Consider the following 112,433-nt stretch of genomic DNA (forward strand, 5'->3'; position numbering starts at 1 on the left):
GACATCGGTGGGTTTGGCGGTCGTCAGCCGGTTTCGCGCTATAGAGCGCGCGGCGGCTTCGGCGGCGGCGGTGCATATGCAGGCGCTGCAGTCGGAGATCGATGCTGGGTAGTGAGTAGTGAATAGTGAATAGTGAATAGTGAATAGTGAATAGTGAATAGTGAATAGTGAATAGTGAATAGTGGGCGTCACAAGCTTGCGGTGCTCTCACTACTCACTACTCACTACTCACTACTCACTCCGCCTTCCTCAGCAGATAAGTGTCCATGATCCAGCCCTTCTTTCGCCGGGCTTCCTCGCGGACTTTCTCGATTTCGGCCCCTACGTCCCCCAGGCGACCGGAGATGACGATCTCGTCGGGTGTGCCGAGATAGGCGCCCCACTGGATAAGGACATCCTGGTCGGCCAGCGTGTTGAAGGCGCATTTGCCGTCGAGCATGACCACCGTCGAGCCGGCATTGGCCGCCAGGCCTTCCTCGGTCAGCCGCCGGCCGGTGGTGACCAGGATCGAATCGCCGATGCGGTTGAGCGCGGTCGCATGGGCGGCGGCCAGCGCCTGGATCGCGGTGATGCCGGGGATGACTTGGAACTCGAAACCGACATTGCCCCTCAGGCGCACACGCTCGAGGATACGCAGCGCACTGTCATAGAGCGACGGATCGCCCCAGATCAGGAATGCGCCGCAGCCGTCGTCGGCAAGCTCGTCACGGATCAAGGTCTCGTAGATTTCGGCGATCGCCTCGTGCCAGTCGTCGACGGTTATCCGGTAAGACGATGTCGGCTCGGCCCGAACCGGCACATCGAACTCGACGCGGCGCGATTTCGGATTGGTGACGAAGCGGTCGCAGATCTGGCGGCGCAAATCGGCAAGATCGTTCTTCTTCGCTCCCTTGTCGGGAATGAACAGCACGTCGGCGCGGTTCAGGCCATCGATGGCCTGAACCGTCATGTGGTCGGGGTTGCCGGCGCCGATGCCGATGACGAGAAGCTTGCGCATGGCGCTCTCCTGCCCGATCGGCGGCGCGGTGTCCAGAAGTACCCGTATCCGGTGATGAAGGGCTTTGAAACGCCGTCTTTAAACGGCTAGATGGGAGCGCGCATCCGGCTGGTTCCGGTATCGCGGCACAGAGGAGGGGTCCATGTTACGCACCGCACTGACCGCAGCGCTGGCAGTCATCGCCGCTCCGGCCTTCGCCAATGATTCCGTGGCCGAGCTTGGCACCGGCGGGCTGATCCTGTCGCGCAGCGATGCTGTCGCCATGCAAAGCGAGGATCTCTTCATCTCGCCGGAGAAGGTGACGGTTGACTATGTCTTCCGCAACAACACCGACAAGGATGTCGACGCGATTGTCGCCTTCCCGATGCCCGACATTTCGGGCGATCCCGAAGAGATGCCGGCTATCCCGGAAAACCAGAGCGACAATTTCCTCGGTTTCGAGGTGACGATCGATGGCGTCGCGGCCAAACCGCAGCTCGAACAGAAGGTTTTCGCGCTGGGTATCGACATCAGCGCCGACCTGAAAGTGCAGAATGTGCCGTTCAACCCGTTCGGCGATGCCGCCAAGGCGGCTTTGGCGAAACTGCCGAAAGAGGTCGCTCAGGACTGGGAAAACCGCGGCATCATCATCGAGGACCCGGAAGCGGATAACGGATCCGGCCTGAACCCCGGATACTCGCCGTTCTGGCAGTTGCGCTCGACCTATTGGTGGCGCTCGACCTTCCCGGCCAAGAAGGAGGTCCACGTTTCGCACCGCTACAAGCCGAGCGTCGGCGGCACCTCTTCGGTCAGCTTCTTCTCCGACGGCCAGTTCCAGAGCCCGCAATACGATACCTACAAGACCCGCTATTGCATGGACGAGACGTTCGACAACGCGGTGCGCAAGGCGGCCAAGGCAAATCCGGACGGCTATCCGAAATATTACGAGAGCCGCATCGCCTATATCCTGACCACCGGCGGCAACTGGGCGGCCGGGACGATCGGCAATTTCAAGCTGACCATCGACAAGGGCAACCCCAACAGCCTGGTTTCCTTCTGCGGTGACAATGTCAAAAAAGTCGGCGCCACCACGTTCGAGGTGACGGCCAAGGATTTTTATCCCGAGCACGACATCGACATTCTGCTGCTGGAACCTTCGGACAACAATGGCGGAGATGCCAACTGATGGACGTCGCCATCTATGTCGCCATTGCCGAAAACGGCGTGATCGGCCGTGAAGGCGGCCTGCCGTGGCGGCTTTCAACCGATCTCAAGCGCTTCAAGGCCGACACGATGGGCAAGCCGATCGTCATGGGCCGCAAGACCTATGAAGGCATCGGCCGGCCGCTGCCCGGTCGTCTCAACATCGTGGTGACGCGCGACAGGACCTGGCGTGCCGAGGGCATAGAAGTGGCCCACTCGCTGGATGACGCGATCGCGCTGGCCAAGGTTCGCGGCCGCTGCATGGCGGGAGCACAGGAGATCTGCGTGGTCGGTGGCGGCGAGATCTATGCCCAGGCCTTGCCGCTCGCAGACCGGCTGCATGTGACGCATGTGCTGGCCAGCGTCGATGGCGACGCGCATTTCCCGCCGATCGACCCGAACACCTGGCAAGTCGTCAGCGCCGAGGGTTTTCCCGCCGGCGAGAAGGACAGCCACGCCACGCGTTATACGGTTTACGAGCGCCGACGCGAGGATCGTTGACGACGACAAAGGGTCGCTACCGATCCAAATCGCACGGTGACGATGGCGCATCGCGTTGAAAGCGGGTCAAGGCGTCCCTATAGAAGAACAGTGTTGCAGCGGCTCGCGTCCAACCGGACGCACAAGAGGCCGCCGTAATACTTTGATTTTGGCGCATGATTCCCTTTTCGAAAACCGATATGGGTTTTCAGGGTCATGCGCTAGGATTGCGCCGCAAGGCCTGAGGGAACCGGAGCGAAAGGACATTCATGCCCTGGAACGACAAGAGCGGCGGCGGCGGCCCATGGGGCGGCGGCGGCAATCAGGGGCCCTGGGGGCAGGGACCGAAAGGGCCGAGCGGCCCGCAAGGCTCGCCTCCCGATCTTGAGGATATCATCCGCCGCGGCCAGGACAGGCTGCGGCGCGCGCTTCCGGGCGGCGGCGGCACCAGCCCGGCCGTGCTCGGGCTGATCGCGCTGGCCCTCGTCGTGCTATGGGCCTTCAAGGCGATCTACACCGTGCAGCCCGACGAGGTTGCGGTCGAATTGCGCTTCGGCCAGCCGAAAGCAGAGCTTTCGCAGCCTGGCCTGCATTTCCACTGGTGGCCGATCGAGACGGTCGAAACGGCCAAGATATCCGAGCAGCTCGTCAGCGTCGGCGGTGGCTCGAGCAGCGGCTCCGGGCTGATGCTCTCCGGCGATCAGAATATCGTCAACGTACAGTTCTCGGTCGCCTACCAGGTGTCCGATCCCAAGGCCTATCTGTTCAACGTTTCCGATCCCGACGGCATGCTGGCCCAGGTCGCCGAAAGCGCCATGCGCGAAGTCGTCGGTCGGCGTCCGGCGCAGGACATCTTCCGCGACGACCGCCAGGGGATCGCAACCGGGGTGCGCGAGATCATCCAGGGCACGCTCGACGGCTACAAGACCGGTCTGCAGGTCAACGCGGTCTCGATCGAGGATGCAGCACCACCGCGTGAGGTGGCCGACGCTTTCGACGAGGTGCAGCGCGCCGAGCAGGACGAGGACAAGTTCGTCGAGCAGGCCAACCAGTATTCCAACCAGAAGCTCGGCCAGGCACGCGGCCAGGCGGCGCAGGTCCGCGAGGATGCGGCGGCCTACAAGAACCGCGTCGTGCAGGAGGCGGAAGGCGAGGCGCAGCGCTTCATCTCCGTCTACAGCGAATACGCCAAGGCGCCCGACGTCACGCGCAAGCGTCTCTATCTCGAAACCATGGAGAAGATCCTGAAGAACTCGAACAAGGTCGTCGTCGAGCAAGGCAACGGTCAGGGCGTGCTGCCTTACCTGCCGCTGCCGGCATTGCAGCCGAAAGCGCAGCCGGCGCCGGCCCTGGGCGGCGGCACGACGGGAGGTAACCAGTGATGGCCAACCGTCTTCCCATCATCGCCGTCATCGCGGCAGTCCTTCTGTTCTTGCTCTACTCCTCGGTGTTCGTGGTCAGTGCCGGCCAGCAGGCGATCGTGCTCAGGTTCGGCGAGATCATCGACGTCAAGAACGAGCCCGGCATCTACTTCAAGGCGCCGTTCGCCTTCTTCGATGCCGACAGCGTGCAAATGGTCGAGAAGCGGGTGATGCGCTTCGACCTCGACAACATCCGCGTCCAGGTCTCGGGCGGCAAGTTCTACGAGGTGGATGCCTTCATCGCCTACCGCATTTCGGATCCGCGCACCTTCCGCGCGGCAGTATCCGGTCAGGTCGAACTGGCCGAAGCCCGGCTGAGGACGCGTCTCGATGCGGCGCTGCGCCGTGTCTACGGCCTGCGAGACTTCGAGGCCGCGCTCTCCGAGGAACGCGGCGTCATGATGCGCGAGGTGCGCGACCAGCTTCGCCCCGATGCGACCTCGCTCGGCCTCGACATCGAGGACGTGCGCATCCGCCGGACGGATCTGACGGCGGAGGTCTCGCAGCAGACCTATGACCGCATGAAGGCCGAGCGCCTGGCGGAAGCCGAGCGTCTGAGAGCCCGCGGCAACGAGGCGGCGCAGCGCATCCGAGCACGAGCCGACCGCGAGGTCGTCGAGATCGTCGCCGAGGCGCAAAAGGAATCGGAAATCCTGCGCGGCGAGGGCGAGGCGCAGCGCAGCGCGACCTTCGCCGACGCCTATAAGCGCGATCCGGCCTTCTTCGATTTCTATCGCTCGATGAACGCCTACGGCACGGCGCTGGACAGCACCGGAACGACGATGGTGCTCTCGCCCGAGTCCGAGTTCTTCCGCTACTTCCGCGATCCGGACAGCAAGCCTCAGCCCGGGCAGCCGGCGGCGCCAGCCGCTCCGGCCGCGCAACCCAGCACCGCCCAGTAGCGGGCGGTGCAGGATTTTGTGGCGGCAATCGGCCTGGTCCTCGTGATCGAAGGGCTGGTCTATGGAGGGTTTCCGGCTTTGGCCCGGAAGCTCGCCACTGAGGTTTTGTCGGTGCCGGAAAATGTGCTGCGGATCGGCGGGCTGGTGGCGATCGCCGTCGGCGTTGCCATCGTCTGGCTGGTCCGCGGCTGAAGAATTCCTTGGTGCCGAAGCGATTGACGATTTATCCTTGGTCGATAGCTGTAGCCGCAAACGTGCCGTATTTCTTGCCAACATGAACGGGACAGGCGTCTTTGCGTAAGCGCCTTTCCTTTTCTGAAAACGCCGGGAGGCCACGATGATATCCGACACCCTGTTGCGCGCGGCGCGCCGCACCTTCTTCGCCGGCGCCACGGCATTCGTGGTTGGCATTGTTGCCGTTCCGTCCTTCGTCACGCCGACGATCGCCTCCGACGGACCGCCTTCGGTCGCCGATCTGGCCGAGCGTCTGCTCGGCGCGGTGGTCAACATCTCGACCTCGCAGACGGTCAAAGGCACGGAAGGGCCGGGCGCGGTGCCGATGCCGCAACTGCCCGAGGGCTCGCCGTTCCAGGACTTCTTCGACGATTTTTTCAAGAACCGCGGCGGCGACAAGGGCGGTGCCGCCCAGAAAGTGCAGTCGCTCGGCTCCGGCTTCGTCATCGACGCGGAGCAGGGCATCGTGGTGACCAACAACCACGTCATCGCTGACGCCGACGATATCGAGGTCAATTTCTCCGACGGCATCACGTTGAAGGCGAAGCTGGTAGGCACCGACACCAAGACCGACGTCGCGGTGCTGAAGGTCGATCCGAAAGGCCACAAGCTGACGGCGGTGAAATTCGGCGATTCCACCAAGATGCGCGTCGGCGACTGGGTGATGGCGATCGGCAATCCGTTTGGCCTCGGCGGCACGGTTACGGTCGGCATCGTCTCGGCGCGCAACCGCGACATCAATTCCGGCCCCTATGACGACTTCATTCAGACCGACGCCGCCATCAACCGCGGCAATTCAGGCGGCCCGCTGTTCAACGCCCAAGGCGAAGTCATCGGCATCAACACGGCGATCATCTCGCCGTCGGGTGGCTCGATCGGCATCGGTTTCTCCATCCCCTCGCAGCTTGCCGCCGGCGTCGTCGACCAGCTTCGCCAGTATGGCGAGACGCGGCGCGGCTGGCTTGGCGTGCGCATCCAGCCGGTGACCGACGACATCGCCGAAAGCCTCGGCATGGCGACCGCCAAGGGCGCGCTGGTGGCCGGCGTCATCAAGGGCGGGCCGGTCGACAACGGTACGGTGCAGGCCGGCGACGTCATCATCAAATTCGACGGCAAGGACATCCACGAAATGCGCGACCTACCGCGCGTCGTTGCCGAAAGCCCGGTCGGCAAGGCGGTCGACGTCGTCATCGTGCGCAAGGGCGTCGAGCAGACCGTCAAGGTGACGCTCGGCCGGCTCGAGGACGGTGAGAAGCTCGCCAGCGGCGAGAACGGCAACACTGACCAGGACAAGGGCGACAAGGCAACGCCTCCGGTATCGACGGCTTCGGTGCTCGGCATGACGATCGGCGAGCTCAACGACCAGACGCGGCAGAAGTTCGGCATCGCGGCGGATGTGTCCGGCGTGGTCGTCACCGATGTCGCCAAGGATTCGGCCGCGGCCGAGCGTGGCATCCAGCCCGGCGAGGTGATCACCGAGATCGCGCAGGAATCGGTCGGCACGCCGAAGGACGTGATGGACCGGATCGGCGCGCTGAAGGAGCAGGGCCGCAAGAACGCGCTTTTGATGCTGGCCTCGAAGACCGGCGAACTGCGCTTCGTGACGATCCGGATGGATTGAGTCCGGATCGTCCATCGCCGATCGATGGTTCAGTGAATAGGGCGGCTAGGGCGTTTCACCGTTTCACGGAACCGGTGAAACGCCCTATCTCTTTGTTTTTACGCAATTCCGGACGGAAAACCGCTTACACTTTTCCTGGAATTGCTCTAGCGAGCCACCCTTTTCGTGCCTGCCAATCCTCCCGCGACAGCCGATACATGACATGGCGCTTGAGATGCGGGTGGCTGTCGGGGACGGCGGGGTGGTCGAAATCGGCACCCGGATCGGCTCGCATGCCGAGCCGCTTCATGACCGCGATCGAACGATGATTATCGGCGACCGCGAAGGAGACGATTTCGTCGACGGCAAGCGTTTCGAAGCCGAATGCGAGCCAGGCTTCAGATGCCTCGGTGACATAGCCCTTGCCCCAGAATTCCGGCGCCAGCCGCCAACCGATCTCGATGGTGCCGGGGGCCAGCACGTCGATGTCTTCCGTTCCGGATAATCCGACGAAGCCGATGCATTCGCCGGTCGCAGCAATCTCGGCCGCCGCGAAGCCGTAGCCATCCTCATCGATCCAGGCGCGGACCTCGTCCATCTTGGCGTCCGCAGTTGCGCGGTCGCGGCGGAACGGGAAGAATTCCATCACACGTTCATCCGAGTTGATGCGATGGAACAATTCGCGGTCGCGCTCCTCCCAATTGCGCAGGATCAGGCGCTCGGTGCGGATAGGCTTCATTCGAGCGACCTCACGAGACGAACTCCTCCCGGCGATAGCCCTGCAGATAGAGCAGCGCGGTCAGGTCGCCATGATCGATGCGGATGCGGGCCTGCTCCGCCACCGCCGGCTTGGCGTGAAGCGCGACGCCGGTGCCGGCGAGACGGATCATATCGAGATCGTTGGCGCCGTCGCCGACCACGATGGCGTCCTCGGTCGTCAGTCCAAGCCTCTTGGCGATGTCGAGCAGCGCTTCGGCCTTGGCGGCGCGGCCGAGGATCGGCTCGGCCACCATGCCGGTGAATGCGCCGCCGTCCTCGATCAGGCGGTTGGCCTGGTTCTCCTGGAAACCCAGCATGGCGGCAATGCGGCTGGTGAAGACGTCGAAGCCGCCGGAGACCAGCGCCGTCCAGGCGCCATTGGCGCGCATCGTTTGCACCAGGGCACGGCCGCCGGCGGCGAGCGTCAGCCGGTTGGCGATGATGCGATCGACCACGGCTGTGTCGAGGCCTTTGAGCAAGGCCACCCGCTCGCGCAAGGCGGGCTCGAAAGCGATCTCGCCATTCATCGAGCGCGCGGTGATCGCCGCCACATGATCCTTGACGCCGATTTCGTCGGCAAGCTCGTCGATGCATTCCTGGTCGATCATGGTCGAATCCATATCGGCAAGCAGGATTTTCTTGCGCCTGGTTTCGGCGGGCTGGACGATGACGTCGACCGGTTCGGAAGCCAAGGCGGCGCGCAGATTGGCGGTCATCTCGCCGATATCGGGCGTCCGCGGCAAAACGAGATCGCAGGCAATGTCCTCAGCCAGCCAATGAACGGCGCTTGCGCCGGCGGCCCGCAAGGCCATATTCGCAAGCGAGGCCGGCACGGCGCGGGCTTCTGGACGGGACACTAGCGTGGCGATCAGCGGCATTGAGAATTCCGGCAGGCAGGCGGGCGAAGGCCGCGTCAAGAACGCGATCCTGATAGCCGGGCCGACAGCCAGCGGCAAGTCGGCGCTGGCGCTCGATCTCGCCGAACGCGATGGCGGCGTCATCGTCAACACCGATTCCATGCAGGGCTATTCGGTGCTCGATGTCCTGACGGCGCGACCGAGCGCTGCCGAAACGGCGCGCGTTCCGCATTTCCTTTACGGCCATGTGCATCCCTCTACGGCCTATTCCACCGGCGCCTGGCTACGCGACGTGACGAAGCTGATGGAAGACGGCCTGCTGTCGGGCCGACCGGTCGTTTTCGTCGGCGGCACCGGGCTCTATTTCCGCGCGCTGGCCGAAGGCATCTCGGATATGCCGGATATCCCTGCCTCCGTGCGCGAGCGCTGGCGCTACGAGCTCAAGGAACAAGGGGCCGAAAGGCTGCATCGCCTGCTCATGCGCGAGGATTCGACTGTCGCCATGCAGCTCAGGCCGACCGACGGCCAGCGTATCGTGCGGGCGCTCGAAGTGCTCGACGCTTCGGGGCGCTCGATCCTGGAATGGCAGGCGGCGCGCGGCCGCCCGCTGATCGATCGCGACAGCGCTCGCTTCCTGGTGATCGAGCCGTACCGGGAGCAGTTGGTGCGGCGCATCGAGGCGCGTTTCGACCAGATGCTCGACAAGGGCGCGCTCGACGAAGTGCGCCAGCTCATCGCGCTCGGCCTCGACCCGGACCTGCCGGCGATGAAAGCGATCGGCGTGCGCGAGCTCCAGGCGGCAATGGCCGGCCAGTCGGGGTTTCCTGAAGCCATCGAACGCGCCAAGATCGCGACCCGGCAGTATGCCAAGCGTCAGTCGACATGGTTCAGACACCAACTGGGCGCGGAGTGGCGCAGGCTGCGGCCGGGCGACGAACCGGCGCTCCCGGACTGACGAAAAGCTTTTTCAATCAGCACCTTAAAATCCCCAGCTCTAATTCTCGCCAAGGTTGTCCGGGTTAACGGTCCGTAAGGTCCGCCATGCCATAACCTCAGGGCTTGCAGTGCCGCGGGGAGTAGATGCGTTTCCATAAGGCGGAATCCGCATTCTTTGTCTTTATTTTCGTGATCCTGGCCGCGGGCCTGGTGACCTTCCACGCCTATGGCCAATTGCAGGACATCGCCGCCGATCTCGATGCGGCGTCGCGCGTCGACAAAATCGTCTATCTCAACAAATTGCTGTTCGTCACCGGCGCGCTGCTGGCGACCGCGCTGTTCTTCGGCACTTTCTTCATCTACCCGCTGATCCGCGGCCAGGTGCGGGAAGAGGGCAAGCTCAGGGCCATGACGGTTTCGCTCAGCGCCCGTTCGCAGACGCTCGAGCAGGCGGCGCTCACCGACGGTCTCACCGGAATGCAGAACCGCCGCTATTTCGACGATGCGCTGCGCGAATATCTCCAAGAGTTTCGCCGCATCGACAGGCCGGTCGGGCTGATGATCCTCGATCTCGACCATTTCAAGCAGGTCAACGACACGCATGGCCATGACGTCGGCGACGAGGTGCTGAGAGCCGTCGCCACCTGCCTGCGGGGCATGACGCGCTATCACGATGTGGTGGCGCGATTGGGCGGCGAGGAGTTTGCCGTCGTCACCCCCAACATGGATGTCGAATTGCTCGCCAGATTTGCCGAGCGCATCCGCAAGGCGATCGCCAACATGTCGATCATGTCGGGCAATGTGCGGCTGAAGGTCACCACCAGCGTCGGCCTTGCCGTCTGGGACCACAAGGAGAGCGCGGAGGATTTCTATCGCCGCGCCGACCGCCAGCTTTACGAGGCGAAGAAGCAGGGCCGCAACCGGGTCTGCGCCTAAAATTCCGACATGAATTCATGAGGCCGGTCGACTGACGCGGCTTTCTCGACTTCCGGTGCTCACGGACTGAATGTCCGCTCCGCTCCGGCTTCTCGAAAGCCACGTCATTCGACCGGCCTGATGAATTCCTGTTCGGAATTTGGCCGTGCTTGCGAGGCAGCCGTTCAGTCGTTGAGTTGGCGCATGCCGAAGGTCGAGGGCTTCAGGCCGTAGCGTGTGTCGAAGTCGTCGTCCGGCTGAGCGCGGGCGGCGGTGGTGGCCGGCTTCTTATAGTCAGGGTCGCCGGCCTGGCGGCTCGAGTCCACGGCTTCGGCAAAAGCCATGGCCTGTTGCGGCTTCGGCACGTTGCGCAGCCGCTCGACGATCATGGCCAGGTCGACATCGTTGCCGTCCACGGAGGGTTCTACCTGCTCCCTCTTCGCGGTGCCGGGGATGAATTCCTGCGCCAGCTTCTCGAATTTCAGCCGCATGGTCGTCGCCACGCCTTCGCCGAAGGCGATGGCTTCGCGCTGCCCCATGGAGGACAGGAAGGCCAGCGTCGAGGCCGAGGAGTCGGCGATCGCCGAGCGGATGATCGCCTGGTCCTGCTCGTTGGCGAGGCGCATGGCGAAAAAGGTCGAGCACTGCGACAGAATGGTCGGGTCGAGCTCACCCGGGCGCTGGGTGACGACGCCGAGATAGCAGCCATATTTGCGGCCTTCCTTGGCGATACGCGACAGCGCGTGCCGGGTCGGCGCGAATCCGAGACGCGGATCGGCCGGCATATAGCGGTGGGCTTCCTCGCAAAGTAGGAGCAGCCTCAGCCGGCCCTCGCTCCACAAGGCCAGGTCGAAGGCCAGGCGCGCCAGCACCGAGCAGACCGAATTGACGACTTCCGACGGCATGCCCGCCATCTCGAAGCAGGTGACCGGGCGGCCGTGGCTCGGAACGCGGAAAATATTGCCGATCGTTTCGTGGATCGTGTCCTCGATCAGGCGCGAATTGAACATGAAGCGGTAACGTGGGTCGGCAGCGGCCGATTCGATGCGCGTCTTCAGCGATTTCAGGATCGGGCGGTCGTTCTTGCTTTCCAGCAGGCCCATGCGCTCGTCGATCTGCTTGATGAGGTCGGCGATGCGGTAAGGCACCGGCGTGTCCGCCGTCAGCGCGTCGCTGCCGCGCCTGATATAAGTCCCGGAATTCGGGTTGCGGTAGAGGTTCTTTGCGGCCGGGATCAGGTCGCGCAGGGCGTCGACCTCTTCCGGTACCGTCTCGCGCCCGCGAAACAGGACCTCGGCGAATTCTTCCAGCCTGAACATCCAGAACGGCAGGTCGAGCGTCGCGGAATCGACCTTGACGCAATATTCCGGCAGCGAGGCAGCGAACTCATTGTGCGGGTCGAGAATGAGCACGCGCAGGTCCGGGCGCGCCTCGATGGTCTTGCGCAAGAGCAGTGAGACCGCCGTAGACTTGCCGACGCCGGTGGTGCCGACGATGGCGAAATGGCGCGCCAGGGTGTCGTCGATGGCGATGTTGGCATCGATCGACTCATCCTGCGACAGCGTGCCGATGGTCACCGAATGGCGCCCGGCCAGGTCGTAGACCGCCTGCAGGTCGCGGCTGCGGATGCGGTGAGCGATGGCGCCGATATGCGGATAAATCGTGATGCCGCGGTCGAACACCGGCTTGGAGCCGGGCTCGGCGCCGTCGCGCACTTCGCCGACCAGTTCGACGCTGACCTCGATCGGGTTCTGCCCTTCGGTGTTCCAGGCGCGGTCCGATTTGCCGATGGCATAGACAAGGCCGACAGTTCGCGCCGCGCCGAGATTGATGGAGATCATCCTGCCGACGGTCCACTGACCGCTGACGATGCCGTCGGCGTCTTCGGCATAGGCGCTGATGGTGGCGCGCGCGCCGTCGCATTGCACGACATTGCCCAGAATGCGCTTGTCGTTCTGCTGGATGTTGCGGCGTTCCTGCGAGGTCGGTTCTCCGACGGAGGCTTCGCGTTCAACAAACATAATGCCCTGGTCCCATTCCCCTGGAGCGGGAACCCTATCCAATCGGGGTTAAAGCCAGGTGAGGTCGGATGGTGTAGGCAGCGTTAAGCCAGCCGCGACAATTCGATCGAACAGCTTCTTCTCAGTTCGCGAAATTCCGATATATTGGACGAATGAATAATATATCGAATGACATCAGCGCCACCATCGGCAGACGAATACGCTGCGAACGGACGGTGAGGGGTTGGTCGCTGGCCGAACTGGCCGAGCGCTCGGACGTCTCGAAGGCGATGCTGAGCGCCATCGAACGCGGCACGACCAGTCCGACCGCGGCGCTCCTGGTGCGTATCGCAGCGGCTTTCGGCATGACGCTGTCGACACTGATCGCACGAGCCGAGATGCAAGGCGGCGGCGTTTCGCGCAAGGACGAGCAGCCGGTCTGGCAGGATCCGGCAACCGGTTACATCAGGCGGCATTTGTCGCCGGCATCGCAGATGCCGCTCGAACTGATCAGGGTCAGTCTGCCCGCGGGCGCCAAGGTCAGCCTTCCGGCCGCCTCCTACGCTTTCATCAAGCAGCAGATATGGCTGATCGACGGAAGGCTGGAGTTCACCGAAGGTGATGTGGTGCACCGGCTCGAACCCGGCGACTGCCTGGCGCTCGGCGCGCCGTCGGATTGCGTCTTTCATGCTCCGGGGCCGGATGCAGCGGAGTATCTCGTGGCGCTGGTTAAGGGATGACCCTGATGTCCCGCCGGCCAAAGCGCTCGCACAATGGCGGGCCGCCGCTCGACGACTATGACGGCCCGCCCTGGGGCAAGGGCGACGCCTATGTCTTCCTCGCCTGGCGCGCCGCCCACGACAAGGCCTGGAAGGCGCCAGGCCACGCCGTCATGCTGATGCGGCTGGAACGAGCCGAGCGGCTCGGGCTGACCTATGAGGAATACACGCTCGAGATCCTGGAGCGCGGGCGCCACCTCGGCGAGGACGATGACGACCGTGTCGCCGAAATCAGGCGGGCGCGACGACGCAAGCGCATCAGCCATTTCGAATGACCTCGTTCCCGATACCTCTGGAGAGCACCGGCATGAACCCCCTTGAAATCCGGCCGTTGACCGACGACGCGGCAACCGAGGCCATGCTGTGCGATCTCTTGATCGAGACGGTCGCCGCCGGCGGGTCGGTGAGCTTCATGCACCCATTGTCGCCGGAAGCAGCGCGGGATTTCTGGCGCAAGTCGCTTGCCGCGGCCGCGCGCGGCGAAAGGGCGGTGCTGGGCGCATGGCAGGGCGGGGCGCTTGTTGGCACCGTCACGCTGCTTCTCGACTTTCCGCCCAATCAGCCGCACCGCGCCGAGATCGCCAAGCTGATGACCGGCCGGCGCCATCGCGGCAAAGGCGTCGCGACGCGCCTGATGCAGGCAGCCGAGAAACTGGCTGCCGAAAAAGGCCGCACGCTACTGGTGTTGGACACGGCGAGCGAGGAGGGCGCGGCCGGGCTTTATGAGAAACTTGGTTTCACCCTGACCGGTGAGATCCCCGATTTCGCGCTCAAGCCGCATGGCGGGCTGACCGGCACCCTTATCTACTGGAAACGGATCGGAACGACGGCCGGAGCGCTATCCTGAAACCCGGGCGATGCGCGACAGGAGCCAGCGGCGGAAATCCTGCTCGGCGCCGGACAGTCGCGACGATGACGGCCTCGTCAGGAAATGGCCCGATGGGCTTGAAAGCTCGAAATCCGAAAGCCTGACCAGAGCCTTGTCCCTGAGCGCGGCGTCGACCAAAGGCCGGGAACCGAGCAGCGCTCCGGCGCCGGTCCTTGCCGCTTCCAAGGCGGCGACGAAACTGTCGAAGCGATGCGAGCGCCGGGAATGGCCGGCAAGCCCCGCGGCGGCAAACCACTCCGCCCACATCTCGCGCGCGCCGGCCACCAGGAGCAGTGGCAGCGATGTCCAATCGCCACCGAGCGCGAGTGTCGGCGCCGCGACCGGGACGAGCCGCTCGATGGTCAGCCGGTCTGCTTCGCGCCCGGGAAAGGATCCGTTGCCGAAGCGTATGTCGAGCGCCGAGCCCGGCTGGTCGTAGTCGGTCGGCCGATGGATGGTCACCAGATCGAGCCTCACCCGTGGCAGCGCCTTTGCCAGGTCGGGAAGAGCCGGGACCAGAACCAGCATCGCGAAGGAGATGGGAACACGGATGCTGACGGACTGCACGGCGCGCGGCTCGAACAGCTCGTTCGTACTGTTGCCGATGGTCGCGAATGCCGACTGGATGTGGGGGAGGTAGGCCGCGCCTTCCGGCGACAGGGCCACGCCGCGCGCCAGGCGCGCGAACAATCGCGTCTTGAGCCGCTCTTCCAGAAAACGGATGTGCTGGCTCACCGCTGCCTGGGTGAGCCCGAGCTCGGCGGCCGCGGCGGTGAAATTCGACAGGCGGGCAGCAGCCTCGAAACTGCGCAGCCAGTCGAGCGGAGGCATCGTGTCGAAAGCTTTTCCAGCCATCAGAAATTTAGCGCCATTACCCACAAAACGATAATTTGAATTATGCCTTCGGCGAAGCCACCATGCAATTCGTGTCCGCAGTGGCGGGTCGAGGATGGGAGCTTTCGGGATATGCTGACGACGGTAACGCTGGGCGACGACGGACGAACGATCGAGCTTGGCTGGAAAGACGGAACGGTGAGCCGCTTCCACGCCATGTGGCTGCGCGACAATGCGCTGGACGACAAGACGCGCAGCGCCGGCAACGGCCAGAGGCTGGTCACCATCCTCGACATTCCGGCCGAGACGCGGATCGCCGCCGCCTCGATCAAGGGCGAGTTGCTCGAAGTCACGTTCGCTCCCGAAGGCAAGACCGTCGGCTTTCCCTCCGGCTGGCTGCGCGGCCATGCCTATGATCGCCAGGAGGCACGCGAGCCCGGCTGGACGGCAGGCGACATACGGCGCTGGACGAAAGCCACGATGCAGAGTTCCGTGCCGCGCGCGGCCTATGCCGACGCCAGCCGCGACAGCAATGTGCTGCGGCAATGGCTGGCCGCGGTGCGCAGCTACGGCTTTGCCGTCATGGACGGCTTGCCTGCCGAATCCGGTTCGCTGTGCAAGGTGGCCGACCTCTTCGGCTATGTCAGGGAGACCAATTACGGACGCTGGTTCGAGGTGCGCGCCGAGGTCAATCCGAACAATCTCGCCTACACCAATCTCGGGCTGCAGGCGCATACCGACAATCCCTACCGCGATCCGGTGCCGACGCTGCAGATCCTCGCCTGCATCGAGAACACGGTCGATGGCGGCGAATCCAGTGTCGTCGACGGGTTCGCGGTGGCGGCGGCACTGCAGGCGGAAAACCCGGACGGCTTCCGGTTGCTCTCTTCCTATCCGGCGCGCTTCGAATATGCCGGCTCGTCGGGCGTGCGGCTCCAGTCCAAGCGGCCGATGATCGAGCTCGGACCCGATGGCGAACTCATCTGCATCCGCTTCAACAACCGCTCGCTGGCGCCGATCGTCGACGTGCCGTTCACCGAGATGGACAGATACTATGCAGCCTACCGCCGGTTCGCCGAATTGATCGAGGATCCGGTCTTCGAGGTGACGTTCAAGCTCGAGGCGGGAGAATCCTTCATCGTCGACAACACCCGCGTCATGCATGCGCGCAAGGCGTTTTCCGGCAGCGGCAAGCGTTGGCTGCAGGGCTGCTACGCCGACAAGGATGGCTTGCTGTCGACGCTTGCGGCGATCGAGCATGGTTTCAAGGAGGCGGCGGAATGAGCCCGAACGAATTGAACGTCGGCAACATCGTAGAGTTCATCGCCGATATCTTCGAGCGCCGCGGGGCGGAATCCTATCTCGGCGAGCCCGTCACCATGTCGCAGCATATGCTGCAGGGCGCGTGGCTGGCCGAGCAGGACGCCGCGCCGGAGGAGCTTGTGGCGGCGGCGCTGTTGCACGACATCGGCCACTACACCAGCGAGTTCGGCACCTATTCGCCCGACGACGTCGAGGACAAGCACCATGACGAGGCCGGCGGCGAGGTGCTTGCGCCGTTCTTTCCGCCGGTCATCGTCGAGTGCGTGCGGCTGCATGTCTCGGCCAAGCGTTATCTCTGCGCCACCGATCCGAGCTATTTCGGCAAGCTGTCGCCGGCTTCGGTCCACACGCTGTCGCTGCAGGGCGGACCGATGAGCGCGGAGGAAGTGGCTGAGTTCCGTAGCAATCCGTTCCACGACGAAGCGGTGCGGGTGCGCATCTGGGACGAGGGCGGCAAGGTCGCCGACACGAAGACGCGGGCTTTTCGCGACTATGTGCCGTTGCTTGAGCGCGTCGTGAAAAAGTTCGCGGCGGAAAAGGCGGCTTAGATGACAGAAGCCCGGTTGGCCGGGCTTCTGTCTTCTGCGAGCCCCGTGGGTCAGCTCTTGTGATGGACCTCCTGCAGCCCATAGACAGGCGTCGGCAAGCCGACCTGCCTGGCTTTGAGCTGTAGGGACAGATACTGCGAGTAGTGCCGCGACTGGTGGAGGTTGCCGCCGTGGAACCACAGTGCTTCCTGCTGCGTCGGCTTCCACATGTTGCGTTGCTCGCCTTCCCAGGGACCCGGATCCTTGGTGGTGGCGGAGCCGAGGCCCCAGACCTTGCCGACCTTGTCCGCCACCTCCTGTGAGATCAGGTCCGCGGCCCAGCCGTTCATCGAGCCGTAGCCGGTGGCATAGATCACCAGGTCGGCTGGCAACTCCGTGCCGTCGGCGAATTTCACGCCGGTTTCGGTGAGTTCCTGGACCGCCGCGCCCGGTCCGCTCTTCAGCTTGATCGAGCCGTCTATGACGAGGTCGCAGGCGCCGACATCGATGTAATAGCCGGAGCCGCGGCGCAGGTATTTCATGAAGAGGCCTGAGCCGTCATCGCCCCAGTCGAGCATGAAGCCGGCCTTTTCCAGGTCGGCGTAGAATTTCGCGTCGCGCTCCTTCATCTGCTCATAGAGCGGGATCTGGAACTGGTGCAGGATGCGGTAGGGGAGCGAAGCGAAGATCATGTCGGCCTTGCGCGTCGTCATGCCGTTCTCGACCGCCTGCTCCGAATAGAGCGCGCCGAGACCGATATCCATCAATGTGTCGGACTTGACGATATGGGTGGAGGAGCGCTGCACCATGGTCACGTCGGCGCCGCCTTCCCATAGTGCTGCGCAGATGTCGTGCGCCGAGTTGTTCGAGCCGATGACCACCACCTTCTTGCCACGGTATTTGTCCGGGCCGGGATGGGTCGAGGAGTGCTGCTGCTCGCCCTTGAAGATGTCCTGGCCCTTGTATCTCGGCCAGTTCGCCTTGCCGGACATGCCGGTCGCCAGCACCAGTTGCTTCGGCTTGAGCACGATCTCCTTGCCGTCGCGTTCGACGACGACGGTCCATTCCTTGGTCTTCTCGTCGTACTTGGCCGATTTGGCGGTGGTGGAGGACCAGTAGTTCAGCTCCATCACCTTGGTGTACATCTCCAGCCAGTCGCCGATCTTGTCCTTCGGCGCGAACACCGGCCAGTTCTTCGGAAAGTCGATATAGGGCAGGTGATCGTACCAGACCGGGTCGTGCAGGCAGAGCGACTTGTAGCGCTTGCGCCATGAGTCGCCCGGACGCTCGTTCTTCTCGATGATGATGGCCGGCACGCCGAGCTGCTTCAGCCTCGCGCCGAGCGCGATACCGCCCTGGCCGCCGCCGATGATCACGACATAGGGCTGCCTGGAATGGCCGAGCTCGGCGATCTCGTCGTCGCGCTCCTCGCGCCATGTCTTGCGGCCCTTGCCGTGGCCATGCTTGGCGCCGAGTGGGCGGCTGAAGCCCGCTTTCTCCTCATGGTCCTTCAGCTCCGCCATCGTGGTGAGCAAGGTCCAGATCAGGTCGCCCTTGAACCGCACAAGGCCAAAGCCGCGCGCCACGCTCGTCTCGAAGGTGATCCAGGCGGTGATGACGCCGCCGTCCTCGCTTGCTTCCTCGCCCTTGGCCACCGACCATCCGGTCGGCTTGGTGCCGGCCAGCGTCGCCTGCAGCATGTCGCGGACCTGGTTCTGACCTTCCATCGTCTTCAGGTTCCAGGTGAAGGTGACGAGGTCGCGCCAGTAGCAGTCGGCCTGGAAGCAGTTGACGGCGCTGTCGATGTCGCCGGCTTCCAGCGCCTTGCCGAATTTGTCAAGCAGCGCCTGTGCCTTGGTGGTGGGTGTTCTCTCGAGCATTTGTTCTCCTCCACTTGCTAGAGTGCGCCATGAGCAGCAAGCGGCGTGCCAACCGTGGCGCTTGTTCGTGATTGCAATGAAATCAATCTGTTAGGATGCTCTTGCGTTGTCTTGCCTGTTGCGTTTCCTGTTGCAGGCGCTACGGCGCGCCACAGCCTTGCATTATTAAAGCGCGCCGAATGAAGCGGATTCAGGCGGCGCGCTTTAAGTCCCTGTTCCGACGCATGTCGTTGTCCCAAAACCGCTGCGCACTTTTGGGCGACATGCTTAGTTGGGCGCTTCCAGCCGCAGGCGCTTCATGCGGCGATGCACCGTGGTGCGGTCGACGCCAAGACGCCGCGCGGCTTCGGAAATGTTCCAGCCGGTTGCCGCCAGCACGGCCAGCAGGGCGCCACGCTCTTCCTCGGGCGAGGGCGCGCGCAGCGCGACCAGGCTGGCGGATGGGGCCGTCGGCGCGTCGCGGAACGTGGCGAAATCAGGCAGGTCGGAAGGCTGGATCGTCTCATCGTCGCAAAGCGCCATCGCCAGATCCACGGCGTTGACGAGCTCGCGGATGTTGCCGGGCCAGTCATGGCGGATCAGCGCCAGCCGCGCCGCCGGCGACAGCCGTGCCGACCGGCCGGCAAGGCGCGCGCGCTCGCCGACCAGCCGTTCCAGCAGCCATTCGAAATCGGTGCGTTCTCGCAGTGCCGGCAAACTCAGCGAGGCGGCGTTCAGCCTATAGAACAGGTCCTCGCGGAAACGGCCCTCGGCAATCAGTTGGCGCAAGTCATGATGCGAGGCGGAGATGATCTTGATGTTGACAGGCCGAGGCGCGATGCCGCCGACCGGGACCAGTTCGCGCTCGGCGATCACACGCAAAAGCCGCGATTGCAGCGCGTAGGGCATGTCGCCGATCTCGTCGAGGAACAGCGTGCCACCGTCGGCGCTCTCGATCAGGCCCTTGCGTCCCTTGGCCGTGGCGCCGGTAAAGGCGCCCGCGGCGTGCCCGAACAGCTCGCTCTCGATCAAATGTTCCGGGATGGCCGCGCAGTTGATGGCCACGAACGGGCCGAAGCGCCCGGCGCTGTCATGCAGCGCGCGGGCGAGATGTTCCTTACCGGAACCGGTCTCGCCGTGGATCAGGATCGGGATTGTGGTGCGCGCCAGCTTGGCGGCCCTGAGCTGCATTGCCGCCATGACCGGGTCGCCGCCAGAAAGCTCGGCGATCGGTCCAGGCAGCACCTCGACGGGGGCGCGGCGTCCGCTCGACGGCTGCGGTTCGATGGCATGCGCGAACAGCGCGCTGCCGTTGCGGCCGAACACCAGCCGCTCCTCGGTCGGGCGGCCGCGCGTCAAATTCGGCAAGTCGTCGATATCCATGTCGAGGTAACGCGAGATCGGCTGGCCGACCGGCGAGGAGCGACGCCAGTCGACACCGCCAGCCTGTGCCAGGAGCAGTGCCGCGCCGCGCGTGGTGCCGAGGATGCGGCCCGACGCGTCGAGCGCGATGGCGGCTTCCGGATCGACGTCGAGGAATTCGGGCGAGCGGGAGAAGCGCAGCACCCATTCCGAATGCATCTGCGCCATCAAATTGGCGAGCTCGATGCGCCGGGCCGACGACGTCACAAGGTGAAGGGCAAGGTTCTGGCTGACCTTGGGCTGCGGCGAGCGCAGTAGCGATATGTCGAGCACGGCGGTCAATTCGCCCTTGGTGTCGAAGATCGGCGCGGCGGTGCAGGAGAGCGGCGTGTGGGTGGTGTCGAAATGGTCGGTCTGGTGAATGGTCATCGCCTCGCCGGTGACGATGCAGGAACCGACGCCGCAGGTCCCGGTGCGGCTCTCCGACCATTCGGAGCCGAGGTAGAGACCGGCCGTGCGCAACTGGTCCATGAACAGCGGGTCGCCGAGGAAGTCGACGGTGACGCCCTTGGCGTCGGCCAGCAGCAGGACATAGTTCTGGCCCGCCACCTGCTTGAATAATGTCTCTAGCCCGCTGCGGGCAATGGCGATCAGCCGCTCCGACTGCTCGCGGTGCTCGCGCAGCTGGGTATCGGGAACGATGTAGGCTTCCGTCGGCCGTGCCGGATCGAGCCGATGCGTGTCGATGCAGCGCAGCCAGGATTGAACCACGATATCGTCGCGGGCCGATCGGGCGCCGGACAATACCTGTTCGATTTCGCGTATATGCTCGCGTTCGCCAGCCATGCGTCCTCCTCGCACGTCCTTTGCCAGCGCATAGTGGTGCGTCGGCGGCGGGCGCTCAACTGTACTATGGTAGCGCGAGACTGAGCCGTTTTCACAGGCGGGTGAATTTGCACGGGACCCCATTGACGAGCCCGCGTTTTCGCTTATTGTCCGCGCCCATGAAAACGGCACTCATTCTCGTAGGCTGGCGCGTGGGCAAGGCGGTGTAACCGCCGGGCGAAAACCTCCCATGCGCATCTCACAGGCTCCCTCGGGGGCCTTTTTTATTGCCTGAAACACGACTAAACGACCAGCAAATCGCCAGATGGCGGACAGTACGGGACCAGACCGATGAGCAACGGACAGAACGAGCGGCGCGAAATGACGGGCGCGGAGATGGTGGTGCAGGCGCTGAAGGATAACGGCGTCAAGCACGTCTTCGGCTATCCGGGCGGCGCGGTTCTCCCAATCTACGACGAAATTTTTCAACAGGACGATGTCGAGCACATCCTGGTCCGGCATGAGCAGGGCGCCGGCCACGCGGCCGAAGGCTATGCGCGCTCGACCGGAAAGGCCGGCGTGCTTTTGGTGACGTCCGGTCCCGGCGCCACCAATGCGGTGACGCCGCTGCAGGACGCGCTGATGGATTCCATTCCGCTGGTCTGCCTCACCGGCCAGGTGCCGACCTCGCTGATCGGCTCCGACGCCTTCCAGGAATGCGACACGGTCGGCATCACGCGGCCCTGCACCAAGCACAATTGGCTGGTGAAGGACGTCAACCAGCTCGCCGCCACCATCCATGAGGCGTTCCATGTCGCGACCACCGGCCGGCCCGGCCCGGTGGTGGTCGATATTCCGAAGGACGTGCAGTTCGCCAAGGGCATCTATGTGCCGCCACAGACGGCGCCGCGCACCAGCTACAAGCCGAAGGTCCAGGGCGACCTGGAGAAGGTCAAGGCCGCGGTCGAGCTGATGGCCGGCGCGAAGAAGCCGATCATCTATTCGGGCGGCGGCGTCATCAATTCCGGCCCGGAAGCCAGCCATCTGCTGCGCGAGCTGGTCGACCTCACCGGCTTCCCGATCACCTCGACGCTGATGGGGCTTGGCGCTTATCCGGCATCCGGCAAGAACTGGGTCGGCATGCTCGGCATGCACGGCACCTACGAAGCCAACATGGCGATGCACGATTGCGACGTGATGATCTGCATCGGCGCGCGCTTCGACGACCGCATCACCGGCAGGCTCAACGCGTTCTCGCCGAACTCGAAGAAGATCCACATCGACATCGACCCGTCCTCGATCAACAAGAACGTGCATGCGGACGTGCCGATCCTGGGCGACGTCGGCCGCGTGCTGGAAGACCTAGTGCGGCTGTGGCGGGCGACCGCCAAGACCGACAAGAAGGCGCTTTATCCGTGGTGGGAGCAGATCGCGAAATGGCGGGCGCGGGATTCGCTCGCCTACAAGATGAACAGCGACGTCATCATGCCGCAATACGCGATCCAGCGGCTCTATGCGCTGACCAAGGATATGGACACCTACATCACCACCGAGGTCGGCCAGCATCAGATGTGGGCGGCTCAGCACTATCATTTCGAGAAGCCGAACCGCTGGATGACCTCGGGCGGCCTGGGCACGATGGGCTACGGCCTGCCGGCCGCGCTCGGCGTGCAGATCGCGCATCGCGATGCGCTGGTCATCGACATCGCCGGCGACGCTTCGGTGCAGATGACCATGCAGGAGATGAGCTCGGCGGTGCAGTATGAGGCGCCGATCAAGATCTTCATCCTCAACAACCAGTATATGGGCATGGTGCGCCAGTGGCAGCAGTTGTTGCACGGCAACCGGCTGTCACATTCCTACACCGAGGCGATGCCGGACTTCGTCAAGCTGGCGGAGGCCTATGGCGGCCACGGCATACGCTGCGACAAGCCGGATGAGCTCGACGACGCCATCAAGGAGATGATCTCGGTGAAGAAGCCGGTTCTGTTCGACTGCCGCGTGGCGACCTTGGCCAACTGCTTCCCGATGATCCCGTCGGGCAAGGCGCATAACGAGATGCTCCTGCCCGACGAGGCGACCGACGAGGCGGTGGCCAACGCCATCGACGCCAAGGGCAGGGAACTGGTGTAGGTGGCCGCCAAGGCAGGGCTGTCGCGAGAAGCCATGCGCAAACAGAGAATTAGCTCAAAAATCTGAAATAGAGATTCACGTCATGAACGCACAGCTTCAGCCGACCGGCTCGGCATACTTCATCGCCAAGGAAACCGAGAAGCCGGAAACGCACACGCTTTCCGTGCTCGTCGATAACGAGCCGGGCGTGCTTGCCCGCGTCATCGGCCTGTTCTCCGGCCGTGGCTACAACATCGAAAGTCTGACGGTCTCCGAGACCGAGCATGAAAAACATCTGTCGCGCATCACCATCGTGACGCGCGGTACGCCGCATGTGATGGAGCAGATCAAGCATCAGCTCGAGCGCATCGTGCCGGTGCACCGGGTGGTCGACCTGACCGTGCGCTCGCATGAGCTTGGGCAGGAGCGGCCGCTGGAGCGGGAACTCGCGCTCGTCAAGGTCGCCGGTACCGGCGATGCCCGGGTCGAGGCGCTTCGCCTTGCGGATGCTTTCCGCGCCTCGGTCATCGACGCCAACACCGAGCATTTCATCTTCGAGATCACCGGCAAGGGCTCCAAGCTCGACCAGTTCATCGCCATCATGAAGCCGCTCGGCCTGGTCGAGATCTGCCGCACCGGCGTCGCCGCGATGAACCGTGGCCCGCAAGGGATGTAACCAGGACGGTCAGCCTGTTTTCAGCTTTTGGCCCGGCGGTTGCCCGCCGCTGGCTTTTGCGCGTTTGCTAAAAGGACAGTAAGGCTGACATATCTGGGAGGATATCATGTCGGCTGACGCATTCCTTGCCCTTTTGGTCTATGCCCTGGTGACCTCGATCACGCCAGGGCCGAACAATCTGATGCTGCTGACATCCGGCGTCAATTTCGGCATCGTCAGAACGATCCCGCATATGCTCGGCATCAGCATCGGCTTTTTCGTCCTGCTTTTGGCCGTGGGCCTTGGCCTCGGCGCGGTGCTGACGGCGGTGCCTGCGCTGCACACCGCGTTGAAGGTCGCGGGCGCGGCCTATCTGCTCTATCTCGCCTGGAAGATCGCGATGTCGCGCTCGTTGAGCGGCAAGGGCGAGGCGGAGGCGAAGCCGATGCGCTTCATCGATGCGGCGGCCTTCCAGTGGGTCAATCCCAAGGCATGGGTGATGGCGATCACCGCCATGGCCGTCTACACCAACGCCGACCACCCGTTCATTTCGGTGATGCTAATCTCGGCCGCCTTCGCCATCGTCAACCTGCCCAGTGTGTCCGTCTGGGCTGGTTTCGGTACCGCGCTGCGCGGCTTCCTGTCGGATCCGGTGCGGCTGAAATGGTTCAACATCGCCATGGGTGTGCTGCTCGCGGCGACGCTGTGGCCGATGCTGCGCTGAGAGCGTTTTTTTGGACCGATGCGAGGGTCCGCGACGGCATATTAGCCGGCTGCCCAACATTTGTGCACTGCACATTAAATCTTCGTAATGCCGCGGTTTGGCCCTTTTCCGCCAGAGCCTTGTCCTATCTATTCGGCGAAAATCGCGGCGAAGGGCCGTGAATCGAGCTAAGATGGACCACCGGGATCGGCGTGTCGGGTAGAAGGCTTATTTGTCGATGCGCGGGAAAATCATCTTTGCAGTTGTAGCGGTCGCCTGTCTGGCGGGCGCCGGGCTCTATTCTTCGCCCTCGACGTTGGCCAAGGTCCAGCAGCTCATTTCGGGCAGGCAGGCTGGCACGACCACCGCGGACAAGACGGCAAGCGGTGATAAAACCGGGGGCGGCGACAAGACGGCCAATGCATCGGACACCGCGAAGGGCGGCGGGGCGCGCTCGGCCTCGATCGTTGCGGCGACCGCGACGACCGCCGATTTCCCGATACGCCGTTATGCCATCGGCTTCGTGTCGTCGCCGGCGGTGGTGAGCATCAATGCTCGCATCTCCAGCCAGATCGTGTCGATCGACGTCAAGGACGGCCAGATGGTCAAGGCCGGCGACGTTCTGTTCCAGCTCGACGACCGCGCGTTGAAGGCGCAACTTGCCAAGGATCAGGCCGCTTTAGCCAAGGACCAGGCGCTGCTTGCCAGTTCGAATTCCGATCTCCAGCGCGCCAAGGACCTTGTCGCCAAGCAGGCCGGAACCCAGCAAACCTATGATCAGGCGGTGGCGGCGCAGAAGGCAGCGTCCGCGACCGTCGATGCCGACAAGGCGACGATCGACGCCGATAATGTCCAGCTCGGCTTTGCCACGATCACGGCGCCGATCGCGGGCAGGCTCGGCGCCGTCAACGTCTCGGTCGGCGACCTTGTCACCGTAAGCAACGGCAACTCCAGCACGGCGACCCCGCTGGTCACCATCACGCAGATCGACCCGCTGCAGGTGAACTTCACGCTGCCCGAGAGCAACCTTGCGCTGTTGCACAAGGCTCTGGCCGACCCGCAGCAAGGCGACGTGACGCTGACCAAGGACGACGATCCCACGCCGATCGGCAAGGGCACGCTCGATTTCGTCGATTCCAGCGTCGATACGGCCTCCGGCACCATCGCCACGCGGGCGAGCATACCGAATCCGGATCTGTCGCTGTGGCCGGGGCAATATGTGGACGTGGTGCTCGAGGCAGGCACGATGCCGCAGATGACCTCGGTTCCGACGGTCGCGGTGCAGCCCAGCCAGAAGGGCCCGTTCGTCTATGTGGTCAAGCCGGACAACACCGTGGAGATGCGGCCGGTGCAGGTGGCGCTGACGGTGGGCCAGAACAGCGCCATCAGCGATGGCCTGAAGAGCGGCGAGAAGGTCGTCGTCGAAGGCCAGACACGATTGAAGAACGGCGCGGCGGTGCATGAAGGCAGCGCGGCCAGCGGCGGTGGGCAGGCTACGCCCAAGGTTGCGGAGGCCGACAAGGCCGGCGGGGCGAGCCAATGATCTCCGAATTCTGCATCCGCAAGCCTGTCGCCACCCTTTTGATGTCGTTCGCCCTCGTGCTGGGCGGAATTTTTGCCTACAAGTTCCTGCCGGTGGCGGCGCTGCCCAGCGCCGAATTTCCGGTGGTCAATGTCTCGGCCTCGCTGCCCGGCGCTTCGCCGGAGACGATGGCGACATCGGTTGCGACGCCGTTGATCAAGCAATTCGCGACGATCGCCGGCATCGATTCGATCTCGACCACCAACTCGCTCGGCCAGACCTCGATCGCCATCCAGTTCGTGCTCAACCGCAACATCGACGCGGCGGCCGCCGACGTCCAGGCAGCGATCGCGCGCACGCAGAAATCGCTGCCGCCGCAGATGACGTCGCCGCCGAGCTATCGCAAGGTCAATCCGGCCGATGCGCCGATCCTTTTGATGTCGCTGGTCAGCGACACGGTTCCGATGACCGATCTCGACGCCTTCGCCGAAAACGTCATTTCGCCGTCGCTGTCGACCATCGACGGCGTGGCCCAGGTTTCGATCTTCGGCCAGCAGAAATACGCGGTGCGCATCCAGATCGATCCGACCGCGCTTGCCGCGCGCGGTATCTCGATCGACCAGCTGCAGGCGGCCGTCGCCTCGGCCAACAGCAACACGCCGCTCGGGGTGCTGCAGAACAACAAGCAGCAGCTCACCATCACCGCCAACACCCAGCTCACCGACGCGGCCGGCTTCTCCAACCTCATCATCGCCACCAAGAACGGCCACCCGGTCCGGCTGGGTGAGGTGACGCGGGTCGTCGATTCCGTGCAGACCACGACGACCGCGAGCTGGTACGATGGTACCCGCGCGATCATCATGGCCGTGCAGCGCCAGCCCGACGCCAACACCGTCGACGTCGTAGACAAGGTCAAGGCGATGCTGCCGTCCTTCCAGGACCAGATGCCGGCGGCCGCGCAGATCAAGCTGCTCAACGACCGTTCGACCTCGATTCGCCAGGCCGTCGACGACGTGCAGTTCACGCTGCTCTTGACCATTGCTCTCGTGGTGATGGTGATCTTCGTGTTCCTGCGCAGGGTAACGGCGACGATCATCCCGGCCGTGGCGGTGCCGATCTCGCTGATCGCCACGCTCGGCGCGATGTTCCTGTTCGGCTTCTCGATCGACAACATCTCGCTGATGGGATTGACTTTAGCCGTCGGCCTTGTCGTCGACGACGCCATCGTCATGCTGGAAAACATCTTCCGCCATATGGAGGAAGACGGCCTGTCGGCTTTCGACGCCTCGCTGAAGGGCGCGCGCGAGATCGGCTTCACCATCATCTCGATCTCGATCTCGCTGGTGGCGGTGTTCATCCCGGTGCTTTTGATGGGCGGCGTCATCGGCCGCATCTTCAACGAATTCGCCGTCGTGGTGACCGTCGCCATCCTGGCCTCCATGTTCGTGTCCCTGACGCTGACGCCTATGCTCTGCTCGCGCCTGCTGTCGGTGAGCAAGGCGGATCGCGAAAAGCATGCTCCCGGTCACAGGCCGGACCTCATCACGCGCGGATACGACCGGATCCTGGGCTTCTGCCTGCGAAACACTTTCCTGGTGTTCCTCGTCTTCGTCGCGACCGCGGCGGCGTCGGTGTGGCTGATCCAGGTTTCGCCGAAGGGCTTCTTTCCGCAGGAGGATATCAGCCAGATCTCGGTGACCACCATCGCGCGCCAGGACATCTCGTTCGACGCCATGGCGAAGCTGCAAGGGCAAGTGGCCGGCGTGTTCTCGAAGTCGCCCTATGTCGACCATGTGGCCTGGTCGGCGGGCAGCGGCAACAACGCCCTCAACCAGGGGCAGCTCTTCGTCCAGCTCAAGGGCAAGGATCAGCGTCCCAACATCGAGAAGGTGCTATCGGATCTGAGGCGCCAGCTGTCGGGCGTCGCGGGCATCGAGACCTATATGCAACCGGTGCAGAACCTGCGGCTCGGTTCGCGGTCATCCGCCAGCGCCTACCAGCTCGTGGTGCAGGGCCTGGATACCGGCCAGACCGATATCTGGGCGCAGAAGCTCAACGACGCGATGGCGGCCGACCACACGAAATTCACCGACGTCACAAGCGATCTGCAGAACAACGCCCTGCAGGCGTCGCTGGTGATCGATCGCGACAAGGCCGCCCAGCTCGGCATCGATACCGACACGCTGCGCTCCGCGCTCTATGGCGGCTTCGGCACCGATCAGGTCTCGACCATCTTCGGTTCGGCCGACAGCTATGCGGTGATCACCGAGCTCGATCCCAAGATCGAATGGTCGCCGGAGCATATGCTTGCCATCCAGATGCGGACGGCCAGCGGCAGCCTGGTTCCGCTGGGCGCTTTCGCGCGGGTCGATCGCACAGCCGGCGCGCTGACGGTCAATCAGCTCGGCCAGCTTCCGGCGGTGACGATCTCCTACAATCTGCCGCAGGGCGTCTCGCTCGGCGACACGGTAACCCGCATCGACCAGCTCAAGGAGCAGATCGGCATGCCGACGGCGATCTCGACCAGCTTCGCCGGCACGGCCAAGACCTTCCAGGATTCGCTTGCCAACCAGGGCCTGCTGATCGGCGGCGCGATCCTGACGATCTATATCGTGCTCGGCATGCTCTATGAGAGCTTCATCCACCCGCTCACCATCCTCACCGGCCTGCCGTCGGCGGTGCTTGGCGCGGTGGTGGCGCTGCGCTTCGCCGGCATGGACCTGTCGGTGATCGCGGTGATCGGCATCCTGATGCTGATCGGCATCGTCAAGAAGAACGGCATCATGATGGTCGACGTCGCGCTGGAGCTCAGGCGACAGGGCATGTCGGCGAAGGAGTCCATCCACAAGGCCTGCCTGATGCGTTTCCGGCCGATCATGATGACGACGCTTGCCGCGCTGATGGGCACGTTCCCGATCGCGCTCGGCACCGGCGCCAGCGCCGAGCTTCGCCAGCCGCTCGGTGTCGCGGTGGTCGGCGGCCTGCTCGCCTCGCAGGCACTGACGCTGTTCGTCACTCCGGTGATCTACGTCTATTTCGAGAATTTCTCCGGCTGGCTGCTCGGCTTCTCCTCAAGGAAGAGCAGTCCGGCGCTACATGTGGTGGAAAGCGGCGAGCAAGCCTCGCTGTTCGACACCAACGACGACATCCCGCAAAAGACCGCCGCCGAATAGGCGGCGGCTCTGGCCCAAGCCGTCATGCTTGCGGCGCGATGTGGGCAATCGTAACGTCGTGCGATGTCCCATGATCATGATCACGACAACGAGCTCGATCCGTTCGCGGCGCGCGTGCGCGCGCTGGAGACGATCCTCACCCAAAAGGGCCTGATCGATCCCGCGGCCATCGACGTCATCGTCGATACCTATGAGACCAAGATCGGTCCGCGCAACGGCGCGCGGGTGGTGGCAAAGGCCTGGAGGGATTCGGCTTACGCCGACTGGCTGAAGCGCGATGCGACCGCGGCGATTGAATCGCTCTCCTATTCCGGCCGCCAGGGCGAGCACATGCAGGCCGTGTTCAACACCGAGGAGACGCACAACCTCGTCGTCTGCACGCTCTGCTCCTGCTATCCGTGGTCGGTGCTCGGCCTGCCACCGGTCTGGTACAAGGCACCGCCTTACCGCTCGCGGGCGGTGATCGATCCGCGCGGCGTGCTGGAGGAGTTCGGACTGACGCTGCCGGCGCAGAAGAAGATCCGCGTCTGGGATTCGACGGCCGAGCTTCGCTACCTGGTGGTGCCGATGCGGCCCAAGGGCACCGATGGCTGGAGCGAGGAACGGCTCGCCGGGCTAGTCAGCCGCGATGCGATGATCGGCACGGCAGTCGCGAAGGAACCGGCATGAACGGACCGCAGGATCTCGGCGGGCAGATGGGTTTCGGGCCGGTCGCGCCCGAGAGAGACGAGCCTTATTTCCATGCGGCATGGGAAAAGCGGGCGCTGGGCGTGACACTAACGGCCGGCGGCATGGGCGCCTGGAACATTGACGAGAGCCGGCATGCGCGGGAATCGCTGCATCCCGCCGATTATTATTCGTCGAGCTACTACCAGATCTGGATCAAGGCGCTGGAAGTGCTGCTGAAGCGCCACGGCTTCATCACCGAGCGCGACCTTGCCGCCGGCAAGGCGGTCGATCCGGCCGCGACGCCGAAGAGAGTGCTGAAGGCGGCGGACGTGCCGGCCGTGCTCGCCAAGGGCGGCCCGTGCGATCGGCCCGTCGATACCCCGGCGCGTTTCCAGGCGGGCGATCACGTGCGGACGAAGAACTTCAACCCGACCGGCCATACGCGCCTGCCGCGCTACGCCCGTGGCAAGACAGGGACGATCGAGGCCGTTCGCGACGGCTTCGTCTTCCCCGACAGCAATGCGCATGGCAAGGGTGAGAACCCGCAATGGGTCTACACGGTGGTGTTCGACGGGAGCGAGATCTGGGGCGAGGGCGCCGATCCGACGCTCAGTGTCTCGATCGATGCCTGGGAGAGTTATCTTGAGCCGGCATGAAGATGCGTTGCCGGCGGGTTTCGACGAGCCGGTCTTTGCCGAGCCCTGGCAGGCGGAAGCCTTCGCCCTGACGGTTGCGCTGCACGGCAAAGGCCTGTTTTCGTGGAGCGAGTGGGCGGAGGCCTTGTCCGCCGAGGTGAAGCAGCCGGGCGCGGCTTGCGACGGGCACGACTATTACGAGCATTGGCTGGCGGCGCTGGAAAAGCTGCTGTCGCGAAAGGGGATTGCCGGCAAGGGCGAGGTGGACGAGCTCGCCGCCGCGTGGGAACGCGCCGCGCACGCCACGCCGCATGGCAAGCCGATCCTGCTGGAGAACGATCCGGGGCTCTGATCGCAGCTTGCCGGCAGTGGGACAAGTTTAGGCTTCTGTTATCTCAGTCTGGATTTCGCCCCGATGTTCGGTTGCAAATATCGGCGCTGCCTGCAACCGTGCCGTCACTATGGAAAAACCTCCCGCGCCATGGCCCTTGCTGCAACTCGCGATCGAGCCGAAGTCGAGAGCCGATGAGGAGAAGTTGCGTGTCGCCTTATCGACGCTTGCAGAGAAGCTGCCTGGCTTTGAGGTGAAGCGGGACGTGGAATCGGGCCAGACGATCATCGCCGCGATGACCGAGCTTGACCTCGACATCATTTTCTATCGCTTGACCCGCGAGTTCAACGTCGCGGTCAATGTCGGCGCGCCACAAGTGGCCTATCGCGAAACGATTACCCTCGCCTGCGAACAAGACTATACGCATAAGAGGCAGGTTGGCGGCCACGGACAGTTCGCCCGAGTCAAGATTCTGTTCGAGCCCAGCGGGCGCAATGCGGAGTTCGTGTTTCTTTCGAAGACCGCCGGAGTTGCGGTTCCCGAAGACTATGTCATGGGGGTCCAGGCCGGATTGCGCAGCATCCTGTCCTCCGGTCCCTTCGCGGGCTTTCCGATGATCGGCATCAAGGCAACCTTGGTGGACGGCGCCTGTCACGACACCGATTCTTCGGCTTTGGCCTTCGAGGTCGCCGGCCGCGCTTGCTTCAAAGAGGCTGCGCCCAAGCTCGGCGTGCAATTGCTGGAGCCGATCATGAGGGTCGAGGTGGTTACGCCGGAAATCTATGTCATCAGCATTATCGGCGACCTGCATGACCGCCGCGGTCTGGTCAAGAGTCGGATAAGCCGCGGCGAGGCCATCGTCATCAACGCGATGGTGCCGCTGGCCACCATGTTCAAGTACGTCGACAACCTGCACTCGATGAGCCATGACTGCGCGACCTACACGATGCAGTTCGACCACTACGCGCCCGTTCCGACGGCTGACCGCGGCCCGCCGCCGGCAGTGGCTGCCTACGGCTGACTTGTTCTTCGTCGGAGCCAACCGAGGCACTGCGGTTTTGTTCTCTTTACGTTCCTGTTCGGGGCTGATAGCCTGACTTTGCGGAGGCGCCAGCGATTGCCACCGACAACGGTCGATATGGCGGCCAATCTTGTCTTTCGTCTGCGAATCCGGTCTGTCGCACTGATGGAATTTTCTCCCCAACAGGATGAGGCTTTGAAAGCGGTCGGGCGCTGGCTCAAAGAGGGCCGGCCGCAGGTTTTTCGGCTGTTCGGCTATGCCGGCACCGGCAAGACGACGCTGGCGCGCTATTTCGCCGAGCATGTCGACGGGCAGGTGCAGTTCGCCGCCTTCACCGGCAAGGCGGCGCAGGTGCTGCGCTCCAAGGGCGCGACCAACGCCCGCACCATCCATTCGCTGATCTACAGGCCCAAGGGCGAGGAATCGGTCGAGGACGAGGTGACCGGCAAGACCTCGATGTCGCCAACCTTTTCGCTCAATCGGCAAAGCCCGATTTCGCGCGCCAAGCTCGTCGTCATCGACGAATGCTCGATGGTCGACGAGCAGCTCGGCCGCGACCTGCAGAGCTTCGGCACGCCGATCCTGGTGCTCGGTGATCCGGCGCAGCTGCCGCCGATCTCGGGCGGCGGCTTCTTCACCGAGCATGAGCCGGATGTGCTGCTCACCGAAATCCACCGCCAGGCGCGCGACAATCCCATCATCCGGCTGGCCCTCGACGTGCGCGAGGGTCGCGAATTCATGCATGGCGATTATGGCACCGCGCAAGTGATCGGCAGGGAAGGCGTCACCCAGGATCTGGTGCTCAAGGCCGATCAGGTGCTGGTCGGCACCAATCGCACAAGGCGGCGCTATAACCAGCGGCTGCGCGAACTGAAGGGTTTCAACGCCGACTTCCCGCAGGCCGGCGACAAGCTGGTCTGCCTGCGCAACGACCCGGCCAAGGGGCTGCTCAACGGCTCGCTATGGAAGGTGATGACCTCCTCGCGCGAGACGGTGAAGCCCGGCATCAACTTGCTTGTCTCGCCGGAAGAGGACGACCCAGACCGCGGCGTCGCCAAGATCAAGCTGCTCAAGGCGGCGTTCGAGGATCCGGACGCCGAAATCCCCTGGCAGCAGAAGAAGCGTTTCGACGATTTCGACTACGGCTACGCCTTGACCGTGCACAAGGCGCAGGGCTCACAGTGGAACGACGTCGTGCTGTTCGACGAGAGCTGGGCCTTCAAGGAGACAAGGCAGCGCTGGCTTTACACCGCCATCACCCGGGCAGCCGAGCGACTGACGGTCGTACGCTAAGGTTGTCGATATTCAGGTGAGGCCGGCCTGCAAATGGCGGCTTCCTGCGCTTCCGGTGCTCACGTACTTTAGTACGCTCCGCTCCGGCCTTCGCCGGCCGAAGCCCTCATAAATGTTTCCGCTCTATGAAGGCTACGGCCGGCGTAGGCCGGTTCTCGGAATCCACCATTTTCGACTCGGCCTGACCTGAATCTCGACAACCCTAGTCCTTCGGCCTTGCGCCAAGCCATTGCCAGGCAGCTTCTTCATCGTCGACGCCGAAACGTCTGAATTCGAACGGCAGCGCCTTAGGGAAGACGCCGGTGACGAGGTAGGCCCAATTCGGCTCGCCGACGACAGCGCAACGCACGACATGTTCCAGCGCGTCGGCCACGCCCTGCTTGACCGTATCTTGCGAAATGTTGGCCCAGTCGACGCTTTCCGCGTCGGTCAGCCTGACCAGCACGTCGATCCTTGGATGCAGCGCATAGGCCGCCTCCAGCAGGCCGAAGAGGTTTTCCGCGTCGGCCGGCGAGATATCGCCGACGACGTCGATGGCGAAAAGCGCGTCGCGGTTGGTTTCAATGCGGCGGACCGCCGGCACGGCTTCGAGGAAATTCACAGGTAGATCCTTACGTTAGCCTCCATCTATCCCCTGGAACACCCGAAACCCTCTATCTGTTCCCGTCAAAGGCGGTATAGATGCCCGCCGATCCACTGGACCCAGCTCATGCCCGCCAAGCTTTCGGTCAATCTCAACGCCGTCGCCATGCTACGCAACCGCCGCGACCTGCCATGGCCGAGCGTCACCGGGCTTGGCCGCATCGCCCTTGCCGCCGGCGCGCACGGGCTGACGGTGCATCCGAGGCCCGACGAGCGGCACACCAGGCATTCCGACCTGCCTGAGATCAGGGCGCTGATCGACGACGAATTTCCCAAGGCTGAATTCAACATCGAGGGCTATCCGACCGAGGATTTCCTGGCGCTTGTCGAGAAAAGCCAGCCCGAGCAGGTGACGCTGGTGCCGGACGATCCGGCGCAGGCGACTTCGGACCATGGCTGGAACTTCGTCGCCCAGGCGGCGTTCCTCACTCCGGTCGTCAAGCGGCTGAAGAAAAGCGGGTTTCGCGTGTCGCTGTTTTCCGACGCCGATCCTGACGGGGTGAACGCGGCTCGCGATACCGGCGCCGACCGGATCGAGCTCTATACCGGCCCCTATGGCGGCTTCCATTCCGATACCGCAAAGGCGGCGAAGGAACTGGAAAGACTGGGAAAAACCGCTGACGCGGCATTCAAGGCCGGGCTTGGCGTCAATGCCGGCCACGACCTGACCGTGCAGAACCTGCCGGCGCTGGCAAAACGTATTCCGGCATTGGCCGAAGTATCGATCGGACATGGGTTGACAGCCGATGCGCTGGAGTATGGCATGGCCGGCACGGTCGGGCGGTTCTTGAAGGCCTGCGGATGGTAGGGCGCCTTGCGTAGTTTCGGCGGTTTTGGAGCGTCTCGCGCGTTGCGGCGACCTCGGGGCGTGACGAATCCGGTGAAATGGGGTTCATGGTGCTAGCCAACGCCAGCGAGACGGACCCCCTATGTGGAACAGCCCAACATTCCGCGCGCCTTGGCCATCTGCTGCAAGCAGGGCTGGAAGTTCGACATCATGACGACGTCGTTCTTCCTGTCGCGGCGCTCGCTGAAGGCGTCGCCCAATTCCGGCGTGCCGGTCTGGCAGGACCGGATGTTCATCAGCCTGGCGCGAACGGCGGCGGACGCGACGGAGTATTCCCAGATTCCGACCGGGCGCGTGGTCGAGATCGGCACGCAGGTCGCCATTTGACGAGATCGATTTCTACCGGATGCATAAGCCTGCGCATTGCGTATATGAAAGCCCTGCGTTGGCAGCATGAGAGCCCCCACGCTGGGGCACTTGATATTGCACCGCAGCAAGCGTAGAGCACCGCGCATTTTATCGGAGTGTCGTCATGGCCCTTGCCAATGGTGGTGTAGACGCAGAACCCGCCGACCAATCGGGCCACACTGAAATGCAGCAGCACAGCACCAAGGTGCTGATGCTGGGTGCGCTCGGGGTCGTCTATGGCGATATCGGCACCAGCCCGATCTATGCGCTTCGCGAGGCGTTGCATGCCTCGTCGGGCGGCGACGTCGCCACCCGCGCCGACATTCTCGGTGTGCTGTCGCTGATCATCTGGTCGCTCACCATCACGGTCACCGTCAAATACATCATGTTCGTGCTGCGCGCCGACAACCGCGGCGAAGGCGGCGTGCTGTCTTTGATGGCGCTGGTACGCGGCAGTTTCGCCACGCGCTCGGCGATCATCCTCGGCATCGGCATCGTCGGAGCGTCACTGTTCTTCGGCGACGCGGTGATCACACCAGCCATCTCAGTGCTTTCGGCGGTCGAAGGCATGAATGTCGTCACGCCCGCCTTCCAGCCTTATGTCGTGCCGCTGACCCTGATCATCCTGGCGATATTGTTCGCCGTGCAGCGTTTTGGCACGGGGGGCGTCGGCCTCGTGTTCGGGCCGATCACCGCCCTATGGTTCCTCGCCATCGGCCTTTCCGGTCTCAATCATATCGTCAGCGATCCGGAAATCCTGTGGGCAATCAGCCCGCATTATATCGTCGCGTTCCTGATCAATTCGCCTGACGTGGCCTTCGTGACCATCGGTGCCGTTTTTCTCGCCGTCACCGGGGCGGAAGCGCTCTATGCCGATCTCGGCCATTTCGGCCGCAAGCCCATCGTGCTTGCCTGGCTGGCAATCGTGTTCCCGTGCCTTCTGCTGAACTACGCGGGGCAGGGTGCCTTCATCCTCGCGAACAAAGGCGTGGTCGGCCATCCCTTCTTCGAGATGAACGAGGGCTGGACGCTGATCCCGATGGTGGTGCTGGCGACCGCGGCGACCGTCATCGCGAGCCAGGCAGTGATCTCCGGCGCCTTCTCGCTGACCAGGCAGGCCGTGCAGCTCAACATGCTGCCGCGGCTCGAAATCCTGCATACGTCGGAGAAGCAATCCGGCCAGATCTTCATGCCTCGCGTCAATCTGCTGCTCGCCCTGGTGGTGATGCTGCTGGTGGTCGGTTTCGGCGAATCCAGCCGGCTGGCCTCGGCTTATGGCATCTCGGTCACCGGCAACATGCTGGTGACGACGACGCTGCTGTTTGTCGTCATGACACGCATCTGGAAATGGAACATCTGGCTGGCGGTCGGCCTGACGGCGATGTTCGCGCTGATCGACATCGGCTTCTTTGCCGCCAACATCGTCAAGGTTTTCGAGGGCGGTTGGTCTTCGCTGGCCGTGGCCTTCGCAATTATCATGGCCATGTGGACCTGGGTGCGTGGCAGCCGCTATCTGTTCGACAAGACGCGCCGCAACGAGATCCCGCTCGATTTCCTGGCGGCCAATCTCCTGAAGAAAAAACCGCAGCTTGTCTCGGGCACCGCCGTGTTCCTGACCAGCGATCCGCTGAGCGCGCCGACGGCGCTGATGCACAGCCTGAAGCACTACAAGGTGCTGCATGAAAAGAACGTCATCCTGTCGGTGGTCACGGCGCCGCAGCCAGTCGTGCCCGACAGCGAGCGCGTGAAGCTGGAGACGGTCAACGAGCTTTTCATGCGCGTGACGCTGACTTTCGGCTATATGGAGCAGCCGAACATTCCGCGCGCGCTGGCCATCTGCCGCAAGCAGGGCTGGAAGTTCGACATCATGACGACGTCCTTCTTCCTGTCGCGCCGGTCGCTGAAGGCCTCGCCCAATTCCGGCATGCCGATCTGGCAGGACCGGCTGTTCATCGGCCTGGCGAAAACGGCGGCGGACGCGACGGAGTATTTCCAGATCCCCACCGGGCGCGTGGTGGAGATTGGCACGCAGGTCGCGATCTGACAGACTGCGCCGCATAGGCTGACGTCACGCAATTCCGGACGGAAGACGTGGTTTTCCAAGGATTGCTTTCGAAGGGGCGGGGCATGAGCGGCGAGTTGGTGCTTGTGACCGGCGGGTCCGGCTTCCTTGGCGCGCATTGCATCCTGTCGCTTTTGAACGCGGGCTACCGCGTCCGCACGACGGTGCGCTCCGCCAAGCGCGAAGCCGATGTTCTTGCCATGCTGAAGGTGGGCGGCGCCGAGCCGACCGATGCGCTTTCCTTCGGCCATGCCGACCTCATGAGTGACAAAGGCTGGCCCGAAGCGGTCGCCGGATGCCGATACGTCCTGCACGTCGCTTCGCCTTTTCCGCCCGGCGTGCCGAAACACGAGGACGAGCTGATCGTCCCGGCCAGGGAAGGGGCGTTGCGCGTGCTGCGCGCGGCGCGCGATGCCGGCGTCGAACGGGTCGTGCTCACCTCGTCCTTTGCCGCCGTCGGCTATGGCCAGGTACCGGTTGCCGGCCGGCCGTTCACGGAAGAGAACTGGACCGATCTGTCGCAGAAGGTGAGCGCCTATGTGAAGTCGAAGACGCTGGCCGAGCGGGCGGCCTGGGATTTCATCGATCGCGAAGGCGGGCCACTGGAGTTGGCGGTCGTCAATCCGGTCGGCATCTTCGGACCGGTCCTTGGGGCGGATCTTTCGACCTCGACGGATTTCATCCGGCGCCTGATGGATGGCGAGATGCCCGGCCTGCCGCGCATGGTGTTCGGCGTGGTCGACGTGCGCGACGTCGCGGACCTGCATCTGCGCGCCATGACCAGTCCTGCCGCGAAGGGCGAGCGGTTCCTGGCCATCAGCGGCGACTTCATGACGATGCTCGAGATCGCGCGGACGCTGAAGACGCGGCTGGGCAACGCAGGATCGCGCATCACGACCAGGGTGCTGCCGGACTGGCTGGTCCGGATCGTCGGCCTGTTCGACGGGCAAGCGGCCCAGATCATGACGGAGCTGGGCAAGGCCAGGAACGCCACGAGCGCCAAGGCCGTGCGCCTGCTCGGCTGGACGCCGCGATCGCGCGAGGACGCGCTTGTGGCGACCGGCGAGAGCTTGATCTGGCTCGGACTGCTCAAGAAGGCGAAGTAGCGCGCCGGGGGACGGCTTCCCCAGGCGCGCAGACTTCAGCCGAGCAGGGCAGCCTTGTTCGCTTCGAGGAACTGCTTCAGCGTCCGCGGCTTGCGACCCGAGAGTTTTTCGACGGCATCGGTTACCTCTGCAATGCGCCCGGCGCGCGTGTTGGCGTCGAAGGAGACGATGATGCGGGCGAAATCTTCGGGAACGCCGGCCGCTTTCACCCCTTCGGTCAGTGCTTCGTCCGGCAGTTGGATGACTTCCAGCGGCTTGCCGGTGACTTCGCTCACCAGAGCGGCGATCTCGCCGACAGTGTAGGCCTGAGGGCCGGTCAGCGTGTAGATCCTGCTCTCCTTCGTGCCGGAAGCAAGGCCTGCGGCAATGGCGGCTGCCATATCGTCGCGCGCGCCGTGAGCGATGCGCCCGTCGGCGGCCGAGGTGTACCACTTGCCCGCCGAAATGGCGTGCGGCAGCGCCATGAACAAGTTCTCCTGGTACCAGCCGTTGCGGAAGATGGTGTAGGGGATGCCGCTCGCCTTGATAGCCTGCTCGGTGCCGTAGTGGTCGCCGGCAAAGAGCACGGGCGAGCCCGGTTCCGGATTGGGCATCGAGGTGTAGAGCAGATGCGAAACGCCCGCCGCCTTGGCCGCCGCCACCGCGGTCTCATGCTGCTTGAGGCGCCGGCCAGTCTTCAGATCGAGGTCGCCGGTCGAGATAATCAGCACCCGGTCGGCGCCTGCGAATGCCTTCTCCAGTGAGGCCTTGTCGTTGAAATCGGCGGCCCTGACGACGACGCCGCGTGCCGCGAGATCGGCGAGATTTTCGGGATTGCGCGTGGTGGCGATAATGCTTGCCGGCGCTATCTTTTGCGCTTCCAGCAAGTGATTGATGACGGCGCGGCCAAGCTGGCCGGAGGCACCGGTGACGAGGAGTGTTTCGGTCATGGCAGGTTCCTGAATTGCGCCGATCGGCGGCAGCTGTTGGTGGTCTCAAAAAGAGACCAGCACTAAAATAGGAATTGACCTCAAGCCGTAAAGAAGGCAGTTTTTCGGGAGGTAGGCACAGCCAGGGAACCACCTGGACGGCCGAATTTCGATCAGCGGATGCCGCGATGGACAGCAAGATCCTCAATCTGAAAGCCAAGCTCGAGGTCTATAAGGCCATGACCGGCGGCGGCAATTTCGCCGACTGCCCGGTCCGCGACGTCATCCAGGGCATCAGCGGCAAATGGAGCTCGCTGCTGGTCATGGCGCTGGCCGAAAAACCCTATCGGTTCGGCGAATTGCGACGGCTGGTTCCCGATATTTCGCAGCGCATGCTGACGCAGACGCTCTACGACCTGCAGCGCGATGGCTATGTGCATCGCGAAGTGTTTCCGACCAAGCCGCCAAGCGTCGAATACAGCCTCACCGATCTTGGCCGCTCGATGTCCGGCCCCATGCATCAGCTTGTCCAATGGGCCGAGCTCAACCACGACGCAGTGCGCGACGCGCGGGCCGCCTTCGACGCCCGGACCTGAGCCTAGTTTCTTGCCGCAGCTAATGCATGTCGCCCAGAAGTGTGCAGCGGTTTTGGGACAACGACATGCATCAAGATAAAGACTTAAAGCGCCTGGTTGATTTGGCGGGATCGATCGGGGATTGTGCCCGCCGGTCGGTCTGGGCGGGTAATGGGCAAGAATCTCGACATCGCGATTGCCGGCGCCGGTCCGGCCGGGCTGGCGGCAGCGCTCTATCTCAAGCGGGCCGGGCACAAGGTCACCATTTTCGAGCGCTTCGATGAGCCGAAGCCTGTCGGTTCCGGCCTCATCCTGCAGCCGACCGGGCTGACCGTGCTCGCCGATCTCGGCTTGCTCAATGAGATTCTCTCGCTTGGCAGCCGCATCGAACGGCTGCACGGCACCGACGCCGGCAGCGGACGCACGGTGCTCGAAGTCCGCTACGACGCGCGGCGCGGCCGCCGCTTCGGCCTCGCCGTGCATCGTGCGGCGCTGTTCGGGGTGCTCTATCGCTCCGCCTTGCGCGAAGCGATCGCCATCGAAACCAATGTCGAGGTCGAGACGCTGGAGACGGCCGAGCGCGCGACGCTCGTCTGCGGCAATGGCAGGCGGCTCGGTCCATTCGACCTCATCGTCGATGCCAGCGGCGCTCGCTCGAAGCTGCGGCACTATCTTGGCGATGCCGCCATGCCACGGCCGCTCACCTATGGCGCATTCTGGGCGTCGCTCGGCTGGCGGGACGGCTTCGACCGGCGGGCGCTGCTGCAGCGCTACGACAAGGCAAGCATCATGGTCGGCGTGCTGCCGATCGGCCGGCCTGAGCCCGGCGCGGAAGACATGGCGGCTTTCTTCTGGAGCCTCAAGCCGGCTGATGCCGAACGGGTAAAGGGCCAGGGGCTCGAAGCATGGAAGGCGAGGGTGGTCTCGGTGTGGCCGGAGTGCGAGGCCTTCACCGGCCAGATCGACAGTTTCGAGCAACTCTCGCTCGCCCGCTACGGCCACCACACGATGACGCTGCCGGCCGGCCGGCGGCTGGCCGTCATCGGTGACGCCGCGCACTCGACCAGTCCGCAACTCGGGCAAGGCGCAAACATGGCGCTGCTCGACGCGGCGGCGCTCAGCCATGCGCTGGCGCAGGCGAAGGGTGTCGACGACGCGCTCGATACCTACGCGAAGGCGAGGCGCTGGCATGTGCGCGTGTTCCAGGCGCTGTCGCTGTCGCTGACGCCGTTCTACCAATCGGATTCCGCAGCCTTGCCCTTTGTCCGCGACCGTATGGTGGCGGCGCTGGCGAGAATTCCGCCGGGGCCGCAATTCCTCGCCGCCATGGTCGCCGGCACGGTGATCGACCCGTTCAGGCGGATCGGGCTTGCGGAGTTGCAATGGCCTGCCGCCGGATGATCCCGGACAGGTAAGATTGCTTTGCCAGAAGGAAGGCCTGCAGCCGCAGCGGATAGTCCGGGCTGACGGCTTCGTTCACCGACCGGCGCTCGCTCAAGGCCTCGCGCCAGGCTTGGACGAGTGGCTTGCCATCGAGAATACCGAAATCGCCGATGCGGTCGAACGTGTCGAAATAGCGGAAGACCGGTCCGTAGACCGCATCGACCAGCGAGAAGCGCTCGCCGGCGAACCACGGACCGCTTTGCCTTGCCGCCAGTTCTGCTTCCACGCGCGCGAACATTCCGGACAAACCTTTGCTTTCATGCAGGAAAGCGGCTTCGTCGGCAGTGGAATAGAAACGCCCTATGGCATTGAGGATGGCCGAGCCGAATTCGATCCAGGCGCGATGCCCGGCCCGTGCCAGCGGATCGGCCGGGTGCAAGGGATTGGCCTCCGTCTCCTCCAGGAATTCCAGGATGACGGCGGATTCGAAAATCACTTCCTCCGCATGGCCATGCCGGACGCGCAGCAGCGGCACCTTGCCGAGCGGCGAGACGGCTTTGAACCAGTCAGGCTTGTTGGAGAGATCGACATCGACCCGCTCGAACGCCACGCCTTTCTCGGCAAGCGCAATCGCGGCGCGCTGGACGTAGGGGCATAAATGATGACTGACGAGGGTGAGCCTGGCGGTCATCTCACTCTCCCCAGACGTAATTGAGCGCGCCATCCTCGACGCGGGTCGACAGGAACATCAGGCGCGCGCCCTTTGGCGCCGGTCCTTCCAAACGCTCGCCGCTTGCCATGTCGAATTTCGCGCCATGCCATTGGCAGACGAAAACGCCGTCCTTGCAGTCGAGCGGTCCACCGAAATGCAGGCAGACATTGGCCGCGGCGCGGATGCGTTCGCCACTGCGCCAGACATGGACCTCGCGGCCGAAGAAAGGCGCGATCAGGCTGCCGGTCTGCGGGATATCGGCGATCTTGCAGATTTCATGTTTCATCGGATAACTCCTGGTCGATGCAATTGCATCTATATGGATGCATTTGCATCGATCGTCAAGCTTGATGCAATTGCATCTATCTACTAGATTGTGCCGATGACGAAAAAATCCCCATCACCTGAAGCCGTCACCGCCTGGGCGCGCCTCGTGCGCGTCTCGCGACAGCTGGTCGAAAGCACGGAGGACGCGCTGAAGGCGCGCGGCTTGCCGCCGCTCGCCTGGTACGACGTGCTGCACGAGCTCGCGGAAGCGGGCGAGGGCGGGTTGCGGCCGTTCGAGCTGATCGATCGCGTGCTGTTGGCGCAGTACGGCGTCTCACGGCTGCTGGCCCGGCTGGAGGCGGACGGCCTGGTCGAGAAGCTGCCCGTCTCCGACGATGGCCGCGGGCAGACCGTCCGCATCACGGCAAGCGGCCGGGAGATGCGCCGCCGCATCTGGGCGGTCTACGGCGCTTCGATCGCCGAGCTGATGGGCGACAGGCTCTCGGCCGAAGAGCTCAAGGCACTGGCGACTCTGCTCGGGCGGCTGCGGCATCCGCCGATAGAAAACCACTGAGAGAGCTCGGCCAGCCGCCTCGTCCGAATTTTTCGATTCCGCCCCTTGCGCTGGAAAAAGGAATGAGCCATAAGCCGAACCGTAACGTACGGTACGCATCTGCGGGCGTATCCGGAATTGGGAACAGTCGTGTTGCAGCCAGCGGAGATCGACACAAGTGAAACGCTGACGGAGCGGCAGCAGGCCGTTCTGGATGCGGCTCTTCGCCTGTTGGTCGAGGAGGGCGACAATCTTACCATGACCGCGGTGGCGCGGCGGGCGAGCTGTTCCAAGGAAACGCTCTACAAATGGTTCGGCGACCGCGACGGACTGCTCAACGCTACGGTGCAATGGCAGGCGTCAAAGGTGCGTGTCGCGTCCGTCGACCGTGAGAGACTGGACATCGGTTCGCTCACGGTGAGCCTGGAGCGTTTCGCTTCAGATTGGCTGAAGGTTATCTCCAGTGACACTTCGATCGCGCTGAACCGTGTGGCAGTCAGCCATGCCGGTTCCGGCAAGGACGATCTCGGCGCGATCGTGCTGCAGAATGGCCGCTTCGCGCTTGCCAAGCGCTTGAAGCCGGTGCTTGAAGCAGGTCGGCGGGCCGGGCTGCTCGATTTCGAGGACGCCGAGACGGCGTTCCGGACCTTTTTCGGCCTGGTCGGCCGCGACGTGCAGATACGTCTGCTGCTCGGCGACCGGGTGGAATTGACTGGGGCGACGATCGGCGGCGATGCCGCGCGCGCGACGCAACATTTTCTCGCTCTCTTCGGAGCAAAAACCGGGTCGTGAGGCCCTGATCTTCAAACGGGAAGGAACACCAAATGCGTGTCTATTACGATCGTGACGCCGATCTCAATCTGATCAAGGGCAAGAAGGTCGCCATTATCGGCTATGGCAGCCAGGGCCGGGCGCATGCGCTCAACCTCAAGGATTCCGGCGTCAAGGAGATCGCCATCGGTCTGAAGGCCGGCTCGGCGACCGCCAAGAAGGTCGAGGCCGACGGCCTCAAGGTCATGAGCGTGGCGGATGCAGCCAAGTGGGCCGACCTGATGATGATGGCGACGCCCGACGAATTGCAGGCCGACATCTACAAATCGGAAATCGCGCCGAACATCCGCGATGGCGCCGCGATCGCCTTCGCGCACGGCCTCAACGTGCATTTCGGCCTGATCGAGCCGAAGTCGACGGTCGACGTCGTCATGATCGCGCCTAAGGGCCCCGGCCACACGGTGCGCGGCGAATACCAGAAGGGCGGCGGCGTGCCGTGCCTTGTCGCCGTCAACCAGGACGCTTCGGGCAACGCGCTCGATCTCGCTCTGTCCTACGCCTGCGGCGTCGGCGGCGGCCGTTCGGGCATCATCGAGACCAATTTCCGCGAGGAATGCGAGACCGACCTGTTCGGCGAGCAGGTGGTGCTGTGCGGCGGCCTGGTCGAGCTGATCCGCGCCGGTTTCGAGACGCTGGTGGAAGCCGGCTACGCGCCGGAAATGGCTTATTTCGAGTGCCTGCACGAAGTGAAGCTGATCGTCGACCTGATCTATGAAGGCGGCATCGCCAACATGAACTACTCGATCTCGAACACCGCCGAATGGGGCGAATATGTTTCGGGCCCGCGCATCATCACCGCCGACACCAAGGCCGAGATGAAGCGCATCCTGAAGGACATCCAGACCGGCAAGTTCACCTCGGAATGGATGCAGGAATATCGCGCCGGCATGTCGCGCTTCAAGGGCATCCGCCGCAACAACGACAGCCACCAGATCGAGGAAGTCGGCGCCAAGCTGCGCGCCATGATGCCGTGGATCGCCAAGAACAAGCTGGTCGACAAGGCGAAGAACTAAGGCGATCCACGTCTTTTGCCTGCGCGTCCTCGGGCTTCGCCCTGCGGTCGCGCGGGTGATCGCCAAGAACAAGCTGGTCGACAAGGCGAAGAACTAAGGCGATCCACGTCTTTTGCCTGCGCGTCCTCGGGCTTCGCCCTGCGGTCGCGCGGGTGACCGCCAAGAACAAGCTGGTCGACAAGGCGAAGAACTAAGAAGCTTGCGCCAATTCTACCCTGCCGGCCATCTGCCGCGGGTTTCTGCGCTTCCGGTGCTCACGGACTTAGATGTCCGCTCCGCTCCGGTTCTCGAAACCCGCACCAGCTGACTCGGCAGGGCGAATTGTCATCAACCTTCCGGTTGCTGGAGTTCAAGCCAGCGGAGAAATCCGCTGGCTTTTTATTTTGCAAAGTGGACGTTCTTCAGCCGTAGTGCCAGTGCGGCTTAGGCTCGGTGCCGGTGAACTCGACGCCGATGCGGTCCTCGCGGCGCCAACGCACTACCGCCTTGTAGCCGATGCCGTCGACCGGCACATAAAGCAGGAATTCGTCCGGCACGCGCGCATCGATCGGCACTTTCAGCTCAGCGCCGTTCGAGTGCATGTTGCGCACCGTGCATCTCACCTCGGAATTGTTGATGCCGGTCAGGATCGCCGCGCCCTTCAGCACGCGTTGCCTGTGTTGGTTTCTGTGTTCGTTTTCGGCCATGGCGGGTACGTCTCGCACCCCGTTCGCGCGAATCGTCATATTGGAGGACATCGGCATGGATGAATAGAAGCCGCCGATGAATTTAGGGTTATGGGCCGGTAGCGAGCACTGGTTGCGGCAAAAGCAAAACGGCGCCGGGAAGGGCGCCGTCTGCTTGTCTGTGCCGGCGGCGCCGCTCAGCTATAGGGCGACCAGCATTGCTTGCGAGGACCGTAGTTGGGCTGGAAGGTATTGTCCCAGGCGCGATACGACCGGTAGCGGTCGTAGCACCAGCGGACATGCGCGCTGGACAGCCGCTCGGTCCGGTAGATGCGCCGCGGCTGAACGTAGCGCGGGTAGGGATCGTAATAGTAGGGGTCGTAGTAGTTGCCATAGGCCAGGCTGCCCAAGCCCAGGCCGAGGCCCAGCCCAAGGATCGCCGCATCGCTGTCTCGGAAGTGCCGGCGGTGATGCCGCCAGCGCCAGTCGCCGCCGCCATCCCAGTTGCCGCCGTCCCAATGGCGCGAGAATTGACGGTCGCCGCCACGCCACCTGAAGTCGCCGCCACGGTGACGCCAACGCCAGTCCTGGAAGCCGCCGCCATTGTTGTTACCGCCGGCCCAGCTGTCGCGCACCGGAATGATCGTCGGCGCGGCAGTGCTCGTCGCGACGCCGAGATCGGGTTGAAGGATCGGGCCGGCGACCGACTGTGCCGTCACACCCGCAACGAGGCCCAGGGCCAGGAGCCCGGATGTCAGGGAAGAAAAAAGCGGTTTCATTTCACTCTCCAAGGAGCAAAGGCCCCACGCCCAGCACACCCCGGGGAAAGGCCTATTGTTGGAACTTTCCGTCTGAACGGAGGATGAACGGAAAGGTTCCGTCAACCATGGCGAGCATCGGCCTGGCTCTTGTTTTCGCCCTCGCTTGCGGGCAAAGGTCACGGCCATGTCGCTGCGCCTCGCCACCTTCAATGTCGAGAACCTGATGAACAGGTTCGATTTCTCGGGCTACCGCAACCAGCTCAATGAAGACCGCACGCTGGCGCTGTTCGACATCCGGAGCGAGGCCGAATACCGCATCCTCGAGCAGGCCCGCGCGATCGCCCAGTCCGACGACACGCGCCAGTTGACGGCGCTTGCCATCGCGGCCACCCGCGCGGACGTCATCTGCATGCAGGAGGTCGACAATATCGAGGCGCTGAAGGCTTTCGAATATGGCTATCTGTTCAAGATGGTCGGGCGTGGCTACCGGCAGAAATACACCACCGCTGGCAACGATACGCGCGGCATCGATGTCGCCGTGATGATGCGCAGCGAGACCACGCAAGGGCAGCCGATCGATTTCGTGCGCATGACCAGCCACGCCTATGTCACCTTCGAGCAGTTCGGGCTGTTCACGCCGGAGCTTGCCACGCTCGGCTATCTCGCGAACGAGCGTATCTTTCGCCGCGACTGCCTGGAGATCGACCTGAGGATCGGCGGCGCGCCGTTGACGCTCTATCTCGTGCATTTCAAGTCGATGGGCCCGCCGCGCAACGGGTTGGACGGCCGCGAGGCGTCGATGCCGCTGCGCATTGCCGAGGCGCAGGCAGTGCGCCGCATCATCGAGGAGCGTTTCGGCAAGGACCATGCCGCGGACAAGCGCTGGGCGATCTGCGGCGACATGAACGATTACCGGCAGCGCGTGAAGATCGACGGCGACGCCATAGACGGTTACCGTTTCGAGGTTGTCGACGAAGCCCGCTCCTCGATCGACGTGCTGACCGCCGGCGGCTTTTGCGAGAATGTCGTCGAGCGGCGGCCGGAGATGGACCGCTGGAGCTTCTACCACACGCGCGGCCCTGAAGAGCGGCATCTTTGCCAGCTCGACTATATCCTGCTGTCAAAGGCGCTGGCCGCGAAGAACGCCACCGCAGTCCCCGACATCATCCGCAACGGCCAGCCCTGGCGCACCATCTTTCCGCCCGGTCAGGAAGTGGAGCGTTTCCCGCGCGCCGGCTGGGACAGGCCGAAAGCGTCGGACCATTGCCCGGTGACGATCACACTGGACATGGCGTGACGCTCGTGAGTTTCGACTTGCCGCGCAATGTCATCCTACCGGTCGATGCGGTCGACGTCCGCCTCGATCCCGGTCCGCATCCCTTCGCGCTGACCAATGCGGCGGCGATCGCAGACAACTGGCGGCGGGAGACAGCCGCCAATCCGGCGCTGTTCGACGGCACGGTGGTGCTGCTTTCCGAGCTTGCTTACCGGGACGGCCGCCTCATCGGCCGCTGCCATGCGGTCAACTATTCGACCTTCATGCTGTGGCGCCAGCGGCGCGAGAATTCCGGCGCCGAGCACGCCTATGCGCATGCCATGCTGGTCGCCGGCGACAATGCGCTGGTGGCGATCCGCATGGGGCCGCATACGGTCAATGCCGGCCGCGTCTATTTCGCCGCCGGGTCCTTCGAGCCGATCGATTTCCGCGACGGGCTGGTCGATGTCGATTTCAACATGATGCGCGAGGTGGGGGAGGAGACCGGGCTTGACTTGTCCAAGGCCGAACGCGGTCGGCACTATCACGCGCTCTCGACAGCGAGCGGCACGGTGATCTTCCGCCGCTACCGGGTCGCCGAGCCCGCCGACGAGCTGGCGCGGCGCATCAGCGCCTTCGTCGCAACCGAGACGGAGCCGGAGATCGAGGGGCCGGTCATTATCCGCAATGCAGCCGACCTGCCGGACGGGCTGATGGGACATATGAAGCCGCTGATCGAGTGGCATTTCGCGGGCGCCGACTAACTCCGCCAGGCGTCCGGACGTCAGCAGCCGCTATGATCTGGCTATTCGTGCCGCAGCGCGTCGATCGGGTCGAGCCTCGCGCCGCGCAGCGCCGGGAAAAAACCGAACACCATGCCGATCAGCGCCGAGAAGCCGACGGCGAGCAGGATGACGGCAGGGCTTGGCGCGAAAGGTATCGTCAGCGCCATCGAGGCAAGGCCGGCCAGCAAAAGCCCGATCAGGATGCCGATGATGCCGCCAAAGAGCGACAGCACCGTCGCCTCCACCAGGAACTGGATGAGGATGTGTTTTTCGTGCGCGCCGATGGCCAGCCTGATGCCGATCTCGCGCGTGCGCTCGGTGACCGACACCAGCATGATGTTCATGATGCCGATGCCGCCGACCAACAGGCTGACGCCGGCGACCGCGCCCAGCATGCCGGTCATGGTGGTGGTGGCACTGGTCATCGCGTCGGCGATCTGGGTCATGTCGCGTATGGCGAAATCGGGATCGCGGTCCGGCGTGATGCGGCGCGTGTCGCGCAAAATGTCCTCGACGCGCGGCTGCAGTTCGCTGGTCGGCGTGCGGTCGTCGGCGGCGATATAAATGTTGTCGATGTCGCGGTTGCCGGCGATGCGGCGCTGATAGGCGTGCAACGGCATCAGCACGACATTGTCCTGGTCCTGGCCGAAGCCGGTATAGCCCTTGGGCTCGAGCAGGCCGATGATCGTGCAGGAGGTGCGGTTGACGCGGATGATCTCGCCTTCGGGATCGCCGGCGCCGAAGAATTGCTGGCGCACCGTCTCTCCGATCAGACACACGCCTGTGCCGGCGCGCGTTTCGGAATCGCTGAACGGCCGCCCCGACACCAGCCTCCAGTCGCGAGCATCGAGATAGGCGCTGTCGGTGCCGGTGACGCCCGAGGTCAGGCTTTCGGTGCCGAAGATGACGCGGACCTGTTTTTGCGAGGCAGGCGAAATTGCGCGCGCGCCGCTGAGATGCGCAACCAGCGCGGTCACATCCTTTTCGGCCAGCGGCCGCGTCACCTGATCGAGGCCCCCCGGTCCGCCTGGTCCCGCGGGCCGGCCGGCGCGAACGACGAGCAGGTTACTGCCAAGCTTGGAAATGTCGGCCTTGACCTTCTCCGTCGTGCCGGAGCCGATGGTGAGCATGGCGATGACGGCCGCGACGCCGATGACGATGCCGAGCAGCGTCAGGAATGAGCGCAATACGTTGCGGCGGATCGAGCGCAGCGAGAGGCGGACGGTCTCCCAGATCATGCCGCTTCCTCCGCTTTCAAGGTGTCGGAGGCGACATGACCGTCGAGGAAGCGGATGGTGCGGCCGGCATAGTCCGCGACATCGGCCTCGTGGGTGACCATGACGATGGAGAGCCCGAGATCGGCGTTGAGCCTGGTCAGCAATTCCATGATTTCGTGCGTGCGCGCGGTGTCGAGATTGCCGGTGGGTTCGTCGGCGACGAGCAGCGTCGGCCTGGTGACGATGGCGCGGGCGATCGCAACGCGCTGCTGCTGGCCGCCCGAAAGCTCGGCCGGGGTGTGGTGCTCGCGCCCGACCAGACCGACCTCGGCCAGCGCCTGCATGGCGAGGTCGCGGCGCTCGCGCGCGGCAACGCCGCGATAGATCAGCGGCAGCTCGACATTTTCAGCGGCGGTCGTGCGCGGCAGGAGATTGTAGCCCTGGAAGACGAAGCCGACATAAAGGTTGCGCAAAAGCGCGCGGCGGTTGCGGTCGAGGCGGCCCGCATCGACGCCCATGAAAGAGTAGGTTCCGACCGTCGGCGTGTCGAGGCAGCCGATGATGTTCATCGCTGTCGACTTGCCCGAGCCTGAGGGACCCATGATGGCGACGAACTCGCCACGCCGGATGGCGAGATCGACGCCGGCCAGCGCATGCACGCGGGCTTCGCCCTCGCCGTAGCTCTTCCAGACCTTGTCGAAGGTGATGAGCAGCGGAGCCGACATGTCGTCAGTTCCGCTGCTGCGCGCCGGTGATGACTTGCGCGCCCGCGTCGAGGCCGGACGTGATCTCGGTCAACTCGCCGTCGGTCGAGCCGATCCTGACGTTGATCGGATGCGGCCGGCCATTCTCCAGCACATAAAGCGTGCGCGAGCCGTCGGTTGGGGCCTTCGTCGCCTCGCGCTGCCGGTTGGGACGGCCCATGCGGCCAGTGAACAGGTCACTGAAGCTCCAGCCGCGCGCCTGCTGTTGCATCGGGCGATAGCGGAAGGCCGCCGAGGGAACGGTGAGCACGCCCTTGGCCTGCCTTGTGACGACAGAGACCGTCGCCGTCATGCCGGGCCTGAGCAGAAGCTCGCCATTGTCGACCTCGAGACGCGCTTTGTAGGTGACGACGCCGTCGGTGGTGACCGAGGCGTAGGAGATGTCGCGGATCTCGGCGTCGAAGGGGCGATCCGGGAAGGCGTCGACGGTGAAGCGGGCGTGCTGGCCGGGCTTGACCTGGCCGATATCGGCCTCGTCGACCGCAGCCTGCAATTCCATGTTGCGAAGGTCGGCGGCGATGACGAAGAGCACGGGCGCCTGCAGCGAGGACGCGACCGTCTGGCCGGGATCGACCGAGCGCGTCAGCACGATGCCGTCGATCGGCGCATAGATGGTGCTTTTGGCAAGATCGGTCTGCTGCGCCTTGAGGTCGGCCTGGGCGATGGCGAGATTGGCTTCGGCGCTGTCCAGCGCCGCCTTCGAGCGATCGCGCGTCGCGGTCGCCGCTTCGAGCGACTGGTCCGTCGCCATGCCGCGCTTGGTGAGCGCGCTTGCGCGTACAACCGCGTTCTCGTTTTCCTGCAAGGTCACCTTGGCGTTCTCGACGGCGGCAGCCGCCGCCTTGGCGGAGGCGGTGGCGCGCTCGATCTGGACCTCCAGCTTGACGGTGTCGAGCGTCGCCAGCACGTCGCCCTTCTTGACCTGCTGGTTCTCGCTGGCCGTGACCGAGCGGACGATGCCGGAAAGCTCGCTGGAGATGTCGACCTGGGTCAATGGCTGCAGCGTGCCGGTGGCCGATACCTCGACGGTGAGGTCGGCGATTGCCGCAGGCACGGTGGCGTATTCAATTTTGGGGGGTGCGGCGGCATACCATCGATAGAGGGCAATGCCAGCCGCGACGACCGCTACCGCCAGCATCGCGTAGAGCCAGAAGCGGCGTCGCTTGCGGCTTACTGCCTTGCGGTCGAGCCCGAGCGCGGCCTCTATGGAAGTACCGGATTCCGCGCTTGGCGGATTGACAATCTGGTCCACTCCGGACCCCTATGCTGAAAATCGATGTCCCTATCCGTGCACAGATCAGGCCTTAAGGTCCGAATTTCAAATTAAATTTCCCTCATGTTGGGATTGAGGCGGAAATTCGGGGCGAGGCGAAAGGTTTTCTCCATGGCTCGCAATTACGTGCTCTACGATGTGTTTACCACCGAAAGGCTGGCCGGAAATCCGCTTGCGGTGGTGCTCGACAGCGATGAGCTCGACACTGCCGGCATGCAGGCGATCGCGCGCGAATTCAATCTTTCAGAAACGGTGTTCGTGCTGCCCGCCGACAATCCAAAGCACCGCAACCGTATCCGCATCTTCACGCCCGACTATGAAATGCCTTTCGCCGGGCATCCCACGGTCGGCTCGGCAATCGCGCTGGCGGAACTCGCCGGGGAGGCGGCCGGCATCTTCGTGCTGGAGGAGAATATCGGGCCGGTACGCTGCGCGGTGAGCAAGCATGACGGCTCGACCTTCGCCGAGTTCGATCTGGCGAAACTGCCGGAACCGCTGGAGCTCAAGGCCGACCCAAACGCGATCGGCGCGGCACTCGGCCTTGCCCCGCACGAGATCGGCTTCGAGAATCACCGCGTCGCCTTCTGGTCGGCCGGTGTGCCTTATGTGACGATTCCGGTCGCCGGGCTGGCGGAAGCAGCCAAGATCAGGCTCGACAACCAGGCATGGTCGGAATTGGCACCCCGCAAGAGCGATTGGGCCTTCGCCAGCCCCTATGTCTATTGCCGCGAGACGGCGCATCATGACAGCGCCTTCCATGTGCGCATGATCGTTCCCGGCACCCCGTCCTACGAAGATCCGGCGACCGGTTCGGCCGCGGCGGCCTTTGCCGGCGCCATCATGCATTTCGACGCTCCGACCGACGGAATTTCGCAGCTCTGGATCGAGCAGGGTCTGGAGATGGGCCGGCCATCGCGCATCAGGCTGGAACTCAATGTCGATGCCGGAAAACTGGCTTCCGCACGCATTGGCGGCCATGCGATCAAGGTGGCCGAAGGCAAGCTATTCGCATGACAGCTGCGGCAATTCGGCGATTTGTCGGGAAATGATCCGGCAGGGCTAGACATGACCGAAAGCGGCGGCTATATGCGCCGCCGACGCTGGTTTTCCAGCGGTGTGGGTGTGTAGCTCAGTTGGTAGAGCAGCTGACTCTTAATCAGCGGGTCCACAGTTCGATCCTGTGCACACCCACCATTTAATCCCTTGTTTTCCTAGCGCTTTACGCCTGCCGAGAAGACTTGGTCTTTCCGGATCCCGGCATCGGATTCGTGCCGGAGACAGGAAGCGCAAAGCCACCGCCATGTTTGAGTCTGTCCACCGGGGTATGGACGCTTTCGTCCGTGCGCAATATGGATGGGCGTGGCCTGCCGTGGCGCTCCCGTTTTCGCTGAGTCGCAAAGGCAGACGACGAGACGTTTGATCAATGATGCTGCGCCGGGCGAGTCGGCCTTTTGATTGACGCCGCCCCGCAAAAGTGTCGATTTCAGGGGTACTGGTCATGACCGACAACAAGCCGGCCGCAGACGTCACCAAGGATTGGCAAGCAACGCAGGGCCAGAAGTCCGCCGCCTCGCGCCTCCGCCTTTTCGCCGCGCTCTCGTGGATCGTCGCCATTGGCGGCGAGATTGCCGGGATCGTTTTGTTCTACAAGCACAAGTTCGACCAGGGGAACCTGCCGCTGCTGATCGGCATTCTGGTCGGAATCGCGATTTTCGCAATCGCCGGCAACTTGCTGTGGAAGGCAGCCAACCGGCACGACCCGGCCCGGGCATCCGACACGGCCAGCTTCTTCTTCCAAAACCAGCTCGGCGCAATCATCACGCTGATTGCCTTCCTCCCCTTGATCTTCCTTATCCTCACCGACAAGAACATGGATCCGCAGACCAAGAAGGTCGCTGGCGGCGTCGGTGCCGCGCTGGCCGTGCTCGCGACGGTAATGGGGGTCAGCTTCAAGCCCCCGTCGGTCGAGCAGTACACCCAGGACATGAACTCGTGCGCGGCCCAGATCAGGGCGGGGCAGCCGACCACGGCCTGTTCGCCCGAAGTCGCCGCCCAGGCCCAGGAGATCGCCACGGATACTTCCGCGGTGACTGCGGCAACGAAGGACGCGAGTCACCCTGCCGGTCAGGACGTCGTGTACTGGATCGCGCCGGAAAACGGAGCCGCGAAGTCCTCCGAACCGCATGTTTTCCATCTCTGCGCCGCCGTGAGTCCGCTGAAGGACAAGACCGTGAACAGCGGCTCGGTGACGGAGGCCTACGCGCAGAACGCCATCCGCATCACCAAGCAGATCGAGATGGAACAGAAGCAATGCGGGTTCGCCGCCTCGCAATAAGCCTGCCCGCACGATCGCCCCGCGTCGCAACCGGGTGACATTGCGCCTTCGACCCTTCGAAGACTGACTGGGCGTTTCACCGTTTCGCGCGAACGGCGAAACGCCCTCTCTCTGTTCTACTTCTCCGAAACACCGGCCTCGGCGAAGCTCGCCATCTTCGCATGGCATTCCAGCGCCGAGCGAACGATGTTGACGGCAAGGCAGGCGCCGGAGCCTTCGCCGAGCCGCATGCCGAGATCGAGCAGCGGCGGCAGGCCGAGCGCTTCGAGCAGGCGGCGGTGGCCGGCTTCGGCCGAGACATGGGCCGCGACGGTGTGGGCCAGCCCCGTCGGGTGGAGCCTGGCCAATGGTGCGACCGCGGCGGTGCACACAAAGCCGTCGAGCAGCACCGGCACGTTGTTCTTGCGCGCGGCGAGCGTGGCGCCGAAGATAGCCGCCAGCTCGCGCCCGCCGAGAGCGGCAGCGATCTTCAGCGGGTCGGAGAGCGAATCGGCATGGCGCTTGAGGCCGGCCTCGATGGCGACGACCTTGCGCTGCAGCCCGGCGTCGTCGACGCCGGTGCCGCGACCCGTCCATTTCTCGGCGCCGCCGCCAAAGAGGGCGGTGGAGATCGCCGCAGCCGGTGTCGTGTTGCCGATGCCCATCTCGCCGAAGCAGACGAGGTCGAGGTCGTTGGTCACGGCGTCATAGCCGGCCGAGACGGCGGCAAGGAATGCCTTTTCGTCCATCGCCGGAACCTGCGTGAAATCGCCGGTCGGGTGATCGAGATCGAGCGGGATGACGTCCAGCTTTGCGCCGGCGATACGGGCAAGCTGGTTGATGGCGGCGCCGCCACCCGCGAAATTCGCCACCATCTGCACCGTGACTTCCGAAGGATAGGCCGACACGCCCTGCGCGGTGACGCCGTGATTGCCGGCGAAAACGAAGACTTTCACAGCATCGAGCTTCGGCATGTCGCGGCCCTGCCAGCGGCCGAGCCAGGCAGCGATGGTTTCCAGCCGGCCGAGGCTGCCCGGCGGCTTGGTTAGCGTGTCCTGGCGCTTGGCGACGGCGCCGGCGGCCGCATCGCTGCCGGCGGGGAGGTCGAGGCAGGCGGCGCGAAGGTCTTCGAGCGATTTGAAGGCAGTCGATTGGGGGGACATGGGGGCAAGGTCTCCGAAAGAGAGTCAGGAAAGGCAAACGGAAGCGGTAAGCAGCACCGCGATCTCGCCGAGCTGCTGCAACGCGCCGATCGTGTCGCCGGTCTGGCCGCCGATCTGGCTGAGGCAAAGCGCGCGGAAGGCGGCAAACAGCAGGCCGAGCAGTATGAGCGCCGCGATCGCGCCGCCAAGGCCGAGCGCCAGCAGCGCCACCGCGCCGAGCGCCGCGCCGACAATGGCGGTCTCCGTCGTGACGGAGCCGGCATTGGCCGACAGGCCGTCGCTGCGAGCCGGCGGCAGAAGATGCATGAAGGCGCCGAACAGGCCGCGTGAAGCCGCATGCGCGGCGAGCAGCGCCAGGACGACGTGGCCGGGGCCGGTGAGTTGGGACAGCGCGCTCCAGCGGATGAGCAGCGAGATACCAAGCGCCGCGGCGCCATAAGCGCCAATGCGGCTGTCGCGCATGATCTCCAGCTTCCTGTCGCGTGTCCGGCCGCCCCAAAAGCCGTCGGCGATGTCGGAAAACCCGTCCTCGTGCAGGCAACCGGTGACGAGCATCGTCGCGGCGAGCGTGAGCGCCGCGGCCGGGCCGGTGGCGAGGCCGAGGACCGTGGCGATGGCGTAGACCAGCGCGCCGATGATCGCCACCGCGAGACCGGCAAAGGGCGCAGCCCAGATCGCGTCGGCAAGGCTGCGGCCGCCGAAATCGCTCGATGGCAACCTCAGCCGGGTGAGAAAGACGAGGCTGAGGCCGATATCGTCAAGCACTTGCCGGGGTGCGGAAGGGCCGTTCATGCGCCCCTCGCTATGGCATGGAAAAAAGTGCCGCTGACATGGCCGCGCCGGTAGCCGGAAGCGCCAAGCGGGTTGCCCTGGCCGTCGGCAAGGTCGGCCAAAGGCTCGTCATTGCCGGTAGCAATCATCTGCGCATAGTGGAATTCATGACCGCGGATCAAGGTGCCCTCCGGTCCCAAAGGACAGGCGGCGCGCAGCCGCGCCTCGCGATAGCCGAGGTTCATCTTGCGTTTGGCGAAGCTGGTCGAGTGGCCAAGCAGGCCGAGCATTTTGTGGCTCTCGCCGTCCGCGTCTTCCAGCACTTCGCCCAGCACCATGAAGCCGCCGCACTCGCCATGAACTGGTTTCGTCGCCGCAAAGCGCGCCATTCCCGCCTGGAAGTTCGTCGCGGCCGCGAGCTTGCCGGCATGCAGCTCGGGATAACCGCCGGGCAGCCAGCAAACGTCGCAGTCCTGAGCAGGCGCCTCGTCGGCGAGTGGCGAGAAGGGAACGATCTCGGCGCCGGCCTTGCGCCAATGCGTGATGACATGGGGATAGAGGAACGTGAAGGCGGCGTCTTCCGCCAACGCGATGCGCTGCCCGGGCGGTTGCAGCGCGTCACCGAGGTCACCGGCCGCCGGCTCCAGCGGGGTGGCCAGCGCCAGGATGGCGTCGATGTCGAGCGACTTTTCCACCATGTCGGCCAGCCGGTCGAGATGCGCCATCAGGTTTTCGTATTCGCCGGCCTGGACGAGGCCGAGGTGCCGCTCCGGCAGGTTGAGCGTCGGATCGCGCAGGATGGCGCCGACCACGGGCAGGCCGATCGCCTCGATCGCGTCGCCCGACAGACGCCGGTGGCGTTCGCTGCCAAGGCGGTTGAGCACGACACCGGCCATGCGGACATCCGGGTCGTAGGTGGCGAAACCCTTGGCCACCGCCGCCGCCGTGGTCGACTGCCCGGAGACGTCGAGCACCAACAGCACCGGCAAGCCATAGAGCCGCGCAAGATCGGCGGCCGAGCCGGAGCGGCCTTCCGGCGCGGGGATGCCGTCGAACAGACCCATTGCGCTTTCGAGGATGACGTATTCGGCGTCATCCGTTGCCTGGCTGGCCAGCGCGTTGAGCAGGGAAGGCGACATCGCCCAGCTGTCGAGGTTGACGCCGGAAAGGCCGGTGGCGGCGGTGTGGAAACCGGGGTCGATATAGTCCGGTCCGGACTTCGCGCCGCGCACTTTCAGGCCGCGTCGGGCGAGCGCGCGCAACAGGCCGATGGTGACGCTGGTCTTGCCCGAGCCGGAGCGTGGCGCGCCGATGATGATCGCGCGCGCCGTCATGCGCCGCCCGCCAGTGCCGCGCGCATGGCGACGATGCCGCCGACGACGATCAGCGCCGGCGAAGCAAGCCCGGCAGCCGCGGCCTCATCGGCGATGGTGGCGAGCGTGGCGACGACGATGCGCTCCTGCGGCGTCGTCGCCGCGACGATCACAGCCGCGGGTGTCGACGGCGCGAGGCCGCCGCCGAGCAGCTTTGTTGCGATCGCCGGCAGATTGGCCATGCCCATATAGACGACGACCGGCTGTCCGGTGCGGGCGATCGCGGTCCAGTCGATGTCGTCATCGGTGCCGGCGGCGTGGCCGGTGGCAAGGATGACCGCCTTGTTGATGCCGCGCATGGTGGCGGGAATGCCGGTGGCGGCCAAAGCGCTGAGACCGGAGGTCAGGCCGGAAAGCACACGGAACGGAATGTCTTCGCCCGCCAGGGCCAAGGCCTCTTCGCCGCCACGCCCGAAAATATAGGGATCGCCGCCCTTGAGGCGCACGACACGGCGGCCCGAGCGCGCCAGCTGCACGAGAAGGGCATTGATGTCGTCCTGCTTCATCGAGGGCTGGCCGCCGCGTTTTCCGGCGTAGAAGAGCTCGGCGCCCTGAGCGACCGCCACGACGTCGGGCGAGACCAGCGCGTCATAAACCAGTGCGTCGCATTGCCCGAGCGCCGCCAGTACCTCAAGCGTCAGGCAGCCGGGATCGCCCGGGCCGGCGCCCGCCAGCCAGACATGGCCAGGCTCCAGTTCGCGCGGCTTGAAGTTCAGCCGCGCCAGCGCCTGCTCCAGAGTTGCCCGTCCGTTCATATTGGCGCTGCCGTTCACAATCCGTCCCGTCCGCGAAAACGCCGCTGGTAGTGGGCGTCATAGAGTGAGCTTTCGCCGAAATCCTGCGCTGCGAGAGCGCTGCCGACGAAGATGATCGCCGTGCGCTCCACCGGATTTTCCGCCAGCTGCGCTTCGATGGTGCCGAGCGTGCCGGTCAGGATGCGCTCGTCCGGCCAGGAGGCGCGGAAGACGACCGCGACCGGACATTCGGCGCCGTAGAGAGGCGTCAAATCGGCAACGACGCGGTCGATGGCATGGATGGCAAGATGGATGGCAAGCGTGGCGCCGGTGCGGCCGAAGCCGGCCAGCGTCTCGCCCGGCGGCATTTTCGAGGCGCGACCGGAAACGCGCGTCAGCACCAGGCTTTGCGCGAGCTCGGGGATGGTCAGCTCGCGGCGCAGCGCCGCCGCCGCCGCCGCGAAGGAGGGGACGCCGGGGGTCAGCGTGTAAGCGATGTTGTGCTTTTCCAGGCGCCTGATCTGTTCGGCGACGGCGCTCCACACCGAAAGATCGCCGGAATGGAGGCGCGCGACGTCGTGGCCGGCCTTGTGGGCGGCGACATATTCGGCCTCGATCTCGTCGAGCGACATCGGCGCGGTGTCGATCAGCCTGGTGCCTGGCGCGCAATGTTCCAGCAGCTCCGGCGCGACGATCGAGCCGGCATAGAGGCAGACCGGGCAACTGGCCAGGAGCCGCGCGCCGCGCAGCGTGATGAGATCGGCCGCACCTGGACCGGCGCCGATGAAATGGACCGTCATGGCGCATCTCCGCTGATGGCGATGGCGCAGGTGACCGGACCGAGCACTGTGCGGGGCCCGAGCAGCCTTGCACCGGCCCCGGCGACCGCGAGGGCGGAAGCTTCCGAAACCGACGGCGTGCCGGCGCGGCTTTGCGAGAGATCGCAGCGGCTGCGGGCGCCCGGCGAGGCCAGCTGCAGGACCCGGTCATCGGCAATGACGACAGGCAGGTTAAGCGCGCGGCCGGCGGCGGAAATCGCCGCCTCATCCTTCTTGAGCGGGGCGGTCGCCAGTGCCGAAAGCGCTGTCATCGCGAGGCCATGCGCTTCAAGCGCGGTCTCGATCGCCGCCAGCACTTCCTCGACGCTCACGCCTTTGCGGCTACCGATGCCCGCGACCATCATGACTTGACCCAGCTCCACTGCGTAACCGGCATGGCCGGACGCCAGGCCTGCATGGACCCGACAGGTGCCGCGCGGGAAAGCGCGACGCGGGTGAGATCGCCGCCGCGCCTGTTGTGCTGGTCGAGCAGCAGTGCCTCCATCTCCAGCGTCACCGCGTTGGCGACCAGTCGGCCGCCGGCGCGCAGCGCCTTGATCGCTTTCTCCAGCACGCCGGTATCGCTGCCGCCGCCGCCGATGAAGATCGCATCTGGCGTCTCCAGTTTGGCGAACGCCTTGGGCGCCGCGCCTTCGACCACGACAAGGCCCGGCACACCGCAATGCGCGGCGTTGCGGCGGACGCGGACGGCGCGTTCGCCGTTGGCCTCGATGGCGATGGCGCGCAGCGAAGAATGCACCAGCATCCATTCGATGCCGATCGAGCCCGAACCGGCGCCGATGTCCCACAGCAACTCGCCGCGCCGTGGCGCCAGCGCCGACAGCGTGATGGCGCGGATCTCGCGCTTGGTGATCTGGCCGTCATGCTCGAACAGGTGATCGGCGAGGCCGACGGTCAAGGGCAGGACGCGCGCATCCGGCGTCGATACAATCTCGAGTGCCAGCACGTTGAGCGGGTTGATGTTCTTGAGATCGAAAGCGTCCGCGCGGGAGGTTCGACGCGCTTCATCGGCGCCGCCGAGCGCTTCCAGGACCGTCAGCCGCGACGGGCCGAAGCCGAGTTCGTAGAGTAGCGCGGCGATAGCGGCCGGCGCGTCGGCGTCGGAGGTGAGCGCCAGGATGCGCGCGCTGGGTTGGAGCAGGGGGCGGATCAGATCGATCGGCTGGCCGTGCAGCGAGATGGTCTCGACGTCTTGCAACGCCCAGCCAAGACGCGATGCCGCGAGCGACAGCGAGGAGGGTGCCGGCAGGACAAGCATCTCATCCGGCTTGACCTTGCGTGCCAGTGTGACGCCGACGCCGTGGAAGAACGGGTCGCCGGATGCAAGCACGCAGATTTTCTTGCCTTTGAGCGCCAGCACGTCGCGCATCTCGGCATCGAAGGGTGCCGGCCATGGGCGCGTCTCGCCCTTGGCCACGTTCGAGACGAGAGCAAGGTGCCGCTTGCCGCCGAACACGATCTCCGCCTGCGCGATCCGCTGCTTGGCCTCGTCGCCGAGACCCGCTACACCATCCTCGCCGATGCCGACGATGGTCAGCCATTTCGTGGCGGGCTTGGCGGCGCGCGGACCCTTAGCAGGCATGATGACCCACCGTATCCTGATCCTCGGCGGCACGACGGAAGCCCGGCAACTGGCGGGAAAGCTCGCGCGTCGCGAGGATCTTTCGGTCACGCTGTCGCTTGCCGGCCGCACCGAAAGCCCGGTCGCGCAAGGCGTGCCGGTGCGGGTCGGCGGTTTTGGCGGCGCGGCAGGGCTCGCCGCCCATCTTCGCCAGGAACATGTCGATCTGTTGATCGACGCCACGCATCCTTATGCCGCCCGCATCTCCGCCAATGCCGCCGAAGCGGCCAGGGAGTCCGGCGTGCCGATCCTTGCGCTGCGGCGTCCCGGTTGGGAGCCCGTCGCGGGCGATCGTTGGACGCTGGTCGGCAGTGTCACTGAGGCGGCAAGCGTCCTCGGTATGGCGCCGCGTCGTGTCTTCCTGGCGATCGGCCGGCAGGAGGCCGGCGCCTTCGAGGCCGCGCCGCAACACCGCTACCTGATCCGCAGCGTCGATCCGGTCGAGCCGAAGCTTGCCGTGCCGGATGCGCTCTACCTGTTGGCGCGCGGACCGTTCCCGGAAGCGGACGAAAGGGCGCTGCTCGAAAAATACGGGATCGACGCCGTCGTTGCCAAGAACAGCGGCGGCGAGGCGACCTATGGCAAGATCGCCGCTGCGCGGGCGCTCGGCATCGAGGTGGTCATGATCCGCCGGCCGGCGCTGCCTGACGTGCCCTCGGCCGAAACCGTCGATGCGCTGGCGGCAAAAGTCGATCATCTTCTCGATCCTGTTGCCGAACGCGGCGTATAGACCAGCGCGGGTTTTTCTCCACGCTTGATGATGCGCGTCTCGGGCGAGCCGATGATGATGCAGGTCGCCATGTCGGCTTTTTCGGCATCGGCGTCCGCCAGCAGGAAAACCTCGATGCGCTCATCGGGCCGGCCGGCGGCGCGCCCGAAGATCACCGGCGTGGTGCCCGGCAGGATCGCCTTCAGGCATTCGAAGGCGCGGCCGAGCTGCCAGGGGCGGGCCTTGCTGATCGGATTGTAGAGCGCGATGACGAAGCCGGCGCCGGCTGCCGCCAGCAGGCGCAGCTCGATCAGCTCCCACGGCTTCAGATTGTCGGAGAGCGAGATAGCGCAGAAATCGTGGCCGAGCGGTGCGCCGATGCGGGCGGCAACCGCAAGCATGGCGGTGACGCCAGGGACGACCGACAGGTCAATGGCGCGCCATTCGGCCGGGCCGGCTTCGATCGCCTCGCAGACGGCCGCGGCCATGGCGAAGACGCCGGGATCGCCGCCGGAAACGACGGCGACGCTGTGGCCTTCGGCGGCCTTGGCCAACGCTTCGTTGGAGCGGGCAAGTTCTTCGCGGTTGTCGGAAGCGATGCGGGTCTGGTCCGGCCGTAGCTCAAGCCGGTCGAGATAGGGTTTGTAGCCATAGAAAAAGGAAGCCTCTGCGACGGCATTGGCAGCCTGCGGCGTGACCTGGTCGGCATTTCCGGGTCCGAGGCCGATGACGGTAAGGCGGCCGCTCATGGCTTTGCCCCCGGACGCGCCGACCAGCCGGCGACCAGCACGATGGCGAAATAGGGCGCCTTGTCGTCCAGCTTTTCGGCAAGCCGCATCGAGACGCTGCCCGGCATGGTGCCGCGCTCGACATAGACGGCCTTGGCCAGCTTGCCGGTGGCTTCCAGCGCGCGGCGGATTTTCGGCAGGTTGCGGCCGACCTTCATGATGACGGCGGCATCGGTGTCGGCCAGCCGCCGCGTCAGCTCGAACTCGCTCATCGTGCCCGGCAGCACGGTCAGCACGTCGTCGCCCTGGACGATCGGCACGCCGGTCTGCGACCAGCAGCCGGACATGGCGGTGATGCCGGGAATGACTTCGGTCGGGAAGCGATGCGCGAGGCGCACATGCAGATGCATGTAGGAGCCGTAGAAGAGCGGATCGCCCTCCGACAGCACCGCCACCATCCTGCCGGCGCCGAGATGTTCGGCGACCTGTTCGGCCGACTGCTCGTAGAAATCGGTGATCTGTGCCCGGTAGTCGTCGTGGTCCTTGTCGATCTCCGTCGTCACCGGATAGAGCAGCGGCAGCTCGACCATGTCGGGTCGGAAACGCGCCTCGACAATGGCGCGGGCATTGCTGTTGTTGCCGCGCTTGGCGAAATAGGCGACCACGTCGGCTTCGGCCAGCGCGCGCGCCGCTTTCAGCGTCAGCAGCTCCGGATCGCCCGGACCGGTGCCGACGCCGACCAGACGGCCTTTCAGGATAGCGTTCATAGGCCCGGCCTCGCCAACGAATTGAGCGCGGCGGCGGTCATGGCGCTGCCGCCCAGCCTGCCGCGCACGATGGCATAGGGCACGCCGTAGGAATTCTCGGCCAGCGCATCCTTGGATTCGGCGGCGCCAACGAAGCCGACCGGCATGCCGATGATCGCGGCCGGCTTCGGCGCGCCGTCGCGCAGTTTTTCGAGCAGATAGAAAAGCGCGGTCGGCGCGTTGCCGATGGCGACGACGGAGCCTGCCATGCGCTCGCCCCAGAGGTCGATCGCCGCGGCCGAACGGGTGTTGCCGATCTCCTTGGCGATATCATGCGTGCGCGGGTCGCGCAGCGTGCAGATCACTTCGTTGCCCGCCGGCAGCCGGGCGCGGGTGACGCCATGCGCCACCATCTCGGCATCGCAGAAGATCGGCGCGCCGGCAGCCAGCGCGGTGCGCGCCGCGGCGACGAAATCGCTGGAGAAGACGAAATTCCTGGCGGCTTCGACTTGGCCGCAGGCATGGATCATGCGGATCGCGACATCTGCCTCCGTCTCGGAGAATCGCGTGAGGTCCGCCTCGGCGCGGATGATGGCGAAAGAGCGCTCGTAGATCGCCATCCCGTCACGGATATAGTCGTAGGCGGCCATTCACTGGTTCCGTCGATAGAGTTCCGCGATACCGGCCGCGCCGAGCCTTGTGAGGCAAGCGGCGGCGGTTTCGCCCTGATGTCTTTGCGCGCGCAGCGCGGCAAGGATGCCGGCAATGCCGCGCGCGGCGTCATAGCCCGGCCTGTATCCGGCAGGAAGGGCCTTTGCCGTCCCGTCCACGACAAGTCCGGCTCCGTTTTCGTCGCCGACCAAAGTGAGCATCGCCGCTCCGGGATGGGCGCAGCCCTTGGCGCAGCCGGAAACATGCAGGATCAGCGAGGCGTCGAGGAGGTCGGCGCTTTGTTTTGCGATGGCTTCGGCGATGGCGCGCGTGGCGATGCGGCCGGAGGCGCAGGCCGGCGTTCCGGGGCAGGCGGCGATGCGGGTGCGCGGGTCGGCGGGGTTGGTGACGAAGCCGAGCGTCGCGGCGGAGGTCTGGAGCGAGGAGGGGGTGGAGAGGCCGAGGAAGAGCAGGGCGCGGCCCGGAGCGAGGCGGATTTCGGGGGCGCCGAGGGACAGGGCGCTTTGGGTGAGGGCGATGAGCTTTTCGGCCGGCATGCTGCCGTAAGGGAGGCCGATGCCGAGGGTGAAAGTGTCGCCGGCTAAGGGGAAAAGGCCGATAGGTTTGCGTGAGGCCCCCCCCTCTGTCCTGCCGGACATCTCCCCCTCAAGGGGGGAGATTACGCTCTCGCCAATCGTTTCGCCAATCTGCAACGTTGAAAATGGAGAGCCGGCGTCGACGCTGCCAATCTCCCCCCTTGAGGGGGAGATGTCCGGCAGGACAGAGAGGGGGGCGACAGAGTGCCAACCTGCGAGTGAATTGAGCCGTCTCTCCGACAAATCTCTTGTATGGGCCTCACGACCTCGTTCAGCGACCATCCGCAGTGCCGCGACAGCAATATCGCGTGCTGCATCGGCATCGACCGTCGCGAGTGGCCTTGCGCCGGGTGGGTCGCCGGCAACCGATACGCGCCAGAGAACACCATCCCCGGTCCGTACCGCCCTCAGCCGCACATCGGCTGTCAACGCATCCATGCCCAACTGCCCGCCGCCGTCGACGATCACCGACACCTTCGGCCCCAGCCGCACCGTCAGCCCGGCCTCCTCGATCGCGGCCCTGATCCGCTCGGCCAGCGGACGCGGGTCGACAACCTCGTGCGGATCGATCCCCGCCAGCGGCCCAATCTCCACCGGAACGCCACTGCGCACCGCAATGCCAAGCGCATCGACCTCCGCCGCCAGCAGCCGCGCGCTTTCTGCCGTCAAACCACGGATCTGCAGGCTGCCGCGCGCGGTCACTTCCATAATGCCGTTGCCGTGGCGCAGAGCGGATTCCCCGAGTCCGATCAGGGACTTCGGCGCCAATCCTCCAGCAACCGGGTTGAGCCGTACCAGCAGCCCGTCGCCGGTCTGCATGGGAGCGCTGAGTGCGGGGCAGGCGCCGCGGCGTGAGAAGGCGTTCATGCCGCCACCCCGCTTGCCTGGGCCTCGGCGATCAGGGCCGCGAGGTCGTCGTCGATGGAATTCCTGAGTGGATGCCAGAGGCCGCGCCGCCGCGCAGCGAGGAGCCGCTCGGCGATGACCTTGGCGGCCGCCGGGTTCTCGCGCAGCAGGAAGGCGCGAACGTCCGGGTCGCCGACATAGGCGTCGTGCACGGCCTCGATCAGCGCGCCCGGAATGGCATGGGTGGTCTCGGCGAAGCCGACGAGGCGGTCGACCGTTTCGGCGAATTCCGAGGCGCCGCGCGGGCCGTGGCGCATCTGGCCGGCGATGAAGCGCGGATTGACCGCGCGGGCGCGGACCACGCGCGACACCGCTTCGCCGACCGAACGCGGCTTCGGCTTTTTCGGATCGGTCGTGTCGAGCACGATGACGTCGGCATTCCGGCCAAGTGCGGCAAGGGCTGCCGAAAACCCGCCGATGAAGGTGACATCGGCCGAACCTTCGAGGATGTCGCGGCCCGGGTCGTCGCCGGTGTGGACGAGGAGATCGGCTTCGGCAATGCGGCCTTCGAAAGCGCCGGGCGCGGCAATCGCTTCGCCGTCGGCACCGCCATAGGCGTGCGATGTCGCGTCGAGATAGGCGCGGCCGATCTCTTCGCGCGCGCCCCATTCGCCGCGCGACAGCAGATCCTCGACGCCGGCGCCATAGGTGCCGGGCGAGGTGCCGAAAATACGTGGGCTGATCTTGCCCTGAGCACGCGTCGAGGCGGCGAGCGGGTTTTCCGTATCGTCCTCGTCACGGCCGGCGACGGCGTTGGCAGCGGCGTCGATCAGCGCGATCTGGGTCGGGAACATGTCGCGGAACAGGCCGGAAATGCGCCAGGTGACGTCGACGCGCGGGCGACCGAGCGCGGCCGGTGGCAAGACCTCGATGCCGGTGACGCGACCGGTGGCGGCGTCCCATTGCGGCCGGCAGCCCATCAGCGCCAGGCCTTGCGCGATCTCCTCGCCGCCGGTGCGCAGCGAAGCCGATCCCCAGAGATCGATGACCAGCGAACGCGGCCAATCGCCATGGCTCTGCATATAGCTGCGCACGACTTCTTCCGCCGCCGCCTGGCCGAGATCGTAAGCTGTCGGCGTCGGCATCGTGCGCGGATCGGAGGTGAAGAGATTGCGGCCGGTGGGCAGCACGTCGGAGCGGCCGCGCGCCGGCGCACCGGCCGGTCCTGCCTTGATGTGGCGACCGTCGAGAGCGGCGAGCAGTGCTGCCTTCTCTGCCACGGCGCTTTGCCGGCGCAGCGGATCGGTCTCGCCCTCCGGCGCGCGGCCGTAGACATGCAGCCCGTCCTTGACGGCGAAATCCTTGAGGTCGCAAAGCCAGGCGTCGATGCGCCGCAGCGCTTCGTCGGGTTGATCGGTCTTGGCGACGCCGGCTTCCGAGGCAAGCCCGGTCTTGCGCGCCGTCTCGACGATCAGCTTCGCCAGACGGTCACGGCGACGGCGGTCGAGGCCGTCGGCCTGGGCATATTCATCCACCAGGCGTTCGAGCTTCTGTTGCGCCTCGTCGAGACCGGCCCCGGTCAGTGGCGGCGGCAGGTGGCCGAGCGTGACGGCCGCAATACGGCGCTTGGCCTGCGCCGCCTCGCCAGGATTGGAGACGATGAAGGGATAGACGACCGGCAGCGAGCCGGTGACGATCTCCGGAAAACAAGTGTCTGAGAGCGCGACGGTCTTGCCCGGCAGCCATTCCAGCGTGCCATGCGCCCCGACATGGACGATGGCATGGACGCCGAGCGATTTCTGCAGCCACAGGCCGAAGGCGATCAACTCATGGCGCGGAGGGAGCGTTGGGTCGTGGTAGTCGGCCCGGCGGTCGACGGAACGGCCGCGATCGGGGGCGAGTGCCACGGTGACGTTGCCGAAGGTCGCGGCGCGGAAGGGGAAGTGGGTTTCGACTGCTGGTCGTGAAGGCTGGCGTTCTGTCGCCCCCCCCTCTGTCCTGCCGGACATCTCCCCCTCAAGGGGGGAGATTGGCAGTTCCGCCGCCGGCTCTCCTCTTGCCAGGCCGGAAATTGGCGAAAGCCGTGGCGAAGGAATAATCTCCCCCCTTGAGGGGGAGATGTCCGGCAGGACAGAGAGGGGGGCCTCGCGCAAACTTATCTGGTCCTGCGCTTTGCCCCACGCCGCTTCCGCCGCACTACGCGCAGCTTCCGGCAGCTCGGCGGAAAGGGCCAGGTAGTCATCGAAACTCAATCCTTGTCCACCCACCTCCAGCGCATCCAGCAACTCTCTTGGCGATTGCGGAATCCCGTCAACCGCATAGCCCTGTTCCTTCAGGTCATGCAGCATCGCAAGCACGCTGGACGGCACATCAAGCCCGACGGCGTAGCCGGTCCGTCCCGGCGCGCTCGGATAATCCGGGATCAGGATCGCGAGCTTGCGCTTGGCTCGCTCCGTCCGTTGCAGGCGGATGAAGGCAGCGACGCGCTTGGCGACCTGCGTGACGCGATCCGCTTCAGGCCGGTTGGCAAACGCGCGAAAAGCCAGGGCCGGATCGGTCTCGACCTCGCCCTTGAACGAGATCGTGCCGGCGAGGATGCGGCCGTCGAGCTCGGGCAGCACGACATGCATGGCGAGATCGGCGGGCGCCAGGCCACGCTGGTTCTTTTCCCAGACCTCGCGCCGGGTGGTGGCGACGATGACCTGGAAGACCGGCACGCCGGCCCGGTCGAACAGGGTTTCGGCGCCTGGCTCGGCGCCGGAGGCGAAGGCGGTTGCGGTGACGATTGCGGCCGGGTTCGATGACGCGATGGCGTTTTCGACGAAGGTGAGAGACGCCGGATCCTTGAGGCTGGAGACGAAGATCGGCACCGGGGTGAGGCCCTGCGCACTCAAGGCCTCGACCAGCGCGTCGATGGGTGCGACGTCCGCGGCAAGCAGCATCGAGCGGTAGAAGAGGATGGGGACGACGCCGATATTGTTGGCGCCGGGTTCCCGCCAACCCCCCTCTGTCCTGCCGGACATCTCCCCCGCAAGGGGGGAGATTGAGCTGTCGTCGACGATTTCGCCAATTGCAGATGCCGCAGGAGGTTCTGTTGTCGCGTTAGCAGAAGAAGCGCGGGTGCCGGTGACGGCTGATCTCCCCCCTTGCGGGGGAGATGTCCGGTAGGACAGAGGGGGGTGCGAAGGAACGCCGGCCTTTGGAAGGTGTGGCTTCTCCACAACTCCCAGCCCAGGCTGATAATACCCCGCCTTCGGCACACCGACCGGCTCAACCACGGCCGCATCCGACCCGGCAAGCCGTGCCAATCTTTGTACCAGCGCGTTCATATTCGCCGGACCGCCTTCGCGGAAATAGCCGAGCAGGGCGTCGAGCTCGGGGCGCGGCAGGGTCGAGGCCTCGATCAGCCGCTGATCCTCGTCGTGGCTCTCGCCGGGCAACAGCGCGAGCTTGATGCCGCGCTCGCGCGCCAGCGCCGCGAGCTGGTCGCAGCCATAGCGCCACCAATCATAGCCGCCGAGGATGCGGACGAGGATGACCTTGGCATGGCGGGCAACGCTGTCGATCCACAGGTCGACCGACATCGGGTGGCGGAGGTCGCGCAGTGCGGCGAGCCGCATCGAAGGCAGCCGCTCGGCATCCGCCTTCCAGGCGGCTGCCAGGCCGGCGAGGTCGCTGTCGGTGAAGGACAGGGCCACGACATCCGCAGGCGTCTGCCTGAGGTCGATCGGCTCGGCGAGGTCGTCGAGCGAAGCGGATGTGGTGGCGAGGATATGCATCGCTTTTTCGTGTTGGCCTCAGCCGGCGAGGATACGCTCGATCGCCGGACGGTTCAGCCCCTTGAGGCCGATGACGACGAGCCGCGAGCGGCGGTCGTCCTCGGCCGTCCAGGCGCGGTCGTAGTAATGGTTGACGCGTGGGCCGACGGCCTGGAGCAGAAGCCGCATCGGCTTGCCGCCGACCTCGACGAAACCTTTGACGCGCAACACGTTTTCCTGCTCGGCGGCAAGGGCGACGCGCTTGGCTAGCTCATCCGGGTTGGAAATCGCGGGGATGTCGAGGACGAAGGAATCGAAATCGTCGTGCTCGTGGTCGAGCTCGTCGTCATGATGGGTCTTGCGGTTCTCGATGTCGTCCTCGACGGCGAGGCCGAGGCCAAGCAGCACGGACGGGTCGACCTTGCCTTGCGCGGTCGGCACGATTTTGACGGCGCGCGCTACGTGCTCGCCGATGACGGCGTTGGCGCGTTGCGAGCCGGCCGCATCCATCAAATCGCTCTTCGACAGGATGATCAGGTCGGCGCAGGCGATCTGGTCCTCGAACACCTCCTCGACCGGATCGTCATGGTCAAGGGAATCGTCGGCGGCGCGCTGCGCCTGAAGGGCATCCATGTCGGAGGCGACGCGGCCGTCGGCCAGCGCCGGGCCGTCGACCACGGCGACGACGCCGTCGACGGTGACGCGGCTCTTCACGGTCGGCCACTGGAAGGCCTGGACGAGCGGCTTCGGCAGAGCGAGGCCGGAGGTCTCGATCAGGATGTGGTCGACCTTGGGGTTGAGCGACAGGATCTGGTCGAGCGCCGGCACGAAATCGTCGGCCACGGTGCAGCAGATGCAGCCATTGGCGAGTTCTACGATGTTTTCTTCCGGGCACGCGTCGACGCCGCAGCCTTTGAGGATCTCGCCGTCGATGCCGACATCGCCGAACTCGTTGACGATGATCGCCAGCCGCTTGCCCTTGGCGTTTTCGATGAGGTTTCGGATCAGCGTCGTCTTGCCGGCGCCGAGGAAGCCGGTGACGACGGTGCAGGGAACACGGGAAACGGAAGCGTTCATGGTCAATCCTTCAGCATGTCAAGGGGAGGGATGCGGGCAACCAGGCCGCGCTTGAGGGAATCGGGCCGGCCGCGCCAGGGGATCAGGCCATCGGTCGAGGTGGCGAAGAGCTTTGCACCGGCGACGAGGTCGGCGCCGCTGGCGGTATTCAGATCGCCGAACACATAGCTCCAGCAGCCGTCGCGCAGCAGCGCGGCGCTCAGCCGGCGCTTGCAATTGCCGAGGCATTCTACGGTGCGGATGCGGATGTTTTCGCCCGACGCGGCGCGGCGCGTGTCTTCGGCCAGCAAGGCGCCGGCGCGCGGATGCGCGTCCGAACCGGTCTCGTCGCGGCAGGAGGAGCAGACAATAATGGTCACGCCGGCCAGTGCGTCGTCGGGCTCGGACGAAAAATCCGCTGCTTTAGCCGGGAAACTGCCGTTGCGATCCAAAACCATGCTCCTTGCCCGGAAAACCCGCCGGGCATTCGGATACTCAAAGTCTCAGACGGCAGGTCTCCTGGCTCGCGGGTCGTCGCCTTGAATGCCGCCTTCCCGGGACATCCCAGTGGTTTTCGGCTAAGGCTCGTCGCTTACAGTTGCGGGGACAGCCGCGGATTTGGGTTTTTGGCCCGCACCGCATTCCCTCTTGGCCCCTGCCGTTGCGGGTAGGGGACCGTCTAGGTCGGATTTAGGCTTTTGCAGGCGGCAGAGTCAACGCGCGGCTACGACACCGCGATGTCGGCCAGCGCCGGTCCGAGGTCGCCGGCCGGCGTCACTTCGATCGCCTCTAGCCCGAGCCAGCCCTGCATCTGCTTCAACTCGTCGAAGAGCTGGGCGGCGGTTTCAGGCGGCGCGTCGGGCTCGGCATAGGCGGCGTGAACGCGCAGCACGCTGGCCGGGCGGTCGGCCCGAAGATCGACGCGGGCGACGATCCGGTCGCCGAGCAGGAAGGGCAGCACGTAATAGCCGTATTGGCGCTTTTCGGCCGGGGTGTAGATCTCGATGCGATAGCGGAAGCCGAAGAGCTTTTCCGTCCGGGTGCGCTCGAAGACGACGGGATCGAACGGGGCGAGCAGGGCGCGGGCCTCGATGCGGCGCGGAAAACGGGCATCCTTGTGGAGATAGGCCGGCTTGTCCCAGCCTTCGACCTTCACCGGTAGCAATTCGCCTGTTTCGACCAGTTCCTCGATGCGGTCCTTCGTGTCGCCCGGTGCAAGGCGAAAATAGTCGCGCAGGTCGCCATAGGTGGCGATGCCATGGGCGCGAGCCGAGATGCGCAGCAATTCGCGGTGCGCGTCCTCGACCGAGGGCACAGGCAGGTCAAGCACCGCCTGCGGTAAAACGCGCTCCGGCAAGTCGTAATAGCGTTCGAAGCCGCGCCGGTAGGCGGTGGTGATGCGGCCGGCCCAGAACAGCCATTCGAAGGCGTGCTTGGCCTCGCTCCAGCCCCACCAGCCGCCATTGCCCTTGTGGCCCTCGATATCGGAGGCGGCGATCGGCCCGCGTTCGGCCACCTCCTTGTAGATCTCCTCGATCAGTTCGCCGCGCTCGCGGCCCCATTTGGCGAGGCCGATATACATTTCGTCGCCCTGCTCGGCGCGCTGCATGCGCCAACGTATCAAAGGCCAGGTTTCGACGGGGAGGAACGACGCCTCATGCGCCCAATATTCAAAGACGGCGCGCTTGCGGGTCACCGCGGCGTTGTCGAGCAGCGTAAGCGGGTAGGGGCCGAGGCGAGAATAGAGCGGCATATAATGAGCGCGCACCACGGCGCTGACGGAATCGATCTGCAAGAGGCCGGTTCGCGAAAGCACACGCGCAAGGTGCCGGCGGTCGGGTACTCCTCCCGGGCGAGGGTCGTTGAACCCTTGCGCGCCAAGCGCGATGCGCCTGGCCATGGCGAGCGAGATTTTCTCCTTCATCAAGATGTCCTTGCCGAGATCGTCCGTTGGTTCTTAGCCGGTGATTCCGGCCATGCTAGCAGGCAAATGGCGGGAGACATGTCAGGAGAGAAAAGTGGAGTAAAAAGCGAAGGAAATCAAACAAGAGCGGATCGGACCAGTTTCTTCCGATAAGGCGTCCAGGGCCGCGATTTGAACAAGGTTTGACTTGCGTCACCGAAACCGCTGCGCTAACCCATCGCCGCGATGCAGCATGGGCCTCTTAAAACGGTTCAGCGGTTAAACTGTCACGCTTCCGCATTAGAGTTCGTTGCTGTAATCAAAGTGAACTGCCCGCCTAAGGAAAGCCGCCGCATGAGCGCACTCCTGAGTTCATATCTGCCGATCGTCCTGTTCATCGCCGTGGCGCTGGTCGTCGGCCTTGCGCTGCTCATAGCGCCGTTCCTGGTCGCTTACCGCAATCCAGATCCGGAAAAGCTCTCGGCGTATGAATGCGGGTTCAACTCGTTCGACGACGCCCGCATGAAATTCGACATCCGCTTCTACCTGGTGTCGATCCTCTTCATCATCTTCGATCTCGAGGTCGCCTTCCTGTTCCCATGGGCGGTGTCGTTCTCCAAGGTCGGCATGCTCGGCTTCTGGTCGATGATGGTGTTTCTGGCGGTGCTGACCATCGGCTTTGCCTATGAATGGAAAAAAGGAGCGCTGGAATGGGATTGAACGACAGTTCAGGCACCCTCGTCGCGCCGAAGCCCAAGGGCATCATCGACCCCAACACCGGCAGGCCGGTGGGGGAGGACGATCCCTTCTTCCTCGAAATCAACAATGAGCTGGCCGACAAGGGTTTCCTTGTCACGTCGACCGAAGCGCTGATCACCTGGGCGCGCAGCGGCTCGCTGATGTTCATGACCTTCGGCCTCGCCTGCTGCGCGGTCGAGATGATCCACACCTCGATGCCGCGCTATGACTCGGAGCGTTTCGGCGTTGCGCCGCGCGCGTCGCCGCGCCAGTCCGACATCATGATCGTCGCCGGCACGCTGACCAACAAGATGGCGCCGGCGCTGCGCAAGGTCTACGACCAGATGCCGGAGCCGCGCTACGTCATCTCGATGGGCTCCTGCGCCAATGGCGGCGGCTACTACCATTATTCCTATTCGGTGGTGCGCGGCTGCGACCGCATCGTGCCGGTCGACATCTATGTGCCCGGCTGCCCACCGAGCGCGGAAGCGCTGCTCTACGGCATTCTCCTTCTGCAGAAGAAGATCCGCCGCACCGGCACGATCGAACGGTGAGCCGATGACCCAGGCGTTGAACGAACTCTCCACCTATCTCGGCGAGAAGCTCTCCGGCCGCATCGGCGAAGCCGTGCTTGCCTATGGCGAGCTGACCGTTTCGGTCGAGCCGGGCAATCTGATCGAGGTGGCGACCTTCCTGCGCGACGATGCGCGCTGCCAGTTCATCTCGATCATCGACGTCTGCGGAGCCGACTACCCGTCGCGCGCCAGGCGCTTCGATGTCGTCTATCACCTTTTGTCGCCGAAGCAGAATGTGCGCATCCGGCTCAAGGTTCAGGCCGACGAGGAAACCCTGGTGCCGTCGCTGACGGCGGTCTATCCCGGCGCCGACTGGTTTGAGCGCGAGACATACGATCTCTACGGCGTGCTGTTTTCGGGCCACCCAGACTTGCGCCGCATCTTGACCGATTACGGCTTCGAGGGCCATCCGCTGCGCAAGGATTTTCCGCTGACGGGTTTCGTCGAGGTTCGTTACGACGACGAAGCCAAGCGCGTGATCTACGAGCCGGTGGAATTGAAGCAGGAATTCAGAAACTTCGACTTTTTGAGCCCATGGGAAGGGACGGATTACGTCCTGCCGGGGGATGAAAAGGCGAAGCAGTGAATGGTGAATAGTGAATGGTGAATGGACGAGACGCCGGGAAAGATACGCGACTATCGCGATTTCATCGTCTGGCAGGAGGCGATGGATATCGCCGAGTCCATTTACGCTTTGACGCGCGGGTTTCCGCGCGAGGAAATGTACGGACTGGCGGCTCAGATGCGGCGATGTGCAGCTTCTATACCGGCAAACATTGCGGAAGGGTTCGGTCGCGCTCAGAGGCGACCGTTCATTCAATTCCTTCGTATTGCGCAGGGCTCATTGAAGGAACTGGAAACGCATACAATGCTCTGCGGGCGCGTGGGACTCTTGTCCAAGGAGCAAGCCGCAAGTCTGGAACCAAGCTTCACCCGGCTGGGCAAAAGGCTGGTTTCGTTCGTTCGGTCGCTCGAGGGGGAGCGCGAATGACCATTCACCATTCACCATTGACCATTCACTATTCGCCAAGGGCGACCCATGGCTGAAACCTCCGTCCGCAACTTCAACATCAACTTCGGTCCGCAGCACCCTGCGGCGCACGGCGTTTTGCGCCTGGTGCTGGAGCTGGACGGCGAGGTGGTCGACCGCGTCGATCCGCATATCGGCCTGCTGCATCGCGGCACCGAGAAGCTGATGGAAGCGAAGACTTATCTTCAGGCCGTGCCTTATCTCGACCGGCTCGACTATTGCGCGCCGATGAACCAGGAGCATGCCTTCGCGCTCGCGGCCGAGCGACTGCTCGGCATCGAAGTGCCGAAGCGCGGCCAGTTGATCCGGGTGCTCTATTCCGAGATGGGCCGCATCATGTCGCACATCTTGAATGTGACGACGCAGGCGATGGACGTCGGCGCGCTGACGCCGCCGCTGTGGGGCTTCGTCGAGCGCGAAAAGCTGATGGTGTTCTACGAACGCGCCTCGGGCTCGCGCATGCATGCGGCCTATTTCCGGCCGGGTGGCGTGCACCAGGATCTGCCGCAGGAGCTGGTCGAGGACATCGGCAAGTGGATCGATCCGTTCCTGAAGTCGATCGACGATCTCGACGCGTTGCTCACACCCAACCGCATCTTCAAGCAGCGCAATGTCGATATCGGCACAGTGTCGCTTGCCGACGCCTGGGCCTGGGGCTTTTCGGGCGTCATGGTGCGCGGCTCGGGCGCTGCCTGGGACTTGCGCAAGTCGCAGCCCTACGAATGTTATTCCGAGATGGATTTCGACATCCCGATCGGCAAGAACGGCGACTGCTACGACCGGTACCTGGTGCGCATGGAAGAGATGCGCCAGTCGGCCAAGATCATGCGCCAGTGCGTCGATCTCCTGCTCGGCAAGGAAAGCGCCGGCCCGGTGTCGAACCTCGACGGCAAGGTGGTACCGCCGAAACGCCAGGCGATGAAGCGCTCGATGGAAGCGCTGATCCATCACTTCAAGCTCTACACCGAGGGCTATCGCGTGCCGGCCGGCGAGGTCTATGCGGCCGTCGAGGCGCCGAAAGGCGAGTTCGGCGTCTATCTGGTCTCGGACGGCACCAACAAGCCCTATCGCTGCAAGCTGCGCGCGCCCGGCTTCGCGCATCTGCAAGCCATGGATTTCCTGTGCCGCGGCCACATGCTGGCCGACGTCACCGCCGTACTTGGCTCCCTCGACATCGTGTTTGGTGAGGTCGATCGCTAAATGTCAGTCCGCCGTCTCGCAGATGCCAGCGTCCAGCCCGCTTCCTTCGCCTTCAACAAGGCGAACGCGGCGGCGGCGCAGCAGTGGATCGCCAAATACCCGAAAGGGCGCGAACAGTCGGCCATCATTCCGCTGCTGATGATCGCGCAGGAGCAGGAAGGCTGGGTCACCAAGGCGGCGATCGAGACGATCTCCGACATGCTCGGCATGCCGCGTATCCGTGGCCTCGAAGTCGCGACCTTCTATACGCAGTACCAGCTCAATCCGGTCGGCACGCGTGCGCATATCCAGGTCTGCGGCACCACGCCCTGCATGCTGCGCGGCTCGGAAGCGCTGATGGATGTGTGTCGCTCGAAGATCCATCACGACCAGTTCCACACCAACGACAAGGGCACGCTGTCGTGGGAGGAGGTCGAATGCCTCGGCGCCTGCGTCAACGCGCCGATGGTCATGATCTTCAAGGATACTTTCGAGGACCTGACGCCCGAGCGGTTGGCCGAGATCATCGATCTCTACGACGCCGGCAAGGGCGCCGAGGTGAAGCCCGGTCCGCAGAACGGCCGCCATGGCTCCGAGCCGGCCGGCGGCTTGAAGACGCTGACCAGCGAAAAGGCGATCCTGAAGTCGACGCGCGACAAGGAAGCCAAGGCGGCGGCGAAAGCCGCCAAGGATGCTGCCGCCGCTGCACCCGCTGCTGTTTCTGCCGCCGTCGTCTCGCAGGCTCCCGCCGGGCCGGCGTCGGGCCCGGTTGCGCCATCCAAATCCGCCAAGCCGAAGACCGATGCGCCGGAAACCAGCCCGGCGTTGGCGACGCCGTCGCCGGTCAAGGTCGCGCCGGCCACCGAGAAGGCGGCCAGCGTCAGGGCGCCGCGCCATTCTGCCGCCAACGCCAACCAGGCCGATCCGGAAGTCGAGGCGGTTTCCAAGCCGCGCAGCGGGCCAAAGACGAAAGCCGAGCCGGCTGCCGCCTTCAAGGCGCCGGAAACCAAGCAGCCTGCCGCCAAGACGGTGAAACCCTCGCTCGAGGACAAGAACCGGCCCGCCGGCATCGAGCGCCCGGCCGCGGTCGACGATCTCAAGCTGATCTCCGGCGTCGGCCCGAAGATCGAAGGCACCCTGCATTCGCTGGGCATCTATACGTTCGCGCAGGTCGCCGCGTGGAAGAAGGCCGAGCGCGAATGGGTCGACGGCTATCTCAATTTCCGCGGCCGCATCGAGCGCGACGACTGGGTGAAGCAGGCCAAGGCGCTCGCCAAGGGCGGCGTCGCCGAATACATCCGCGTCTTCGGCAAGAAGCCGGTCTGAGGGACGACAAATGCTTCAGGACAAAGACCGCATCTTCACCAACATCTACGGCCTGTTCGACACGTCGCTGGCCGGAGCGCAGTCGCGCGGCATCTGGGACGATACGCCGGGCCTGATCGCCAAGGGTCGCGACTGGATCGTCAACGAGATGAAGGCGTCCGGCCTGCGCGGCCGCGGCGGCGCCGGCTTCCCGACCGGCCTGAAATGGTCGTTCATGCCCAAGCAGAGCGACGGCCGGCCGAGCTATCTCGTCATCAATGCCGACGAATCCGAGCCTGGCACCTGCAAGGACCGCGACATCCTGCGCAACGATCCGCACACGCTGGTGGAGGGCGCGCTGGTCGCTGGCTTCGCCATGGGCGCGATCGCGGCCTACATCTATGTGCGCGGCGAGTTCATCCGCGAGCGCGAGGCGCTGCAGCGCGCCATCGACGAGGCTTACGCGGCCAAGCTCATCGGCAAGAACAACACGTCCGGCTACGACTTCGAAGTCTACATGCATCACGGCGCCGGCGCCTATATCTGCGGCGAGGAGACCGCGCTGCTCGAAAGCCTGGAAGGCAAGAAAGGCCAGCCCAGGCTGAAGCCGCCATTCCCGGCCAATGTCGGCCTCTATGGCTGCCCGACCACCGTCAACAACGTCGAATCGATCGCGGTGGCGCCGACCATCCTGCGGCGGGGTGCGGCCTGGTTCTCGTCCTTCGGCCGCCCGAACAATGCCGGCACCAAGCTGTTTTGCGTATCCGGCCACGTCAACAATCCGTGCACCTTCGAAGAGGCGATGTCGATCCCGTTCCGCGAGCTGATCGAGGAGCATTGCGGCGGCATCCGTGGCGGCTGGGACAACCTGCTCGCGGTCATCCCGGGCGGCGCTTCGGTGCCCTTGGTGCCGGCCGAGCAGATCATGGACGCGCCGATGGATTTCGACGCGCTGCGCGACCTGAAATCCGGCCTTGGCACGGCGGCCGTCATCGTCATGGACAAGTCGACGGATATCGTGAAGGCGATCGCCAGGCTTTCCTACTTCTACAAGCACGAGAGCTGCGGACAGTGCACGCCGTGCCGCGAAGGCACCGGCTGGATGTGGCGGGTGATGGAGCGCCTGGTGCGCGGCGAAGCGCAGAAGCGCGAGATCGACATGCTGCTCGACGTCACCAAGCAGGTCGAGGGTCACACGATCTGCGCCCTGGGCGACGCGGCGGCCTGGCCGATCCAGGGCCTGATGCGGCATTTCCGTGGCGAGGTGGAACGCCGCATCGACGAGTTTTCGCGCAACGCGCACCGGGTCGAGCCGGTGATGGTGGCGGCGGAATAAGACTTCGAAATACGGGCTTGGCCCGAAGACTGGAAGCAGGGGCGGGGCATACGAAGAAACGACCAGGAGATCTCTATGGCGCCGTATTCGATACCCTATCCGTTCATGCCTGATTTGGACCAACTCGAGAAGATGAACCAGGACCTGACCAAGATGATGCCGAAGGAGATGGCCAGCGCCGTCAACCTTCTGGCGCATCCGGTCGCCGGCTACGCCGCGATGTCGGCGCTCAGCATCGGTCTTGCCAACCATGCCGTCGGCATGTGGATGGGCGCCTTCACCGGCGCGATGGAAGCCTCGCAGCGCATGTTCCAGCCTTTCCTCGACGACCTCGAGGCGCAGAACGAAGCGGCCGCCAACGCGTCCAAGGCGCGCAAGGCGACCGAGACGCTGATCGCCAGGGCGCAGACCTTCGCCAGGGACGTGACCGACATCGCGGCGAACGCGACCGAGAAGGCGCTTGACGCGACCGGGGCCGATATCGTCGCCCAACCGGCCCCGACCGGGCTGATGCCCGAGGATTTCAGGCAGCCGAAGGCGCTCGACAAGCCGGCGGCGCCGTCGGACCTAAAGGCGATTTCGGGTATCGGACCGAAGCTGGAGAAGGTGCTCAACGGCCTCGGCATCTGGACCTATGGCCAGATCGCCGCCTGGACGTCGGAAGAGATCGCCTGGGTGGAGGATTACCTGTCGCTCGCCGGCCGCATCGGCCGCGACGACTGGACTGCGCAGGCGGCGGCGCTCGCCGCGACGAATTGAATTGAAATGCCGGGCGCGGCTTGAAGCCGCGTCCGGCAAAACGGATTGCGGAACATCCGCGAGGGTTTGAGGCGAATGGCAAAGCTAAAGGTCGACGGGAAAGAGATCACGGTACCCGACCATTACACGCTGCTGCAGGCGGCCGAGGACGCCGGCGCGGAAGTGCCGCGCTTCTGCTTCCATGAGCGGCTGTCCATCGCCGGCAATTGCCGCATGTGCCTGATCGAGGTGAAGGGCGGTCCGCCCAAGCCGCAGGCGTCCTGCGCCATGGGCGTGCGCGACCTGCGCCCCGGTCCGAACGGCGAGCCGCCGGAAATCTTCACCAACACGCCGATGGTCAAGAAGGCCCGCGAAGGCGTGATGGAATTCCTGCTGATCAACCATCCGTTGGATTGCCCGATCTGCGACCAGGGCGGCGAATGCGACCTGCAGGACCAGGCGATGGCCTTCGGCGTCGATTCCTCGCGCTATCACGAGAACAAGCGCGCGGTCGAAGACAAGTATATCGGCCCGCTGGTCAAGACGGTGATGAACCGCTGCATCCATTGCACGCGCTGCGTCCGCTTCACCACCGAGGTCGCCGGCATTTCCGAGCTCGGCCTGATCGGCCGCGGCGAGGATGCCGAGATCACCACCTATCTCGAACAGGCGATGACGTCGGAACTGCAGGGCAACGTCATCGACCTTTGCCCGGTCGGCGCGCTGACCTCCAAGCCGTTCGCCTTCCAGGCGCGGCCGTGGGAACTGACCAAGACGGAATCGATCGACGTCATGGACGCCGTCGGTTCGGCGATCCGCGTCGACAGCCGTGGTCGCGAGGTGATGCGCATCCTGCCGCGCGTCAACGAACAGGTGAACGAGGAGTGGATCTCCGACAAGACCCGCTTCATCTGGGATGGCCTGCGCACGCAGCGTCTCGACCGTCCCTATGTGCGCAAGAACGGCAAGCTGGCACCGGCAAGCTGGGCGGAAGCCTTCGCCGCGATCAAGGAACAGGTGGCCAAGACCGCGCCCGAGCGGATCGGCGCAATCGCCGGCGATCTCGCGGCGGTCGAGGAAATCTATGCGCTCAAGCTGCTGATGGCGGCGCTCGGCTCGAAGAACATCGACTGCCGCCAGGACGGCGCAGCGCTCGATCCGTCGCTCGGCCGCGCCAGCTACATCTTCAACCCGACCATCGAAGGCATCGAGCAGGCCGACGCGGTGCTGATCATCGGCGCCAATCCTCGCTTCGAGGCCTCGGTGCTCAACGCCCGCATCCGCAAGCGCTGGCGCGTCGGCAATCTGCCGGTCGGCGTCATCGGCGAGATCGGCGACACGCGCTACGACTATGAGCTCATCGGCGCCGGTCCGGAATCCCTGAAAGGGCTGGCCGACGGCACCGGCAAATTCTTCGAAGTGCTGAGCAAGGCCACGCATCCGTTGATCATCGTCGGCCAGGGCGCGCTGGCACGTGCCGACGGCGCCGCGGTGCTCGGCCAGGCGGCGAAGCTCGCGGCCGCCGTCAACGCGGTCACGGCCGAGTGGAACGGCTTTGCGGTGCTGCACAACGCGGCGGCAAGAGTCGGCGGCCTCGACGTCGGCTTCGTGCCGGGCGAGGGCGGCAAGGACGTCGCCGGCATGCTGGGCGACACCGACGTGCTCTTCCTGCTCGGCGCCGACGAGATCGACATGGCCAGGACCGGTGGCGCGTTCGTCGTCTATATCGGCACGCATGGCGATGCCGGCGCGCACCGCGCCAATGTCATCCTGCCGGCCGCCGCCTACACCGAGAAGTCCGGCACCTTTGTCAACACGGAAGGCCGCGTGCAGCAGACCAATCGCGCCGGCTTCGCTCCTGGCGAGGCCCGCGAGGACTGGGCGATCGTGCGGGCGCTCTCCGACGTGCTCGGCAAGAAGCTGCCCTTCGATTCGCTGGCGCAGCTGCGCGCCAAGCTCTATGGCGAATTCCCGCATCTTGCCCGTATCGACCAGGTGCAGGCCGGCAGCGGCGACGACATCGCCAAGGTGGCGAAGCTCGGCGGCCGACTGAACAAGGGCACCTTCACCTCGCCGGTGAAGGACTTCTATCTCACCAACCCGATCGCGCGGGCGTCGGCCGTGATGGCCGAATGCTCGGCGCTGGCCAAGATCGGCTTCAAGCAGGCGGCGGAATAAGCATGGAAACGTTCTTCTCCTTCTACGTGCTGCCGGCGCTGCTGATCCTGTTGAAATCGGTCGTGCTGATCGTCGTCCTTCTGATCGGCGTCGCCTACCTGCTCTACGCCGACCGCAAGATCTGGGCGGCGGTGCAATTGCGGCGCGGCCCGAACGTCGTCGGTCCGTGGGGCACGCTGCAGGCCTTCGCCGACCTCCTGAAATTCGTCTTCAAGGAGCCGGTGATCCCGTCGGGCGCCAACAAGGGCGTGTTCCTCCTGGCCCCGCTGGTGTCGGCGGTGCTGGCGATTTCGGCCTGGGCGGTCATTCCGGTCAATGAGGGCTGGGCGATCGCCAACATCAATGTCGGCATCCTCTATGTCTTCGCCATCTCCTCGCTTGAGGTCTATGGCGTGATCATGGGCGGCTGGGCGTCCAATTCGAAATACCCGTTCCTGGGCGCGCTGCGCTCGGCCGCGCAGATGGTGTCCTACGAGGTCTCGATCGGCTTCGTCATCGTCACCGTGCTGCTCACTGTCGGCTCGCTCAACCTCTCCGACATCGTCATGGCGCAGCAGGACGGCCTCGGCACCAGGCTCGGCCTGCCCAATACCTTCCTCGACTGGCACTGGCTGTCGCTGTTGCCGATGTTCGTGGTGTTCTTCATCTCTGCGCTCGCCGAAACGAACCGCCCGCCTTTTGATCTGGTGGAGGCGGAATCGGAACTCGTCGCCGGCCACATGGTCGAATATTCGTCGACGCCATTCCTGCTCTTCTTCCTCGGCGAGTATGTCGCCGTCGTCCTGATGTGCGCGCTGGCGACCATCCTGTTCCTCGGCGGCTGGCTGCCGCCGTTCAACTTCGCGCCCTTCACCTGGGTGCCGGGGGTGATCTGGTTCGTGCTGAAGATCTGCCTGATGTTCTTCATGTTCTCGATGGTGAAGGCTTTTGTGCCGCGCTACCGCTACGACCAGTTGATGCGGCTGGGCTGGAAAGTCTTCCTGCCGATCTCGCTGTTCATGGTCGTGGCCACCGCGGCCTTCCTCAAGATCACGGGGTTTGCGTGATGTCCGCTCTGGCCCAGGCCGCAAAATCGCTGCTGCTGAAGGATTTCGTCAGCGCCTTCTTCCTTTCGATGCGCCAGTTCTTCGCGCCGAAGGAAACGATCAACTATCCGCACGAGAAGGGGCCGACCAGCCCGCGCTTCCGTGGCGAACATGCGCTGCGCCGTTACCCGAACGGCGAGGAACGCTGCATCGCCTGCAAGCTCTGCGAGGCGATCTGCCCGGCGCAGGCCATCACCATCGAGGCCGGCCCGCGCCGCAATGACGGCACGCGCCGCACCGTGCGCTACGACATCGACATGGTGAAGTGCATCTATTGCGGCTTCTGCCAGGAAGCCTGCCCGGTCGACGCCATCGTCGAGGGGCCGAATTTCGAATTCGCGACCGAGACGCGCGAGGAGCTTTACTACAACAAGGAAAAGCTGCTTGCGAACGGCGATCGCTGGGAGCGGGAGTTGGCGCGCAACATCGCGCTGGACTCGCCCTATCGCTGACATTTGACGCATGGACGGGTCGAGGGGCCTCGTCCAGAGGATGATCCCGAAAAGTTGCAGACTTTTCGGACAAGATCATCCTCCGGAATGAAAGAGTGTCGCATGTTTCTTTCGATCAGGTCTTTCAACCCGATCGGAACATGCGATAGGAACACGCAACTTGCCGGCCGGAGGCGGTCGCAAAAATCAAACAGGACGAGCGTCCTGTTCGGACAGGAACCCGGGGGAACCCATGCTGAGTGGACTAGAGGCGGCCTTTTTCTACCTCTTCGCCTTTGTCGCCGTGGCGTCGGCCTTCATGGTCATTTCGTCGCGCAACCCCGTGCATTCCGTGCTGTTCCTGATCCTCACCTTCTTCAACGCCGCCGGCCTGTTCATGCTGACCGGCGCCGAGTTCCTGGCGATGATCCTGCTCGTCGTCTATGTCGGCGCGGTGATGGTGCTGTTCCTGTTCGTCGTCATGATGCTCGACGTCGACTTCGCCGAGATGAAGCAGGGCGCCCTGCAATATGCGCCGATCGGCGCGATGGTCGGGCTGATCCTGGCGGCGGAGCTGATCGTCGTGCTCGGCGGCTACACATTCGCGCCGCAGCTTGCCTCGACGGTCGCCAAGGCAACGCCGGATCTCGCCACGCGCTCCAACACGGCCGCGCTCGGCGATATCCTCTATACGGACTACCTCTATTACTTCCAGATTTCCGGCCTGGTGCTCTTGGTCGCCATGATCGGCGCCATCGTGCTGACGCTGCGCCACAAGGAAGGCGTCAAGCGGCAGTCGATCGCCGCGCAGGTCGGCCGCACGCCGGCGACGGGCATGGAAATCCGCAAGGTCAAATCGGGCGAGGGCATCTGAGATGGTCGTCGGCATTGCACATTACCTGACCGTATCGGCGATCCTGTTCACGCTCGGCGTGTTCGGCATCTTCCTGAACCGCCGCAACATCATCGTCATCCTGATGTCGATCGAGCTCATCCTGCTCGCGGTCAACATCAATTTCGTCGCGTTCTCGGCGGCGCTGCATGATCTCGTCGGACAGGTCTTCGCCCTGTTCGTGCTGACGGTCGCGGCCGCTGAAGCCGCGATCGGTCTTGCCATTCTTGTCGTCTTCTTCCGCAACCGCGGCTCGATCGCGGTCGAAGACGTGAGCGCGATGAAGGGTTGACGGGAACCATCATGTATCAGGCTATCGTCTTCCTTCCGCTGCTTGGCTTCCTGATTGTCGGCCTGTTCGGCAATTCGCTCGGCGCCAAGGCTTCAGAATACATCACCTCCGGTTTCCTGGTGATCGCGGCGGTGCTGTCGTGGATCGCCTTTTTCACCGTCGGCTTCGGCCATGGCGAAGTGTTCACTGTGCCGGTGCTGCGCTGGATCCAGTCGGGCGGCATCGACGCCTCCTGGGCGCTGAGGGTCGACACGCTGACGGTGGTGATGCTGGTCGTGGTCAACACGGTGTCGGCGCTGGTTCACATCTATTCGATCGGCTACATGCATCACGATCCGAACCGGCCGCGCTTTTTCGCCTATCTGTCGTTGTTCACCTTCGCGATGCTGATGCTGGTGACGGCCGACAACCTCATCCAGATGTTCTTCGGCTGGGAAGGGGTCGGTCTTGCCTCCTATTTGCTGATCGGTTTTTGGTACAAGAAGCCGTCGGCCAACGCCGCCGCCATCAAGGCTTTCGTCGTCAACCGCGTCGGTGACTTCGGCTTCGCTCTCGGCATCTTCGGCGTGTTCGTGCTGTTCGGCTCGGTCAACCTGGGCACCATCTTCGCCAATGCGGCCACCTACTTGCCGGCCGAAGGCGCGCCGGCCGGTGCCGCCGTGCTCACCTTCCTCGGCCATGCGCTCGACAAGCAGGCGGCGCTGACGGTGGTCTGCCTGCTGCTCTTCATGGGCGCCATGGGCAAGTCGGCGCAGGTGCCGCTGCACACCTGGCTGCCGGACGCGATGGAAGGCCCGACCCCGGTCTCCGCGCTCATCCACGCGGCGACCATGGTGACCGCCGGTGTGTTCATGCTGGCGAGGCTTTCGCCGCTGTTCGAGCTGTCACATACGGCGCTGACCGTCGTCACCTTCATCGGTGCCTTCACCGCTTTCTTCGCGGCAACGGTCGGCCTCGTCCAGAACGACATCAAGCGCGTCATCGCCTATTCGACTTGCTCGCAGCTCGGCTACATGTTCGTGGCGCTCGGCGTCGGCGCCTATGGCGCGGCGATCTTCCATCTGTTCACGCACGCCTTCTTCAAGGCGCTGCTGTTCCTCGGCTCCGGCTCGGTCATCCACGCGGTTTCCGACGAGCAGGACATGCGCAGGATGGGCGGGCTCAGGAAGCTCATCCCGGCAACCTACTGGATGATGATCATCGGCACGCTGGCGCTGACCGGCGTCGGCATCCCTGCAACGGTGATCGGCACCGCCGGCTTCTTCTCCAAGGACGCCATTATCGCCACGTCGTTCGCCAGCCACAACGCGGTCGCGGCCTTCGCGTTCATCCTGCTGGTGGTCGCCGCCTGCTTCACCAGCTTCTATTCCTGGCGGCTGATCTTCATGACCTTCCACGGTGAGCCACGCGCCAGCCACGAGGTCATGCATCACGTCCATGAATCGCCACCGGTGATGCTGGTGCCGCTCTATGTGCTCGCCGCCGGTGCGCTGTTCGCGGGCATCATCTTCCACGGCGCCTTCATCGGCGAGGGCTATGCCGAGTTCTGGAAGGCGTCGCTGTTCACGCTGCCGGACAACCACATCCTGCACGAGATCCACGAGCTGCCGCTGTGGGTGGAACTGGCGCCCTTCGTCGCCATGATCATCGGTTTGGCGGTTGCCTGGAAGTTCTACATCCGCACACCGGAACTGCCCAGAAGCGTCGCCGCCAATCATCGCCTGCTTTACGGCTTCCTGCTCAACAAGTGGTATTTCGACGAGCTCTACGACTTCCTGTTCGTGCAGCCGGCCAAGCGCCTCGGCAGGTTCCTGTGGAAGACCGGTGACGGCACGATCATCGACGGGCTCGGCCCGGACGGCATCTCGGCGCGCGTCGTCGACGTCACCAACCGCGTCGTCAAGCTGCAGACCGGCTATCTCTACCACTACGCTTTCGCCATGCTGATCGGCGTGGCCGCTCTCGTCACCTGGATGATGCTCTGATGACCGACTGGCCAATCCTCTCGCTGGTCACCTTCCTGCCGCTGGTTGGTGTTCTGCTCATCCTGTTCATCAGCGACGACAGCGAAAACGCGCGCCGCAACATCCGCGCCATCGCCTTCATCACGACGGCGTTCACCTTCGTCGTCTCGCTGTTCATCTGGACCGGCTTCGACAATTCGCAGGCCGGCTTCCAGTTCGTCGAGAAGCACGCCTGGCTGGATTCGGGCATCTCCTATCATCTTGGCGTCGACGGCATCTCGATGCTGTTCGTCATCCTGACGACCTTCCTGATGCCGTTCTGCATCCTCGCCTCGTGGGAAGCGATCGAGAAGCGGGTCAAGGCCTATATGATCGCCTTCCTGATCCTCGAGACGCTGATGATCGGCGTGTTCTGCGCGCTCGACATCGTCCTGTTCTACGTCTTCTTCGAGGCCGGCCTGATTCCGATGTTCATCATCATCGGCGTCTGGGGCGGCAAGCGGCGCGTCTATGCCTCGTTCAAGTTCTTCCTCTATACGCTCGCCGGTTCGGTGCTGATGCTGCTCGCCATCATGGCGATGTTCTTCCAGTCGGGCACCACCGACATCCCGACGCTCCTGACGCATCACTTCCCGGCCAACATGCAGACCTGGCTGTGGCTCGCCTTCTTCGCCTCCTTCGCGGTGAAGATGCCGATGTGGCCGGTGCATACCTGGCTCCCCGATGCCCACGTCGAGGCGCCGACGGCGGGCTCGGTCATCCTGGCCGCCATCCTCTTGAAGATGGGTGGATACGGCTTCCTGCGCTTCTCCCTGCCGATGTTCCCGGAAGCGTCGGCGATGTTCGCGCCGCTGGTGTTCACGCTCTCGGTCGTAGCCATCATCTACACCTCGCTGGTGGCGTTGATGCAGGAGGACATGAAGAAGCTGATCGCCTATTCGTCGGTCGCCCACATGGGCTTCGTCACCATGGGCATCTTCGCGATGAACCAGGAAGGCGTGCAGGGCGCGATCTTCCAGATGCTCAGCCACGGCCTCGTCTCGGGCGCGCTGTTCCTGTGCGTCGGCGTCATCTACGACCGCATGCACACGCGCGAGATCGACGCCTATGGCGGCCTAGTCAACAACATGCCGAAATACGCCGCCGTGTTCATGATCTTCACCATGGCCAATGTCGGCCTTCCCGGCACCAGCGGCTTCATCGGCGAATTCCTGACCATGCTCGGCGTGTTCAAGGTCAACACCTGGGTGGCCTTCTTCGCCGCGACGGGCGTCATCCTGTCGGCGGCCTACGCGCTATGGCTCTATCGGCGGGTGATCTTCGGCGCGCTAACCAAGGACAGCCTGAAGAACCTGCTCGACCTGTCGCCGCGCGAGAAGGCGATCATCTACCCGCTGGTGGTGCTGGTGATCTTCTTCGGCGTCTATCCGGCGCCGGTGTTCGACGCGACGGCCCAGTCGGTCAAGACGCTCGTCACCAACGTCACCGCATCCATCAATTCCGCGCAGACCGCGGCGGCGAACTGACTGGGGAATAGACCATGACGCCGGACCTTCTCTCCAGCTTTTCGCTCTCGACGCCGGAACTGATCCTGGCCGTCGGGGCGCTGGTGCTCCTGATGATCGGAGCCTATTCGCGCTCCAACAACACCATGACCGTGACCGGTCTGGCCGTGCTCGTGCTGGTGGTGGCCGGCCTGTGGCTTGCCTTCTCCGGCGGGCGGGGCGCTGCCTATGGCGGCGCCTTCGTGCAGGATTCCTTCAGCGCCTTCATGAAGATGCTGGCACTGATCGGTTCGGCGGTGACGCTGGTCATGTCGATGCGCTTTGCGCGCCAGGAACATTTCGACAAGTTCGAATTCCCGGTACTGATCCTGCTCTGCACGCTCGGCATGATGCTGATGATCTCGGCCAATGGCATGATCGGGCTCTATCTCGGGCTCGAGCTGCAGTCGCTGGCGATCTACGTGCTGGCCGCGATCAACCGCGACAATCTGCGCTCGACCGAGGCGGGCCTGAAATATTTCGTCCTCGGCGCGCTGTCGTCGGGCATGCTGCTCTACGGCATCAGCCTCGTCTACGGCTACACCGGCAACACCGGTTTCCAGGAGATCGCGACGGCGCTCTCCAGCGGCGAGCGCCAGCTCGGCCTCGTCTTCGGCCTGGTGTTCGTGCTTGCCGGCCTTGCCTTCAAGATCTCGGCCGTGCCGTTCCATATGTGGACGCCGGACGTCTATGAGGGCGCGCCGACGCCGATCACCGCTTTCCTGGCGGCGGCGCCGAAGATGGCGGCGATGGCGCTGATCGTGCGCGTCACCATGGGCGCTTTCAAGCCGATCGCCGCCGACTGGCAGCAGATCATCGTCTTCATCTCGATTGCCTCGATGGCGCTCGGCGCATTCGCGGCCATCGGCCAGACCAACATCAAGCGCCTGATGGCCTATTCCTCGATCGGCCATATGGGCTATGCGCTGGTCGGCCTTGCCGCCAACAGCCAGGCCGGCGTGCGCGGCGTCGCCATCTACATGCTGATCTATCTGGTGATGACGCTGGGGACCTTCGCCTTCATCCTCGCGATGCGGCGCAAGGAAGGCAATGTCGAGCAGATCAGCGACCTCGCCGGCCTGTCCTCGACCAACCCGATCATGGCCACCATCCTCACCATCTTGATGTTCTCTCTGGCCGGCATTCCGCCGCTCGCGGGGTTCTGGGGGAAGTGGTACGTTTTCCTCGCCGCCATCAACGCGCATCTCTACGCGCTGGCGATCATCGGCGTGCTGGCCTCGGTGGTGGGCGCCTACTACTATCTGCGCATCATCAAGATCATGTGGTTCGACGAGCCGGTCGGCGGTTTCGTGCCGATGGCCAGCGAGCTGCGTCTCGTGCTCGGCGTCAGCGGCGCCTTCGTGCTGTTCTATGTGCTGATCGGCGGGCCGATCGGCAGCTATGCCGAAGCCGCCGCCAAGACCTTCTTCTGACGGGATGGCATTTCGGCTGGCTCCAACCGCGGCGTCGGAGGGGTTCCGGCTCGAGGCGCATGACAGCGTCGGCTCGACCAACGCGCTGGCGCTGGATCACGCGCGCGCCGGCGATCCCGGCAAGCTCTGGGTCGTTTCGAAGAAGCAGGAAAGCGGTCGCGGCCGCCGTGGCCGTGTCTGGGCAACGCCCGAAGGCAATCTCGCGGCGACACTGCTTCTGGTTCCGGGCGGCGAGCTGCGGCTTGCCGCGACGCTCGGCTTTGTCGCAGGGCTGGCGCTGGCCGACGCGCTCGACGCCGTCGTGCCGAAGGGCCGGATCGCCGTCGCCTTGGATGGCGCGAGCCAGGGCCGCAACCGCTTCGAACTGAAGTGGCCGAACGACGTGCTGGCCTCGGGCGCCAAGCTTGCCGGCATATTGCTGGAATCGGCGATGCTGGAAGGCGGCCGTTTCGCAGTCGCCGTCGGCATAGGCGTCAATGTCGTGGCCTATCCCGAGGACTTGCCTTATCCGGCGACGTCGCTGCAGGCATTGGGCGCCGAGTGCGACGCCGAGATCCTGTTCCTGGCGCTTTCGGATGCCTGGAGCGAGAATGCCCGGATGTGGGATAACGGGCGCGGGCTCGATGCCATCAGAAAGCGCTGGCTTGGCCGTGCGGCGGGCCTCGGCGGCGAGGTTGCTGTCAGAATTGACGGCAATGTGGTGCGCGGCGTCTTCGAGACCATTGACGAGGACTGCCGTTTCGTGATCCGCGACGATAAGGGATCGGTTTTGACGATCGCGGCCGGCGACGTGCATTTCGGCGCTGTCGCCTCGGCCCGGGTATAATTTGGTTCAGTGCAATTCCGGACGGAAACCGTGACACGCATTTCCCGGCATTGCTCCAACGGCTTGGCCTGACGGCCAGGAAGGAAAGAATTCATGGCGAATAAGGAAAACGCCGAGCTCGTCTTCGCGCCGCTGGGCGGCGTCGGCGAGATCGGCATGAACTTCGCCCTCTACGGCTATGGGCCCGCCGACGCGCGCGAATGGATCATCGTCGATGTCGGCGTCACCTTCCCCGACAGCGCGCATCCCGGCGTCGATCTCATCCTGCCCGATACGCGCTTCATCGAGGAGAATATCGACGGGCTGCGCGGCATCGTGATCACCCATGCGCATGAGGACCATTACGGCGCGCTGCTCGATATCTGGCCGAAGCTCAAGGCGCCTGTATGGATGACGCCGTTCACCGCCGGCCTGCTCGAAGCCAAGCGGCAGGGCGAGCAGAACGCCCCGAAGATTCCGGCGTCGATCTACCGTGCCGGCGAGAAATTCACCGTCGGACCGTTCGAGATCGAGGCCATTCCGGTGGCGCATTCGATCCCCGAGCCGATGTCGCTGGCGATCACCACGCCCGCAGGCACCGTCATCCACACCGGCGACTGGAAGATCGACCCGGCGCCGACGATCGGCCCGATGACCGACGAGGCGCGTTTCCGCGCCTATGGCGACAAGGGCGTTCTGGCGCTGATCTGCGATTCCACCAACGCGCTGAGGGAAGGGGAGTCGCCCTCGGAAGTGGCGGTCGGCGAAGGCCTCAAGGGCGTCATCGAGAAGGCCAAGGGCCGCGTCGCGGTCACCACCTTTTCCTCCAATGTCGGGCGCATCGTCTCGATCGCCAGGGCGGCGCGCGACGCCGGCAGGCAGTGCCTGGTGCTCGGCCGCTCGCTGAAGCGCGTCATCGATGTGGCGGGCGAGCTCGGCTACATGGACGGCCTGCCGGAGTTCATCGCCGAGGAAGACTACGGCTATATCCCGCGCGAGAACCTGGTGATCATCTGCACCGGCAGCCAGGGCGAGCCGCTGGCGGCGCTTGCAAAGCTTTCGCGCGACGAGATGAAGTCGGTGGCGCTGACGGCCGGCGATACGGTGGTGTTTTCCTCGCGCACCATTCCCGGCAACGAAAAAGCGATCCTCGAGATCAAGAACCGGCTGATCGACCTCGGCATGAAGATCATCGAGGACGGCGACGCGCTTGTGCACGTCTCCGGCCATCCGCGGCGCAGCGAATTGCGCAAGATGTATGAGTGGGTGCGGCCGCAGATCGGCGTTCCCGTGCATGGCGAGGCGGCGCATCTGGTGGCGCAGGGCTCGCTGATGTCGACGTCGGGCATCGGCCAGGTGGCGCAGGTGCGCGACGGCGACATGCTTCGGCTCTGGCCTGGTCCCGCAACGATCATCGACCAGGTGCCGTTCGGCCGGCTCTACAAGGATGGCAATCTGATCGGCACCGACCAGGCGATGGGCATACGCGACCGCCGCAAGCTTTCCTTTGCCGGCCATGTCGCGGTCAATGTCGTGCTCGACGACAAATATGAGCTTGCCGGCGACCCCGACCTGGTGGCGATCGGCGTCGCCGAGGCCGATGCCCGCGGCGAGACGCTGGAGGACCTGATGCTCGATGCAGCAATCGGCGCGGTGGACTCCATTCCGCGCCAGCGCCGAAAAGACCTCGACCTGGTGCAGGAAGCGGTGCGCCGTGCCGTGCGCGGCGCCGCCAACGAAGCCTGGGGCAAGAAGCCGCTGGTGACGGTGTTTGTGACGAGATGACGGAGTAGGCAATAGGGATTAGGCAGTAGGCAATAGGAAAGGCGATTGCGTTTCAGCTCGCCAAATTTGCTTCTTCTCTACTGCCTACTGCCTACTGCCTACTGCCTAAGGAAAACCGCCAATGCTTGGACGCCTGAACCATGTCGCGCTTGCCGTGCCGGATCTGGCCGCGGCGATGGCCGCCTATCGCGATACGCTGGGCGCGCGGTTGAGCGCGCCGCAGGCGCTGCCGGAACATGGGGTCACCGTCGTGTTCGTCGATGTCGGCAACACCAAGATCGAGCTGCTGGAGCCGCTGGGCGAGGCTTCGCCCATCGCCGCGTTCCTCGAGAAGAACCCCTCCGGCGGCATGCATCACGTCTGCTATGAGGTTGACGATATCCTGGCCGCTCGCGATCATTTGAAACAAAGCGGCGCGCGCGTGCTGGGCGACGGCAACCCGAAGGTCGGCGCGCATGGCAAGCCGGTGCTGTTCCTGCATCCCAAGGATTTCTTCGGCACGCTCGTCGAACTGGAGCAGGCATGAACTGGATTCTGTTCGCCGCGCTGTTCTTCGTCACCTGGTGGCTGGTGCTGTTCGTTGTTCTTCCGTTCAGCCTGCGCACCCAGGACGACGACCAGGATGTCACGCTCGGCACCGTTTCCAGCGCACCGCGCGGCCCGCATATGCTGCGAGCCTTCATCCGCGCGACCATCGTGACGGTGATCGTGATGGGCATCCTCTATGGCCTGACGATGGGCCTGGGATTCAGCTTCGACGACATCATGCGGATCATGCCGGACTTTAGTCCGAACGGCAGTCACTGACGCTGAAGATACAGTTTCCGCAAGTATTGAAGAGCATACGCGCGCCAAGGTTGAATTCGGAAGCCGGCTTCCGAATTCGGCAGCTATCCATGGCTAATGCTGTTTGGCAGATGGCTGTGCTAAGCAGATGATTGCACAAAAAAAATGCAAGGCACGAGGCCTTGCAATTTAAACGCGTCCGATCCGTTTCCGGTGTCCGGCGGCAGCGAGTTACCGCGCCTAGATCGCATCCTCCCAAGACTTTGACCGCGTAGGAGAGCAGATTTTTCTCCGCCCTCTCGGTTATCGGGGCACACTAGACCAAGGCAGGTGAAAATGTCACGAAGAATTTTGCCTCGAAACAGGCAATATCGTGCTGCACTGCACAATAGTGCGGCAGGGCTTGCTTGTGAATCGATCAAAAAGCCATTTGCGGCACTTTGCGGCCAAAATCGCCTTTTTGGTAAGGTGCAGAAGGCCCCGATACTTTGGGGCACTCGGGTTTCCATTCGGCCATGAAATGGCTATGAAACCCGGGCAAGCAGCCTAAGGTGCGCCGATTCCCCGCGCCGCCATTTTCATTCACGGACCAGTCCATGCGTTTGTCGCGCTATTTCCTGCCCATTCTCAAAGAAAATCCCCGCGAGGCCGAAATCGTCTCGCACCGGTTGATGCTGCGCGCCGGCATGATCCGCCAGCAAGGGCAGGGCAGCTTTTCGTGGCTGCCATTGGGCAAGCGCGTGTTGGACAAGGTCTGCCGGATCATCCGCGAGGAACAGGACCGCGCCGGCGCGCTGGAAATCCTGATGCCGACCATCCAGTCGGCGGATCTGTGGCGCGAAAGCGGCCGTTACAACGACTACGGCAAGGAGATGCTGCGCATCAAGGACCGCCAGGACCGCGACATGCTCTACGGTCCGACCAACGAAGAGATGGTCACTGAGATTTTCCGCGCCTACGTGAAGTCCTACAAGGACCTGCCGCTCAACCTCTACCACATCCAGTGGAAGTTCCGCGACGAGGTGCGCCCGCGCTTCGGCGTCATGCGCAGCAGAGAATTCCTGATGAAGGATGCCTACTCCTTCGACCTCGATTTCGAGGGCGCCAGGGCCGCCTACAACCGCATGTTCGTGTCCTACCTCAGGACGTTCACGCGCATGGGGCTGCAAGCCATTCCGATGCGCGCCGATACCGGTCCGATCGGCGGCGATCTCAGCCATGAATTCATCATCCTTGCCGAGACCGGCGAGAGCCAGGTGTTCTGTGACCGCGCCTATCTGTCGCTCGACGTGCCGGGCGCCGGCACGAACTTCTCCAACGATGCCGAGATCGGCGAGATCGTGCAGAAATGGACGACGCCTTACGCCGCTACCGACGAAATGCATGACGAGGCGGCCTGGGAGAAAGTCGCCGAAGGCGACCGGCTCTCGGCGCGCGGCATCGAGGTCGGCCATATCTTCCACTTCGGCGAGAAGTATTCCAAGCCGATGAACGCCAAGGTGACCGGCCCCGACGGCAAGGACCACTACGCTTCCGGCGGCTCCTACGGCATCGGCCCGTCGCGGCTGGTCGCGGCGATCATCGAGGCGAGCCATGACGAGAACGGCATCATCTGGCCGGAGGCGGTGGCACCCTTCGATATCGGCCTGATCAACATGAAGGTCGGCGACGGCGAATGCGACCGCGTCTGCGACGAGCTCTATGCGGCGCTTACTTCGGCCGGCAAGGACGTGCTCTATGACGACACCGACCAGCGGCCGGGCGGCAAGTTCGCCACCGCCGACCTGATCGGCCTGCCGTGGCAGGTGATCGTCGGCCCGCGCGGCGTGGCCGCCGGCGAGGTCGAGATCAAGAACCGCAAGTCGGGCGAGCGCGAGACGCTGCCGATCGCCGAGGCCAAGAAGCGCCTGGGTATCGCCGCATGAGCGAGGCGGCGACAGCGGCCAGATCAGGGGCGGGCGCCTTTTCCGGATTCGAGCGCATGGTGGCGTGGCGCTACCTGCGCTCGCGGCGCAAGGAAACGGTGATCTCGGTCATCGCCTCGATCTCCTTTCTCGGCATTATGCTCGGCGTCGCGACGCTGATCGTCGTCATGGCCGTGATGAACGGTTTTCGCGCCGAACTGCTCACCCGCATCCTCGGCGTCAACGGCCATCTCATCGTGCAGCCGCTCGATTCGCCGCTGGAGGATTACGCCCAGGTGGCGAGCCGCATCAACGGTGTCGCTGGCGTCAAATACGCCATTCCGCTGATCGACGGCCAGGTGCTGGCGCAAGGCAATGTCGGCGGCGGCACGGGCGCCCTGGTGCGCGGTATCCGCGGCGAAGACCTCGGCAAGATTTCGATCGTCTCCAGCAACATCAAGCAGGGCACGCTCGACGGTTTCGACACCGGCGAGGGCGTGGCGATCGGCAAGCGTATGGCGGAGAGCCTCGGGCTGGTGCTCGGCGACACGATCACGCTGATCTCTCCCGACGGCGACGTGACGCCGCTCGGCACCACGCCGCGCATGAAGGGCTACAAGGTCGTGGCGATCTTCGAGGTCGGCATGTCGGAATATGACAGTTCGATCGTGTACATGCCGTTCTCGGAGGCGCAGCTCTATTTCAACATGGACGGGCGCGCGCAGACCATCGAGATCTATGTCGACAATCCCGACAATGTCGATGCGCTGAAGCCGCTGGTCGAGCAGGCGGCGCAGCGCCCGGTCGATCTCGTCGACTGGCGCCAGCGCAACGAGACCTTCTTTTCGGCGCTGCAGGTCGAGCGCAACGTCATGTTCATGATCCTGACGCTGATCGTGCTGGTGGCGGCGCTCAACATCATTTCGGGCCTCATCATGCTGGTGAAGGACAAGGGCCACGACATCGCCATCCTGCGCACGATGGGCGCCTCGCGCGGCGCGATCCTGCGCATCTTCCTGATGACAGGGGCGGCGATCGGCGTCACCGGGACGATCGCCGGCGTGCTGCTCGGCGTCGTCATCTGCCTCAACATCGAATCGATCCGCCAGTTCTTCTCCTGGATGACCGGCAGGATCCTGTTCAACCCCGAGCTCTATTTCCTCAGCCAGCTGCCGGCGAAGATGGACCCGCGCGAGACGACCTATGTGGTCATCATGGCGCTTGCCCTTTCGTTCCTCGCGACGGTGTTCCCGGCCTGGCGGGCCGCCCGGCTCGATCCCGTCGAAGCTCTGAGGTACGAGTGATGGCCGAAGCCATTATCGAGCTGAAGGGCGTCGAGCGGCACTATGTGCAGGGGCCGCGCAAGCTCACCATTTTGAACGGCGCCGACTTTTCGCTCAGGCGCGGCGAGATGGTGGCGCTGGTGGCGCCGTCGGGCACCGGCAAGTCCACCCTTTTGCACACGGCGGGGCTGCTGGAGCGGCCCGACGCGGGCGACGTGATCCTCGCCGGCCGTGCCTGCGGCCGGCTGTCGGACGAGGAGCGCACCGCGATCCGCCGCAACGACGTCGGCTTCGTCTACCAGTTCCATCATTTGCTGCCGGAGTTCTCGGCGCTCGAGAACATCATGATGCCGCAACTGATCAAGGGGCTTTCCTCCAAGGACGCTTCGGAACGGGCAGCCCAGCTTCTCGACTACATGCAGATCGGCAAGCGCGCGCAGCACCGGCCGGCCGAGCTTTCCGGCGGCGAACAGCAACGCGTCGCCATTGCCCGCGCGGTCGCCAACGCGCCGCTGGTGCTCCTGGCCGACGAGCCGACCGGCAATCTCGATCCGGTTACCGCTTCCTATGTGTTCGACGCGCTGGAGGCGCTGGTCAGGCAGTCGGGGCTGGCGGCGCTGATCGTCACCCACAACCACGAGCTGGCCTTTCGGATGGACCGGCGCGTGACGCTGGCCGAGGGCAAGGTGGTGCCTCTCTAAGGCCCGGTCGACCCAGCGTAGGCCTGGAGCTGGCTTTTAGACGGCAACGCTTGTCAGCGCGACGCCTCTGTCACGAACGTGATAGAATGCGGCCTCTCGCCGGTCGGAGGCCGCCGTGAAAAAGGTCATTCTCGGGATTGTCGTGCTGTTGTTCCTGGCGGTCGCCTTGTCGACCGCTTACTCCCTGCTTTTCGGATGTCCGCATGGCGGCTCATACCGGTGCGTCCAGGGCTTCAATCGGGAAACCTGCGGCTGCCCGCAGTCGTAGGTTTCGAGCGCTCCTGCCGCCAAGACAACAGGCATCCATCAGCACGTTGCGCGCGACGGTTGGCAACCGATAGCGTTTGATCTCGTGGCCTTTCGGGAGCTCTCGCAGCACAGCGCTTTCCTTGCAGCGAGCGATTAACCTTTCATTTACCGTGCAAAATTCTCTGCCTGTCGTCGTGCCAGGATGGTCGTTGACATTCGAACAAAATTAGAACAAATTACGAACATACCAACAACGGAGAGAGTTATGTCTGATCTGGTTCAGGATGTCGTCTCGCTGGTTTGCATGAGCACCTTTCTCGTTTCGATGGCGATCTGGATCGGCGCCATGTGATCAGGCGGCCTTGCCGCCATACGGGACGGGCAAATGCCCGCCCGTTTGTTCGAGCGGGCGAGAACCTGCCCAGGGACGGGGAAGACCCGCCCGGAACGGATAAGAGCCCGCCAGGGACGGGCAAGAGCCCGCCCATGTTTGTTAAGTCTTTCTTGGCCGCGCCGCCGTTAGGCTGCTCCTTCAAGACAGGGAGCGAAGGCAAGTGTCGGTCATCGTCACGGTCACCCTCGTGGCCGGCAATCTCGGACTGATCTTTCTTTTGATGACCGTGCCGCTCGGACTGCGCACGGTGACGGCGAGCCGCGTGATCGAGGCCGACCGCAATCGCCTCTGGCAGGCGCTGTGGCCGTTCGGCGGCGATGCCGGCTGGTCGGGCGAAATCCTTTCCGCCGAGCCCCTGGACAGCGAGGGGACGGCGCTGATCCGGCTCTCCTGGGAAGGACGGGACGGCCGGCCGATCGACCGCAAGGCGCGGTTCGAGGATGTGAAGGAAGGAAGCTACTTCTCGATGATTGTCGTCGACGACACGGCGCTCGATCCATCGTTCTGGGCGAATTATCGCGAGACCGCCGAACTGGTGCCCGAGGGCGATGCCACGCGTGTCACGCTTACCCAGACCGATCGCTATCGCGGCGTCGCGTTCCTTATCTTCCGTTTCTTCGCCATGCGCCGCGAGCTCCGCAAGCTGGATGTCTGGGCGGCTACCGGCACGTATCGCAAGGGCGGCTGGTTCGAGCATCCGCTGAGCCAGGTCGGCTTTGCCGTGCTTTCGGCCTTGATCCTGTGGCCGTTCTTCGGCCTCAATATCGGCGGCTTCGCGCTGGCCGCGATCCTGACGTCGGTGGTCGCCCTGCACGAGCTCGGCCATATGGCCGCCTTCCGGCTGACCGGGCATCGCCGGGCGCGGATGATCTTCATCCCGCTGCTTGGCGGCATCGCCATCGGCGGCAGGCCCTATGACAGCCGCTTCGAGGTCGCCTTCGTGGCGCTTATGGGCGCCGGCTTCTCCGCTTTCCTGGTGCCGGTGCTGATCGCCGCCAGCGGCTTCGCCAACGGCGAAGGACATCGGCTCGCCGCCATGCTCCTGGCCACGCTTGCCGGCTGCGCCTCGCTGTTCAACATCGCCAATCTGGTGCCGGTGTGGAAATTCGACGGCGGCCAGGTGTTGCGCCAGATCTGCCCGGGGCCGGCGGCACTCGCGCTGGCGTCCTTCCTGCTTTTGTCGGCGCTCCTGGCGCTCGGCTGGCAGGCCGGTTTCTCACCGAGCTTCCTGCTGATCGCTGGCGCGGTGTTCGCGATCCTCAGCCTGATCACCATGGGCAGCGGCGTAAAGCCGCGACACGAGCTGAAGCCGATCAAGACTGTCGACCGGCTGGCCATGGCCGGCGCGCTGCTCGCCGTCTTCGCCATCCACGGCTACGGTATGCTGTGGGCCTCGGCGCAACTGATGTAGAGTGTGCTGAGTTTCAGGTGAGGTCGGCCTGCAAACGGCGGCTTCCTGCGCTTCCGGTGCTCACGTATTTCAAGTACGCTCCGCTCCGGCCTTCGCCGGCCGAAGCCCTCATAGGGGTCTTCGCTCCATGAAGGCTACGGCCGGCGTAGGCCGGTTCTCGGAATCCACCTTGTTCGGTCGCTTCGCGCCCGTCTTCGACTTCGTCTCGACCTGACCCGAATCTCAACACACTCCAGGCGGAGCGACGCTCAGCCGGCCTTGCGGGCAGGCTCGGCAACCGGAACGGCTGCAGGACCGAACACGTCCTCGAACGCTGACTTCAGCGCGAGGTCGAGATCGGCCATGGTGACCGGCAGTCCGAGATCGACAAGGCTGGTCACGCCATGATCCGAGACGCCGCAGGGCACGATGCCGCCGAAATGGCCGAGGTCCGGCTCGACGTTGATGGCGATGCCGTGGAAGCTCACCCAGCGCCGCAGCCGGATGCCTATCGCCGCGATCTTGTCCTCGGCCGGCGTGCCGTCCGGCAGGGCAGGGCGATCCGGCCGCACCACCCAGACGCCGACTCGGTCCTCACGCCGTTCGCCGCGCACATTGAAGGCGGCGAGCGTGGAGATGATCCATTCTTCGAGCGCCGCGACGAAGGCGCGCACATCTTCGCGCCGACGCTTGAGATCGAGCATGACATAGGCCACGCGCTGTCCCGGGCCGTGATAGGTGTATTCGCCACCACGGCCGGCGGCAAAGACCGGGAAGCGGTCGGGGTCGATCAGGTCCTCGCTGCGGGCGCTGGTGCCGGCGGTGTAGAGCGGCGGATGCTCGACCAGCCAGACCATCTCGCCTGCCGTTCCGCTGCGGATCGCTTCGGCGCGGGCCTCCATGAAGGCCAGCGCGTCCGGATAGGCGGTGAGGCCAGGTTCGATCACCCATTCCACCGGCACCGAACCGGGGAGCGGCAGGAACGACGTGGCGATCTGGCTGCGTTCTGTCATGGAACTTTCTCGATGCTCCTCTCATATGGCGGCAATCGGTCAAAACGTCCAGTTTCACCAGCATGAAGCCGGCCTGCAGAGGGTTGTGCAGATGAGCGACGAATATTCCGCTCAGCGCACTTGTTTCGCCGGAAACGATTTGCTACAGGCCCCGGGCCGGACGGTTCCGGCTCCTACCACGTGCGGTCGTGGCGGAATTGGTAGACGCGCAGCGTTGAGGTCGCTGTGGGGCAACCCGTGGAAGTTCGAGTCTTCTCGACCGCACCAAGCTCTCTTTGCCAAGCATCGAGATGCTTAGTTGTACATTGCTGCCAGTGCTGAAGGTTGCTCCGACTGTTCAGAGCAATTCCTATCTAGGCTTTTAAGTTGATAGCAAGCGCGCAACGGAAATCGCAGCGCATTGCAACCTCCCTCCGCCTAGCGTTCTTCTGTGTGACGGTTTCCATCGATGCCATTTCGCGAGAAAAATATTGGCCGACCTGTGACCGATCGCAAAACACGACGGCTCAGGGTCAAAATAGCGTTTGACCAATCCGAGAAGGTTTCAGACTGGCCGGAAACCCACCCTCCAGAAGCAGCAATGCTAAGGAACGCAATGACCGTCAACCCGCGCCGCGTCTTTGGCCGATTGCCGGACGTAGGCAAGTGTATCTACTGCGGCGCAACGGAATACGAGAAAGGTGGAACTCGGCCCCTTAGTCGCGAACATGTCGTTCCAGAGGGGATAGGGGGGACTCTAGAACTCCCCGGAGCCTGCTGTCAGAAGCATGAAGGTATCACCAGCAGCATCGAAGGGAGTATTCTTCGTCATCTCCTGCTCGCTGTAAGGCGCCGTAAGGAACTACACGGCAAGAAACGGAAACGGGACGGCGTAACGGTCACCTTCACTTCTCTTATGGGCGGGATAGAAACAGAAATCCACCCTGAGTTGGAAGACCACCCCACTGTTCTCGTCCTTCCTCGGTTGCACCCGCCCGGCGTGATTTTTCCTGAACCAGGCTTTGGGGGAATCTTCGCCCATCCACTGGTTCCATCGCAGACATGGATAGAGCGAGGCGTGGGTCCGTTCGTAGCCGCAGACTTAGACATGTTTCGGTTTTGCCAATTGTTGGCGAAGATCGCTCACGCATACGCGTCGACCTTAGTCGACGTGAACCTTTTCAACCCCACTCTGCGTGACCTAATTGATCTGAAGCCGTCGGCGCTCCGCGACATGGCGGAACAATGCTACCAATTTGTTGGCGGCTTCTATGGTATGTTCGCTCCATCTGCCAACCTTCATGAACTCGACATAGCGTTCAACGAGCAGGGAGGGGTAATTCAAATACTCGTCTACATCCGCCTGTTTGGAAATTTGGCAGCCCCAGTTTACGTTGTGGCGGTGGGTACTCTGACTGCCGGCACAACTGTTCAAGAGGTTTGGGAACAGATGCAATCCCGCAGGGCAATTCTCGAACGCACCTCTTAGAGAGCGCTTCTTGTGAAAGTGGCATCTCAGCAAAAAACCGAGCCTACCCCGTCCACCCCAGCCCTGCCGAGATGCAGTTGATCGAGACGAGCAGGGCGTCGGTCGCCCGCTTCCGATCCGCCGTGCTGGCGTTTGTCCGGACTTCGCGCAGCAGATCGACCTGCAGGCGGTGGATGTCGTCCATCTGGCGGCGCAGATTGTCGAAACGCCGCTTGAACATCGGGAAGCGCGCGGAAAGATCGCCGCCCGTGAGGTCGCCGATCAGGCGCCGCGTCAATTCGTATTCGGCGGCGATGCGCGCATAGATCCGTCCGGCAGCATCGCCGTCGGACACCAGGCCGGCATAGAGCCGCGCAATCTCCATGTCGGACTGGTAGAGCGTCTTTTCGGCTTCGTCGACGATCAGGCGGAAAAAGCGCGAATGCTCGAACATGCGTGCCAGAAGCTCGCGCCCGGCCTCGCCTCGGACCGTGACGAAGGCGCTCAGCGCGCTGCCGATACCGTACCAGCCGGTCAGCAGGTGACGGTTCTGGCTCCAGGCGAACACCCATGGAATGGCGCGCAGGTCGGCAATGCCGCTGGCGCCGAAACGGCGATCCGGGCGTGAGCCCATTTTCAAGAGCGCGAGTTCCGCGACCGGGCTTGCCTGGTTGAAATAATCGAGGAAGCCCGGCTCGGCCATCAGTCCGGCATAGGATGCCTGCGACATGCCCGCCAACGCTTCCAGCGCTTCGTCGAACTCCGGCGATTCCTTCTCCCCGGCATCGCCGGCCGATCGGACACCGTGCGCCAGCACGGCCGCGGCGAGAACCTCGAGCTGGTTGAGGCCGGTGCCGCGATTGGCGAATTTCGACGACACGACCTCGCCCTGCTCGGTCACCCGCATGGCTCCGGCCACAGTGCCTTGCGGTTGTGCGGCGATCGCGCGGCCAGTCGGCGCGCCGCCACGGCTGACGGAGCCGCCGCGACCGTGGAAGAAACTGATCCTGGTGTTGTGCTTGCGGCCGATGGCGGCGAGGCGCTTTTGCGCTTTTGCCAGTTCCCAGTTGGATGCCAGGAATCCGCCGTCCTTGTTGGAATCCGAATAGCCGAGCATGATTTCCTGGCGTGCGCCGAAATCGCGCACCGTCCGCCGCACCAGCGAAACGCCGAGCAGTCCGTTGAGTATGGCAGGGGCGGCCTGCAGATCGGCGATGGTCTCGAACAACGGCACGATCCGGAGCCTGATCGTGCCGCCGCCACCGGGCGCGGTCGATAGTCCGCAATATTGCGCCAGCAGATAGACGGCGAGCAGATCGTCGGCCGAGCGGGTCATGCTGAGCACGAAGGAGCCGACCGCGTCGGCATCGGAGCCCGAGACTTGCCTGGCGATAACCGAGAATGTCGAAAGCAGTTCGCTCGCTTCCGGCGAGAGCCGCCCTTCGTCGATCTCCAGCCGCTCGCCCTGGCTGAGGGCTGCGCGAATGCGCGCCGACCAACCCGGTGTGCCGGGTGTGACCGGATCGGCAGGATCCGTCAGCGCGAACAGCTCGGCCAGCACCCGGTTGACGACGGTGGAATTCTGCCGGATGTCGAGCGAGACGGTGTGGAAGCCGAAGCTTCCGACCTGCCAAATCAGCGGCTGGATGAAACGCCTGACCACCGCGCGCCCTCCGATCGCCTCCAGAACCGAAGACAGCGCGCTCAGATCGGCGCGAAACGCCTCCGCGGAAGAGTAGGCCGCCGTACCGCCGTCGCGCGTGGCGACCAGCCGGGCAAGCAGGGCCGAAGCGAACTGGCGGAGCGGTTCGTCGGGGTTGCGGGTGGCGATCTCTTGCGCCTCTCCGCTCTTATCAAGCGCTGATTGCAGCACCTGCCTGAAGGCCGCCGGCAGCTCGATGACGTTCGAGCTGGCGCTGAGCACCGAGACCAGCCGTTGCACCTGCGTCAGATACCAGCCTATGGCGGTGTCGCGGTATTCGGCCATGGCGTGGGCGGTGACTTCGGCCGTAACATTCGGATTGCCGTCACGGTCGCCGCCGATCCACGAGCCATAGCGCATGAAGGACGGAATTTTGATTGGCTCGCCCGGATAGTGACGCTTGAAGGCGTCCTGAAGCTTGCCATAGAGCTGCGGCGTCGCCTCGAAGATGACTTCACGGAAGAAATGCAGGCCCCAGGCGATCTCGCGCTCGACCGTCGGGCGCTCCAGCCGCAGCTCGCCCGTCATCCACAGAAGCTCGATCTCGCTTTCGAGATCGGCGACCAAGAGATCGCGTTCGCGTGGCGCCCAGCGCGGCTGGTCGAGCTCGGTCAGCTTGCGATAGATGCGGCGGTGGATCTCCAGCACGGTGACGCGCTTGGCCTCGGTCGGATGCGCTGTCATGGTCGGGCCGACGCAAAGCTCGTCGAGCGCCGCCTGCGCTTCCGTCGCCGAGTGGCCGTTCGCCGCCATCCCGGCAATCACGCTGGCGAACGAACCGGGCACGTCGTCGACACCCGCGCCCTGTTCGAGTTCGCGCCGCGCCCGCATGGCAAGCAATTCGTCGGCAATCGTCAGCAACTGGAACCACACGCCGCTCGCCTGAAGCGCTGGGATGCGCTGTTCCGGGGCGAGGGAGACAAGCGACCTGCGTCCGCTCAGGACCGCCGCGATCTCGGGCTCGCGTGCGCTTGCGACCTGAAGCAGCAGACGCAGCAGCAAGCTGCGCTCGTCCTCACGAAACTTGATGCGTTTGCTCTGTTCCAAAGCCGCTGTCCCGCCCATTGCCGCTGAGCTGCGCTAAGCGTTTGTTTTCACGCAATTCCAGATAGAAAATCGCTGCGCACAGTTTCTCGAATTGCTCTGACCAAGGTCGCGTCGACCGTAAGGCGAGCCGATCCGGGCCGGCGACCGCGAAGATCGCCGGCCCGAGACTGGCTTCACGTTCTGCTTTCCGCGACTTTCGCCTGGCCAGCTGTCAAGCAGCCTTCTTCGTCCGCGCCAGCGTGTCGGCCACGATCTCGCCGAAAGAAGCAGGGGTCGGCACGATGACGACGCCGGCTTCCTTGAGGATCTCGACCTTTTCCTGCGCCGATTCGCCGAAAGCGGAGATGATGGCGCCGGCATGGCCCATGCGCCTGCCCTTCGGGGCGGACAGGCCGGCGATGTAGGCGATCAGCGGTTTGCGCATGTTGTCGCGCGCCCAGATCGCGGCTTCGGCTTCCTGCGGGCCGCCGATCTCGCCGATCATCACCACGGCGTCGGTATCCTCGTCGCGCTCGAAAAGCTGCAGGATGTCCTTGAAGGACGAGCCGTTGATCGGGTCGCCGCCGATGCCGACGCTGGTCGAAACGCCGATGCCCAGCGCCTTCATCTGCGAGGCGGCCTCGTAGCCCAGCGTGCCGGAGCGGCCGACGATGCCGACGCGCCCGGGCAGGTAGATGTTGCCAGGCATGATGCCCATCAGCGCCTGTCCAGGCGTGATGACGCCGGCGCAGTTCGGGCCAACCAGCCGCATGCGGTCCTCGAAGCGGTAGCGGCGCATGTAGCGCTTGACCTGCATCATGTCCTGCGAGGGGATGCCGTCGGTGATACAGACGCAGAGTTTTATCCCGGCGTCCGCCGCCTCCATGATCGAATCGGCGGCGAAGGGCGGCGGCACGAAGACGATGCTGGCCTCGGCGCGGGTCTCACGCACCGCGCCCTTGACCGTGTTGAAGACGGGCAGGCCGAGATGCGTCTGGCCGCCCTTGCCGGGGGTGACGCCGCCGACCAGCTTGGTGCCGTAGCGCTTCATGTCCTCGGCGTGGAAGCTGCCGATCTTGCCGGTGAAGCCTTGCACGATCACGCGCGTGCTGCGGTTGAGCAGGATTGCCATTTCTCGACCTCCCTCAGGCTGCTTTTTTGTTCTTGGTGGCTTCGCGCCAGGCGGCGACGGCTTTTTCGGCGGCTTCGGCCAGCGTGTCGGCGACGATCACCGCCTCGCCGGAATCGGCGAGGATCTTGCGCCCTTCCTCGACCTTGGTGCCGGAAAGGCGCACCACCAGCGGGACGTCGACACCGACCTCGCGGATCGCCTTGATGACGCCTTCGGCGACCCAGTCGCAGCGGTTGATGCCGGCGAAGATGTTGACCAGGATGGTCTCGACATTCTTGTCGCCGAGCACGGCGCGGAAGGATTTTGCCACCCGCTCGGGTGAGGCGCCGCCGCCGATGTCGAGGAAGTTGGCCGGCTCGCCGCCGGCGATCTTGATCATGTCCATCGTCGCCATGGCCAGCCCGGCCCCGTTGATGATGCAGCCGATATTGCCCTCGAGCCCGACATAGGAGAGGCCGCGGTCGCTGGCGAAGGTCTCGCGCGGGTCTTCCTGGCTCTTGTCGCGCAGCTCGGAAATCTCGGGACGGCGGAACAGCGCGTTCTCGTCGAACGACATTTTTGCATCGAGCGCGACGAGGCTGCCGTCGCGCGTCACCACCAGCGGATTGATCTCCAGCATCGAGGCGTCGTAGTCGCGGAACACCTGGTAGCAGCCCAGGATGGTTTCGGTGGCCTTGCCGATCAGGTTGCTTTCAAGGCCGAGGCCAAAGGCGATCTCGCGCGCCTGAAAACCCTGCATGCCGACGCCGGGGTCGACGGTGGCGCGGATGATCGAATCAGGCTTCTTTTCAGAGATATCCTCGATCTCCATGCCGCCGGCGGCCGACGCCACGATCATGACGCGCTCTTCCTTGCGGTCGAGCACGAAGCCGAGATAGAGCTCCTGAGCGATGTCGACGGCCTCCTCAAGATAGAGGCGAGAGATCAGCTTGCCGCGCGGGCCGGTCTGCTGGGTCACAAGCTTGCGCCCGAGCATGGCTTCGGCAGCGTTGGAGATCTCCTCGTCGTTCGAGCAGAGTTTGATGCCGCCCGCCTTACCGCGCGCGCCGGAATGAACCTGCGCCTTCAGCACCCATTTGGCCCCGCCGATCTCCCTGGCACGGTAGGTCGCCTGTTCGGGGCTGTAAGCGAGGCCGCCGCGCGGTACATGCACGCCGTGGCGGGCAAGCAGTTCCTTGGCCTGGTATTCGTGGATGTCCATCTTGTCCTCCCGGTATTTTTCTACTGCGCGGCGGCGGCATGCGGCCCATTAGCCAACAAAGTTTGGCTGGCGCGCTCGATCGCCTCGTTCACCACCAGCACGTTGCGCGCCATGCGCTCCGACGCGGCGTCGATCATCTTGCCGTCGAGCGCAGCGGCACCCTTGCCGAGCGCTTCCGCCTCCTTCAGCACTTCGAGGATGCGGCGGGCGCGCGTGACTTCCTTCTCCGGCGGCGAGAACACGTCGTTGGCCAGGGCGATCTGCGAAGGGTGGATCGCCCATTTGCCTTCGATGCCGAGTGCGGCGGCGCGTCGGGCGGCTGCTTTGTAGCCTTCGGGGTCGGAGAAATCGCCGAACGGTCCGTCGATGGCGCGCAGGCCGTAGGCGCGGCAGGCGACAGTCATGCGCGACAGCGCAAAATGCCACTGGTCGCCGGGATAGTCCGGATTGAGCCCGCCGATGTTGACGGTGCGCGCCTTGTTTGAGGCGGCATAGTCGGCGACGCCGAAATGCATCGCTTCCAGCCGGCCGGGCGTGGCGGCGATCGCCTCGACATTGGCCATGCCGAGCGCCGTCTCGATCAGCGCTTCGAGGCCGACGCGGGTCTTGAAACCCTTGGCCATCTCGATCTGGTTGACCATGGCTTCGACCATATAGAGGTCGGCCGGCACGCCGACCTTCGGCACCAGGATGGTGTCCAGCCGGTCGCCGGCCTGTTCCATGACGTCGACGACGTCGCGGTACATGTAATGGGTGTCGAGACCGTTGATGCGCACCGACACGGTCTTGCCCTTGGCGCGCCAGTCGATGTCGTTCAGCGCCTGGATGATGTTCTTGCGGGCACGCTCCTTGTCCGGCGGCGCCACCGCGTCCTCGATGTCGAGGAAGACGAAGTCGGCGGCGCTGTTCGCCGCCTTGTCGATCATCTCGGGGCTCGAACCGGGTACAGCCAGTTCGCTGCGCTGCAGCCTCAGTTTCTTCAGGTGGTTGATGGTGTGGCTCATGGTGCGCTCCTCACGCCGCCTTGGCGACAGGCACGTCGGCCGTGCGGCGGAAGTGCTCGATGGCCGCGCCGACGCCGGAGCCCGGCGCAAGGTCGACGCCGCAATCGAGCAGCGTCAGCTCGGCGGCGGAGACCGACGCAAGCACCATCACCTCGTTCAACCAGCCGAGATGGCCGATGCGGAAGACCTTGCCGGCCACCTTGTTGAGGCCGCCGCCGAGAGAGGTGTTGTATTTCTGGTAGGCGCGCTTGACGACATTGGCGCTGTCGATGCCTTCCGGCACCACAATGGCACTGACGGTGTCGGAATGCCATTTCGGCGCCTTGGCGCAGAGCTTCAGGCCCCAGGCGTCGACGGCCTTGCGCACGCCTTCGGCCAGCCGATGATGGCGGGCGAAGATGTTCTCCAGCCCTTCCTCGGCGATGAGATCGAGCGAAGCGCGCAGGCCGCGCAGCAACTGGGTGGCCGGCGTATAGGGGAAATAGCCGCCGTCGTTGGTGCGGATCATGTCTTCGAAGGAAAAGTAACAATGCCGGTGGGTCGCGACCCGCGACGCGGCCAGCGCCTTCTTGCTGACCGACAGGAAGCCGAGGCCGGCCGGCAGCATGAAGCCTTTCTGCGAACCGCTGACAGCGCAGTCGACGCCCCATTCCTCCTGCCGGAAGTCGATCGAGCCGATCGAGGAGACACCATCGACGAAGAGAAGCGCCGGGTGGTTCGCGGCATCGAGCGCGGCGCGGCAGCCGGCGACGTCGCTGGTGACGCCGGTCGCGGTCTCGTTCTGCGTGCAGAAGACCGCCTTTATGAGGTGCGCCTTGTCCGCCTTAAGCCGCTCCGCATAGATTTCGAGCGGGACGCCGGTGCCCCATTCGCAGTCGATGACGTCGACCTCGAAGCCGAGGCGTTCGGCCATGTCGACCCACAGATGCGAGAACTGGCCGAAGCGCGACATCAGAACCTTGTCGCCGGGGCTGAGCACATTGGTCATCGCCGCTTCCCAGGCGCCGGTGCCGGAGGAGGGGTAGATGAAGACGCGGCCGGTCTCGTTCTTGAAGACCTTTTTGATGTCTTCGAAGAGCGGCAGCGTCAGGTTGGGGAAAGAGGAAGCGCGCATATCCTCCATCGGCAGGTTCATGGCCTGCCGGACTTGCTCGGGAATGTTGGTGGGCCCCGGGATGAAAAGATGCGTGAACCCAGCCATGCGCGAAACTCCTCCGATCGTTTGTGATTGTGGAGGAAGTTTCGTCTTGAAGAGGCTCGCCAACAACACCTTGCCGGGTAAGTTGTTGGCCCTTGCGGGTGGGACTGTCCTACCCGGTTGGCCTACCCGATAGGCGATTTGGGCGTGCGTTGTTTCTCGCTGGAATAGAGCGCCACGGCCATGGCGCGGTTGCGCACGTCCAGCTTGTCGTAGAGATTCTTCAGGTGGTACTTCACCGTATTCTCGGAAATCCCGGTCCGCGTCGCGATCTGCAGGTTGGTCCAGCCGTCGGAAAGCACCGCCAGCAATTCCCGCTCGCGCACGGTGAGCCTGGACAGCGGCGTGTCGTTGACCTTGTTGATGTCGATATAGGGAATGCAGATGCGGCCATGCGCCACCGCCAGGATCGTCTCGAAGATCACCGGCGGATCGTCGAACTGGAAGCAATAGCCCTGCGCGCCGAGGCGCACGCATTGCTTCAGGATGCCGATGTCGTGGTCGTTGGAAAAGATCGTGATGCGCACGCCGAGCTTGCGGTTCTGAACTTCCGTGAGGACGTCGGCGCCGTCCATGTCGGCGAGCTTCCAGCCGACGACGGCGACATCGAATTGCGTGGCGGCGGCCAGTTCCAGGAATTGTGCGCCGCTGTGCACGGCACCGAGCAAATCGAAGCGGCCGTCGCATTCGAGCATTTCGCGCAGGGCCGAAACGACGAATGGATTGCGCTCGGCAACGACCACGCGAACGCGCTGCTCGGCATTTGCCTGGTTCGTCTTTGCGGACTTGATGTTCAAGGGCAGCGTTTGTCCTCGGACCGTTTAGCGATGCGCTGATCCTGGGGGATCATCCATCATGACAATTCTGCCTCAATGGGGAAGGGGTGCTCTTTCCCCAGCGACATGCGCTGTCGCGTCGGCTGAAGCGATTGTCACGTCCGCGACGCGGGCGCCCCACGCTGTTATCGAGCGGTTGCGAGGCGAAGACAACCGCCACATTTCCTTGGCTATTCCGAGCGCTAGAGCGACTTCCTTCGAAGACGAATCCTGTCGCCGCGCTATCTGCCGCACAGGGTTTGGATTTCCCGAAAAGCGGTTTCCACTTTTCGGGATCATGCACTAGACCTCGTTTGGGGATTCCTCGTTGCGGGAGGCGCTGGTGGAAGGCCAGGACAGACAGATGAGGGGCGCCGCGTCCGCCGAGGAGCATCACGCCGACATCTATGGCGAGGACGGCGCTGTCCGCGCCTCCTTCCTTGCCCAGATCGGCGCGGCGGTCGCCGACCGCGACACGATCACCCTAAAACGTGAAGTCGGCGACCTGCACCAGTCGGAACTGGGCGACGTGCTGGAGGCGCTTCACCCCGAACAGCGCCGCGCGCTGGTCGAATTGCTCGGCACCGATTTCGACTTCTCGGCGCTGACCGAGGTCGACGAAGCGATCCGCATGGACATCGTCGACAATCTGCCCAACGAGCAGATCGCGCAGGCGGTGCAGGAGCTCGATTCCGACGACGCCGTCTACATCCTGGAAGACCTCGAGAAGGAAGACCAGGATGAGATCCTGTCGCAACTGCCTTTTACCGAGCGCATCAGGCTGCGGCGGGCACTGGACTATCCGGAAGAGACCGCCGGTCGGCGCATGCAGACCGAGTTCGTCGCCGTGCCGCCGTTCTGGACGATCGGCCAGACCATCGACTACATGCGCGAGGACAAGAACCTGCCCGACCGCTTCAGCCAGATCTTCGTCATCGACCCGAGCTTCAAGCTGCTCGGCGCCATCGATCTTGACCAGATCCTGCGCACCAAGCGCGCGGTCAAGGTCGAGGAGGTCATGCATGAGACCCTGCATGCGATCCCGGCCACGATGGACCAGGAAGAGGCGGCGCGGGAGTTCGAGCAATACAACCTGCTCTCCGCCGCCGTGGTCGACGAGAACGGGCGGCTGGTCGGCGTGCTGACCATCGATGATGTGGTCGACGTTATCCAGGAGGAGGCGGAGGAGGACCTGTTGCGCATGGGCGGCGTCGGCGACGAAGAACTGTCCGACACGGTGCTCGCCACCTCGCGCTCGCGCGTGCCCTGGCTGCTGGTCAACCTTGTGACCGCCTTCCTTGCCGCTTCGGTCATCGGCCTGTTCGACCACACGATCGAGCATATCGTGGCGCTGGCGGTGCTGATGCCGATCGTCGCCGGCATGGGCGGCAATGCCGGCTCGCAGACCATGACCGTGACCGTGCGCGCGCTGGCGACCAAGGACCTCGATATCTACAACGCCGCCCGCATCATCCGTCGCGAGCTCGGTGTCGGCTTCATCAACGGCGTGGTGTTTGCGGTGCTCATCGGCATGGTCGCCGGCTTCTGGTTCCGCGACGCCAATCTGGGCGGCATCATCGCAGCGGCGATGATCATCAACATGTTTGCCGCAGCACTTGCCGGGATACTCATCCCGCTGGTGCTCGACCGCCTCAAGATCGATCCGGCGGTGGCCTCGGCGGTCTTCGTCACCACCGTCACCGACTGTGTCGGGTTTTTCGCGTTCCTCGGGCTGGCGACATGGTGGTTTAGAGTTCCCTAAATCAACAAGCCGGCGTTAATTGACTTTTACGTAAATGCCGTGCGAGGTTGCCGCGGGGTCACGGGCCGATTCCGGCGCGAGATGGGTTCTGATCGGAGGGAAGGGCGACGCTCCAAGCGGCGATGCCCGGGCTTGGGAGTGGGAATGCGGGAATATTATACGATCACCGAGCTGACACGCGAGTTCGACGTGTCGACGCGGACTTTGCGTTTTTACGAAGATGAGGGGCTGGTGCAGCCTGTGAGGCGCGGCCGCACGCGGCTGTTCCGACCGTCCGACCGGCATCTGATCCGGCAGATCATGCGGGGAAAAAGGCTCGGTTTCTCGATCAACGAGATCCGCGAGATCATCCAGATGTACAAGGAGCCGCCCGGCGAGGTCGGCCAGCTCAAGCTGATGATCAAGCGCATCGAGGAGAAGCGCGAGGACTTGCGCCAGAAGCGCCGCGACCTGGAGGAGACGCTGGCCGAGCTCGACCAGGCCGAAGAGTCCTGCGTGGAGCGACTGGCTGAGCTCGGCGTGAATACGTAGCCCGCTGATAGCCGAATGCTAACTGTCGCAAACGTTCGAGATTGGCCGGAGTCTCTCAGCTTCGTCATCCACGGGCGGAGCGGGAGCGAAGCGGACGCGGAGACCCGAGGATCCATTCCGTGATTTTAGCCGTGGGATGCAGCGAAGTAGAATTCTGCACCGCGGCGACGCCTCAACGTCACGGAATGGATTCTAGGGTCTGCGCGCGTCGCTTCGGTCCTTGCTCCGCCCTAGAATGACGATGGATCAGGCGTTGCGGCCAATGAGAAACACGCAACCTTACCTGCCCAGAACCTGGCCCCGCGACCGATCCAAGCGAGGCAGCCTCAAATCCAGCGCCGCACCCTTTTTGCGTAATCCCGGTATTTCTTGCCGAACTTCGCCGCCAGGATCTTTTCTTCCTTCTCGATCGCCAGCTTCTGCGTCGCGAAGGCGGCGAGGAAGGCAAAGATCAGGAACCAGGCGATGCCGGTGATGAAGGCGACGCCGATCAGCAGCAGCGTGTTGGCGAGATACATCGGGTTGCGGGTGATGCCGAAGGGACCGGACGTTACCAGGTGGTCTGGCTCGGCATTGGGATCGAGCGTCGTCCTGGCTTTGAACATGGCGCGGATGGCCGTGATCCACAGCATGGCGACGCCGAACAGCGCCACCCAGCCGACGCCGAACAGGAGATCGCCGAAGATGTCGCCGATCCAGGGCAGCGGGTAGAGCATGCCGAGGACGACGCTCGCCGCAATCGCCACGACATAGATCACCGGCGGCCAGGGAATGATCCCGTGTCTGGGCTTCATGATACCCGTCATTGCTGCCCTCCCTCCATCTGGTCCTCCGTCGCGGCGGTGCAGGTTTCCGCCAGATCGGCCAGATGCGATTTCCAGACACTGGACTGGTCGTTGGCGTAGAGCTTATCGAGAGACCCTTCGCCCTTCAGCGTGTCCAGCATGCAGCCACAATAGCTCGTACAGAACTTGCTGTCCCGCTGCTGTTCGCACTGCGCCTGGCAAGCCGGCAGGAAGCCGGCTTCCTTGTCCTGAGGGGCGGCGGGCATGACCTGGGAGAAAAGCCATACAGAACCGAACAGAAGCGGCTGGTGGATGAGGTAGAAGGCGAGGCTGTGACGGCCGATGAAGGTCAGCGGGTTCGACCAGCGGCCGGGCGCCCATGTTCCCAGACGGGCGAGCAAGCCCGATGCGGAAGCAAGCTTGACCGCTGCGATGCCCGCAAGCACCGCGCCAAACCACGGGAAAAGCGGCACATAGTCGTTGGAACGCGGGTTGGTGGCGGAAAGGCCGACCCACCACAGCGCCGGATGGTCGAAGAACTCCGAGCGCAGATAGTAGGGAGCAGCGATGACGGCCGCGGCAATGATTGCCGTCAGCAGCCAGGGCAGCCTCAGAAAGGCGAGGCCGAGCAGGCTGGCCAGCGCGATCTCGTGCAGGATGCCGAAGAAGATGAAGCCGTCGGGGGTGACGAAATATGTGACGGCGGAAATGGCGATCGCCGCCACGGCGACCATGGCAAAACGCTTCCAGAAGCCAGGCCAGCGGATCTGACGGCCATGGGCGAGGAAAAGGCTGACGCCGACCAGGAACAGGAAGGTCGAGGCAATGCAGCGAGCGTACAATTTCCACCAGCCGAACGCGGTGAGGGCTGGCGTGGTGTAGCCGAAGTTTTCGAGATCCCAGGTGAAGTGGTAGCTCGCCATCGCGAGCAGCGCGACGCCGCGCAGGACATCAAAGGCGACGATGCGGCTGGACTTCGGTGCGTCCTGAACAGGGTCGCTCATCGTTTGAAGGCTCATCGTCACGCAATCCGATTCAGTCGAGCCGAATGACTATCACGGTTCAAGTGGACGACAGAAGCAGGCAGCCATCAACGCGTTTCATGGCAGCCATGAAATTCCGCTTTAGGCCAGTGACGGAAAGCCTTTGGCAGGCTTCGCTTTTCGGCCTCTGGGGGTCGGTTTCCTGCTACTGGCCGGCAGCTGGTCCGGCCAGATTTGAGGGGTGATTCACGTTTCGGAGGGCCGATGTCCACCCATGTGCGCCATCCGATCTGGCTTCCGGCCCTGCGGCCGGCGGATGCGCGCACCTTCGCTTCGCTCTATGCGGTGGAATCCTTCGCCCGCGCCACGATCTCCAGCGTCATCCCGATCCAGGCCTACGAGATCCTGCACAACGAGCGGATCGTCTCGATCCTCTACACCATCGTGTCCCTCATGGGTCTTTCGGTCACGCTGTTCATGCCGATTCTCATCCGCCGCTTCGCGCGGCGCTGGGTCTACACGGCAGGCTGCGTGCTGCTGGCGATCGGCTCCGCCTTCTTCGTCACCCACACGCTGCCCGGACAGATTGCCGGCATGCTTTGCCGCGTCATGGGGGCGAGCGCGCTGTCGATCACGCTCAACCTCTACATCATGGATCACATCCGCAAGACCGACTTCATGCAGGCGGAATCGCTGCGCATGGCCTGGTCGATGTTTGCCTGGACCGGCGGGCCGACGCTGGGCATCTTCCTCTACACCCATTTCGGCATCTATGCCGCGCATGGCGCCGTCGTGGTTTTTGCGTTCGCGCTGCTTTGCCTGTTCTGGTTCTACCGGTTGACCGACAACCAGTCGATCCGGCCCGGCAAGTCGCGCCCGGCCAATCCGCTTGCCAATATCGGTCGCTTCGTCAAGCAGCCAAGGCTCAGGCTTGCCTGGCTGATCGCGTTCGGCCGCTCCTGCTTCTGGACGACGTTCTTCGTCTACGGCCCGCTGTTCATGGTGATCACCGGCCCGGGCAAACTCGCCGGCGGCTTGCTGGTTTCGGCCGGCAATGCGCTTTTGTTCATGGCGATTTTCTGGGGCAGGGCGGGCAGGCGTTTCGGCGGACGGCGCGTCATGACCTTCGCCTATTTCGCCATGGCCGCGATGCTGTTTGCCGCAGGCGGCATCGGCGAGGCTGCGCCACTGCTCACGGCCGCGTTGCTGCTCTGCGGCGCACTCTTCACCATCGCGCTCGACGCGCTAGGCTCGACCGCGTTCATGCG

105 protein-coding genes, 2 tRNA genes, 2 pseudogenes and 1 riboswitch (2 of these 110 running past the window's edge) are annotated in these 112,433 nt (G+C 64.3%); of the genes and pseudogenes, 69 read left to right on the top strand and 40 right to left on the bottom strand.

The features are described from left to right. On the top strand, nt 1-112 hold the end of the coding sequence (locus tag AC0YKC_RS07485; RefSeq protein ID WP_320295173.1) for a winged helix-turn-helix domain-containing protein. The gene continues 230 nt to the left of window position 1, outside the view; 112 of the gene's 342 nt are visible here — the last part of the coding sequence; its start codon lies beyond the left edge, outside the window; it ends in the stop codon at nt 110-112. A 123-nt stretch (nt 113-235) separates the two neighbouring features. On the opposite strand, the gene cobF is transcribed toward AC0YKC_RS07485, so the two are convergent. Further along, nucleotides 236-997, bottom strand: a complete 762-nt coding sequence (gene cobF, locus AC0YKC_RS07490) for a precorrin-6A synthase (deacetylating) (RefSeq protein WP_488510657.1) — start codon at nt 995-997, stop codon at nt 236-238. Nucleotides 998-1,139: 142 nt separating this feature from the next. On the opposite strand from cobF, the gene AC0YKC_RS07495 reads away from it, so the two are divergent. The 6 genes from AC0YKC_RS07495 (at nt 1,140) to AC0YKC_RS07520 (ending at nt 6,837) form a co-directional block, all read left to right on the top strand. Continuing rightward, nucleotides 1,140-2,162 (top strand): DUF4424 domain-containing protein, encoded by a 1,023-nt coding sequence (locus AC0YKC_RS07495; RefSeq protein ID WP_488510658.1) that lies wholly within the window; start codon nt 1,140-1,142, stop codon nt 2,160-2,162. Then, entirely contained in the window at nt 2,162-2,680 is a 519-nt protein-coding gene (locus AC0YKC_RS07500) for a dihydrofolate reductase (protein ID WP_488510659.1), read from the top strand. Before AC0YKC_RS07495 ends, AC0YKC_RS07500 begins: the two co-directional genes overlap by 1 nt. Nucleotides 2,681-2,928: 248 nt before the next feature. After that, nucleotides 2,929-4,041, top strand: coding sequence for an FtsH protease activity modulator HflK (gene hflK, locus AC0YKC_RS07505; protein WP_320295177.1), 1,113 nt, complete (start codon nt 2,929-2,931; stop codon nt 4,039-4,041). Next, nucleotides 4,041-4,982 carry a protease modulator HflC gene (hflC, locus tag AC0YKC_RS07510; protein WP_434723306.1) on the top strand — a complete coding sequence of 314 codons (942 nt, stop codon included), beginning with the start codon at nt 4,041-4,043 and terminating at the stop codon, nt 4,980-4,982. Before hflK ends, hflC begins: the two co-directional genes overlap by 1 nt. Nucleotides 4,983-4,988: 6 nt before the next feature. After that, a complete protein-coding gene (locus AC0YKC_RS07515; protein WP_320295179.1) occupies nt 4,989-5,174 on the top strand; it encodes a DUF2065 domain-containing protein in 186 nt (61 codons plus the stop codon). Nucleotides 5,175-5,319: 145 nt separating this feature from the next. Further along, nucleotides 5,320-6,837, top strand: a complete 1,518-nt coding sequence (locus tag AC0YKC_RS07520) for a DegQ family serine endoprotease (RefSeq protein WP_320295180.1) — start codon at nt 5,320-5,322, stop codon at nt 6,835-6,837. A gap of 124 nt (nt 6,838-6,961) precedes the next feature. Here the strand turns inward: AC0YKC_RS07520 and AC0YKC_RS07525 are convergent, their stop codons facing one another. Both AC0YKC_RS07525 and serB read right to left on the bottom strand, forming a co-directional pair. Beyond that, entirely contained in the window at nt 6,962-7,555 is a 594-nt protein-coding gene (locus tag AC0YKC_RS07525; protein WP_320295181.1) for a GNAT family N-acetyltransferase, read from the bottom strand. A gap of 10 nt (nt 7,556-7,565) precedes the next feature. After that, the gene (serB, locus tag AC0YKC_RS07530; RefSeq protein ID WP_488510660.1) at nt 7,566-8,453 is read right to left on the bottom strand and encodes a phosphoserine phosphatase SerB; all 888 of its coding nucleotides are present in this window, start codon (nt 8,451-8,453) and stop codon (nt 7,566-7,568) included. On the opposite strand from serB, the gene miaA reads away from it, so the two are divergent. Both miaA and AC0YKC_RS07540 read left to right on the top strand, forming a co-directional pair. After that, nucleotides 8,443-9,387: a tRNA (adenosine(37)-N6)-dimethylallyltransferase MiaA gene (gene miaA, locus AC0YKC_RS07535; RefSeq protein ID WP_488510772.1), complete on the top strand. Its 945-nt coding sequence runs from the start codon at nt 8,443-8,445 to the stop codon at nt 9,385-9,387. The genes serB and miaA overlap by 11 nt on opposite strands. Before the next feature lie 125 nt (nt 9,388-9,512). Continuing rightward, nucleotides 9,513-10,304 carry a GGDEF domain-containing protein gene (locus AC0YKC_RS07540; protein ID WP_320295183.1) on the top strand — a complete coding sequence of 264 codons (792 nt, stop codon included), beginning with the start codon at nt 9,513-9,515 and terminating at the stop codon, nt 10,302-10,304. A gap of 164 nt (nt 10,305-10,468) precedes the next feature. On the opposite strand, the gene AC0YKC_RS07545 is transcribed toward AC0YKC_RS07540, so the two are convergent. Beyond that, nucleotides 10,469-12,304 (bottom strand): ATP-binding protein, encoded by a 1,836-nt coding sequence (locus AC0YKC_RS07545; protein WP_320295184.1) that lies wholly within the window; start codon nt 12,302-12,304, stop codon nt 10,469-10,471. Nucleotides 12,305-12,456: 152 nt separating this feature from the next. Here AC0YKC_RS07545 and AC0YKC_RS07550 point away from each other — a divergent pair, with 152 nt between their 5' ends. From AC0YKC_RS07550 to AC0YKC_RS07560, 3 genes are read left to right on the top strand one after another with little or no spacing between them, the layout of a single operon-like run. Next, the gene (locus tag AC0YKC_RS07550; protein WP_488510661.1) at nt 12,457-13,023 is read left to right on the top strand and encodes a helix-turn-helix domain-containing protein; all 567 of its coding nucleotides are present in this window, start codon (nt 12,457-12,459) and stop codon (nt 13,021-13,023) included. Between the two features lie 5 nt (nt 13,024-13,028). Further along, nucleotides 13,029-13,337, top strand: a complete 309-nt coding sequence (locus tag AC0YKC_RS07555; RefSeq protein WP_320295186.1) for a hypothetical protein — start codon at nt 13,029-13,031, stop codon at nt 13,335-13,337. A 32-nt stretch (nt 13,338-13,369) separates the two neighbouring features. Continuing rightward, a complete protein-coding gene (locus AC0YKC_RS07560) occupies nt 13,370-13,909 on the top strand; it encodes a GNAT family N-acetyltransferase (protein WP_488510662.1) in 540 nt (179 codons plus the stop codon). Here AC0YKC_RS07560 and AC0YKC_RS07565 read toward each other — a convergent pair. Next, nucleotides 13,901-14,785, bottom strand: coding sequence for a LysR family transcriptional regulator (locus tag AC0YKC_RS07565; RefSeq protein WP_434723302.1), 885 nt, complete (start codon nt 14,783-14,785; stop codon nt 13,901-13,903). The two genes, AC0YKC_RS07560 and AC0YKC_RS07565, sit on opposite strands and share 9 nt — an antisense overlap. Nucleotides 14,786-14,896: 111 nt before the next feature. Between AC0YKC_RS07565 and tmpA the strand changes: the two genes are divergently transcribed. Further along, entirely contained in the window at nt 14,897-16,048 is a 1,152-nt protein-coding gene (gene tmpA, locus AC0YKC_RS07570) for a 2-trimethylaminoethylphosphonate dioxygenase (protein ID WP_488510663.1), read from the top strand. Continuing rightward, entirely contained in the window at nt 16,045-16,635 is a 591-nt protein-coding gene (gene tmpB, locus AC0YKC_RS07575) for a (R)-1-hydroxy-2-trimethylaminoethylphosphonate oxygenase (protein WP_488510664.1), read from the top strand. Before tmpA ends, tmpB begins: the two co-directional genes overlap by 4 nt. A gap of 50 nt (nt 16,636-16,685) precedes the next feature. On the opposite strand, the gene AC0YKC_RS07580 is transcribed toward tmpB, so the two are convergent. Further along, nucleotides 16,686-18,494 carry an NAD(P)-binding domain-containing protein gene (locus AC0YKC_RS07580; protein WP_488510665.1) on the bottom strand — a complete coding sequence of 603 codons (1,809 nt, stop codon included), beginning with the start codon at nt 18,492-18,494 and terminating at the stop codon, nt 16,686-16,688. Nucleotides 18,495-18,761: 267 nt separating this feature from the next. Further along, on the bottom strand, nt 18,762-20,681 hold the full coding sequence (locus AC0YKC_RS07585) for a sigma-54-dependent Fis family transcriptional regulator (protein ID WP_488510666.1): 1,920 nt from the start codon (nt 20,679-20,681) through the stop codon (nt 18,762-18,764). A gap of 330 nt (nt 20,682-21,011) precedes the next feature. On the opposite strand from AC0YKC_RS07585, the gene AC0YKC_RS07590 reads away from it, so the two are divergent. The 10 genes and pseudogenes from AC0YKC_RS07590 to AC0YKC_RS07635 all read left to right on the top strand — a co-directional run bounded on the left by AC0YKC_RS07590 (nt 21,012) and on the right by AC0YKC_RS07635 (nt 32,774). Further along, nucleotides 21,012-22,793: an acetolactate synthase 3 large subunit gene (locus AC0YKC_RS07590; RefSeq protein ID WP_488510667.1), complete on the top strand. Its 1,782-nt coding sequence runs from the start codon at nt 21,012-21,014 to the stop codon at nt 22,791-22,793. A gap of 82 nt (nt 22,794-22,875) precedes the next feature. Further along, entirely contained in the window at nt 22,876-23,448 is a 573-nt protein-coding gene (gene ilvN, locus AC0YKC_RS07595; protein ID WP_042644054.1) for an acetolactate synthase small subunit, read from the top strand. A gap of 106 nt (nt 23,449-23,554) precedes the next feature. Next, complete coding sequence (locus AC0YKC_RS07600; RefSeq protein WP_320295194.1) at nt 23,555-24,151, top strand: LysE family translocator; 597 nt, start codon at nt 23,555-23,557, stop codon at nt 24,149-24,151. Between the two features lie 217 nt (nt 24,152-24,368). Continuing rightward, nucleotides 24,369-25,673 (top strand): efflux RND transporter periplasmic adaptor subunit, encoded by a 1,305-nt coding sequence (locus AC0YKC_RS07605; protein WP_488510668.1) that lies wholly within the window; start codon nt 24,369-24,371, stop codon nt 25,671-25,673. After that, the gene (locus AC0YKC_RS07610; RefSeq protein ID WP_488510669.1) at nt 25,670-28,825 is read left to right on the top strand and encodes an efflux RND transporter permease subunit; all 3,156 of its coding nucleotides are present in this window, start codon (nt 25,670-25,672) and stop codon (nt 28,823-28,825) included. Before AC0YKC_RS07605 ends, AC0YKC_RS07610 begins: the two co-directional genes overlap by 4 nt. A gap of 63 nt (nt 28,826-28,888) precedes the next feature. Beyond that, on the top strand, nt 28,889-29,494 hold the full coding sequence (gene nthA / locus AC0YKC_RS07615) for a nitrile hydratase subunit alpha (RefSeq protein WP_488510670.1): 606 nt from the start codon (nt 28,889-28,891) through the stop codon (nt 29,492-29,494). Beyond that, complete coding sequence (gene nthB, locus AC0YKC_RS07620) at nt 29,491-30,150, top strand: nitrile hydratase subunit beta (RefSeq protein ID WP_488510671.1); 660 nt, start codon at nt 29,491-29,493, stop codon at nt 30,148-30,150. The genes nthA and nthB overlap by 4 nt, the downstream gene beginning before the upstream one ends. Continuing rightward, complete coding sequence (locus AC0YKC_RS07625) at nt 30,137-30,481, top strand: nitrile hydratase accessory protein (protein ID WP_320295199.1); 345 nt, start codon at nt 30,137-30,139, stop codon at nt 30,479-30,481. The genes nthB and AC0YKC_RS07625 overlap by 14 nt, the downstream gene beginning before the upstream one ends. Before the next feature lie 97 nt (nt 30,482-30,578). Next, nucleotides 30,579-31,481: pseudogene (locus AC0YKC_RS07630) on the top strand (translation factor GTPase family protein); the annotation flags it as partial. Between the two features lie 165 nt (nt 31,482-31,646). Continuing rightward, entirely contained in the window at nt 31,647-32,774 is a 1,128-nt protein-coding gene (locus AC0YKC_RS07635) for an ATP-dependent DNA helicase (protein WP_320295200.1), read from the top strand. 202 nt (nt 32,775-32,976) lie between these two features. On the opposite strand, the gene AC0YKC_RS07640 is transcribed toward AC0YKC_RS07635, so the two are convergent. Next, on the bottom strand, nt 32,977-33,375 hold the full coding sequence (locus AC0YKC_RS07640; RefSeq protein ID WP_320295201.1) for a SpoIIAA family protein: 399 nt from the start codon (nt 33,373-33,375) through the stop codon (nt 32,977-32,979). Between the two features lie 108 nt (nt 33,376-33,483). Between AC0YKC_RS07640 and AC0YKC_RS07645 the strand changes: the two genes are divergently transcribed. The 4 genes and pseudogenes from AC0YKC_RS07645 (at nt 33,484) to AC0YKC_RS07660 (ending at nt 37,779) form a co-directional block, all read left to right on the top strand. After that, nucleotides 33,484-34,224 (top strand): pyridoxine 5'-phosphate synthase, encoded by a 741-nt coding sequence (locus AC0YKC_RS07645; RefSeq protein ID WP_434723292.1) that lies wholly within the window; start codon nt 33,484-33,486, stop codon nt 34,222-34,224. Nucleotides 34,225-34,344: 120 nt separating this feature from the next. After that, nucleotides 34,345-34,590 (top strand): annotated as a pseudogene (locus tag AC0YKC_RS07650) (KUP/HAK/KT family potassium transporter); the annotation flags it as partial. Between the two features lie 145 nt (nt 34,591-34,735). Further along, nucleotides 34,736-36,655 carry a potassium transporter Kup gene (locus AC0YKC_RS07655; RefSeq protein WP_434723291.1) on the top strand — a complete coding sequence of 640 codons (1,920 nt, stop codon included), beginning with the start codon at nt 34,736-34,738 and terminating at the stop codon, nt 36,653-36,655. An 83-nt stretch (nt 36,656-36,738) separates the two neighbouring features. Next, nucleotides 36,739-37,779, top strand: a complete 1,041-nt coding sequence (locus AC0YKC_RS07660; protein ID WP_488510672.1) for an SDR family oxidoreductase — start codon at nt 36,739-36,741, stop codon at nt 37,777-37,779. A gap of 35 nt (nt 37,780-37,814) precedes the next feature. On the opposite strand, the gene AC0YKC_RS07665 is transcribed toward AC0YKC_RS07660, so the two are convergent. After that, the gene (locus AC0YKC_RS07665; RefSeq protein WP_488510673.1) at nt 37,815-38,708 is read right to left on the bottom strand and encodes an SDR family oxidoreductase; all 894 of its coding nucleotides are present in this window, start codon (nt 38,706-38,708) and stop codon (nt 37,815-37,817) included. A gap of 167 nt (nt 38,709-38,875) precedes the next feature. Between AC0YKC_RS07665 and AC0YKC_RS07670 the strand changes: the two genes are divergently transcribed. Together AC0YKC_RS07670 and AC0YKC_RS07675 are read left to right on the top strand one after the other, a co-directional pair. After that, nucleotides 38,876-39,283, top strand: a complete 408-nt coding sequence (locus AC0YKC_RS07670; RefSeq protein ID WP_320295206.1) for a winged helix-turn-helix transcriptional regulator — start codon at nt 38,876-38,878, stop codon at nt 39,281-39,283. A 150-nt stretch (nt 39,284-39,433) separates the two neighbouring features. After that, nucleotides 39,434-40,663 carry an FAD-dependent oxidoreductase gene (locus AC0YKC_RS07675; RefSeq protein WP_488510674.1) on the top strand — a complete coding sequence of 410 codons (1,230 nt, stop codon included), beginning with the start codon at nt 39,434-39,436 and terminating at the stop codon, nt 40,661-40,663. On the opposite strand, the gene AC0YKC_RS07680 is transcribed toward AC0YKC_RS07675, so the two are convergent. After that, nucleotides 40,617-41,336 (bottom strand): glutathione S-transferase family protein, encoded by a 720-nt coding sequence (locus AC0YKC_RS07680; RefSeq protein ID WP_488510675.1) that lies wholly within the window; start codon nt 41,334-41,336, stop codon nt 40,617-40,619. The two genes, AC0YKC_RS07675 and AC0YKC_RS07680, sit on opposite strands and share 47 nt — an antisense overlap. Before the next feature lies 1 nt (nt 41,337). After that, nucleotides 41,338-41,643, bottom strand: a complete 306-nt coding sequence (locus tag AC0YKC_RS07685; protein WP_488510676.1) for a Rieske (2Fe-2S) protein — start codon at nt 41,641-41,643, stop codon at nt 41,338-41,340. Nucleotides 41,644-41,739: 96 nt separating this feature from the next. On the opposite strand from AC0YKC_RS07685, the gene AC0YKC_RS07690 reads away from it, so the two are divergent. The 3 genes from AC0YKC_RS07690 (at nt 41,740) to ilvC (ending at nt 44,021) form a co-directional block, all read left to right on the top strand. Next, on the top strand, nt 41,740-42,198 hold the full coding sequence (locus AC0YKC_RS07690; protein WP_320295210.1) for a MarR family winged helix-turn-helix transcriptional regulator: 459 nt from the start codon (nt 41,740-41,742) through the stop codon (nt 42,196-42,198). A gap of 129 nt (nt 42,199-42,327) precedes the next feature. Continuing rightward, nucleotides 42,328-42,969 (top strand): TetR/AcrR family transcriptional regulator, encoded by a 642-nt coding sequence (locus AC0YKC_RS07695; RefSeq protein ID WP_488510677.1) that lies wholly within the window; start codon nt 42,328-42,330, stop codon nt 42,967-42,969. Nucleotides 42,970-43,001: 32 nt separating this feature from the next. After that, on the top strand, nt 43,002-44,021 hold the full coding sequence (gene ilvC / locus AC0YKC_RS07700; protein ID WP_320295212.1) for a ketol-acid reductoisomerase: 1,020 nt from the start codon (nt 43,002-43,004) through the stop codon (nt 44,019-44,021). Nucleotides 44,022-44,422: 401 nt separating this feature from the next. On the opposite strand, the gene AC0YKC_RS07705 is transcribed toward ilvC, so the two are convergent. Next, nucleotides 44,423-44,707 carry a PilZ domain-containing protein gene (locus AC0YKC_RS07705; RefSeq protein ID WP_041008222.1) on the bottom strand — a complete coding sequence of 95 codons (285 nt, stop codon included), beginning with the start codon at nt 44,705-44,707 and terminating at the stop codon, nt 44,423-44,425. A gap of 176 nt (nt 44,708-44,883) precedes the next feature. Further along, entirely contained in the window at nt 44,884-45,465 is a 582-nt protein-coding gene (locus tag AC0YKC_RS07710; protein WP_320295213.1) for a BA14K family protein, read from the bottom strand. 166 nt (nt 45,466-45,631) lie between these two features. Here AC0YKC_RS07710 and AC0YKC_RS07715 point away from each other — a divergent pair, with 166 nt between their 5' ends. Both AC0YKC_RS07715 and AC0YKC_RS07720 read left to right on the top strand, forming a co-directional pair. Then, nucleotides 45,632-46,744 carry an endonuclease/exonuclease/phosphatase family protein gene (locus tag AC0YKC_RS07715; RefSeq protein WP_488510678.1) on the top strand — a complete coding sequence of 371 codons (1,113 nt, stop codon included), beginning with the start codon at nt 45,632-45,634 and terminating at the stop codon, nt 46,742-46,744. A gap of 5 nt (nt 46,745-46,749) precedes the next feature. Beyond that, nucleotides 46,750-47,466, top strand: coding sequence for a hypothetical protein (locus AC0YKC_RS07720; RefSeq protein WP_488510773.1), 717 nt, complete (start codon nt 46,750-46,752; stop codon nt 47,464-47,466). Nucleotides 47,467-47,507: 41 nt separating this feature from the next. Here AC0YKC_RS07720 and AC0YKC_RS07725 read toward each other — a convergent pair whose 3' ends face one another. The 3 genes from AC0YKC_RS07725 to AC0YKC_RS07735 are packed head-to-tail and all read right to left on the bottom strand — an operon-like array spanning nt 47,508 to nt 50,720. Beyond that, nucleotides 47,508-48,725: an ABC transporter permease gene (locus tag AC0YKC_RS07725; RefSeq protein WP_434723283.1), complete on the bottom strand. Its 1,218-nt coding sequence runs from the start codon at nt 48,723-48,725 to the stop codon at nt 47,508-47,510. Next, nucleotides 48,722-49,429, bottom strand: a complete 708-nt coding sequence (locus tag AC0YKC_RS07730; protein ID WP_320295216.1) for an ABC transporter ATP-binding protein — start codon at nt 49,427-49,429, stop codon at nt 48,722-48,724. Before AC0YKC_RS07730 ends, AC0YKC_RS07725 begins: the two co-directional genes overlap by 4 nt. Before the next feature lie 4 nt (nt 49,430-49,433). Beyond that, the gene (locus AC0YKC_RS07735) at nt 49,434-50,720 is read right to left on the bottom strand and encodes an efflux RND transporter periplasmic adaptor subunit (protein WP_488510679.1); all 1,287 of its coding nucleotides are present in this window, start codon (nt 50,718-50,720) and stop codon (nt 49,434-49,436) included. Between the two features lie 132 nt (nt 50,721-50,852). On the opposite strand from AC0YKC_RS07735, the gene AC0YKC_RS07740 reads away from it, so the two are divergent. From AC0YKC_RS07740 to AC0YKC_RS07750, 3 genes are all read left to right on the top strand, one after another. Beyond that, nucleotides 50,853-51,755 carry a PhzF family phenazine biosynthesis protein gene (locus AC0YKC_RS07740; protein ID WP_488510680.1) on the top strand — a complete coding sequence of 301 codons (903 nt, stop codon included), beginning with the start codon at nt 50,853-50,855 and terminating at the stop codon, nt 51,753-51,755. A gap of 104 nt (nt 51,756-51,859) precedes the next feature. Next, a tRNA-Lys gene (locus AC0YKC_RS07745) sits at nt 51,860-51,935 on the top strand. 304 nt (nt 51,936-52,239) lie between these two features. Continuing rightward, complete coding sequence (locus tag AC0YKC_RS07750; RefSeq protein WP_488510681.1) at nt 52,240-53,076, top strand: hypothetical protein; 837 nt, start codon at nt 52,240-52,242, stop codon at nt 53,074-53,076. 116 nt (nt 53,077-53,192) lie between these two features. Here the strand turns inward: AC0YKC_RS07750 and cobT are convergent, their stop codons facing one another. From cobT to cbiE, 7 genes are read right to left on the bottom strand one after another with little or no spacing between them, the layout of a single operon-like run. Beyond that, the gene (gene cobT, locus AC0YKC_RS07755) at nt 53,193-54,218 is read right to left on the bottom strand and encodes a nicotinate-nucleotide--dimethylbenzimidazole phosphoribosyltransferase (RefSeq protein ID WP_488510682.1); all 1,026 of its coding nucleotides are present in this window, start codon (nt 54,216-54,218) and stop codon (nt 53,193-53,195) included. Nucleotides 54,219-54,242: 24 nt separating this feature from the next. Continuing rightward, nucleotides 54,243-55,010 carry an adenosylcobinamide-GDP ribazoletransferase gene (locus tag AC0YKC_RS07760; protein ID WP_488510683.1) on the bottom strand — a complete coding sequence of 256 codons (768 nt, stop codon included), beginning with the start codon at nt 55,008-55,010 and terminating at the stop codon, nt 54,243-54,245. Next, the gene (locus tag AC0YKC_RS07765) at nt 55,007-56,323 is read right to left on the bottom strand and encodes a cobyrinic acid a,c-diamide synthase CobB (protein ID WP_488510684.1); all 1,317 of its coding nucleotides are present in this window, start codon (nt 56,321-56,323) and stop codon (nt 55,007-55,009) included. Before AC0YKC_RS07765 ends, AC0YKC_RS07760 begins: the two co-directional genes overlap by 4 nt. Beyond that, a complete protein-coding gene (cobA, locus tag AC0YKC_RS07770) occupies nt 56,320-57,117 on the bottom strand; it encodes a uroporphyrinogen-III C-methyltransferase (protein WP_488510685.1) in 798 nt (265 codons plus the stop codon). Before cobA ends, AC0YKC_RS07765 begins: the two co-directional genes overlap by 4 nt. Nucleotides 57,118-57,131: 14 nt before the next feature. After that, nucleotides 57,132-57,896: a precorrin-4 C(11)-methyltransferase gene (gene cobM, locus AC0YKC_RS07775; RefSeq protein ID WP_488510686.1), complete on the bottom strand. Its 765-nt coding sequence runs from the start codon at nt 57,894-57,896 to the stop codon at nt 57,132-57,134. Further along, nucleotides 57,893-58,279 carry a cobalamin biosynthesis protein gene (locus AC0YKC_RS07780; RefSeq protein WP_112127336.1) on the bottom strand — a complete coding sequence of 129 codons (387 nt, stop codon included), beginning with the start codon at nt 58,277-58,279 and terminating at the stop codon, nt 57,893-57,895. The genes cobM and AC0YKC_RS07780 overlap by 4 nt, the downstream gene beginning before the upstream one ends. Further along, entirely contained in the window at nt 58,276-59,517 is a 1,242-nt protein-coding gene (gene cbiE / locus AC0YKC_RS07785; RefSeq protein WP_488510687.1) for a precorrin-6y C5,15-methyltransferase (decarboxylating) subunit CbiE, read from the bottom strand. The genes AC0YKC_RS07780 and cbiE overlap by 4 nt, the downstream gene beginning before the upstream one ends. A gap of 1 nt (nt 59,518) precedes the next feature. On the opposite strand from cbiE, the gene AC0YKC_RS07790 reads away from it, so the two are divergent. After that, a complete protein-coding gene (locus AC0YKC_RS07790) occupies nt 59,519-60,286 on the top strand; it encodes a cobalt-precorrin-6A reductase (RefSeq protein WP_488510774.1) in 768 nt (255 codons plus the stop codon). Here the strand turns inward: AC0YKC_RS07790 and AC0YKC_RS07795 are convergent. The 8 genes from AC0YKC_RS07795 to AC0YKC_RS07830 all read right to left on the bottom strand — a co-directional run bounded on the left by AC0YKC_RS07795 (nt 60,250) and on the right by AC0YKC_RS07830 (nt 70,570). Then, the gene (locus AC0YKC_RS07795) at nt 60,250-61,014 is read right to left on the bottom strand and encodes a precorrin-3B C(17)-methyltransferase (RefSeq protein ID WP_488510688.1); all 765 of its coding nucleotides are present in this window, start codon (nt 61,012-61,014) and stop codon (nt 60,250-60,252) included. The genes AC0YKC_RS07790 and AC0YKC_RS07795 overlap by 37 nt on opposite strands. Continuing rightward, nucleotides 61,011-61,760, bottom strand: coding sequence for a precorrin-2 C(20)-methyltransferase (locus AC0YKC_RS07800; RefSeq protein WP_488510689.1), 750 nt, complete (start codon nt 61,758-61,760; stop codon nt 61,011-61,013). Before AC0YKC_RS07800 ends, AC0YKC_RS07795 begins: the two co-directional genes overlap by 4 nt. Further along, nucleotides 61,757-62,389, bottom strand: coding sequence for a precorrin-8X methylmutase (locus tag AC0YKC_RS07805; RefSeq protein ID WP_320295229.1), 633 nt, complete (start codon nt 62,387-62,389; stop codon nt 61,757-61,759). Before AC0YKC_RS07805 ends, AC0YKC_RS07800 begins: the two co-directional genes overlap by 4 nt. Then, nucleotides 62,390-63,853, bottom strand: a complete 1,464-nt coding sequence (gene cobG, locus AC0YKC_RS07810) for a precorrin-3B synthase (RefSeq protein ID WP_488510690.1) — start codon at nt 63,851-63,853, stop codon at nt 62,390-62,392. Next, the gene (locus AC0YKC_RS07815; protein WP_488510691.1) at nt 63,850-67,611 is read right to left on the bottom strand and encodes a cobaltochelatase subunit CobN; all 3,762 of its coding nucleotides are present in this window, start codon (nt 67,609-67,611) and stop codon (nt 63,850-63,852) included. The genes cobG and AC0YKC_RS07815 overlap by 4 nt, the downstream gene beginning before the upstream one ends. 18 nt (nt 67,612-67,629) lie before the next feature. Continuing rightward, on the bottom strand, nt 67,630-68,667 hold the full coding sequence (gene cobW, locus AC0YKC_RS07820) for a cobalamin biosynthesis protein CobW (protein ID WP_488510692.1): 1,038 nt from the start codon (nt 68,665-68,667) through the stop codon (nt 67,630-67,632). Between the two features lie 2 nt (nt 68,668-68,669). Then, entirely contained in the window at nt 68,670-69,098 is a 429-nt protein-coding gene (locus AC0YKC_RS07825) for a DUF1636 family protein (protein ID WP_320295233.1), read from the bottom strand. Between the two features lie 40 nt (nt 69,099-69,138). Next, nucleotides 69,139-69,341, bottom strand: a riboswitch (cobalamin riboswitch). 29 nt (nt 69,342-69,370) lie between these two features. Continuing rightward, entirely contained in the window at nt 69,371-70,570 is a 1,200-nt protein-coding gene (locus AC0YKC_RS07830; RefSeq protein ID WP_488510693.1) for a winged helix-turn-helix domain-containing protein, read from the bottom strand. Between the two features lie 333 nt (nt 70,571-70,903). On the opposite strand from AC0YKC_RS07830, the gene AC0YKC_RS07835 reads away from it, so the two are divergent. The 25 genes from AC0YKC_RS07835 (at nt 70,904) to AC0YKC_RS07955 (ending at nt 96,587) form a co-directional block, all read left to right on the top strand. Beyond that, nucleotides 70,904-71,269 (top strand): NADH-quinone oxidoreductase subunit A, encoded by a 366-nt coding sequence (locus tag AC0YKC_RS07835; protein WP_140644309.1) that lies wholly within the window; start codon nt 70,904-70,906, stop codon nt 71,267-71,269. After that, a complete protein-coding gene (locus tag AC0YKC_RS07840; RefSeq protein ID WP_013531090.1) occupies nt 71,260-71,841 on the top strand; it encodes a NuoB/complex I 20 kDa subunit family protein in 582 nt (193 codons plus the stop codon). Before AC0YKC_RS07835 ends, AC0YKC_RS07840 begins: the two co-directional genes overlap by 10 nt. 4 nt (nt 71,842-71,845) lie before the next feature. Then, nucleotides 71,846-72,448 carry an NADH-quinone oxidoreductase subunit C gene (locus AC0YKC_RS07845; protein ID WP_488510694.1) on the top strand — a complete coding sequence of 201 codons (603 nt, stop codon included), beginning with the start codon at nt 71,846-71,848 and terminating at the stop codon, nt 72,446-72,448. A 21-nt stretch (nt 72,449-72,469) separates the two neighbouring features. Next, nucleotides 72,470-72,853 (top strand): four helix bundle protein, encoded by a 384-nt coding sequence (locus tag AC0YKC_RS07850; protein ID WP_488510695.1) that lies wholly within the window; start codon nt 72,470-72,472, stop codon nt 72,851-72,853. A gap of 48 nt (nt 72,854-72,901) precedes the next feature. Beyond that, nucleotides 72,902-74,092 carry an NADH-quinone oxidoreductase subunit D gene (locus AC0YKC_RS07855; protein ID WP_434723262.1) on the top strand — a complete coding sequence of 397 codons (1,191 nt, stop codon included), beginning with the start codon at nt 72,902-72,904 and terminating at the stop codon, nt 74,090-74,092. Further along, complete coding sequence (locus tag AC0YKC_RS07860; protein ID WP_488510696.1) at nt 74,093-75,397, top strand: NADH-quinone oxidoreductase subunit E; 1,305 nt, start codon at nt 74,093-74,095, stop codon at nt 75,395-75,397. Between the two features lie 10 nt (nt 75,398-75,407). Next, nucleotides 75,408-76,712 carry an NADH-quinone oxidoreductase subunit NuoF gene (nuoF, locus tag AC0YKC_RS07865; RefSeq protein WP_140683773.1) on the top strand — a complete coding sequence of 435 codons (1,305 nt, stop codon included), beginning with the start codon at nt 75,408-75,410 and terminating at the stop codon, nt 76,710-76,712. Nucleotides 76,713-76,787: 75 nt separating this feature from the next. Beyond that, nucleotides 76,788-77,471, top strand: coding sequence for an NADH-ubiquinone dehydrogenase (locus tag AC0YKC_RS07870; protein WP_488510697.1), 684 nt, complete (start codon nt 76,788-76,790; stop codon nt 77,469-77,471). A 75-nt stretch (nt 77,472-77,546) separates the two neighbouring features. After that, the gene (nuoG, locus tag AC0YKC_RS07875; RefSeq protein ID WP_488510698.1) at nt 77,547-79,628 is read left to right on the top strand and encodes an NADH-quinone oxidoreductase subunit NuoG; all 2,082 of its coding nucleotides are present in this window, start codon (nt 77,547-77,549) and stop codon (nt 79,626-79,628) included. 2 nt (nt 79,629-79,630) lie between these two features. Then, on the top strand, nt 79,631-80,674 hold the full coding sequence (gene nuoH, locus AC0YKC_RS07880; RefSeq protein WP_320295240.1) for an NADH-quinone oxidoreductase subunit NuoH: 1,044 nt from the start codon (nt 79,631-79,633) through the stop codon (nt 80,672-80,674). Next, on the top strand, nt 80,674-81,165 hold the full coding sequence (gene nuoI, locus AC0YKC_RS07885) for an NADH-quinone oxidoreductase subunit NuoI (RefSeq protein ID WP_042643165.1): 492 nt from the start codon (nt 80,674-80,676) through the stop codon (nt 81,163-81,165). The genes nuoH and nuoI overlap by 1 nt, the downstream gene beginning before the upstream one ends. A gap of 232 nt (nt 81,166-81,397) precedes the next feature. After that, complete coding sequence (locus AC0YKC_RS07890; RefSeq protein ID WP_488510699.1) at nt 81,398-82,018, top strand: NADH-quinone oxidoreductase subunit J; 621 nt, start codon at nt 81,398-81,400, stop codon at nt 82,016-82,018. Nucleotide 82,019: 1 nt separating this feature from the next. Then, complete coding sequence (gene nuoK / locus AC0YKC_RS07895) at nt 82,020-82,328, top strand: NADH-quinone oxidoreductase subunit NuoK (protein WP_027168992.1); 309 nt, start codon at nt 82,020-82,022, stop codon at nt 82,326-82,328. 11 nt (nt 82,329-82,339) lie between these two features. Continuing rightward, nucleotides 82,340-84,313 carry an NADH-quinone oxidoreductase subunit L gene (nuoL, locus tag AC0YKC_RS07900; protein WP_488510700.1) on the top strand — a complete coding sequence of 658 codons (1,974 nt, stop codon included), beginning with the start codon at nt 82,340-82,342 and terminating at the stop codon, nt 84,311-84,313. After that, nucleotides 84,313-85,818, top strand: coding sequence for an NADH-quinone oxidoreductase subunit M (locus AC0YKC_RS07905; protein WP_488510701.1), 1,506 nt, complete (start codon nt 84,313-84,315; stop codon nt 85,816-85,818). Before nuoL ends, AC0YKC_RS07905 begins: the two co-directional genes overlap by 1 nt. Before the next feature lie 14 nt (nt 85,819-85,832). Further along, a complete protein-coding gene (nuoN, locus tag AC0YKC_RS07910) occupies nt 85,833-87,269 on the top strand; it encodes an NADH-quinone oxidoreductase subunit NuoN (protein ID WP_488510702.1) in 1,437 nt (478 codons plus the stop codon). Between the two features lie 4 nt (nt 87,270-87,273). Beyond that, on the top strand, nt 87,274-88,095 hold the full coding sequence (locus AC0YKC_RS07915; protein ID WP_320295245.1) for a biotin--[acetyl-CoA-carboxylase] ligase: 822 nt from the start codon (nt 87,274-87,276) through the stop codon (nt 88,093-88,095). A gap of 93 nt (nt 88,096-88,188) precedes the next feature. After that, nucleotides 88,189-89,859, top strand: a complete 1,671-nt coding sequence (locus AC0YKC_RS07920; protein WP_320295246.1) for a ribonuclease J — start codon at nt 88,189-88,191, stop codon at nt 89,857-89,859. A 121-nt stretch (nt 89,860-89,980) separates the two neighbouring features. Then, the gene (gene mce / locus AC0YKC_RS07925) at nt 89,981-90,385 is read left to right on the top strand and encodes a methylmalonyl-CoA epimerase (protein WP_488510703.1); all 405 of its coding nucleotides are present in this window, start codon (nt 89,981-89,983) and stop codon (nt 90,383-90,385) included. Beyond that, nucleotides 90,382-90,666, top strand: coding sequence for a DUF1467 family protein (locus AC0YKC_RS07930; protein ID WP_488510704.1), 285 nt, complete (start codon nt 90,382-90,384; stop codon nt 90,664-90,666). The genes mce and AC0YKC_RS07930 overlap by 4 nt, the downstream gene beginning before the upstream one ends. A gap of 575 nt (nt 90,667-91,241) precedes the next feature. After that, nucleotides 91,242-92,570, top strand: a complete 1,329-nt coding sequence (gene proS / locus AC0YKC_RS07935) for a proline--tRNA ligase (protein WP_434723252.1) — start codon at nt 91,242-91,244, stop codon at nt 92,568-92,570. Next, entirely contained in the window at nt 92,567-93,853 is a 1,287-nt protein-coding gene (locus AC0YKC_RS07940; protein WP_320295250.1) for a lipoprotein-releasing ABC transporter permease subunit, read from the top strand. The genes proS and AC0YKC_RS07940 overlap by 4 nt, the downstream gene beginning before the upstream one ends. Beyond that, a complete protein-coding gene (locus AC0YKC_RS07945; protein ID WP_488510705.1) occupies nt 93,853-94,533 on the top strand; it encodes an ABC transporter ATP-binding protein in 681 nt (226 codons plus the stop codon). Before AC0YKC_RS07940 ends, AC0YKC_RS07945 begins: the two co-directional genes overlap by 1 nt. A 115-nt stretch (nt 94,534-94,648) precedes the next feature. Beyond that, nucleotides 94,649-94,801, top strand: coding sequence for a hypothetical protein (locus AC0YKC_RS07950; RefSeq protein WP_488510706.1), 153 nt, complete (start codon nt 94,649-94,651; stop codon nt 94,799-94,801). 535 nt (nt 94,802-95,336) lie between these two features. Further along, entirely contained in the window at nt 95,337-96,587 is a 1,251-nt protein-coding gene (locus AC0YKC_RS07955; RefSeq protein WP_488510707.1) for a site-2 protease family protein, read from the top strand. A 248-nt stretch (nt 96,588-96,835) separates the two neighbouring features. On the opposite strand, the gene lipB is transcribed toward AC0YKC_RS07955, so the two are convergent. Continuing rightward, the gene (lipB, locus tag AC0YKC_RS07960) at nt 96,836-97,579 is read right to left on the bottom strand and encodes a lipoyl(octanoyl) transferase LipB (RefSeq protein WP_488510708.1); all 744 of its coding nucleotides are present in this window, start codon (nt 97,577-97,579) and stop codon (nt 96,836-96,838) included. A gap of 182 nt (nt 97,580-97,761) precedes the next feature. Between lipB and AC0YKC_RS07965 the strand changes: the two genes are divergently transcribed. Both AC0YKC_RS07965 and AC0YKC_RS07970 read left to right on the top strand, forming a co-directional pair. Continuing rightward, nucleotides 97,762-97,846 (top strand) — tRNA-Leu (locus AC0YKC_RS07965). A gap of 181 nt (nt 97,847-98,027) precedes the next feature. After that, entirely contained in the window at nt 98,028-99,047 is a 1,020-nt protein-coding gene (locus tag AC0YKC_RS07970) for a hypothetical protein (protein WP_488510709.1), read from the top strand. Nucleotides 99,048-99,090: 43 nt separating this feature from the next. Here the strand turns inward: AC0YKC_RS07970 and AC0YKC_RS07975 are convergent, their stop codons facing one another. From AC0YKC_RS07975 to AC0YKC_RS08000, 6 genes are all read right to left on the bottom strand, one after another. Then, nucleotides 99,091-101,775 (bottom strand): phosphoenolpyruvate carboxylase, encoded by a 2,685-nt coding sequence (locus tag AC0YKC_RS07975; RefSeq protein ID WP_488510710.1) that lies wholly within the window; start codon nt 101,773-101,775, stop codon nt 99,091-99,093. Nucleotides 101,776-101,986: 211 nt separating this feature from the next. Further along, a complete protein-coding gene (gene sucD / locus AC0YKC_RS07980; protein ID WP_488510711.1) occupies nt 101,987-102,886 on the bottom strand; it encodes a succinate--CoA ligase subunit alpha in 900 nt (299 codons plus the stop codon). A gap of 13 nt (nt 102,887-102,899) precedes the next feature. Beyond that, nucleotides 102,900-104,087, bottom strand: a complete 1,188-nt coding sequence (locus AC0YKC_RS07985; RefSeq protein ID WP_434723247.1) for a malate--CoA ligase subunit beta — start codon at nt 104,085-104,087, stop codon at nt 102,900-102,902. Between the two features lie 20 nt (nt 104,088-104,107). Next, nucleotides 104,108-105,091, bottom strand: coding sequence for an HpcH/HpaI aldolase/citrate lyase family protein (locus AC0YKC_RS07990; protein WP_488510712.1), 984 nt, complete (start codon nt 105,089-105,091; stop codon nt 104,108-104,110). Nucleotides 105,092-105,101: 10 nt separating this feature from the next. Next, nucleotides 105,102-106,292, bottom strand: coding sequence for an aminotransferase class V-fold PLP-dependent enzyme (locus tag AC0YKC_RS07995; RefSeq protein ID WP_320295257.1), 1,191 nt, complete (start codon nt 106,290-106,292; stop codon nt 105,102-105,104). Nucleotides 106,293-106,414: 122 nt separating this feature from the next. Further along, entirely contained in the window at nt 106,415-107,086 is a 672-nt protein-coding gene (locus tag AC0YKC_RS08000; protein WP_434723245.1) for a LuxR C-terminal-related transcriptional regulator, read from the bottom strand. 382 nt (nt 107,087-107,468) lie between these two features. Between AC0YKC_RS08000 and mgtE the strand changes: the two genes are divergently transcribed. Next, nucleotides 107,469-108,866, top strand: a complete 1,398-nt coding sequence (gene mgtE / locus AC0YKC_RS08005) for a magnesium transporter (protein WP_488510713.1) — start codon at nt 107,469-107,471, stop codon at nt 108,864-108,866. 144 nt (nt 108,867-109,010) lie between these two features. Then, entirely contained in the window at nt 109,011-109,397 is a 387-nt protein-coding gene (locus tag AC0YKC_RS08010; RefSeq protein ID WP_027168973.1) for a MerR family transcriptional regulator, read from the top strand. A 326-nt stretch (nt 109,398-109,723) separates the two neighbouring features. Here AC0YKC_RS08010 and AC0YKC_RS08015 read toward each other — a convergent pair whose 3' ends face one another. Both AC0YKC_RS08015 and AC0YKC_RS08020 read right to left on the bottom strand, forming a co-directional pair. After that, a complete protein-coding gene (locus AC0YKC_RS08015; RefSeq protein WP_488510714.1) occupies nt 109,724-110,203 on the bottom strand; it encodes a methyltransferase family protein in 480 nt (159 codons plus the stop codon). After that, complete coding sequence (locus AC0YKC_RS08020) at nt 110,200-111,201, bottom strand: heparan-alpha-glucosaminide N-acetyltransferase (protein WP_488510715.1); 1,002 nt, start codon at nt 111,199-111,201, stop codon at nt 110,200-110,202. The genes AC0YKC_RS08015 and AC0YKC_RS08020 overlap by 4 nt, the downstream gene beginning before the upstream one ends. A gap of 228 nt (nt 111,202-111,429) precedes the next feature. On the opposite strand from AC0YKC_RS08020, the gene AC0YKC_RS08025 reads away from it, so the two are divergent. Next, nucleotides 111,430-112,433: the 5' portion of an MFS transporter gene (locus AC0YKC_RS08025; protein ID WP_488510716.1), read on the top strand. 196 nt of this gene lie beyond the right edge of the window; only the first 1,004 of its 1,200 coding nucleotides appear in the window; its start codon is at nt 111,430-111,432; its stop codon lies off the right edge, out of view.

Source organism: Mesorhizobium sp. CNPSo 4661 (genome assembly GCF_057784215.1).

Excerpts from the sequence above, each read along its gene's own strand:
- cobF (WP_488510657.1), bottom strand. The coding sequence starts at position 997 with ATGCGCAAGCTTCTCGTCATCGGCATCGGCGCCGGCAACCCCGACCAC.
- AC0YKC_RS07495 (WP_488510658.1), top strand. The coding sequence starts at position 1,140 with ATGTTACGCACCGCACTGACCGCAGCGCTGGCAGTCATCGCCGCTCCG.
- AC0YKC_RS07500 (WP_488510659.1), top strand. The coding sequence starts at position 2,162 with ATGGACGTCGCCATCTATGTCGCCATTGCCGAAAACGGCGTGATCGGC.
- hflK (WP_320295177.1), top strand. The coding sequence starts at position 2,929 with ATGCCCTGGAACGACAAGAGCGGCGGCGGCGGCCCATGGGGCGGCGGC.
- hflC (WP_434723306.1), top strand. The coding sequence starts at position 4,041 with ATGGCCAACCGTCTTCCCATCATCGCCGTCATCGCGGCAGTCCTTCTG.
- AC0YKC_RS07520 (WP_320295180.1), top strand. The coding sequence starts at position 5,320 with ATGATATCCGACACCCTGTTGCGCGCGGCGCGCCGCACCTTCTTCGCC.
- AC0YKC_RS07525 (WP_320295181.1), bottom strand. The coding sequence starts at position 7,555 with ATGAAGCCTATCCGCACCGAGCGCCTGATCCTGCGCAATTGGGAGGAG.
- serB (WP_488510660.1), bottom strand. The coding sequence starts at position 8,453 with ATGCCGCTGATCGCCACGCTAGTGTCCCGTCCAGAAGCCCGCGCCGTG.
- AC0YKC_RS07540 (WP_320295183.1), top strand. The coding sequence starts at position 9,513 with ATGCGTTTCCATAAGGCGGAATCCGCATTCTTTGTCTTTATTTTCGTG.
- AC0YKC_RS07545 (WP_320295184.1), bottom strand. The coding sequence starts at position 12,304 with ATGTTTGTTGAACGCGAAGCCTCCGTCGGAGAACCGACCTCGCAGGAA.
- AC0YKC_RS07550 (WP_488510661.1), top strand. The coding sequence starts at position 12,457 with ATGAATAATATATCGAATGACATCAGCGCCACCATCGGCAGACGAATA.
- AC0YKC_RS07555 (WP_320295186.1), top strand. The coding sequence starts at position 13,029 with ATGTCCCGCCGGCCAAAGCGCTCGCACAATGGCGGGCCGCCGCTCGAC.
- AC0YKC_RS07560 (WP_488510662.1), top strand. The coding sequence starts at position 13,370 with ATGAACCCCCTTGAAATCCGGCCGTTGACCGACGACGCGGCAACCGAG.
- AC0YKC_RS07565 (WP_434723302.1), bottom strand. The coding sequence starts at position 14,785 with ATGGCTGGAAAAGCTTTCGACACGATGCCTCCGCTCGACTGGCTGCGC.
- tmpA (WP_488510663.1), top strand. The coding sequence starts at position 14,897 with ATGCTGACGACGGTAACGCTGGGCGACGACGGACGAACGATCGAGCTT.
- tmpB (WP_488510664.1), top strand. The coding sequence starts at position 16,045 with ATGAGCCCGAACGAATTGAACGTCGGCAACATCGTAGAGTTCATCGCC.
- AC0YKC_RS07580 (WP_488510665.1), bottom strand. The coding sequence starts at position 18,494 with ATGCTCGAGAGAACACCCACCACCAAGGCACAGGCGCTGCTTGACAAA.
- AC0YKC_RS07585 (WP_488510666.1), bottom strand. The coding sequence starts at position 20,681 with ATGGCTGGCGAACGCGAGCATATACGCGAAATCGAACAGGTATTGTCC.
- AC0YKC_RS07590 (WP_488510667.1), top strand. The coding sequence starts at position 21,012 with ATGAGCAACGGACAGAACGAGCGGCGCGAAATGACGGGCGCGGAGATG.
- ilvN (WP_042644054.1), top strand. The coding sequence starts at position 22,876 with ATGAACGCACAGCTTCAGCCGACCGGCTCGGCATACTTCATCGCCAAG.
- AC0YKC_RS07600 (WP_320295194.1), top strand. The coding sequence starts at position 23,555 with ATGTCGGCTGACGCATTCCTTGCCCTTTTGGTCTATGCCCTGGTGACC.
- AC0YKC_RS07605 (WP_488510668.1), top strand. The coding sequence starts at position 24,369 with ATGCGCGGGAAAATCATCTTTGCAGTTGTAGCGGTCGCCTGTCTGGCG.
- AC0YKC_RS07610 (WP_488510669.1), top strand. The coding sequence starts at position 25,670 with ATGATCTCCGAATTCTGCATCCGCAAGCCTGTCGCCACCCTTTTGATG.
- nthA (WP_488510670.1), top strand. The coding sequence starts at position 28,889 with ATGTCCCATGATCATGATCACGACAACGAGCTCGATCCGTTCGCGGCG.
- nthB (WP_488510671.1), top strand. The coding sequence starts at position 29,491 with ATGAACGGACCGCAGGATCTCGGCGGGCAGATGGGTTTCGGGCCGGTC.
- AC0YKC_RS07635 (WP_320295200.1), top strand. The coding sequence starts at position 31,647 with ATGGAATTTTCTCCCCAACAGGATGAGGCTTTGAAAGCGGTCGGGCGC.
- AC0YKC_RS07645 (WP_434723292.1), top strand. The coding sequence starts at position 33,484 with ATGCCCGCCAAGCTTTCGGTCAATCTCAACGCCGTCGCCATGCTACGC.
- AC0YKC_RS07655 (WP_434723291.1), top strand. The coding sequence starts at position 34,736 with ATGGCCCTTGCCAATGGTGGTGTAGACGCAGAACCCGCCGACCAATCG.
- AC0YKC_RS07660 (WP_488510672.1), top strand. The coding sequence starts at position 36,739 with ATGAGCGGCGAGTTGGTGCTTGTGACCGGCGGGTCCGGCTTCCTTGGC.
- AC0YKC_RS07665 (WP_488510673.1), bottom strand. The coding sequence starts at position 38,708 with ATGACCGAAACACTCCTCGTCACCGGTGCCTCCGGCCAGCTTGGCCGC.
- AC0YKC_RS07670 (WP_320295206.1), top strand. The coding sequence starts at position 38,876 with ATGGACAGCAAGATCCTCAATCTGAAAGCCAAGCTCGAGGTCTATAAG.
- AC0YKC_RS07675 (WP_488510674.1), top strand. The coding sequence starts at position 39,434 with ATGGGCAAGAATCTCGACATCGCGATTGCCGGCGCCGGTCCGGCCGGG.
- AC0YKC_RS07680 (WP_488510675.1), bottom strand. The coding sequence starts at position 41,336 with ATGACCGCCAGGCTCACCCTCGTCAGTCATCATTTATGCCCCTACGTC.
- AC0YKC_RS07685 (WP_488510676.1), bottom strand. The coding sequence starts at position 41,643 with ATGAAACATGAAATCTGCAAGATCGCCGATATCCCGCAGACCGGCAGC.
- AC0YKC_RS07690 (WP_320295210.1), top strand. The coding sequence starts at position 41,740 with ATGACGAAAAAATCCCCATCACCTGAAGCCGTCACCGCCTGGGCGCGC.
- ilvC (WP_320295212.1), top strand. The coding sequence starts at position 43,002 with ATGCGTGTCTATTACGATCGTGACGCCGATCTCAATCTGATCAAGGGC.
- AC0YKC_RS07705 (WP_041008222.1), bottom strand. The coding sequence starts at position 44,707 with ATGGCCGAAAACGAACACAGAAACCAACACAGGCAACGCGTGCTGAAG.
- AC0YKC_RS07710 (WP_320295213.1), bottom strand. The coding sequence starts at position 45,465 with ATGAAACCGCTTTTTTCTTCCCTGACATCCGGGCTCCTGGCCCTGGGC.
- AC0YKC_RS07715 (WP_488510678.1), top strand. The coding sequence starts at position 45,632 with ATGTCGCTGCGCCTCGCCACCTTCAATGTCGAGAACCTGATGAACAGG.
- AC0YKC_RS07725 (WP_434723283.1), bottom strand. The coding sequence starts at position 48,725 with ATGATCTGGGAGACCGTCCGCCTCTCGCTGCGCTCGATCCGCCGCAAC.
- AC0YKC_RS07730 (WP_320295216.1), bottom strand. The coding sequence starts at position 49,429 with ATGTCGGCTCCGCTGCTCATCACCTTCGACAAGGTCTGGAAGAGCTAC.
- AC0YKC_RS07740 (WP_488510680.1), top strand. The coding sequence starts at position 50,853 with ATGGCTCGCAATTACGTGCTCTACGATGTGTTTACCACCGAAAGGCTG.
- AC0YKC_RS07750 (WP_488510681.1), top strand. The coding sequence starts at position 52,240 with ATGACCGACAACAAGCCGGCCGCAGACGTCACCAAGGATTGGCAAGCA.
- cobT (WP_488510682.1), bottom strand. The coding sequence starts at position 54,218 with ATGTCCCCCCAATCGACTGCCTTCAAATCGCTCGAAGACCTTCGCGCC.
- AC0YKC_RS07760 (WP_488510683.1), bottom strand. The coding sequence starts at position 55,010 with ATGAACGGCCCTTCCGCACCCCGGCAAGTGCTTGACGATATCGGCCTC.
- AC0YKC_RS07765 (WP_488510684.1), bottom strand. The coding sequence starts at position 56,323 with ATGACGGCGCGCGCGATCATCATCGGCGCGCCACGCTCCGGCTCGGGC.
- cobA (WP_488510685.1), bottom strand. The coding sequence starts at position 57,117 with ATGAACGGACGGGCAACTCTGGAGCAGGCGCTGGCGCGGCTGAACTTC.
- cobM (WP_488510686.1), bottom strand. The coding sequence starts at position 57,896 with ATGACGGTCCATTTCATCGGCGCCGGTCCAGGTGCGGCCGATCTCATC.
- AC0YKC_RS07780 (WP_112127336.1), bottom strand. The coding sequence starts at position 58,279 with ATGATGGTCGCGGGCATCGGTAGCCGCAAAGGCGTGAGCGTCGAGGAA.
- cbiE (WP_488510687.1), bottom strand. The coding sequence starts at position 59,517 with ATGCCTGCTAAGGGTCCGCGCGCCGCCAAGCCCGCCACGAAATGGCTG.
- AC0YKC_RS07790 (WP_488510774.1), top strand. The coding sequence starts at position 59,519 with ATGACCCACCGTATCCTGATCCTCGGCGGCACGACGGAAGCCCGGCAA.
- AC0YKC_RS07795 (WP_488510688.1), bottom strand. The coding sequence starts at position 61,014 with ATGAGCGGCCGCCTTACCGTCATCGGCCTCGGACCCGGAAATGCCGAC.
- AC0YKC_RS07800 (WP_488510689.1), bottom strand. The coding sequence starts at position 61,760 with ATGAACGCTATCCTGAAAGGCCGTCTGGTCGGCGTCGGCACCGGTCCG.
- AC0YKC_RS07805 (WP_320295229.1), bottom strand. The coding sequence starts at position 62,389 with ATGGCCGCCTACGACTATATCCGTGACGGGATGGCGATCTACGAGCGC.
- cobG (WP_488510690.1), bottom strand. The coding sequence starts at position 63,853 with ATGAACGCCTTCTCACGCCGCGGCGCCTGCCCCGCACTCAGCGCTCCC.
- AC0YKC_RS07815 (WP_488510691.1), bottom strand. The coding sequence starts at position 67,611 with ATGCATATCCTCGCCACCACATCCGCTTCGCTCGACGACCTCGCCGAG.
- cobW (WP_488510692.1), bottom strand. The coding sequence starts at position 68,667 with ATGAACGCTTCCGTTTCCCGTGTTCCCTGCACCGTCGTCACCGGCTTC.
- AC0YKC_RS07830 (WP_488510693.1), bottom strand. The coding sequence starts at position 70,570 with ATGAAGGAGAAAATCTCGCTCGCCATGGCCAGGCGCATCGCGCTTGGC.
- AC0YKC_RS07835 (WP_140644309.1), top strand. The coding sequence starts at position 70,904 with ATGAGCGCACTCCTGAGTTCATATCTGCCGATCGTCCTGTTCATCGCC.
- AC0YKC_RS07840 (WP_013531090.1), top strand. The coding sequence starts at position 71,260 with ATGGGATTGAACGACAGTTCAGGCACCCTCGTCGCGCCGAAGCCCAAG.
- AC0YKC_RS07845 (WP_488510694.1), top strand. The coding sequence starts at position 71,846 with ATGACCCAGGCGTTGAACGAACTCTCCACCTATCTCGGCGAGAAGCTC.
- AC0YKC_RS07850 (WP_488510695.1), top strand. The coding sequence starts at position 72,470 with ATGGACGAGACGCCGGGAAAGATACGCGACTATCGCGATTTCATCGTC.
- AC0YKC_RS07855 (WP_434723262.1), top strand. The coding sequence starts at position 72,902 with ATGGCTGAAACCTCCGTCCGCAACTTCAACATCAACTTCGGTCCGCAG.
- AC0YKC_RS07860 (WP_488510696.1), top strand. The coding sequence starts at position 74,093 with ATGTCAGTCCGCCGTCTCGCAGATGCCAGCGTCCAGCCCGCTTCCTTC.
- nuoF (WP_140683773.1), top strand. The coding sequence starts at position 75,408 with ATGCTTCAGGACAAAGACCGCATCTTCACCAACATCTACGGCCTGTTC.
- AC0YKC_RS07870 (WP_488510697.1), top strand. The coding sequence starts at position 76,788 with ATGGCGCCGTATTCGATACCCTATCCGTTCATGCCTGATTTGGACCAA.
- nuoG (WP_488510698.1), top strand. The coding sequence starts at position 77,547 with ATGGCAAAGCTAAAGGTCGACGGGAAAGAGATCACGGTACCCGACCAT.
- nuoH (WP_320295240.1), top strand. The coding sequence starts at position 79,631 with ATGGAAACGTTCTTCTCCTTCTACGTGCTGCCGGCGCTGCTGATCCTG.
- nuoI (WP_042643165.1), top strand. The coding sequence starts at position 80,674 with ATGTCCGCTCTGGCCCAGGCCGCAAAATCGCTGCTGCTGAAGGATTTC.
- AC0YKC_RS07890 (WP_488510699.1), top strand. The coding sequence starts at position 81,398 with ATGCTGAGTGGACTAGAGGCGGCCTTTTTCTACCTCTTCGCCTTTGTC.
- nuoK (WP_027168992.1), top strand. The coding sequence starts at position 82,020 with ATGGTCGTCGGCATTGCACATTACCTGACCGTATCGGCGATCCTGTTC.
- nuoL (WP_488510700.1), top strand. The coding sequence starts at position 82,340 with ATGTATCAGGCTATCGTCTTCCTTCCGCTGCTTGGCTTCCTGATTGTC.
- AC0YKC_RS07905 (WP_488510701.1), top strand. The coding sequence starts at position 84,313 with ATGACCGACTGGCCAATCCTCTCGCTGGTCACCTTCCTGCCGCTGGTT.
- nuoN (WP_488510702.1), top strand. The coding sequence starts at position 85,833 with ATGACGCCGGACCTTCTCTCCAGCTTTTCGCTCTCGACGCCGGAACTG.
- AC0YKC_RS07915 (WP_320295245.1), top strand. The coding sequence starts at position 87,274 with ATGGCATTTCGGCTGGCTCCAACCGCGGCGTCGGAGGGGTTCCGGCTC.
- AC0YKC_RS07920 (WP_320295246.1), top strand. The coding sequence starts at position 88,189 with ATGGCGAATAAGGAAAACGCCGAGCTCGTCTTCGCGCCGCTGGGCGGC.
- mce (WP_488510703.1), top strand. The coding sequence starts at position 89,981 with ATGCTTGGACGCCTGAACCATGTCGCGCTTGCCGTGCCGGATCTGGCC.
- AC0YKC_RS07930 (WP_488510704.1), top strand. The coding sequence starts at position 90,382 with ATGAACTGGATTCTGTTCGCCGCGCTGTTCTTCGTCACCTGGTGGCTG.
- proS (WP_434723252.1), top strand. The coding sequence starts at position 91,242 with ATGCGTTTGTCGCGCTATTTCCTGCCCATTCTCAAAGAAAATCCCCGC.
- AC0YKC_RS07940 (WP_320295250.1), top strand. The coding sequence starts at position 92,567 with ATGAGCGAGGCGGCGACAGCGGCCAGATCAGGGGCGGGCGCCTTTTCC.
- AC0YKC_RS07945 (WP_488510705.1), top strand. The coding sequence starts at position 93,853 with ATGGCCGAAGCCATTATCGAGCTGAAGGGCGTCGAGCGGCACTATGTG.
- lipB (WP_488510708.1), bottom strand. The coding sequence starts at position 97,579 with ATGACAGAACGCAGCCAGATCGCCACGTCGTTCCTGCCGCTCCCCGGT.
- AC0YKC_RS07970 (WP_488510709.1), top strand. The coding sequence starts at position 98,028 with ATGCCATTTCGCGAGAAAAATATTGGCCGACCTGTGACCGATCGCAAA.
- sucD (WP_488510711.1), bottom strand. The coding sequence starts at position 102,886 with ATGGCAATCCTGCTCAACCGCAGCACGCGCGTGATCGTGCAAGGCTTC.
- AC0YKC_RS07985 (WP_434723247.1), bottom strand. The coding sequence starts at position 104,087 with ATGGACATCCACGAATACCAGGCCAAGGAACTGCTTGCCCGCCACGGC.
- AC0YKC_RS07990 (WP_488510712.1), bottom strand. The coding sequence starts at position 105,091 with ATGAGCCACACCATCAACCACCTGAAGAAACTGAGGCTGCAGCGCAGC.
- AC0YKC_RS07995 (WP_320295257.1), bottom strand. The coding sequence starts at position 106,292 with ATGGCTGGGTTCACGCATCTTTTCATCCCGGGGCCCACCAACATTCCC.
- mgtE (WP_488510713.1), top strand. The coding sequence starts at position 107,469 with ATGAGGGGCGCCGCGTCCGCCGAGGAGCATCACGCCGACATCTATGGC.
- AC0YKC_RS08010 (WP_027168973.1), top strand. The coding sequence starts at position 109,011 with ATGCGGGAATATTATACGATCACCGAGCTGACACGCGAGTTCGACGTG.
- AC0YKC_RS08015 (WP_488510714.1), bottom strand. The coding sequence starts at position 110,203 with ATGACGGGTATCATGAAGCCCAGACACGGGATCATTCCCTGGCCGCCG.
- AC0YKC_RS08020 (WP_488510715.1), bottom strand. The coding sequence starts at position 111,201 with ATGAGCCTTCAAACGATGAGCGACCCTGTTCAGGACGCACCGAAGTCC.